This is a genomic window from Ferruginibacter lapsinanis (genome assembly GCF_020783315.1).
Taxonomy (GTDB): domain Bacteria; phylum Bacteroidota; class Bacteroidia; order Chitinophagales; family Chitinophagaceae; genus Ferruginibacter; species Ferruginibacter lapsinanis.
Genome location: NZ_CP086063.1, coordinates 2,008,528 through 2,123,870, shown reverse-complemented (window position 1 = coordinate 2,123,870; position 115,343 = coordinate 2,008,528). Strand labels below are relative to the sequence as shown.

The following is a 115,343-nucleotide window of genomic DNA, read 5'->3' as shown; positions in this document are numbered from 1 at the left end:
ATCGTATTTGACCGTATTCGTGAATACAGTAAAGGTTCTAAAGCATCTGAAAAAGGTAATATCATTAACAGAGCGGTAAATGACACTTTGAGTCGTACAATCATGACTTCATTGACTGTATTCTTAACCTTATTGATCTTATTCATCTTTGGTGGAGAAGTAACAAGAGGATTTGCGTTTGCAATGTTGATAGGTGTTGTTACCGGTACTTACTCATCGATATTTGTGGCAGCGCCGATATTGGTTGATTTTGCAAAAGACAAACCTTTAGGAGAAGCTGAGATACTTAGCTCTGATAAAGGCCCTGCAACCGTATAAAAAAATTCCTGATATTTTAAAACCCGTTAGTTGAACTAACGGGTTTTTTATTTAAATAAAAAGCCCCGTAAATAATTACGGAGCTTTTTTAAACCACCTTATACCTATACTTAACTTTTTGTTTTTTCTTTATTTACCTTATAACGCTTGTCAGGAGTTCCATTCTTTTTCTTGGGTCCAACAGGTGCTGCTGCTGCCTGATTCTTGTTTTGCTTAAACCTCATATCCGGAGTTCCATCAGCTTTTGTCAAGGGAGCCTTTTTAGGCGTTTCAGTTTTTTTAATTTTAAGCACTTTAGCAGACGTCGCATCTCCTTTAACCAGTTTTGAACTGGTGGGTTTAGCTGCTGCAGGTGTTTTTTGAGCAACCGCTATGCTACCCAAACCTAAGAACATGCACATGGCAATAAAAACTTTTTTCATGACTATATTTTTTATGGTTAAAAATGTAGTATGAAGCTAATCGGAAAAAACATTTCGATTGGTTAGCCATTCGTTAATGAATATATGATTAACAATTATTAACAACCGACCCAATCCATCCACACCTCTCAAACCATTAATAAAGGCAATAAAAAACCGCCTGAAAGAAAATTTTACAGGCGGTATATCATACATTTTTACTCTACATTATACTGCAAAAGAAGTCCCACATCCGCAAGTCTTACTTGCATTCGGGTTATTAAATGTAAATCCTCGTGAATTTAATCCACCTTGCCAATCAACCTCCATCCCGGTTAAATAAATACCATGAGATTTTTCCATAATACATGGTATTCCTTCTATTTCAAATTGCTGGTCTTTTTCTGTAGGAACATCAAATCCCAATACATAGGTCATACCGCTACACCCTCCTCCTTTTACACCTACACGTAAAAGATTTTTGACATCAAACCCCTCTTCACTCATCAAACGTTTGATCTCGTTTACTGCACTGGCAGTAAAACTTACCGGAACTGTTGCTGTTAATGTTTCCATACTCTCTTGATTTATAATGCAAAGGTAAAATAATTTACTGCCATTCTGCTACCGGTCTTTTTCGAAAGCAGGAAATTTTAACACACAAAAGCCTACCCCCTTCTATATAGCGCAACTCAAACTTCTGCCTTCAGCTTTATTTCTAAACGATTAATAACCTTATTTTTGTAAAAAACAGTTATGCTTTTATTTGAAGTTAGTTTTCAGGAAGTTACAGGTATTGCCATAGTATTTATAATTGGCATGATCGTTTATCTATTGATGGAATTAAAAACGATCAGAAGAGAGTTGAAAGCCAAACAACCTGCGGCAAATAACAGCCTTTTACCTTTACAGGCCTACGAACGTCTTTCTTTATTGACAGACAGGATAACATTAAAAAACCTGGTAACAAGAATGCATGCTGCCGGATATACCGCAGAAGAGTTAAAAGCCGGATTAACACAATCCATCAGGGAAGAATACGAACATAATATCACACAGCAAATTTATGTAAACCCCGAAGTGTGGAAGGCTGTAACCAATTTAAAAGAGCAAAATATTTATATCATCAATCAGTTGGCTACCGCTTTGCCGCCACAAGCCCCTGCTGTAGAATTAAGCAAATTGATCCTCGAATATTCCAGTGGTACTAATGCAGAATTAAGTTCAATTGTTTTAGATGCCATACAATTCGAAGTAAAAAAAATTATATAATTGACCTCCGACAACAGACGACAGACAACTGTAATCTATGAGTGAAGAAAAAAAAATATTTACTGATTCGGGGATTGAGATAAAGGAAGTTTATACTACAGCTCCTTCGGCAATTGAAAAACCCGGTGAGTTTCCTTTCACAAGAGGTATACAACAGGATATGTACAGAGGTAAACTCTGGACCATGCGCCAATATGCAGGATTCAGCACAGCAGAGGAAAGCAATAAACGGTATCATTATTTATTATCTCAGGGCGTTAGTGGCTTAAGTGTAGCATTTGATTTACCAACTCAAATAGGATATGATAGCGACCATGAGTTGTCTGATGGCGAAGTGGGTAAGGTTGGTGTGGCAATTGATTCTATCGAAGATATGGAGCGACTTTTTGAAGGGATCCAGTTAGAGAATGTTTCTACATCAATGACCATCAATGCCACAGGATTTATCTTATTGGCATTATATGTTGCGTTAGCAAAAAAACAGGGTGCCGATCTTAACAAGATAAACGGCACTATACAGAATGATATTTTAAAAGAATATGCAGCAAGGGGCACTTATATCTATCCACCTAAAGCATCTATGCGTATTATCACAGATGTATTTGAATGGTGTGCCAAAGATCTGCCAAAATGGAATACTATTTCCATTTCTGGGTATCATATCAGGGAAGCAGGTAGTACTGCCGTACAGGAAATCGCTTTTACACTAGCTAACGGAAAAGCATATGTGCAAGCTGCTCTTGACAAAGGAATGAATATAAATGTTTTTGGCAAACGTCTCTCTTTCTTTTTTAATGCTCACAATAATTTATTTGAAGAAATAGCCAAATTCAGAGCCGCCAGAAGAATGTGGGCAAAAATAATGAAAGACCTTGGTGCTAGCGATGCCAAATCGATGATGCTTCGTTTTCATGCACAAACAGGCGGCGCCACACTTACTGCACAGCAACCATTAAACAATGTTGCAAGAGTAACTATACAAACATTAGCAGCCGTATTGGGCGGCACACAAAGTTTACATACCAATGGATATGATGAAGCACTGAGTCTGCCAACAGAAGAAGCAGCAAGAATTGCGTTACGTACACAACAGATCGTAGCATTTGAAAGTGGTGCTCCCGATACAGTCGACCCATTGGCAGGCAGTTATTTCGTAGAAACGCTTACCAATGAAGTAGAAAAGGAAGCATGGAAATTGATTGAAAAGATCGATGCCATGGGTGGCAGTGTAAGCGCCATTGAACAACACTTTATTCAGAACGAAATTGCCAAAAGCGCTTATGAGTATCAACGGCAAATTGAATGTGGCGAAAAAATAATTGTTGGCGTAAATAAGTTTCAGATTAACGAAGAGAATAAAGTTCCGGGTTTTAAAATTGATGACAGTATACGTTTGGTACAATCGGACAAATTAAAAGCATTAAAAGCGAAACGTAATAGCGAAAAAGTCAATGCCTGTTTATCAGCAATAAGAGATGCAGCAAACTCTACTACTAACCTGATGCCATTGGTAATTGATGCGGTGGAAAATTATTGCACCCTTGGAGAAATTGCTGATGAGTTGAGAAAAGTATTCGGAGAATATAAATAGTTTTATAAGAGAGCACATTGTATTTAAAAATCTTCCGGGTGTTCTTTGTGATTGCTCTGTGAATTTTTTACTTCATCTCCTCTTTTACTTTTTTCCCATTCCGATAAATGTAAATAAAATAAGTAGCCTGCATATTGGGAAACTGATACTGTAATTTGTTTTTTATTTTTTCATATACTCGTGTTTGAGGATATGCTGGCGCATACATTTCTTTAAATGCCCATTTGCGAACATTTATCAAAAGAGATTCTTTATCACAAGGTGTTTGTGAGGTATCACAATATTGATTCAAAGGATTATTTATATCCCTCTTCATACAGATATACATATCTGTAGGCCGACTGCTAAATAAACTAAAAGATAAAAAGAAATCCCATCTTCCAAACAAACTAAATATGGGCATAACACCTAGAAGTATCACCATCGGTATATTTCTGTATAATTTTAATGGAGCTGTAATGAATTCAATGTTGTTATTTTTAACAGTGAAGAATATGAGATACCCAAGCATTGATAAATTCCAAGGCCATATTATATGATCATAATTTAATCCGACAGGACCAAAAACACCCAATATGATAATATGCATTACAATCAGCAATATCAAAGAGACTTTTCGAAAACGTTTAATCAACAACCCTATACCTAAAGCAACTTCTATCATCCCCAATAAATACCCGGAATAATAAACATTTGCCTGATATATGACAGCATTGCTTACCCCAAAAGTTTTTGACAGCAGTAAATTACACCATATAGATCGTATGAACATTGGATTTAATTTCCCGACACCACTATAAAAATATACTGCTGCCAGCAAAAAAATCATCAGTGAAATAATATGCTTTTCGTTTTTTCGATTTAATAAGACGATCAGTATTGTAAATATGTATTGGTACTCCCAGGGTTGCCAGCGATTTTGATCAAGAATACAACTCAGTACCTCAAAAACTATAATACCGATTTGAAATACCTTTTTATCAGGAAAGAACAATAACAAGAATAAGCATATCAGCGATAATATAAACAGGGACCAGTGCACTAAGGAAGGGGCCACTAAAAAGTCAAAAGCAGGAACAAGTGGAAACAATCTATCTGATAACCATAAACGACAACAAATTATTTTGGCTATAAGCCAGAATAAACAAGTGATCCTTATCAACCAGCCAGTTAGTTGATTTGCATTAAGTATAGATGGTGGCATCATAAAATGTTGCCTCAAATGTAGAAAGTTTTATCCATTGAGAAACTGATTAAGATCATTGAGGATCAGACTAATGAGCAAAGTCCGTTTCGAAATTTCCTTTGATCCTTTCTATAGATGGATTAAAATAACCAAATTTTACATCAGGGAACTCTTCGTGTATCAGTTCCATAAATTGTTTTACGCCCATGCACTCTCCCGTTTCTGTTACGCCAATCTTACCCAGATACCAATCAGGATCAATATTAAAATTGCGCCATTGGATCATACACAGATCTGTTTCTCTGATAAGTTTACGCAGCGCTTCATACTCTTCAACACTATCAGTCATACCAGGAAAAACAAAATAATTTAGACTGGTCCAGCCGCCATAACTTCTGACAACCTTCAGACTTTCTATCAGATCAGCAAATACATAATTATTCGGACGATAGTACGGAGTATAAATATGTTCCCTTGCAGAATTCAAACTCACCCTCATGCTATTCAATCCTGCTTCACACAATGCTTTTACTGCATCGGGTTTACTGCCATTGGTATTTATATTGATGCTTCCTTTCGATGTATGTTTTCTTATTTCTATAATACTGTCTCTGATGGTTTCCCACATCAACAAAGGCTCTCCTTCACAACCCTGGCCAAAGCTGATCAGCGGAAAAGGCGCCGTTTCCAAATGAGGCACAGTAAACTCTACGATCTCTTCCGGGGTAGGCCTAAACGTTAGTCTATCTTGTGTACTCACAATTGTTTCATCCTGCGGCTGAAAACTGATACAGCCGATACAGTTGGCATTACATGCAGGAGATGAAGGCACCGGGCACTCCCATCTGCCTAAAGCCAGATTTCTTGCAGCTGGGCAGGTATAGGTCATGCAACAGTTTTCCATTAAATGCTTCACCAATCTGTTATGCGGATAGGTCTTTAATAAATGCTCGGTTCCCGTCTCAATTTTTTCATCATCATATCCGGCACACTCTTGCCTGATATCCTGTTCAATTCTTACAGCAGGCACATAAAACTTTCCATCTAACCATCCCGTAGCAGTATAACAAAACAAAGGCAGTGTAGGCGCATCCTCACTGGTTTCATAAGCAGCCATATATAAACCGGTATGTGCCGGCGGAATGAAAGCCGCCACTGCCCAGCCTTTTTCACACAAACGCATCTCTCCCGTCTCTACGTCAATACCGATCCCTCTTCTGCCAGGCAATTCATACAAATTACCTCCATCTGGCAGATCTATCCATTCATCAACAGGGATAGGCAATGCATCCCAACCAGTGCGTCCTGTTACATACAGGGAAGTATCTTCGAAAATATTTCCTTCGCCGTCCGAGTAAAGTATGTATGGTGATTCTGTTACTATCATAATTTATGAATATGTTTACTGTAATCTACAGCCTGGTTTGTAATTGCGTTGAGCAGAATTGATTAAAAGCCCTCTCATCTAAATCAACACCTATGCTATTGACTTCTGATTGTGAAAAATGATTGTTTGTATAATCGATCGTCAATAATCCATCTTTCAACACTACATGTTGAATATCCTTCCAGCTAAATACTTTTTCATTTAAAGGTTTAATAAACCTTATACCGCTGCTATCTATATCAACTCTTGTTTCTTTGTGCAAAAATCTTTCTAACAACCAATGCAGTACTAACACTAAAGCAAAATAAGGTGATTGAGTTATGAAACAAAGTAACACAATACCAATGATCAATAAAATGAATGCTGTGATCTGTAGTTTCTTCCTGATAGCATTCACAAAAATTGAAACCGCAATCAACAACGCCCCTGCTATTATTCCGAGAATACCATATTCCTGCGATTGAACAAAAGCTGCTGTAGCTGCCACTGCAAAGATTGCACGTACGATCACAATATCTACATTACTTTTATTGGTTTTGATAAGGAATGAATACACTGATAATATGTTTACTCGTTACTTGTCATCAACAGATTGCAGAGATCAAACAAAACCCTTGCTCCCACTTTCTCATCCCATTCGTTAGTGCTGATACCGATCTCATTTAAATTAAAACCAATGATTTTTCTGCCGCTTTTCAACACACTATTACACAGATAAAATATCTGTGCTGCTTCAAAACCGCCATAAACCGGAGTACTTGTGTTAGGGCAAAGCTTTGGATCCAACCCATCAATATCATAAGAAAGTACTACTTTATCCGGTAAAAAAGAAACGATCTCATCCACTATTGATTTCCAGCTTTCTCCTTCAGCAATTCTGTTCTTTATAGAAACATCTAAATAAGTAGTCACTCTTCCATTACTGTTGGCAATATAATCCCACTCAGCTTCGCAAAAATCTCTGATGCCCACCTGTACAATTTTATTGATGTCTGAAATTTCTTCCAATGCATTGTACATCGCTGATGCATGAGAATACATAAATCCTTCGTAGGCCTTACGCATAGAACAATGTGCATCTATTTGCAAAATACCAAAACCGCCATGTTTCCCTGCAAGCGCTTTATAATATCCCAATGAGGTACTGAGATCACCACCAAGTATGCCTACTAATTTATCCTGTGCAAACAGGTCATTCGTATTTTCATACACCCAGTTATTTAACATCAAACTACCTGCGTTGATCTCTTTGATGGTTTTACACATGAATTTATTCTCCAGCAATACACCTCCGTCTGTAATGTAGTTAATGTAGAGTTCGGCCTCTTTTCTCAAATAATCACTTTTGAGTAATATCTTTTTATCCGGGGATGGCATGTAGTAGCCTTTACGCCATTTATCTTTCAATGTCGGATCAAATAATTCTACCAACAGACTGGATCGGAAGATATGTTCAGGAGCTCTGGCTGTGCCTTCATGGCGACTTACAGTAACCTCCCAGGGAACAGGCAGGATTATAAGTTTAGCGTCCTCTTTTGTAAAGGGTAAACCAAATATATTATTATTGGGATTACTTACCGCATTAGGGTCAAATAGTGATAAATCTGTCATTAGTACTGTAAAAGAAATACAAATATAATAAATGTAAAAAAGGTACAACAAATCTCTTTCTAACACTGTTTTGAGCTAACTTTGCAGCGAAAAATAAATCAGGTCATGAAACGTACACATATTGTCATTTTAGTAGCGATTGCTATAGCCATCGGGGGACTTTTAATGCTTTCTGCAGACTTCTCTACTTATGATACTATTTCTTCTGCCAAACAAAAACAGGGTAAATATGTACATCTTATTGCCAAACTGGATAAATCAGTTCCATTAGATTATGACCCTGCAAAAAATCCCAATTATTTGTCTTTTACAGCTGTTGACAGCTTGGGGGGCAGCACCAAAGTAGTGTACCACAATACTAAACCTACTGAATTAGAGCACAGTGAAAGAATTGTTTTAAAAGGCAAAATGCAGGGAGAGGTTTTTGAATGCAGCGAAATTTTGTTAAAATGTCCAAGCAAATATAAAGACGATAAAAAGCAGTTAGAAAAAGCAGCAACGACGAATTAATCGTTCATAAAGGCTTAACGTTTAAAACATTTAATGTTTCATAAACCTTTGATAACCTTTTCAGCTCATTAAATCCTTAAACGTTTTAAACATTAAACGTACCAAACCTTTTAAAAACATATTATGCAATTTGAAGGAGAACACTTGTGGCTTGGAGAACTCGGGCACTTTTTTGTATTATTGGCATTTACTTCTTCCCTACTGTCCGCTATTGCATATTTTATTGCTTCCCGTAAAGAAGATATTGCAGAAAAATTTTCGTGGATCCGTTTCGCCAGAGTTAGTTTTCTGATACAAACCGCATCAGTATTAACTGTTTTCGGGTGCATCTTTTACATCTGCGCCAATCATTATCTTGAATACTTTTACGCCTATAAACACACTTCCAAAGAACTGGAATTCAAATACCTGCTTGCATGTATCTGGGAAGACCAGGGAGGTAGTTTTTTATTATGGTCTATCTGGCATTGTATACTTGGTATCTTTCTTATTAAAAAAACAAAAGAATGGGAAGCCCCGGTGATGACTATTGTAAGTCTTGCCCAGGTATTTTTAGCAATGATGATAATGGGTGTTTATTTGCTTGGGACAAAAATTGGCAACAGCCCGTTTGTGTTGACAAGAAATGAGATCAACGGTCCAATTTTCAGCCGGCCAGATTATTTAACACTAATCAAGGATGGAATTGGATTAAATGTTTTACTGCGTAACTACTGGATGGTGATCCATCCCCCTGTGTTATTCTTAGGCTTTGCTTCTACCATTATTCCTTTTGCATTTGCGTATGCAGGAATACAAACCAAACGTTTTGGCGACTGGGTAAAACCTGCATTACCATATGCTTTATTCAGTGCCTGTATTTTAGGGGTAGGTATAATGATGGGGGGTAAATGGGCTTACGAATCACTATCTTTTGGAGGTTACTGGGCTTGGGACCCCGTAGAAAATGCCTCCTTGGTTCCATGGTTGATCCTGGTAGCAGGATTACACACCATGGTCGTTTATAAAGCTACCAGTCATTCATTGAGAGCCAGTTATCTTTTTGCTATTTTAACCTTTGTATTTATTCTGTATTCAACCTTTTTAACCCGTACAGGGATTTTAGGAGATACATCCGTTCATGCTTTTACTGAAGCAGGTAATGCAATGAATAATTTGATAAAAACCTTTTTATGGTTCTTTACAATAGGCGGACTCGGTTTATTTTTTATTCATTATAAAAAAATACCGGCAGTTCATACAGAGGAAAAAACCAACTCCAGAGAATTCTGGATGTTTATTGGTTCTTTGGTATTTTTCCTATCAGCTATCTTCATTATCGGACTAACTTCATTACCGGTTTATAATAAGATCCCTTATCTAAAAGATCTTATCATAAAAATAAACGGTGGTCCACTTGCACTTCCGGAAGACCCCGAATTCGCTTATAACAAAGTAATGGTAATGGTTGCTATTATCATTGGTGTTTTAAGTGCTATCACCCAATATTTCAAATACAAAAACTCAGCTCCAGGTGGTGTACTTAAAAAAATAGCAATACCTACATTGATTGCAGCGTTACTGACCGTTGCTATTACATTCATCTATCCGATTACTTACTACAAACAAGGTTATGGTTATTTAGGAGCTATTTACCTTGCCCTATTCGCTACCACCTACTCCATAATTGCCAACGCAGCATATATATGGAGTGGCTTAAATGGCAAAATGAAAGGAGCCGGTGGCTCTGTTGCTCATCTTGGTTTTGCATTGATGATCGCAGGTATGTTGATCTCTGCCGGTAACAAGAAAGTGATCAGTGAGGACAAGTTTAAAGATTTTATTATCCCGATGGGTATAGATCCGTTAACCAAACAACAGGATAACCCGGCAGAAAACATGAACCTGATCCGCCAGGTTTCTACAAAGATGGGGCCATACGAGGTTACTTATCTGCATGACAGTGTTGGAAAAGAAAGTAACAGACGTTTTTATAATTTATTGTTTGTAAGAAAAGATGCTGCCACTAAAAAGATACAAGAGTCATTTATCCTTAATCCTGATGTATACCTGATGAAGGATAATAACATGAGCAGTAATCCGGATACAAAAAATTACTTTACACATGATGTATTCACTTATATCTCTTATGCGTTAAATCCTGACAAAAACGTTGATACCGCTCAATTTAAACTCAACGAGATCAACGAAGGAGATACTATGTTCTATTCAAAAGGATATTTAGTATTGAACAAAGTGATAAAAAATCCTGAAAGAAATAAATTCAATATTCCTTCAAATGGCGCCACCCTTTTAGCTGATATCACTGTTGTAAATAAAGACAGTTCCAGATACGCTTCTACCCCAATGATAATGGTAGACAGCCTGGGAATTTCTCAAATTGACGATACGGTATATGCTCAAAATCTTTTTGTAAAATTCGCCGGAGTTACAGAGAACAGAAAAATAAAAATTGGCATCAAGGAGTCGGACAAAATGATCGACTTTGTAACCATAAAAGCGTATATCTTCCCTTATATTAATTTAGTCTGGATAGGATTAATATTGATGGCTGTAGGATTTATAATGAGCATGTTAAAAAGGACTAATATTACAGGAAGACTCTATACCATCGCATTGGTACTCACTATTTCGGCGCTATTTTATATGTTTTTACTGGCTAATTGATTTTAACAACATTATACAAATGTATTTTGTAGATTTATGTTACAGATGAGCAAACCCGTTTTACATAAATTCATACCTGTACTGTTTTTTGTAATGCTTCTGATTACAAAAGCCGATAGATGTTTTGCCCAGCAATTATCTAATGATACGATACGCACCTACGCCATAATTTACGAAGGTGATACCATTACAGCCAGAGTGCTGGATACGGTAAAAAAATTTGCGATATACAATGAGGCCCAGTTAAGTGCAAGAGCTAAGTGGACAAGACTTCGTAATGCTATCTATGTTACTTACCCCTATGCAAAGCGTGCCGGAGTTGTAATGAATGACGTTAATGCTCATCTGGTTCACATTATTGATCGAGAAGATCGCAGGGCGTATATAAAATCAAGAGAAAAAGAATTAAGAAAAGATTTTACCGAACCACTAACCAACTTATCAGTTTACCAGGGCAAAGTATTGATGAAATTGATCAAAAGGCAAACGGGCAATAATTGCTACGAAATAATCAAAGAATATAAAGGCGGATTTACCGCACGTTTCTACCAAACTGTAGCTTTTTTCTTTGGCAGTGACCTAAAGCAGCCTTACGACAAAGATGGAAATGATAAAGAGATGGAAGCTATTGTAAAGGAAGTAGCAAGAATGTTTGGAGATAAAAGTTAGTTTGTAGTTATTGGCGTATTCTTCTTTAAATCCCCTTTACTATTTGCAAATAAACTAAGGACTGAAAACTAAACACTAAAAACTAAGAACCAAAACTAAGCACTAAAACATGAAGTTAGACATACTGGCATTTGCCGTTCACCCTGATGACGCAGAACTTGGTTGTGGCGGCACGTTACTTACAGAAAAACTGCAGGGAAAAAGAACCGGAATCATTGATCTTACACAAGGCGAATTAGGCACACGGGGCACTATCGAAACAAGAATGGCTGAATCAGCTAATGCTACTGAGCTATTAAAACTGGATATCAGGGATAATCTTTGCATGGCTGATGGATTTTTTATCAATGATGAAGTACATCAGCGCATGATAATCACCGCTATCAGAAAATACAAACCTGAGATCGTTTTATGTAACGCCCCTGAAGACAGACATCCTGATCATGGAAGGAGCGCCGAGTTAGTATCTGATGCCGCTTTTTTATCCGGGTTAAGAAAAATTGAGACCTTTTATGATGATCAACCTCAAGAAGCTTGGCGTCCTAAATATGTTTTTAATTACATCCAGGATAGGTACCTGCATCCTGATTTCGTAATAGATGTCACAGATGTATTTGAACAAAAAATAGAAGCAGTAAAGGCATATAATACACAGTTTTATAATCCTGACCTGAATGAACCTCAAACCTATATTTCTTCGCCGGACTTTTTAGATAGTGTTATTTTCAGAGCAAAGATGTTTGGCAAAATGATAGGAGTAAAATATGCCGAAGGATATATTAGTAAAAAAATGATAGGTTTTAACAGTTTTGATGCATTTATTAAGCAAAATACCTGATCAGTGCATAAACAAAACCCAAAAAAACGCAATTTTTGGCGTACCTTGCGGCCTATTAATGTAACGATATGGCAACTCCAAAATTCATCAACAATACCAATTTCCAACAAGATCTCAAGAAAAGGGTGAACCAGTATTTTGCTGATAGAAAAAAAGCCAGCACAGGTAATTTTAATCTTTATTCTAAAGCTATTTTCTTCTCATTATCTTATGTAGCACTATATATTCACCTGGTTTATTTTACCCCATCAATATCGTTAGCAATTATCGAATGTATTTTACTTGGCTGTTTTACTGCAGCTATTGGTTTTAATGTGATGCATGATGGCGGACATGGCAGTTTCAGCAAATACAAAATTATTAATCAATTGGCTGCATTGTCTGTAAATTTCCTGGGAGCCAGCAGTATTATGTGGAATACAAAACATAATATCATTCACCATACATATACCAATATTGACGGTATTGATGATGATATTGAAGCCAAACCATGGCTTCGTCTTTGCGAAACACAAAAAAGATATAAAGCCCACAAATTCCAACATTTATATTTTTGGGTACTCTATTCATTCCTTCACATTCTTTGGATATTTTTAACCGATTATCAAAAATATTTCAAGAGAAAGATCGGCTCTGTTCCTTTACGTAGCCTTACCACCAGAGAGCATATTTCTTTTTGGGCAGCAAAGATCGGATACATCGCTTTCTTTGTTGTAATACCAATTATCAAAGTAGGATTTTTGTATTGGTTAGTAGGATTTTTGATTGCCACCATGGTAACAGGACTATTGATCAGTATTGTTTTTCAATTAGCGCATACGGTAGAACATACACATTTTCCGATGCCGACAGATGAAAATAAAATAGAGAATGACTGGGCTATTCACCAGATACAAACCACTGCAAATTTTGCTACTAAAAACAAATTAATATCCTGGCTGGTAGGAGGATTAAATTTTCAGGTAGAACATCACCTGTTCCCTAAAATTTCCCATGTTCACTACCCGGCTATTAGTAAAATAATTAGAAAAACGTGTGAAGAGTACGGATTACAATACATTGAATACAAAAAAATGCGTCATGCAATTGTATCCCATGTTTCTTACCTGAAAAAATTAGGACAAGCAGATTGAGTAAAATAAAATGATATCGAAAAAGGTTTTTGTTTTAACAACAAAAACCTTTTTTTATGTACCTTACTAATAAAATTAAAAGCATGGAAAACACCTGGCACGATAAGCATTCGGAAACATTAACTCCCGGGGCAAAAATAGCAGATTGGGTCGCTAAGGGCATGGGCTCATGGAAGTTCATTATATGGCAAACAGTTGTTGTGGTAATATGGATGTTCTTTAACATCATTGCTTATGTTAACCATTGGGATCCTTACCCATTCATTCTTTTAAATCTGATCTTTTCTACACAGGCAGCTTATGCAGCTCCTATCATTATGATGTCGCAAAACAGACAATCAGAAAGGGACAGGATACAAGCACAGCAAGACTATGATACCAATATCGCAGCAAAAAAAGAAATAGAAGCCTTGCAAATTCAATTAAGCAAAATAGAAACGGAAAAATTAGATAGGATCATTGCATTACTTGAAAAGACGAGCCCTACAATTTAACGAGTAAATTATTTCCACCAAACCAATACTATCATCCCGGCAAATATCAATCCACCTCCTATCAATATTTTTGGCGTTACCGGTTCTTTCAAAAAGATAAAGGACAATAGAAATACAAAAACAATACTTCCTTTATCTATGGCGCTTACTTCAGATACTTTACCCAATTGCAAAGCCCTGTAATAAAACAACCAGGAGAGCCCGGTTGCTATAGCAGACAAACTAAGAAAAAGCCAATTGCTTTTTGATAGAGTAACTATCTCTCCCACTTTACCTCTGAAGAAAACAATCCCCCAGGTAATAAACAAGATAATAGCTGTGCGTATAGCTGTTGCCAGGTCTGAGTTGACGTCCTTTAAACCGGCTTTTGCAAACAACGCTGTTAATGCTGCAAACAGCGCTGATAACAAAGCATATACTACCCACTGAGCCATACAATTTATTTATTTACATGTTGAAATTATACATAATTCCCTAAACTTGCATATCAGTAACTGATAATACATCATCTTGCCGTAAATTTGCTACACAATTAAAAAATGATGTCGGAAGAAAAAAGCTTGAACTTTATTGAGGAAATAATTGAAGAGGATCTTAAGAACGGTATACACAAAAGTATTCTTACCCGCTTTCCACCCGAACCTAATGGCTATTTACATATAGGGCATGCCAAAAGCATTTGCCTGAATTTTGGATTGGGTTTAAAATATGGTGGCAAAACCAACCTACGTTTTGATGACACCAACCCCGTTACTGAAGAAACCGAATATGTAGACAGCATTAAAGAAGATATTCGCTGGCTGGGATTTAATTGGGCTAACGAACATTATGCCAGTGATTATTTCGATACTTTATATGAATATGCCATTACACTTATCAACAAAGGAATGGCTTATGTAGATGATAGCTCAGCCGAACAAATTGCCGCTTTGAAAGGCACGCCAACCGAACCGGGCAAGGACAGCCCATTCAGAAGCAGATCTATTGAAGAAAACCTTCAGTTATTTACCCAGATGAAAGAGGGCAAATTTAAAGACGGCGAAAAAGTATTAAGAGCTAAGATAGACATGGCTGCGGTTAATATGCACATGAGAGATCCTATCATCTATCGTATCAAACATGCAGATCACCACCGTACAGGAAGTAAATGGTGCATCTACCCTATGTATGATTTTGCACATGGGCAAAGTGATAGCATCGAAAATATTACGCATAGTATCTGTACACTGGAATTTATTCCACACAGAGAATTATACAATTGGTTTATTGACCAATTAGGTATCTTCCCATCTAAACAATATGAATTTGCCCGTTTGAACATGACCTATACGGTAATGAGCAAACGTAAATTACTGCAACTGGTAAATGAAAAATATGTTTCGGGCTGGGATGACCCTCGTATGCCAACACTAAGCGGTATGCGTAGAAGAGGTTTCACACCTGAAAGCATTCGTAATTTTTGCGAAAAGATCGGTGTGGCCAAAAGAGAAAATCTAATTGATTTCAGTCTCCTTGAATTCTGTTTAAGAGAAGACCTTAATAAATATGCCCTTCGGGTAATGACAGTGCTTGATCCTGTAAAATTGATCATTACGAATTATCCCGATGGTCAATCTGAAGACCTGATCAGTGAAAATGGGCCGGATGAGGCATATGGCACCAGGGTTGTTCCGTTCAGTAAAGAGTTGTGGATAGAAAGAGAAGACTTTATGGAGGTGCCTGCAAAAAAATATTTCAGATTAGCTCCCGGAGCAATGGTACGTTTAAAAAGCGCCTACATCATCAAATGCGAAGGTTTTGAAAAAGATGCTGATGGCAATATCACAGAAATACATTGCACCTATATTCCTGAAAGTAAAAGCGGACATGATACCAGCGGCATTAATGTAAAAGGTACTATTCATTGGGTAAGTGTGCCACATGCAATCAATGCAGAAATTCGTTTGTACGACAGATTGCTACAAGCTGAGAATCCTGCTGCAGAGGAAGGCGATTTTAAGGACTATATCAATCCCGATTCATTACAGGTAATCACCAACGCTTACGCTGAGCCATCTTTAAAAAAAGCTACTATTGATAAGCGTTATCAATTTATCCGAAAAGGGTATTTCTGCCTTGATAAAGATACTACTGCCGACAAATTAGTATTCAACAGAACCGTTACATTAAAAGACACCTGGACCAAAAAATAAATTACGATTTATTTTTTGGCTCCAATTTTAAATGAGGGAAGATAGCGGCAATCATCATTACTACAGATGAAATGATCATCAGGTATACCCCCGTTTTTTTTTCAGGGCAGTATGCATTATAGCAGGATGTAAACAGTACATACGATTTGATAGCATAACCAACACATAAAGCACATAAAAAAAGATTCGTTCTTTTTGCCCACACTTTCGGCACCAACATCAATACAAAAACAATAACGGATATCAATATCAACAACTTTCCCGGTCTACCATAGTTATTGTTATAAGAGTATAGGCCGGTAAAAGCTTCATGCAGATCTGCATAAAAAGCCCAGGGCATAAAACAGGAAACAATTAAGGCAAGGCAAGCGGCTAATCCGAGCCAATGTAAGGTTTTGGGGATCATAAAAATATTTAAGCTATTCAATTGCGAAGGTAAGGTTTTATTACTTGTCCGGATACGCAATCAATTACACTAATGGTGGATTTTAAGCCGCTAAATACAATAATAATTTTACTACATTTATTCTATGTTTAAAAAAGCATTTGCCATAACAAGTCTCTTCATTTCTCTATTTTCAAACGCTCAAATGCCACCTCTTAAAATATCTTCCTCTAACAGATATTTTATTACTGCGGATGGCAAGCCATTTTTTTGGTTAGGAGATACCGGCTGGATGCTGTTTTTAAAATGCACCAGAGAAGAAGCAATTGAATACTTGGATAAAAGAAAAGCACATGGATTTAATGTAATACAGGTAATGGTTTTACACGATTTGAAAGAAGATAAAAATATTTATGGAGATTCTTTATTTATCGACCTGAATGTATCAAAACCGAAAATTACCGAAGGAAATAACTTCTTAAACAAAGCAGAGTATGATTACTGGGATCATGTGGAATATATTGTTGACGAAGCGGCCAAACGAAACATGTATATGGCATTGGTACCCGTTTGGGGCAGTAATGTAAAAAGCAAATGGGTGAATGAAGAGCAAGTTGTAACCTATGCTTCTTTTTTAGCGGAGAGATTTAAAAACAAATCAAATATTATTTGGGTAAATGGTGGTGATCTGAAAGGCAGCATTGGCATAGAAGTTTGGAATGCATTAGGTAAAACCTTGCATGAAAAAGATCCCGGCCACCTGATAAGTTTTCATCCACGTGGCAGACATACATCTTCATTATGGTTTCATAACCAGGACTGGCTAGCATTCAATATGATCCAAAGCGGACATAAAGATTACCAACAAGATACCAGTGCAAGTGATATTTTTCATTATGGTGAAGATAACTGGTGTTATATCGATAATGATTATGCCCTCTCTCCCGTTAAACCAACCATGGATGCCGAACCTTCTTACGAAAACATTCCGCATGGATTACATGATAGTATGCAACCACGATGGACAGATGCCGACCTGAGACGTTATGCCTATTGGAGTGTTTTTGCCGGTGGTGCCGGATTTACTTATGGAGAAAATGCTGTAATGCAATTTCATTCACCGAATGATAAATCAGGCAGCTATGGTGTAGATCATTATTGGAAAGAGGGTTTAAATGCAAAAGGCGCTGCACAGATGCAGTATCTAAAAAAATTATTACTCTCAAAAAATTACCTGGAAAGAATACCTGACCAAGCCTTAGTAGCTGATCAGGAAAAACGATACAATTATTTAGCAGCAACACGAGGGAATGACTATGCATTTGTATACACTTACACCGGGAGAAAAATGAAGATCTATTTAGGAAAATGTAAAGGCAGCAAAATAAAATGTTCCTGGTACAACCCTCGGAATGGACAATATAAACTGATCGGAATATTTCCTAATACTGGAGTAAAAACATTTACCCCTCCGGGAAAAGAAAAGAACGGAAATGATTGGGTGCTGGTGATGGAATCGATAAAATAATAAAAGCCCTCTATCAGATAGAGGGCTTTTACATTCAGAGGTCCCGAGCGGATTCGAACCGCTGTGGAAGCTTTTGCAGAGCTCTGCCTAGCCACTCGGCCACAGGACCATTATTTATTAAGAGCTTAGCTTGCTCTTCTATCTACCAATGACTGATAAAGAGCCATTTAGTTTTTTAGAGTTGCAAAAATAAGGTATTTTTATGCATAATTAATTTCTTCATACAAAAATTGCTATATGAATCGTATTGCAGAATCAGAATTGATCATCACCAACCGGGGAGCTATCTATCATTTGGATTGCCGTCCCGAAGAAATTGCCCATACTATCATTACTGTTGGAGACCCTGACAGGGTAAAAGAAGTGAGTAAACATTTCGATAAAATTGAATATAAAAATCAACATCGTGAGTTTATTACCCATACCGGATATATTGGTAAAAAGAGAATTAGCTGCATGAGTACCGGTATCGGACCCGATAATATAGATATCGCTTTAAATGAGGCAGATGCCCTGGTTAATATTGATTTTGAGACAAGAACGGTAAAAGAAAAGCTTACTCAACTCAATATCATCAGATTTGGCACTTGCGGCTCTTTACAAAGACATGTGCCGGTAGATACTTTTGTTGCAGGTACTCATGGGCTAGGATTGGATAATGTGCTGCATTATTATCGTTTGGAAAACAATACAGAAGAAAAAGAATTACTACAGGCATTTAATACACATACACAGTTAGGTTCAGGTCCGGTATCTCCATATATCACTGGAGCCAGTGGAAATTTATTAAAGCTTTTTGTAAATAATTATCATCAGGGCATTACAGTAACTTGTCCTGGTTTTTACGGACCACAAGGCAGGATTTTAAGACTAGGTCTTGCCTACCCAGGTTTGATAGACAAACTAACTTCATTCGAATTCGGCAATCATCATATTGCAAATTTCGAAATGGAATCAAGTGCGATCTACGGTTTGAGTAAATGTCTTGGACACAATGCTGTTAGTTTAAATGTGATTGTGGCCAATCGTGTTGCAAAAGAATTTTCAAAAGATGGCGGAGCCGCTGTAGAAAATTTAATTAAACATTCTTTAGGCGTTATTGCCGATTCTAATTTATAATAAATGAAAGCGGAGTTTTTTAAATATCAAGGCACCGGGAACGACTTTGTTATTTTCAACAATATGAATGGACAGATACCTGCTTTAACTGTAAAACAGGTAAACCGTTTATGCGACAGAAAATTTGGCATTGGCGCCGATGGCCTTATGCTATTGAGTAAAAAAGAAGGGTACGATTTTGAAATGATCTATTACAATGCTGATGGAAATGAAAGCAGTATGTGCGGCAATGGAGGCAGATGCCTCGTAAAGTTTGCATACCATCAGGGAATACACAGGGAAGAATACAAATTCATCGCTATTGACGGCGAACACGATGCAGAGATTGACACTAACGGAATTGTAAGTTTAAAAATGAAAGATGTTGATCATGTTGAACAGGGTGCTGACCATGCTGTATTGAATACAGGTTCTCCTCACTACATTAAATTCTCTTCTAATGTAAAAGATACAGATGTAGTAGGAATTGGCCGGGCTATCCGCTACAGCAATACTTATGGGGCCGAAGGTATTAATGTGAATTTTGTTGAAACAATTGATAATGACACCATCTATGTTCGCACATACGAAAGAGGTGTTGAAGACGAAACACTGAGCTGTGGTACCGGCGTAACTGCTGCCGCCTTGGTTTCTGCACATAATGATAACGGCTTCAACCAAGTTGAAGTAGAAACACCCGGAGGTCATTTAAGTGTTGAGTTTGACAAACTGGATGATAATCATTTTGAAAACATCTGGCTTTGTGGACCTGCGGAATTTGTTTTTAAAGGTGAAGTGGAATTATGAATGGAGCGTTAAAATAAAAGCTATCATTTCTAGCACATCGTAAATCGTACATCTTACATCGTAAATTATAATGATTCAATATTTTAAAAACCTCGATAGTAAAACAGTAGAAATTGACAAGCCCGAAGTTGGTGCCTGGGTGAATGTTTTGCCTCCGCTTAAACAAGAGGAATTTACAGAACTAAGCGAATCATTAGAGATACCATTAGATTTTTTAAAAGATTCATTAGATATTGATGAACGCAGCAGATATGAAATTGACGACAACGTAAAGTTGATCGTAATAAAAACTCCGACCGAAAACAATTCTTTTAACGAAAGTGATGCGTTTTATATTACTATTCCAATTTGTATCATTCTAACGCATAATCAAATTGTAACAGTAAATTCTTTTGAGAATGAAGCCATCAAGAAATTTTTGAACACTTTTCAAAACCGTCATCCTGACAAACGAAATATGATGGTGTTGAAAATTTTTGAAAAGGTAACAACAAATTTTCAGGACTACCTGAAAGAAATAAATTTACGCAGAAATACACTGGAGCAAAAACTGTACGATGCCAACAGAAACGAAGAGTTGCTGCAATTGATGAGAATACAAAAAAGCTTGGTTTACCTCAGTACAGCCTTAAGAAGTAATGAATTGTTGATGATGAAAATGGCCCGTACTAATTTTTTGCAACTAAATGAGGAGGAAAAAGATTTTCTCGACGATTTGATCGTAGAAACCAGCCAGGCATTGGAAACAGCCAACACCTACACCAATATCCTCAGCAGTACACTCGATGCATTCGCCAGCATCATCAGTAATAATCAGAATGAGGTTTTAAAAAGATTGACAACATTAACTATCTTCCTGAGTATCCCTGTATTAATTGCAAGTATCTACGGGATGAATGTGCCCATTCCTTACAAAGACACTCACCTGGCATTTTGGTTACCGGTAATTATTTCTCTTATCATATTAATTTACGTTGTTGCTAACTACTGGAAAAGCAAAAAAAAATAATTGCAGATGATCACGCTACGTGTTTATGGAATTTTACTAAATGAAGCCAGGCAAGTATTGGTAAGTGATGAATTTATTCGTGGAAATTATTTCACGAAATTTCCTGGCGGTGGTTTAGAGTTTGGCGAAGGAACCAGAGATTGCTTAAAAAGAGAATTTCTGGAAGAGATGAATTTAGCCGTAGAAGTTGGTGATCATATTTACACTACTGATTACTACCAGATGAGCGCCTTTAATAATCAACAACAAATAATCTCCATTTATTATTTTGCTAAAGCACTGGAACCGATTACTGTTCCATTAAGAGAAACTCCTTTTGATTTTGATGAACAGCAACTGAAAGTATATGCAGAAATACAACAAACCGAAACATTCCGTTTTGTTGATTGGGAAAATTTTTCAGATGAATCCGTTAGTTTACCGATCGATAAGATCGTAGCTAAAATGATAAAAACAAAACAATTTTAACCTCTCCCCCTATTTATATTTCTGATTATTTTAATATGCTCCTTTAGCAGAAAAAAAATCTGACAACTATTTCTTTAAAAATTAGTAGAATTCAGAAAAAATTATTTTCTTGTCAGATAAACCAAAAACCTCATCTATGCTAAAGAAGATTTTTAAATGGCTGGGCATTATTTTGCTGTTTGCAATTATAGGCCTGGCAATAACAGTATCGCTTCGACAGAATGTAAAATACACTGCCCCCTACCCCGATATTCATGCATCAACAGATAGTGCTGTAATTGCCCGTGGCAAGTACTTGGTTTATGGTCCTGCACATTGTGCAGATTGCCATGGGCCGGCGGGAACTGAAGAACAGGTAAATGCAGGAGCTGAAGTACCATTATCAGGCGGGAAATTTTTTCCGATACCTCCGGGTAATATTTATGTAAGAAATATTACTCCGGATGCAACAGGCATCGGCAACTATAAAGATGAAGAAATAGCCCGTTCATTGCGTTTTGGCGTTGGCGTTGATGGCAGAGCAATATTTGATTTTATGCCATTTCATAATACAAGTGACGACGATCTTACCGCCATCATTTCTTATTTACGTACAACCAAACCCGTTAGTAATATTGTTCCTAAGAGCGAATACACGTTACTAGGCAAAATATTGAAAGCATTGGTAATTAAACCTGTTGGTCCCACAGGAGATGTACCTAAATCTGTAAAACCCGATTCTTCTGTTGAGTATGGAAAATATCTAGCTACAAGCGTAGCTAACTGCCGGGGTTGTCATACAGAAAGAGATCTAAAGACCGGAGCTTTTATAGGACCAGATTATGCCGGTGGATTTGTCTTGGAATCTCCTGTAGATCCAAAATATGTTTTCCATACACCAAATATTTCTCCTGATCAGAAAACAGGACATATTTACGACTGGACAGAAGATATGTTCCTCGCTCGTTTCAGAAAAGGTAAATTGATCCCACAATCTCCAATGCCCTGGGGGCCGTTCAGCAGAATGAATGACATGGAGATAAAAGCCATTTACCGCTATCTGAAAACAGTCACTCCCGTAGAAAGGAAAATTGAAAAAATATTAGTAGTAAATAAATAATTGCGACGATTGAAATTAGTGTTGTATGATTAACCAAGAGAGTTTCAAACAAAAGGTCACACCAGATGGTGTGACCTTTGTAATTTTTTAAAAAGAAACTATCAGCCTGTAAGCCGGATTCTGTTTTCTCCGCAGAAGCGGAGTCAGGTCATCATTTATCTGGCTGCAACATTACTGTTACAATCTTGCTGCCTACCCTTCAACTTGAACGAGCCGCTCTTTACCGATAAAATCGGAACGCTGATATACGTGGCATTACAGCACACAAGGTTTACCCGATGATATGGTTACCCATACTACCTGTGAGCTCTTACCTCACATTTTCACCCTTATCCCCAACTAGTTGGGGACGGTAATTTTCTGTGGCACTTTCTTCCCCAACTAGTTGGAGACCGGCCATTAACCGGTGTGTTGCTCTTTGCTGTCCGGACTTTCCTCCCTTTCGATAAATCGAAAGAACGATAACCCGGCTGATAGCACAACAAAGGTAGTTCATATTTTTTTGTACCGTTGCAACCAAAATATCCGCCACAAATACAAAGAATACAATCCCGTTTTCTTAGTATATTTAGATTCAATCTTTTTTATGAAGCCATTGATCGTAATACTATTGATCGTAATTAACAGCAACTTATTTTCGCAAACTATAATAGACCGTGATCCCTTCATTGAAAAAATGATAAAAGAAGTGTCGGCAGACTCTTTACAATCTTACATAAAAACATTGGTATCATTTGGTACTCGTAATACATTGAGCACACAAAATAGCCCCATACGTGGTATTGGTGCAGCACGTAAATGGGTACTGAGCAAATTTGCTGCTATGGCAAAACAATCAAATGGAAGATTAACAGCCATGATCGATACTACCACCCTTCTTCCTGACGGAAAAAGAGTAGACAGAGAAATTATATTAGGTAATGTTGTGGCTATGCTTAAAGGCACTGACCCAAATGATAGCAGGATTTTCATCATCAGTGGCCATTTAGATAATATGCGTGGGAGCCCCACCGATAGTACAGGAGATGCCCCCGGTGCAAATGACGATGGAAGCGGAACTGCTGCAGTAATAGAATGTGCAAGAGTGATGAGCAAATACGAATTTTCTGCAACGGTCATCTTTGTTGCTGTGAGTGGTGAAGAACAAGGGTTGCTTGGCTCTTCCTTTATGAGTGAAAAGGCGAAAAGAGAAAATTGGAATATTGAGGCGGTTCTCAATAATGATATCATAGGCAGTAATAATAACAATGAAACCAATATCATTAATAATACAAAGGTTCGTGTTTTCAGCGAAGGATTACCTGCTTATGAAACAGAAAAAAATGCTAAACAAATCAGAAATCTTGGCTTAGAAAATGATGGCAAAGCCAGACAACTGGCTCGTTATGTAAAAGAAATTGGTGAACGATATGTAGACAATTTACAAGTTGTAATGATCTATCGCAATGATCGGTTTCTTCGTGGCGGCGACCATTTACCTTATGTAGAAAAAGGATATGCAGCAGTACGTATTACAGAGATGAATGAAAATTTCACCCGGCAACACCAGGATGTAAGAACTGAGAATACAATCCACTACGGAGATCTTCCTGAATATATCGATTATGAATACCTCAGAAAAAACACTTGTCTCAATTTAGCTACTCTTGCCAGTTTAGCCAAGGCAGCATCCATGCCAGAAACTGTAAAAATGGAAGTAAAAAAATTAACCAATTATACCAACCTTCAATGGCAGGCGCCCAGGTATGGAAAGGTAAAAGGTTATTTTATACTGATAAGAGAAACGACTGAAGCTTACTGGCAGAAAAAAATATTTACTACCGCAAACAGCATTTCGTTACCATATTCAAAAGACAACTATTTCTTTGCAGTTCAATCTGTAAATGAATCAGGAAACGAAAGTATCCCTGTTGTACCGATGCCGGACAGATAATATCTATTCTGTTATTTGCCTTTTCTTTTCATCAGGTAATTTAATACCCCATGGACCATTCCCTACAATTAAAAAGTAAATCAACAAAAGCAGAATAATAATAGAAAGAAACAAGTCGGAATATGGCCTCGTAACATCCTGTGTAATATTAACCAGAATAATTGCACCTAGCAATATGGGTATTTGTATCAAACAGGCTAAACGAGTTAGAAAGCCTATTATCAGTAAAAACCCACCCAATATATGAGCGAACGTTACATAATGCGCCAATAAAATGATCAGAAAAGAACCAAATGGTGATCGATTGGTCATTAAGCCGATCAATTCACTGGTGTTGCGGAGATAATCAATCCCTTTATAACAAAGAAAGATACCGAGGGCTATACGTATTACGTCCAGCCATTTTGGATGATGCCTGTCGCCCCAATACTCAAATTTTTGTAGAAGGTTCATAACGTATGAATTTAAATTATTAAAAAGAACTCGTAATAAATCTAATGATTTATCAGGATAAATGCAAGTATTCGCTGATGTATTTTATCTTATAAACAAAACAGGCTCAGGATGTTTTATAAACCCTGAGCCTGTTTTAATTCTTTTTGAAAAGAATAAATGGCAATATTTATTTCAACAGTTCTTCCACTGCTTTTTTTAATGCATTGTCTTCAGTATTATACACTTCATAGAATCCTTCACTACGCCATATCTGACGGGCAATAGACGCTTTCAACCGCAGTTGCATTTCACTTTTTTCTTTAGCAGGAATCGCATTTAGGTTAATAGAGTCTTTTGCTGCTAATGCCCCAAAAGCATTCCAGTCTGCTTCACTGAATGAAAACCCTTTTACAAACTGAGCAGGAGTTTTGTAAGCAGAAAGTTGTTGTAAGTTTTGTAAATAATATTTATAGGCAAAATCTCCTATCGTTCCGCTAAGGTAGATCTTTGTGGCACTTAACGAATAGTTGCCGGTGTCTATAGGTATAAAAAAGTCAGGAGTAATTCCTCCGCCGCCATATACCTTTTTACCTCCCATTGTTTTGTACAATTTAGAGGTATCATTTTTTACAGAATCGGCCGAAAAAACTTCTCCATCATGAAAACGATTGGATATCTCATCATAATATGCTTTTCCCCCATTAGTGTAAGAACGCTGAATACTTCTGCCGATTGGCGTATAATATCTTGCGACTGTTAGACGCAATGCACTTCCATCACTCAGATCATATTGTTCCTGTACCAGCCCTTTACCAAAACTTCGTCTACCGATGATCGTTGCTCTATCCCAGTCCTGCAATGCACCGCTCAACACTTCGCTGGCACTTGCAGAACCCTCATCCATTAAAACAACTAAAGATCCTTTTTCAAACAGGCCTTGCCTTTTACAACGATATTCCTTTTTAGGAAAATTTTTACCTTCGGTATAAGTGATCAATTTATCTCCATCCAAAAATTCATCAGCAATTTCAGTGGCCTCATCTAATATTCCCCCTGGATTACCTCTCAGGTCGAGTACCAATTCTTTAAGTCCCTGCGCCTGTAACTTTTCAAGCGTTTGCATAAATTCTCTGTAAGTAGATTGAGAGAACTTATTGATCTTGATATAACCAATACCACCACCTAACATATATCCAGCATCAATACTTACAATAGGAATGGCATCACGATTTACCGTGAATACCTTTTTTGTGTTGTTACGAAGAACTGTGATAACAACCTTTGTACCCATATCCCCTCTCAACAACTTTCTAACTCTTTCTGAAGTGATCTTTTGCCCCGCTACCAAACTGTCATCTACCTTAATGAATTTATCTCCGGCCTGCAGCCCGGCAATAAAACTCGGCCCATCCGGTAAAACATTGATCACATTGATCGTATCATCGAAAATATTGAACTCAATACCTATCCCGAAAAATTTTCCGGCAAGGTCTTCGTTCACTCCCTGCAATTCTTCCTTAGGTATAAAAACAGAATGAGGGTCTAATTTACTCAGCATCGCCATTATTGCAGTATCGCCTAATGCATTCACTTTAACATCATCAACATATCTGGATTTGATCAGATCCATCACTTCCTGTAAAGGAGTTGATTTATCTAAGGAAAAGAAGCGTTTTCCGGGCATATTGTCTCTCATCTGATAACCAAAAATCATTCCCACTATCATCGTCAAACTAAAAAGCAGCGGAAGCCAGACCTGAATCTTTTTATTCATATTTTATTTCCAAAATTTTCACGAAGTTATACCAATTAATATGAATGCAGTAACTTCAATCTCTAAACGAATATGGATATGAGTATTATATTAATTGCCGATAGCGGATCAACAAAAGCAGAATGGTGTTTATTGAATGGTAAAACAAAAAAAACCTTTATTACACAAGGGCTTAGCCCGTACTTTCTTAGCTCCCGTCAAATACAGGATATCCTGGAAACTGAGCTAAAACCTAAGATGAAAAACATACAGCCGGATACTATATTTTTTTATGGAACTGGATGCAGCAACCCGGCTAATAAAAAACACGTTCAGCAAGCCATTAAAAATACATTTGGGAAAGCAACCATAAAAGTAGACCACGATCTGTTAGGAGCCGCCAAAGCTCTATGTGGTGACAAAAAAGGAATTGCCTGCATATTGGGCACCGGCTCAAATTCCTGCTACTATAATGGAAAGACGATTGTTAAGAACAGCCCGGGGCTTGGCTTCATTTTAGGAGATGAAGGCAGTGGCGCTTATCTGGGTAAAAAAGTGGTTCAATACTATTTGTACAAAACATTTGATGCCGATTTGATGGACAGATTTAATGCTAAGTTCAATACAACAGATATCGAAATTTTAGATGCGGTGTATAAAAAACCACTCCCCAATCGTTACCTGGCAACCTTTACCTCCTTTTTAGTGGAAAACAGGGGACACTACATGATAGAGAATATTATTGAAGATGCTTTCAATGATTTTTTCTTTCACCATGTATATAAATACAGCGAAAGCTGGAAAATGCCTATAAATTTTGTAGGCAGTGTTGCTTACGGTTTCAGAGATGTGTTAAAAGAAATGTGTGCCGCATATGAACTACAGTTGGGGCAGGTGATCAAACGTCCGATGGATGGCTTAATAAGGTATCATTCAAAGTAAATAATTCCGAAACAACTGGTTTACAATTAGTTCTATTTGATTTTAGTATATTTCTCTTTCATAAAAATTTCTTGTTTTTTACAAGTCAATAATGTAATTTACGATACAATTTTATTCACTTAAATAAAATATACTCATATGAAATGCAAACTTTTACTCTCCGCAACACTTGTTTCGGCATCCCTTATGGCCTCTGCACAACAGCAGAATACGGCTTATGCCATCACAGGAAAAACAGATAATAAGTATTTCTGGGCAGATATTAAACAAATTGATGTTTCTACAGGAAAAGTGGTAAAAACATTGTTTGAAGCAGATAAAACAAAGTTTACTACATCTTTTATCAATAAAACAGATGCATCAATAAAAGTAAACCCTACTGCTTATGGAGTTGCGGCTTGTGCATTTGACGCAAGACACAACAGGCTGTATTTTGCTCCCATGCATTTTTCCGACATCTACTATCTTGATCTTTCTTCTAGAGATGCCAATTTTACTGTCGTAAAAAAATCTATTATACCAACTACGTCTACTTCAAATTACCAAACAGAAGAAAATCATATTACCAGAATGGTTTTTGGTGCTGACGGTTACGGCTATGCATTAACGAATGATGCTAAGCACCTGATTCGTTTTACAACGGATAAAAATCCTGTGGTAGAAGACTTAGGACAAGTAACTGACGCTGCAGAGAATGCAATATCATTTCATGACAAACTAAGCGCATGGGGTGGAGATATGGTTGCCGATGCTTTTGGAAAATTAGTAGTAGTTACAGCAAGACACAATGTTTTTACTATTGATGTAAATAACAAAACAGCTGCATTTACCGGCACTATCACCGGCTTGCCTGAATACTACACTACTAATGGTGCTGTTGTTGATAATGACGGCAACTTAGTTGTAAGTACCGCTAATGTGTATGATGGTTTGTACACAGTAAATATAAATGACCTGAAAGCCGTGAAAATTGAAAGCACTGAAAAAACATTTAATGCATCTGACCTGGCAAACAATAAATTTTTATCTCAAAAGAAATACGATGATGCCAAAGCCGGTATACTTCCCGGAGGTTGCATAGTAGATAGCAAATTATCTAAGGTATTTCCTAACCCGGTTTTAGGTACTACTTTTAATGTAAGTTTTATCAACCAGAAAGAAGGTGCTTATAATGTGCTGTTCACGGATCTATCCGGCAAATTGATTCAGTCTGTCAGAGTAATTGTTGGTAAAGGAGATCAGACCAAAACTATTGCATTAAATAAAAAACCCCTCAAAGGCTTTTATTTTGTAAAAGTTACTGATGCCAACAAAAAATTAATTGTTTCAGAAAAAATAATTGCCAACTAAAATATTATATGGGTTAATAAGCAAAGGCTGCACATCTGTGCAGCCTTCTTTTTTACAATAATTATTTATGATATTTCTGGCAGGTATGATTTAATTTTGCGGTTGATGATCTTCCTATGCAACAATGGTGAAGAGATCATTGTTAATATACAATGCAGGATATAGAACCTTACTATAATTGGCGACACCTCTACACAGCCGAAGAAGATTTCCGCTCACCCTTTTATGGACGCACCTACAGCGAATTTGAATTTTCGCAAACTGTTTACAATTATTACATCCATCCTCAATGGGATGATTTCGGCAGCAGAACTTTGTACATGAAGATCTTATTTGCTGATTATGAACAGCAATTTGCCATTATAGAATTGCTGGGAGAATGGAATGATGCAATTGAAAATGACATCATGACCATGCGGAGAGATGTGACCGACCAACTATTTGCTAATGGTATCAATAAATTTATACTGATTGCTGAAAACGTATTGAATTTTCACAGCAGCGATGACAGTTATTATGAGGAATGGAGAGAGCAGGTATTGGATACAGGCGGCTGGATCGTAGTGATGGATATGCCTGAACAAACACAATACGATTTTAAAAAAGCCCGGCTAACCAATTATGTATCATTGATAGAGTTCCCTCAATGGCGAACATTAAAGCCCGATATTGTGTTTCAACAGATAGATAATTGGATGCTTAAACTATTAGATTAAATTAAAATGTTTATAAATGTTGGTATCGTTTGCATAAAAACATTCGTCAAAGGTTTTTTTTGACTGTTACTAACGTATTTTTGCATAATCTTATTTATTATAACTTCTGCTATATGACCTGGAAACAGTTTTTAACTTCTTCGATAGGCAAGAAATTCGTAATGGGCCTTACCGGACTTTTTTTGATAACTTTTTTAATTGTGCATGTAGGCGTTAACTCCTGCATCTTCGTAAATGATGGTGGCGAAACTTTTAATACCGCCGCTCATTTTATGAGCCATAATTGGGTAGTACGAATCATGGAAATTGGTTTGTTTGCCGGTTTGATCTTACATATTATTCAAGGCCTGTTATTGTGGCAGCAAAACAGTGCTGCCCGTCCAATCAAATATTCTGTTAGCGATGCTAACAAGAACAGTAAATGGTACAGCCGCAGCATGGGAATATTGGGCACACTCCTTTTATTATTCCTGATCATGCACCTTTCGCATTTTTGGGTACATACTAAACAAGATATTTATTTCGGAGAGGATAATGAAAACTCTTACGAAAAGATCAAAGAAGTATTTAGTGTTTGGTACTGGGTAGTGTTATATGTAGCTGGTGTTATTTCTTTGTTCTGGCATCTGTATCATGGCTTCGGCAGTGCTTTCCAGACTTTTGGCATCAATCACAAACGTTATACCCCAATCATTAAAAATATCGGAATTGTTTACTCAATCATTGTTTGTTTGTTGTTTGCATTGATGCCGATACTGATGTTTTTGGATGTAATACAATAACGATTCAGACAAAAATCTTAACCCTTAATTAATAATTCTTAATTACTTAACGATATGGCTTTCGATTCAAAAATTCCTCATGGCGAAATGAGTGCAAAGTGGGAAGATTACAAAGGACATGTAAAGCTTGTAAACCCTGCAAATAAGCGTAAGCTTGAAGTGATCATAGTAGGTACCGGTTTAGCCGGATCCTCTGCTGCTGCCGCTTTGGGAGAAATGGGATATAAAGTAAAAACATTTTGTTTTCAGGATAGCCCACGTCGTGCACACAGTATTGCTGCACAGGGTGGTATCAATGCTGCAAAAAATTATCAAAATGATGGCGATAGTGTTTTCCGCTTATTTTATGATACTGTAAAAGGTGGAGATTACAGAGCCAGGGAAGCCAACGTACATCGTTTAGCAGAAGTAAGTGCTAATATTATTGACCAGTGTGTTGCACAAGGTGTGCCATTTGCAAGAGAATATGGCGGTTTATTAAGTAACCGTAGCTTTGGTGGTACGCAGGTACAACGTACTTTTTACGCTGCCGGCCAAACAGGACAACAATTATTATTAGGTGCCTACAGTGCTTTGGAAAGACAAGTTGCTTTAGGAACCGTAACACAATACAGCCGCCACGAAATGTTAGATGTGGTGATGGTGGATGGTAAAGCAAGAGGTATTATCGCAAGAGACCTGGTTACAGGAAAATTAGAACGCCATTTCGGACATGCGGTACTATTATGTACCGGTGGTTATGGAAACGTATTCTACCTAAGCACCAATGCGATGGGTAGTAATGTTACTGCTGCATGGAAAGCGCACAAAAAAGGAGCTTTCTTCGGAAACCCATGTTTTACACAAATACATCCTACCTGTATCCCTGTTAGTGGAGACCATCAGAGCAAATTAACCCTGATGAGTGAATCACTGAGAAATGATGGACGTATCTGGGTGCCAAAAAAACAAAACGACAACAGAAAAGCTGTAGACATTCCTGAAGAAGAAAGAGATTATTACCTGGAAAGAAGATATCCAGCTTTTGGAAATCTTGTTCCAAGAGATGTGGCAAGCCGTGCGGCTAAAGAAAGATGTGATGCCGGTTACGGCGTAGGAAGTAGCAAACAGGCTGTTTACCTAGATTTTGCTGCAGCAATTATCCGTTACGGAAAAATTGAAGCAGGAAAACAAGGAGACACTAACGTTGACGAACAAACTATTATTAAACTAGGCAAGGAAGTTGTAAAAGAAAAATACGGCAACCTGTTTGATATGTATGCTAAGATCACTGGTGAAGATCCATATGAAATGCCGATGAGGATCTACCCTGCCGTGCATTATACCATGGGTGGCTTATGGGTTGATTATGAGCTGCAAACTACTGTACCTGGTTTATATGCATTAGGTGAGGCTAATTTTAGTGACCATGGTGCAAACAGATTGGGTGCAAGTGCTTTGATGCAAGGATTGGCAGATGGTTACTTTGTAATTCCTTACACTTTAGGTAACTACTTAGCAGACGACATTCGTACTGCCAGCATCCCTACCGATCATCCGGCTTTTGTTGAAACAGAAAAAGCTGTAAGCGACAGAATTAATACGCTCATGAATATCAAGGGTACCAAATCTGTTGAAAGCTTCCATAAACGCCTGGGTAAGATCATGTGGGACAAATGTGGAATGGCTCGTAATGAAGAAGGGTTAAAACAAGCAATTGCTGAAATACAGGCATTAAAAAAAGAATTCTGGAGTGATGTAAGAATTCCGGGAGATATAAATGAAATGAATCCGGAACTGGATAAAGCAGGCAGAGTGGCTGATTTTATCGAATTGGGTGAATTGATGTGTAAAGATGCGTTAGACAGAAGAGAAAGCTGCGGCGGACACTTCAGAGAAGAGTCTCAAACAGAGGAAGGCGAAGCAAAACGTGATGATGACAACTTCAGCTATGTATCAGCATGGGAATACAAAGGCGAAAGTAATTGGGAACTAAATAAGGAGCCATTGACTTTTGAAATTGTAAAACCATCACAACGTTCTTATAAATAAACGTATGAAAGTTTCCGGTTTCACCTTTGTAAAGAATGCCATTAAATATGGCTACCCGGTGGTGGAATCGATAACATCAATATTACCTGTTGTAGATGAAATGATAGTTGTTTTGGGAGATTCAGAAGATGACACCAACAACCTGATCGCTACCATAGGTTCAGACAAAATAAAGATCATTCATTCCGTTTGGGATGACAGATTAAGAGAAGGCGGAAAAGTATTGGCTGCTGAAACAGATAAAGCTATTGCAGCTACTGCCTCCAACAGTGATTGGCTCTTTTACATACAGGCAGATGAAGTGGTACATGAAAAATATTATGGTACTATAACAACTGCAATGAATCAATATAAAGATGATGCAAAAGTAGAAGGATTACTTTTTAACTATCATCATTTTTATGGAAGCTATAAGTACATTGGAGATGGGAGAAGATGGTACAGCAAAGAGATCAGGATAATAAGAAACAATAAAAAGATCAAAAGTTATCTTGATGCACAGGGATTCAGATGGGAAGATAACCGGAAGCTGCAGGTAAAGCTCATTGATGCCTATATTTATCATTACGGATGGGTTCGAAATCCTGTAACGATGAATAAAAAGACAGAAGATTTTGGTAAGCTGTGGGCAGGGGAAGCCGGAAATACAGTAAAAACCGATACTGAAAGAAAAGAGGTACAGTTTGATTATTCAAAAATAGATTCTGTACGATTGTTTAAAGAAACGCATCCTGCCGTGATGAGAGAGTTGGTAGCTAAAGAAAACTGGAACTTTGATATTGATGTAAAGAATAAGAATTTTAAAAATTTAAAACATAGGATCTTATACTTTATTCAGGAAGCATTTGGATGGCGACCTTTTGAGTATAGTAACTATAAAAAAATATAATAACAATTTAGCAATTCAATTATATGGAACATTACAATATGAACCTCACACTTAAAGTGTGGAAACAAAAAAACGCCAACAGTCAGGGTAGTTTTGAAACTTACCAGGTAAAAGATATTTCAAGTGAAATGTCCTTTCTGGAAATGTTTGATGTATTGAATGAACAACTGATCAGCGAAGGAAAAGATGCCATCGCATTTGATCATGATTGTCGTGAAGGCATCTGCGGCATGTGCAGTATGTACATCGATGGCAGAGCTCATGGCCCCTGGACAGAGAATACAACCTGTCAGTTACATATGAGAGCATTTAAAGATGGTGATACCATCGTGGTTGAACCATGGCGTAGTAAAGCCTTCCCCGTAATAAAAGATCTGGTTGTTGACAGAACAGCTTTTGACAGAATTATTCAGGCAGGTGGTTATATCTCTGTAAATACCGGTAATGCACAAGATGCTAATGCTCTACCTATCGATAAAAAAGATGCAGACGCAGCCTTCATGGCAGCAGCATGTATTGGTTGTGGCGCCTGTGTAGCTACCTGCAAAAACAGTAGTGCAATGTTGTTTGTAAGTGCTAAAGTTTCTCAATTGGCTTTATTACCTCAAGGACAACCTGAAAGAGAAAGCCGTGTATTGAACATGGTAGCACAAATGGATAAAGAAGGATTTGGTAACTGTACCAACACCTACGCTTGTGAAGCAGAGTGTCCTAAAGGTATTTCCGTATCTAATATCGCAAGATTGAACAGAGAATATCTGAAAGCAGGTTTATCAACGGAAGAATAATATTTTATTTTGTTAAATAACAGATGCCTTCGTAATCGAAGGCATTTTTTATTGCAGCAAATGGCTGTTTGACAGCGTCTTAAACAATAAGTATTAACTTTATCGATATAATTTTAAACGTAAAATTTGAAATTTCTTCCCCTATATTTTTGCTTCTTTTTTTTCTTCACCATGCATTTCGCTAATGCACAAAAACCTGTGCCCCCCGGCTCAAACCTGAGAAGCAAATATATCAGCACTAAAAGCAGCATCGTTCAGATCGATACTGCCAGCATTATCCCCAATACTATCAGCATCAATAATGTGCCTGCTTCTTCATATCATATTGATGCGGTAAATGCCAGTATCTCCTGGATAAATAAGCCTTTTGAAGACAGCGTTCTCATTACTTACCGGGCTTTCCCATATAAATTGAATGCGGTAGCTTATCACCTTAATTATGATAGTATCCGCAATAATTTTATTGCAGAAAAGCCTTTTAAATACAGTTATAACAGTAAACAAACCAATACACTGTTCAACTTTGGCGGTATCAATTACAACGGTAGTTTCGGAAGAGGGATCTCTTTCGGTAACAGTCAGGATGCTGTAGTAAACTCAAGCTTAAACTTACAGTTGAATGGATTTATCGGCGACAGTCTTGAATTAACAGCTGCTATCACCGACAACAATATCCCGATACAACCCGATGGCAATACTCAAAGCTTAAATGATTTTGACAAAATTTTCCTGCAGATCAAAAAAAGAAAATGGCAGGCTAATTTTGGCGACATTGACCTCAGACAAAGCAAAAATTATTTCCTTAATTTTTACAAACGTTTACAGGGAGCTTCTTTCTTAACAGAAAATCGCATAAATAAAAATATAAACAATTCCTTTCTTATAAGCGGCTCTGTAGCTAAAGGAAAATTCAACAGAAATGTGATCACTCCAACCGAAGGAAACCAGGGGCCCTACCGCTTACAGGGAGCAAACAACGAATTATTCTTTACTATATTGGCAGGAACGGAAAGAGTGTTCATGGATGGCGAATTATTACAACGAGGAGAGGATCAGGATTATGTGATCAACTACAATACCGCCGAACTCACGTTTACACCTAAACGAATGATCACTAAAGACAAACGGTTACAGGTAGAGTTTGAATATGCAGATCGAAATTATTTAAACTCTAATATTTATGTGAATGATGAGATCACTTTTAACAACCGTTTACTGGTAAGCATTGGTGCATTCTCCAATCAGGATGCCAAAAACTCTTCTATCAATCAAACTTTGGACAGCAAACAAAAAGCTTTCCTGGCAAATGTTGGAGATGGTATTGACACTGCCTTTTATATGGATGCCGTAAGGGACAGCTTTTCAATTGAAAAGATCTTGTACAAAAAAATTGATACTGTTTATAATACAACACAACATGATTCCATTTTTATCTTTTCATCTAATCCCTCAGATACACTTTATAGTGTAGCCTTTACTAACCTTGGATTCGGCAGAGGTAACTATATACAGGAATACAATGGTGTAAACGGTAAAGTATTCAGATGGGTTTCCCCTAATAGTAATAATGAAAAGCAAGGAGACTGGGCTCCGGTCATGTTACTGGCATCTCCTAAAAAACAACAACTAGTAACAGTAGGAGCAGAATACACCCTTAAGAACAACTCCAGAATAAAATCAGAATTTGCTGTCAGTAAATATGATATTAATCTTTTTTCTGATAAAGATAAAGGCAATGATGATGGCGTTGCCGCTAAACTGCAATATATCAATGATGATAAAAAAGTAAAATTGTTTAACCGAAAACTGAAACTGCAATCAATAGTTGGTTATGAGTATGTACAAAAAACCTTTAAGCCATTAGAGCGACTCAGAAATGTAGAGTTCAACCGTGACTGGAGCTTGCCCTACTCTATTACTCCGGCAGATGAAAGTATCATTAATGCTGGCATTTCATTGATCGACAGTAATGGCAATATGTTCAAATATACTGTCACTACCTATAATCGTAGTGATAAATATAACGGGGTACAACAAAAATTAAATCACCATTCTGCTTTCAATGGCTGGAATATTACTGATGCAATAAGCATAACCAATACAAATAACCCCTTACTAAAGGGTGTTTACTTACGACCAACGATCGATATCAATAAGCAAATTAAAAAACTGAATAATCTGCAAATCGGTGCTAACTATTCTGCAGAATACAATAAACTACTGGAGAAATCAACCGATACATTATCTCCATTGAGTTATGCCTTTACGATATGGCAGGCTTATCTTAAATCAAATGTGGAGAAATTAAATAAATGGAGTCTTAGTTATTTCACAAGAACAGATCTTTACCCACAATCAAAAAAACTACGCCAGGCCGATAAGAGCGACAATTTCACTATATCCTCTGAATTATTAAAAAGTGACAGACATCAATTCAAATTTAATTTTACTTACCGAAAATTAACTATTCAAAACCCGGCACTCACCACTCAAAAAAATGACGAAAGCATTTTAGGCAGAGCAGAATATTATATCAATGAATTTAAAGGGTTGATCATCGGCAATGTATTATACGAAGTAGGTGCAGGACAAGAACAAAAAAGAGAATTCACTTTTGTAGAAGTTCCTGCAGGGCAGGGTGAATACACCTGGAACGATTATAACGCCGACGGCATTGCTCAACTAAACGAATTTGAAATAGCACTTTTCCCCGACCAAAGAAAATACATACGTGTAAATACACCTACCAATCAATACGTAAAAGCAAATTACCTGCAATTCAATTATACCATCGACCTGACACCGAGAGCGCTGATAGAAAAAAACACCACAAATCAATTTAAAAAACTCTTATCAAAATTCAGTTCCTCCTCTGCGCTGCAGATAAATAAAAAAGAAATTTCAACCGGGAAATTTTTGTTTGATCCATTTACAAAAAAATTAGTGGACACTACTTTACTTACGCTCAGCTCCTTCTTATCAAACACGCTATTCTTTAACCGTACCAATGCTAAGTGGGGACTTGATCTTACACACAGTTCAAACAACAGCAAGAGCCTGCTAACCTATGGCATAGAGACAAGAAAACTACGTAACCTCAGCATCAAATCAAGGTATGCCATCAATAAAAATATCACCACAAAATTATTGTTGCGTTCGGGTATCAATAGTTTATTTACCCCAAAATTTGGAAACAGAAATTATGACGTAGAAGAAATGTCTGCAGAGCCTTCAGTAAGTTATATCTACCAAACAAAACTAAGAGTAAGTGTAAGTTATAATGTAAAAAGCAAGAAGAATACAACGGGCTTTAATGAAAAAACAATCAACAATTCCTTAAGCACCGAAATCAAGTACAACGTTTTATCCAGCAGTACGATCAATGGCCGCCTTAGTTATGACCGTATCAATTTTACCTACGCAACCGGAGGCTCTCCTAACTCTACAGTAGGATATATAATGTTAGATGGATTACTTCCCGGCAAAAATTATTTGTGGAATATAGAATATACCAAACGCCTTGGAGGAAATATCGAACTCAGTATTCAATACGATGGACGCAAACCCGGCTCTGCAAGAACAGTGCATGTAGGCAGAGCTTCCATCAGGGCCATTTTATAATTAACTAAACAGTCCGCCTTTTTTAAGGTGATAAACGCCCTCGCCGATTTTAAATCCGTTATTGTATACTTCAATTTTATAGTCGCCGGTGGTGAAATCGGCTGCTTTCCAGTCAAAGCTTAGAGGCTGACGTTGCCCTTGAGTATAACTCAAAGAAATTAATTTAGTACATATTTTTTCATCACCGCTTCTGTCAATAAATTTGATCGGGTTATTGGCATCTACCACCACTTTCCCATCAGGACTGGTAATAGCAATAAAAATATCTTTTATGCCCGATGTCGCTATCCTGTTCTCATCAATGTCAAAAGAAACACGGAATTTGTCTACACGTTTTGCTGTATTGGTTGCAACTTCTTTACCGCTTCTTTTTTCATTGATCCCTACTATATTAAAATGCGACGCATGTAGCGTCGAACCGATATCAATGATATCTTCTTTTTCTTTTACGATAGTTTTTGTTGACTCGAGATCCTGCATCACTTTATTTTTCTCCTCCGTCACTTTTTCTTTCTCCTCCGTCAATTTTATCTTCTCCCCCTTCAATACTTCTACCTGCGATTTATAATCTGCAATATCATCATTCAGCGAAGCAATTAATTTTCTTGCCTCCGCCAATTTATTTTTATCACCATTTGCATTCGCCAATAAAACCTGTATCTGTTGTTTCTTAGCAGCGATCTCTTTATCCCTAACCGAAATAGTACTGTCTTTTTTTACATTGATCGTTTTTATCAGATCATACCTCACTGTTGCTTCATCCAACAAACTTTGCAACGTATCTTTTTCAGATAATACACCGGCATACTTGGCGTCTTTTTGTTCAATCACTTCTTTTGTCTTGCTTTTATCCCAAATGATATAGCCCCACGTAGCCAGTAATGCGATCACTAAAGCGGACATTAAAATAGTACGCCAGTTCGACTTATTGTCTTTAGGCTTTTCGGGAATTGGTGCAGGTGCTGCTGAAGGAAAATTTTCAAAAGTCATATAATGTAAGATTTCGAGAATGTAAAGCTATAGTATTTTGTTTAATGTAATTTCCAAAACCATGCCAAAATAATTTTCTTGTAATTCATTTAACGATATTTGGATAGTATTAATCTTAATTTTACATATAGAAAAATACATAGCATGCTGAGAACGATCCTACTACTAACCTTTTCAAACGTATTCATGACCTTTGCCTGGTACGGACATTTAAAAGACACCGGTATACCCTTATGGAAAGCCATTGCCATCAGCTGGGGCATCGCTTTTTTCGAATACTGCTTAATGGTACCGGCCAACCGGTTTGGATATACTAACGGCATCAATGGCTTTCAGTTAAAAATTACGCAGGAGGTCATCACCCTCATCGTATTTTCTGTATTTGCCGTATTCTACTTAAAAGAACCTTTTCATTGGAAATACTTAGTGAGCTTTGCCCTTTTGATCGGTGCTGTATTTTTTATGTTCAAGAAATAATTTGATGGCTTCACCATGGTGATATTTTGGTAACAAGCTTTGCTGCTACTATTCAACTTCATAGGCGTCGCACTCTTGTACTATATATCTTTATTGAACTTTTATTGAAGCGGATGTTGCTGGTCAGCGACCAGCAACTGTGGAGAAAGTAAAATTCAAGAAACCCAAACGTATCAAACTTTTGAATAACCATATTTACATATTCAGCGGACTCGGTGCAGACGAAAGAGTTTTTCAAAAGCTCGACTTCGCCGGACTGTCCGTTACTTTTATTAAATGGATCACTCCTCAAAAAAACGAATCAATAGAAAATTATGCAACAAGACTTCTAAGCCAGATAAAAACTACCAAACCAATATTGATCGGACTTTCATTTGGCGGTATGATGGCCATTGAAGTGGCTAAACAAATTGATACAGAAAAAGTTATTGTGATCGCTTCTGCAAAAACAAAAAAAGAGATCCCTTATTATTATCGTGTGGCAGGGCAACTTAAAATCCATACTCTTTTACCCACTTCCATTTTAAAGAAACCTAATTTCATAGCGAATTGGTTTTTTGGTGCTATCGGATCTTTTGATAAGCACCTATTGAAAATAATTTTGAGAGACACCGATCCCGTTTTTTTAAACTGGGCAATAGATAAAGTAGTTCGTTGGAAAAATAAAACCAAACTAAAAAATTTGATCCATATTCACGGAACGGCAGACAGGCTTCTGCCTGTTCGTTTTATACACTGTGATTTTAAAATAAATAATGCCGGGCATTTTATGACATTGAACAATGCAGAGGAATTAAATAAACTCATAAGAGAACTTCTGTAATAGGTAACCTGTTAAGCCGATCAATACACCAGCTTCCCAATTATTCCATCTCCTGCTAAAAAAACTGTATTGCCATTGGCTGACTTGCGACAAACATTATACCCCTCTTTGCTGATCCATTTCCAGGTAACACCTTCGTCTATACTATAATCAACACCATTCAATCCGCAGCTAATCCATTTTTTATTGTCGATATACTCAATACAACTGCGATATCCATGCGGAGGTATTTTAGGCGCCACCCATTTATTACCAGCGTCTTTTGTAATAAAACAATTCTTAGTAGTAGAATCAGGCACCATAAAATCACCACCCACTACCGCCATTATTTTTTTATTTTTTACTGCTACAGAATTAGCGCCTGCCGTTTCTTTATCTTTTTCAAAAGGCAGTTCAATTATTTTATCTCTTATAAAAATACTGGAGGTCTTTCCTCCACTCACAAACACCGCCTCGGCATTACCTAACTTCCTTACATTGGTGCCACTTGCAGCAAAGCACACTTCACCTTGTTCTGCAGGCGGATAATTTTCCGGCGGTATACCCCGCCATGTAAACCCGCCATCGAAAGTACGGCCAACAAAAAATTTACCATCGATCGGATCACCCACTACTATCCCGCTGTTCTCATTCCAGAATTCCATCGCATCTAAAAACATTCCTTTAGTATTGTCTTCAAACACAACTTTCCATGTTTCGCCACCATCAGCCGTCCGTAATATATACGCAGGTTCGCCTGTCCCCATAATTACAGCAGAGGTCTCATCAAACGCTTCGATATCCCTGAAATCATTTTTTTCAAAGCCTTCCACCGTATACCATTTCCAGGTATTGCCGCTATCAACAGAACGCCCCACAGCCCCCATACTACCACTAACCCAAATAACTTTATCATTCACCACACTTAGTCCTCTAAGTGATACACCGATAGAATCAATGGTCTGAATAGTTTGTGCCTTACTGAAAAAAATGAGGAAAGAAAAAAATAATGTATAAAAAAATTTCTGCTGCATAGTTAAGGTTATGTGCTGTTAAAATATTTTTACTTTACTAAGATATATATTTCTTTAAGGCAAATTGCAGTGATATATCCCTTACCAACACCCTGTGTAAAACAATTTTATATACTAAAGCAAGCAACAGGGCGCCGATTAAAATAATTACCTTTACAATAAATCATAACGTATGTGGCTCAATAATATTTTAGAAACGATCGGTCATACACCGCTTATTAAATTAAATAAGATCACTAAATCATTACCATGTACGGTACTGGCTAAGGTAGAATATTTCAATCCGGGCAACAGTATCAAAGACCGCATGGCTGTAAAAATGCTGGAGGTTGCAGAAAAAGAAGGAAAGATAAAACCCGGCGGTACCATCATTGAAGGTACCAGCGGCAACACAGGTATGGGGCTGGCGCTTGCTGCATGTATCAAAGGATACAAATGTATTTTCACTACTACTGATAAACAATCAAAAGAAAAAGCGGATATACTGAAAGCCATTGGTGCCGAAGTAATTGTTTGTCCTACTAACGTTGAACCGGAAGACCCTCGTAGTTATTATTCAGTAAGTAAAAGATTGGCTACCGAAGTGCCGAACAGCTGGTACGTAAATCAATATGATAACCTGGCTAACAGAGAGGCGCATTATGAACAGACCGGTCCTGAAATATGGGAGCAGACCGAAGGGAAAATAACGCACCTGGTAGTTGCTACAGGTACAGGCGGCACCATCATTGGGACAGGGAAATATCTGAAAGAAAAAAATCCCAATATAAAAGTGTGGGCTATTGATAGCTACGGTTCTTTACTAAAAAAATATTTTGATACCGGTGAGTTGGATCAAAAAGAAGTGTACCCATATATCAGCGAAGGATTTGGTGAAGATTTTGTGCCGGCCAATTATGATATGCAATACATTGACCGGTTTGAAAAAGTAACTGATAAAGATGGCGCAATAATGGCCCGTCGTATTGCTAAAGAAGAAGGAATGTTTTGTGGCTACAGTGCAGGCAGTTGTTTACAGGGATTAATGCAATTAAAAAATGAACTAAAAGAAGGCGATGTGGTTGTTTGTATTTTTCATGATCACGGAAGCAGGTATGTTGCTAAGATATACAACGACCAGTGGATGATGGAAAGAGGTTTTTTAGAAGTAAAAACATTTAAAGACCTTATCAGTGCAAGAGGTGGAACACAAAAAATAATTACGATGAAACCTTCGCAAACCGTTTCAGAAGCAATTGAGCTGATGAAAAAATATGACATTGAAAATATCCCTGTAATGGAAAACGGCACAATGCTTGGCGCTGTTTCAGAAAGCGGTTTATTTGATAAAATTTTGAATAACCCAAATATCAAAACACAATCGGTGGCATCAGTAATTGAAAAAGCCTATCCGGAAGTGGCTTTTGATACGCCTGTTGAACGTATCAGCAGTTTTATCACCAGAGAAAATGGTGCTGTATTAAGCAAAGACGAAACCGGTGTTTTTCATATTCTTACCAAATATGACATTATACAAAGTTTGACGAAATAACAGCGTCGTTATTTTACTACTTACTTAAACTGCTGTAAATAAGCTATTTACAGCAGTTTTTGTTTTGATTAGCAAGTTTTTCAGCCAAGTTGTATAGTATTTTTACGATAGTAATATATACATAAGTTATCTGCTAAAATGCCGGATTACTACGAGTCGTGTGAGGAATTCTGAACCAAAAAGAAAGGGCAGTTTTGCTCTTCCCTACCATTATAATCGACCATATCTTTGTGTTAGAAGTTGATTGATAAGTTTTAGAAAGAGTATCAATCAGAAATCCAGAATCCTGAAAAAACCAAATAGCTTAATTAAAATCCTTAATCCAACGAATCACCAATTAAATTCCAATATCAGTCAACTTCTTTTTATTTCGCTTTAGCTAGAATCAAAACATACAAAAACTAAAAAACACTTTATACTAGACCATAAGGTGTTTTTTTATGCCCCTACTTTTTTACTAACGTAGTTTTACTATTGAATAAATACGAGTGGTGCGGTATTTACCGAGTGATAAAAAAAGAGCAATAACGCTCTTGTCTCTCATACCTCAGCGATCTATCTTTGTGTTAGAAGTTGATTGATAAGTTTTAGAAAGAGTATCAATCATATATCCAAAAATCCTGAAAAAACCTGATAGTAAAATCCAATAGTTTGAAAAGCTATAAATATTCCAATATCAGTCAACTTCTTTTTATTTCGCTTTAGCTAGATCAAAACATACAACAATTAAAAAACACTTTATACTAGACCATAAGGTGTTTTTTTATGCCCCTACTTTTGATAACGTAATTTTACGATTGAATAAATACGATTGGCGCAGTATTTACCGAGTGATGAAAAAAGAGCAATAACGCTCTAGGCTACAATGCGATAGCAATTTATCTTTGTGTTAGAAGTTGATTGATAACATATCAATCAAATATCCAAAAATCCTTAAAAAAACTGATAGCAAAAATTCAATCACTTGAATAGCTATAAAATTCCAATATCAGTCAACTTCTATTTTAAAAATCCTATAAAGTCAACATATTGTAAAATTATACATCCTTAGAAAAACCCAAAGACCCAAATCCTAAAAGCCACTATTTTAAACTAGTAGCAACCTATTAACGAAAAAAAGAACCATTTGACCTTTGGTTCGAAAGATCAAAGCCCACATTTAAAAATGTGGGCTTTTCTTTTCTGCGACATCCAATCAAATAGCTCATCTTGTTATTAATATTACAGAAGTGTTATTTTTGATTAAACCAAACTGTAAATAATGAGAAAAAAAATGGTCACTAATGCCTTGCCAATAGCATTGTTGGCATTTGCCATTTTTTTCATTCTACTCTTCCCTCTTTACCGTTTTGTTTTTGACCAGGATAGTATTGGGTATTCCGCCGTAGCCGAAAGAGTGGCTTCTGGCAATTTCTTTAAAAGCATCAATGGCCTTTGGAGCCCGCTAAGTTCATGGTTAGTTGTTCCTTTGATCAAATTAGGTATCGATCCGATTCTTGGGTTTAAATATGTGAACGGATTCACCGGATTATTGTTGCTGATAAGTACCTGGTATCTTTTAAAAAAATTCTCTATTACAGACCATTTGAAAGCAGTTATAATATATACCTGTGTGCCAGTTTTTTTATCTTACTGTTTCTATGAGTTATGCGCCGATTTCTTATTGTTGTTACTTTTTACACTCTATCTCATTCAAGTATGTTCCAATGATTTTTTCACCAATAACAAACGGCAATTTATTTGTGCAGTAATTGCTGTATTTGCATATTTATCAAAAGCATATTTTTTCCCTTTCTTTCTGGCACATTTTACCATCATTAATTTTTATTACTACAAAAGATCAATTGATATAAATAAAGCAAAAAGATATGTACAAAATCTATTCATCGGTTTTATCACATTCTTTACGTTGATATCACCGTGGATATATGCTTTATCAAAAAAATATCATTACCTCACTTATTCCAATGCCGGTAAATATAATGCCTATCTGCATTTACATCCCGGCACTGAATACACTAAGCTCTTATTGGGTCCTCCTTATCCGGATGCATACAACAGTTGGGATGACCCCTGGCTCCCATTTATGCAACACTTCTCTCCCTTCTCTTCTGCATCAACTATTTTCTTACAGATAAAATTATTTTTTCTCAACATCATTTCATCGATACCATTTTTTTCAGAGATATCTTTTCTGAGTATCGCAATCATTGCAGCCGTTCTATTTCTATGGCTATCAAAAACCAGTGTGATAAAAATACCTGAAAATATTTTTGTTTGTGCTATCACATCAATACTGATGCCTGCCGGGTATTTCTTATTCCATCTCGAAACAAGATTTATCTGGATACTAAGTATACTGTCTCTGATCATGGGAAGCTATTTAATAACAGCAGCATTCGGCCGTTTTCGCTTCTCTTCTCTTCAAAAAATATTTGTAACAGCAGTATTTGTTGCCAGCTTTATTATTTACCCTTTGCTGTCATTAAAAAACAATGTGTACAATGGTAAAGAAGCATATGCCATTGCAAACAGTTTAAAAAAAGGTAATGTAAAAGGAAAAATAATGAGTAATCACCTCAACCCGGAGCAATACACGCTTTTATTAATGGCGAGTGTGATCGCTAAAAATCAGTTTTACAATTATTCAAGAGGAAGTTTTTCAACAGCAGATATAGAGGCCGCTATCAAAGAATTTGGAATTGATTATTATCTGTTCTCGTACACCAGAGAGCTTGAAAAAGAAAACTTTCTGACAAGTACTTTGTGTAAAAATGCGGCCCTTGTCAATACCGACCTGTATCCGGGCATTGTTGTAGTAAAATTGAAATAAGCATCAATTATCTTATTTTTGCAAAAAATTAAACTATTATGAGTAAATACAGCGCAGGCGTTTTATTTGGAAAAGAATTAGAAGCTTTATACAATGATGCCAAAAATAATCAGTTTGCATTACCGGCAGTAAACACGATCGGTACTAATACAATCAATGCAGTATTGGAAACAGCAGCCAAAGTTAATTCGCCTGTTATCATTCAATTTTCAAATGGCGGGGCTCAGTTCATAGCCGGGAAAGGAATGAAAAACGATAATTTACAGGCTAATATCTTAGGTGGTATTTCCGGTGCATTACATATACATAATGTGGCTAAGGCGTATGGCGTACCGGTGGTATTACATACAGATCATGCGGCAAAAAAATGGTTGCCATGGGTTAGCGGATTGATAGATGCCGGAGAAAAATTTTATAAAGAAAAAGGACAACCTTTATTCAGTTCACATATGTTGGATCTGAGTGAAGAGCCACTTGAAGAAAATATTGCAACTTCTGTAGAATTCTACAAACGTATGGCTCCATTAGGTATGAGCATCGAAATTGAATTAGGAGTAACCGGTGGTGAAGAAGATGGTGTTGATAACAGCGATATCGATAATGAAAAATTATATACTCAACCAGAACACGTTGCTTATTCTTACAAAGAATTGAGCAAAGTAGGCAATATGTTTACCGTTGCTGCAGCATTTGGTAATGTACATGGTGTATACAAATCTGGAAATGTTCAGTTAACTCCTATCATATTACACAATAGCCAGGTATACATCGAAAAAGAATTGAAAACAGGTCCTAAACCAGTATACTTTGTATTCCACGGCGGTAGCGGTTCTCCTCAAAATCAGATCAGAGAAGCAATTGGATACGGTGCTATTAAAATGAATATAGATACCGATCTGCAATGGGCTTTCTGGGAAGGAATTTTAGAAAATTATAAGAAGAATGAAGCATATCTTCAAGGTCAGTTAGGGAACCCTGAAGGACCGGATAGTCCAAACAAAAAACATTACGATCCTCGTGTATGGTTACGTAAAGGCGAAGAAAGTTTCAGCAAAAGATTAGAAGAAGCTTTTGTAGATTTAAACTGTATTAACCGCAACGCATAGTTAATAATTGAAAATTAATAACTAATAATTTTTAATTAATAAAAAATGAGAAAAGACGAAGACTTTGAAGTAAACCTTTCGGGAGAAGATGGCAGCTCTGAGGAAACAAAACAAAGCTGGTTCAAACGTATAAAAAAAGGGATTCTTACACCTACAAAAGACAAGGCAGATGCACCGGAAGGAATCTGGACAATGTGCCCCTCTTGTAAGCTTACCTGCACCGTTAGCGAATTAAGAGAAAATTATTTTGTTTGTCCTAAGTGTGAATATCATCACCGTATTGGAAGCGGCGAATATTTTGAAATAATTTTTGACAACAATGAGTTTACCGAATTGTTTGCCAATGTTGTTTCGAAAGATTACCTGGGCTTTGTAGATCTGAAACCTTACAATAAAAGACTGGAAGAAACTTACGCAAAAACGAATATCCACGATTCAATTACAGTAGCACATGGCAAAGTGAACGGCAATGACCTGGTGGTAGCTTGTATGGATTTTGAATTTATCGGGGGAAGTTTAGGTAGTGTAATGGGAGAAAAGATCAGTCGTGCATGCGATTACTGTTTAGCTCATAATATCCCTTTTATGATCATCAATAAAAGTGGTGGAGCCAGAATGATGGAAAGCGCTTTCTCTTTAATGCAGTTAGCAAAAACATCAGGAAAACTATCGCAACTGGCCGATGCAAAGATCCCTTATATCTCTCTTTGTACAGATCCTACTTTTGGTGGCACAACAGCTTCCTTCGCCATGTTGGGAGACATTATTTGTGGCGAACCGGGTGCATTGATAGGCTTTGCCGGACCAAGGGTAATTAAAGAAACAATAAAGAGAGATCTGCCCGAAGGATTTCAACGCAGTGAATTTTTATTAGAACATGGATTTTTAGATTTTATAGTGTCACGTAAAGACTTGAAAGACAAATTAGGAAACTTGTTGGTACTATTTAAAAACTAAATACCACACATAACTTTGTTACAGCAGTTTCATATTTGTATGATACTGCTGTTTTTATTTTTGTACAATGGAAATAAGTAATCGTAAAGCATATCATGAATATTTTTTTGAGGCAAAATATATTGCAGGCCTCGTATTGGCAGGCACTGAAATAAAAAGCCTGAGAAGCGGTAAAGCCAGCTTTAACGATAGCTATTGTTATTTTGATAAAGGAGAACTATACGTTAAGAGTTTACATATCTCAGAATATAATTTTGGCACATACAATAATCATGAACCTTTGCAGGAAAGAAAGTTGTTGCTTACCAAAAGAGAGTTAAGAAAGCTGGAGACCAAAACAAAAGAGAAAGGATATTCCATTATTCCTTTACGCATATTTATCAGTGATAAAGGATATGCAAAAATGGAGATCGGACTTGGTAAGGGTAAAAAGATATACGACAAAAGAGAAACGATCAAAGAAAGAGATACCGACAGAGATATTAAAAGGAAATATGGTATCTAGCCTACTTTCTCTTCTCTACGTTGCTTTGCCTTAATTTCCTGGTACAACTGTTCGTTCATCTCCCACTTATAATGCATTCGGAAAATGGCATAAAATATTATTACCAGTATCATCGCAATAATAGCAGTGATAAACATCCCGGGTGATGTTTGAGATATCTTCATATACCAATCTGGAAAGAAAAGTTTAATAACCACTACCAACAGGATAATAGGCAGGCCAAACATGGCTGCCATTGGAAAACCTCTCAGTAATTTACTGACAACAGTACTTTCAGCCTCCCGGTTTGCCTCCCAATATTGTAAAAACTGTTTTTCTTTATCAGATATCATACTGCAAAAGTAACAATTAATACTTTGTTGTTTTTGCCATGTGCCTAATATTAGGTAGGTTTGTTTTTCTCAAAATCAATTACTGTGAAAATAGAGCAACTACTAGTTCAGCATTTATATAACACCAAAGAAGTAACCCTTCAGGGAATTGGCACTTTTCGGTTAAATCCTTCGGTTGCAATGCCTTTAGAAAATGATAAAGATTTTGTAATGCCTGAAAATGCCATCAGCTTTGAATATAATTTAAAGGCAACAGAAGACGAAGCTCTTATCGATTTTATCACCAAGCAAACAAGTAAGATCAAACCATTGGCATCAGCCGACCTTGATTCTTTCGTTATATTGGCAAAGCAATTTTTGAATATCGGTAAACCGCTTACCATTGAAGGTGTAGGTACCGTTCAAAAAAGTCAGCATGGTGAATATGAATTTATTCCAGGACAATTTATCACTCCAAAAATTGATGACATTCCAAGACAGCTAAGAGAGAAAAGAGACGAGAGTGTATCGTTTGAAAGTGAAAGCAGAGACGATTCTGGTAAAAAGAAATTACTCCTGGCAATGCTTATTTTATTAGCTGTTGTTGGCGGCCTAAGCCTTTACTATTTTCTGTTTTATAAAAACAATGCTACTGCCCCACTCAGCACTGTTGATACTGCTGTAGTGGCACCTGTAATTGACACCCCGGTAATAGCAAAACCAGATACAACCCTACGTGCTGCTGTAACCACTCCTTCCGATAGTGTTCTGTTTAAGATCGTTGTTAAAGAATATGCTACCAAAGAAGCTGCTGAAAAAGCACTGGCCAGATTTAGCTCTTTCGGGCATGAGTTAGTGATGTTAGCTGCAGCCGATAGCAGTTCGTACAGACTCGCTATGCCATTTAAAAATCCTGTCCAGGATCCGCTGATAATCAAGGATTCATTGATCAAGATCTTTGGCCCCGATATTTATGTTGAATTAAAATAATATCATCCTCAATTCTGCTTAGTCGCTTTTAACCAAAATTAAATCTTGTTAAAATTCAAGGTGGTTTAAAATAACTCCTTATATTCGTGTATTATTTACACAATAATATTTTAACGATTATGAAGTCATGTTTACTCCTTAAGAGGCATTCTCTTAAATCTTTCGTCCTGTCAATATTGGCCGGTTTGCTGCTAACTCTCTCTGTTTCCAATACACAGGCGCAAGACAAGTCTACTTATATCCATAAAGTAGTTTTACAAGGATTTTGGTGGGATTACTGGAACAGTAACTACCGTTATAACTGGTGTAGTTATTTAACCGATCTGGCTCCAAGATTAAAAGGTCTTGGCTTTGATGCCATTTGGGTACCTCCTTTTGTAAAGAATGGTTCAGGTGGTAGCGTTGGATATAGTCCTTTCGATCCGTATGACCTGGGAGATAAGTATCAAAAAGGTGGTGGTGACGGTATCAGAGATAGTACCAGAAGTGGTACAAAAGATGATCTGCTAAGAATGATCGCAGTAATGCATGCAAATGGTATAGAAGTTATTTGCGATGCTGTATTGAACCATCATGATGGTGCAGGAACAAATTCTAACGCAGGAGGTATTGATTCTGCTGCGTATTCATTGGCTACTAATAACGGGTACAAGAACTTCAGATATGTTTGTTACAAAACTCCTATCATAGATGATAGCTCAAGACTGGATTATTTTACAAGAGCGGGAAGATGGCCTAAAAATTATACAGATTTTTATCCAAATGCCAATATCCCTAATAATGATGGAGATATCAGAGCCGCTTACTTTGGGCCGGATATCGATTATGAAACCATTTCAGCTCCGGGACAAAGCTCTAACATTCCTACTTCAGGATCGGCTACTATCAAAGGTGTAACACGTCCTTATGTTAACCCAGCTCAGACAACAGATTACATGCAAAATAATGTACGAAACTGGATGAAATGGTTAAAACGTCAGACCGGTATAGATGGGTATCGTTTTGATGCTGTAAAACATTTCCCTTTTGATGTACAACAAGATATAGTAAGAGATGTAAAATACAATATTCCTTCATGGGCCGCCGGTGGTCAAAATATGTTTAGCATTGGTGAGTGGGTAGGTGGTGCAACAGAATTAGACAACTACGTTACCGGTGTTCGTTTAACCGATTATAGTAATGAAGAAGCTACAGGAGCATTTGATTTTGCTTTAAGAGGATATGGTACTAACGGAGGCCTGTACAGAATGGTTAAAGGAAACACTACTCCAGGTGATTTTAACATGCAATATCTTCAGTACGACCTTCAAAGTAAACGCTGGATGGACTATGGCACTAAAAGAGTTTACAGAAGTTCACCTTTTGTAAATAGCCATGATACGTACAGACCAAAATTAGATAGTGTTGGTAATTTTTCTAAAGCATTAGGTGATAACACCGGATGGGATACCGGTAACGAGTTAGGAGGAAACGGCCAACATATTGATCCTCGTGAACCAAGGTTATATGCAGCATATGCAGCAGCAATGGCTTTTAATGGTAATCCGATAGTATTCTTTGAAGATATTTTTGATATTGGAACTACAGGTAAACGCTACAGCCATATGCCTACCAGTGAAACAGATCTGCCTATCAGAAAAGATCTGGAAAATATCATACAAGCGCATCAAAAATTAAATATTAAAGACGGCGATCAGTTCTTCCCTACTAATTATACTGGTGGTACTGCTCCGTTTTATCAGGCAGGATCAAGTACCGATCATTTTGTAATTGAAAGAAGAGGAAAAGCAATTATTGGCATTAGTGATGCTTATGGTTCTGCTCCTTACAATAACTCAGTTGATCAACAAGTTTGGGTGAATGTTGCAGATGCATCATGGATCGGAAAAGCATTATACGATTACTCAGGAGCACATGGTGTTACCACATCAGTTGTGCAACCTGATGGAAGAGTACTGATCAAAACTGCTGTATGTGGACATGTAATTTCAGGCGCAAGAGGTCATGGTTATTCTATCTGGGCACCAGCTCCAACCGGTGTAACTTTTACAACCGTACAAGATATTTATGATTATTTAAAAACGTATACCCCACCACGTGATCCAAGCACCACACAGGAATGGGAAATGGCTGATGACCTGGGTGATAGCCATTGCCTTGGTTTAGGCCAAGGAGGTGCTTTACCTACCAATGCCACAAACGAAAGAGTTGCAGGTAGAGTATTTGCTAAAGCCGGTACAACTGTTACTGCAGTAATTGATAGCATTGAAGTAGCAGGCAGAGATCTTACTTTAACTATTTATGACAACAATGGTATTGCTGTGGCAACTGCATCAGGTGCAGCAAATTTAGCAAGTCCGATTACCACTACTTATACTCCAGCTGCTGATGGATGGTTAGTAACCAAAGTTAGGAACACCAACAATGCTACTGCCGGGCAAAAATGCTGGGTAAGGGTAAATTATACAGCTCCTGCTGTTGTAAATACTAAAGCAAATGTTGCATTGGTAAACAGCAACATCAGTGTATGGACAGGTAATAAAGGTACTTCTGATGTTTTTGATTGCGGTAACTGGGAAGCTGGTCGTATACCGGGCCCTACATCAACTGTAATAGTATATGGTCATGCTACACCATTCCCTGTTTTAACAAGTGATCTTACTGTTAATAAGGTAAATCTATATACAGGTGCTCAATTCACCGTTAATCCATCCATTAAGCTTACTGTTTTATCTCAATAAGATTCGAACAATTTTCTCAAAAGGCTGTCTTTATAAGACAGCCTTTTTTGTTTAACTTATCTTTAGAAAAATTATCGACAGCTATTTATGTTTGTTACACTCACCATTCAGAAATACCCTAAAAAATATACCTATTTTGCTTTGCTGTCTATGGCAATATTTCGCCTGCCGTTACTGCTCAACAAAAACATCTCCTTCTATAAACTAATGGGCTGCGGTAAAAACGGAAGTTTCGATATACACCCGGATTGGCAGCAATGGGTGATCCTTTCTGTATATAAAGATGCATCCGATCTTGAAAAACTGGATTCAACAAACGCTGTAAAAAAATTATATGGTTCCTTTATTGCTAACTGGCATCATACTTTTAAGGTAGAAACAAATACAATTTTATTAACTCCAATTGAAGGCCATGGCAAATGGGATGGTAAAGATCCTTTCGGGGTACCGAATAAAAACAGTGACCATACAGGAGAGATCGCAGTACTAACAAGAGCCACTATTCGCTTATCTAAACTACGATCATTCTGGAAAAATGTACAGCCGGTTGCCGCTAAAAGCTTACAGGCAGAAGGATTGATCAGGTCGATCGGAATTGGAGAGATCCCTCTCATAAAACAAGCTACATTCAGCATTTGGAAAGATAAAGAGGCCATGAAACAATTTGCATATACTATGAAAGAGCATACAACCGTTATTGCTAAAACAAGAAAAGAAAACTGGTATAGCGAAGAGATGTTTGTTCGCTTTGCTATTATCAAAACAATTAATGCTTGATCACAAATTGGTCTGATTGTAAGAAAATCGTAGCTTTAAGTATACACCAGCTGACATTGCAATATGAAAAATATTAAACTGATAGAAATCCCTAGTGAGATCGGAGCAGGTACCCGTGGTGCCAGTTTAGGCATTGATGCGATCAAAATAGCCGCTCTCGATTTCATGAGCAATTTCTTTGTCCACTTCCCATCAGAAAAAATTGAAGTAGAGAATAACTTACTATTTGAGCCCATTCATTCTCCGTATGCCAAACGTATCAGCGGTGTACTTACCCTGTACGAACGAATCAGCAAATCTGTTTGCGATACAATAAAAACCGGTTTTTTCCCTGTTGTATTAAGCGGAGATCATAGCAATGCCGGCGGCACTATTGCAGGTATCAAAATGGCCAAGCCAAAAAGTAAATTAGGAGTGATATGGATGGATGCACATGCTGATCTGCACACGCCGTACACCACCCCTACCGGCAATATGCATGGTATGCCATTGGCCACCGCTATCGGAGAAGATAACAAGCCATGCAAAGTGCATGAACTGGATGAAAAAACAGAAAAGATCTGGGATCAATTAAAGCATATCGGTAAAATTTATCCCAAGATATTACCCGAAGATATTGTGCTTATATCTTTAAGAGATTATGAAAAAGAAGAAAAAGCACTGATAGAAAAATATGGTATAAAAGTGATCACAACGGCAGAAGTGAGAAGAAACGGAGCTGAAAGTATTTGCAGGAAAGTGTTGCGCTATTTATCAGAATGCACCGACATCTATGTAAGCTTTGACGTTGATTGCTTAGATGCCTCCATTTCAAGGGGCACAGGAACACCTGTGAGTAATGGTTTAAAAGAAAGAGAAGTAGAAGATATTATCAGCAAATTCATGCAAAACAGAAAGATCTGTTGCTTTGAAATTACCGAAGTAAACCCCACGCTGGATAAAGAGAACCTCATGGCCGAAATAGCCTTTAATATTTTACAAAGAAGCGTAAACGTATTAATGATGAATTAACGCTTTCCCCTTTATACATGTTTGCAGGGGAAAATATTGTCCCAAAACACAACTCCGGATATCCGTATTATTGGGTATTGCAAAACCTGTTTTTTTTACAGAATTTTACACTGCAACTATTTACCTTCCTAAATATTTATCGCCATAGATATTGTGAAAGTTAAACTGATTATTTATTTTACCATTTATTAAGCCCTTATTCCCTAACCTTTCAACTACACAACCATGAAAAAGTTTGTTTTAACTGCAATCCTTCTCAACTTTTTTACTCTTCTTTATTCTCAGTTAGTCACCACCGGAAAAATAGATTCGCTTAAAGATGCATGGGATATTAAGACCACTTATATAGGAGAAATCAAAGGAGGCAAACCTAATGGATTAGGCATGGCCATATACAGTAATGGCACAGCGCTTCGCTATGTAGGATACTTTGTAAATGGTAAGTTCGAGGGCAAGGGAGTACTACTTTTGAGTAATGGTAGTTTTTCCAGCGGAGACTGGAAAAATGGAAAACTAACGGGGCAGGGCACCAGTTTTAACAGCAATAAGGATCTATATGTGGGGTCGTTTCTGAATGGGGAAGAGAATGGACAAGGCATTTCGATATTTAGTGACAACAGTATTTTACAGGGAAACTTCAAAGCCAATACTTATCACGGCAGATCTACCTTCATCAACAGTGCCGCCGATGTGATCACTGACAATATGTATAAGGATGGCAAAAAAGATGGAGATGGATATCAGTTTGAATTGAGCAATAAAAAATTATTTGAAGGCACCTGGAAGAACGGCAACTGGGTAAGTTCCGGCACGGCATCTTTTCCTTCATTTTTAAAAGACAGCAGATTCTTTTCTGAAAAAACAGAAAAGCAGGTCTTAATGGGCATCACAGATAAAACAACAAAGCTGCTTGAAGAGATGTGTTTCTTCTACGACCTGAAAACTAAAAAAAGATATTTTGGGAAATATAAAAAAGGATACCTTATAGATGGGATCATTGTAAGAGATGATTCTACCAGGTTAATTGGCACTTACAATGATGATGGAACCTATGGCTTAGGACACTTTTTAAAGATCGGTAAATTTTACGACGAGGGTAATTATGAAAAAGATTATCTCAATGATCCAAAAGCATTAAGTATTTCTTTAGATAAAAAAACCGTGTACTATGGCCAGGTAACAGGCAAAGCAGAATTTACCGGCAAAGCCTGGTTTGCAGACAATAGCAATCAGTTATTTAACGGAGAGTATCTTAAAGGAGAGTTCACCGGCACCGGATGGCGATTAGATAAAACAGGGTATTGCGTTAAGGGCAAATGGAAAAATGGTTCTCTTACAGCCGTTACATCGCTGTATAACAATTACGGAGAACTGATCAATATTGCACCTAAAACATTTTCTGACGGATTGACCACTATTTGCAGAGCCTATCCCGATTATTTTTATGGCTTGCAGGGAAATGACGATTACAGTGTGTTCTACGACTTTGTAGAATTGGGCTACGAAAGCCTGATAGGCCTGCCCGGCACAACCATTGGCGATGTGATCATCAGTGATTATGATTATTATAATTACTATCTTGCAACTTTCGCAGAAACTAAAAGTTTCGCAGAAGCAAAAGCTAAATACGACTACTTATGTAGCCAGGTTAAAACGGCCGCTATCACTTTAAAGAAAGGAGGAGCACCACTTAAATTTAGCGGAACTGCAAAAACTGCCGATGCAAATAACAGTTTCAACATTAGCCATTTTACTCTTCCTTCTACAGCAAAAGGATATGATTATTTTTCTGTAGCGGTAATGATAAGAAAAAATTCAGACAACGAATATGTGGTTATGTTGGCCTGCGGAGATAAAACAGGAATGGACGATTGGGGACCTAAATAATTAAACCACTTTTAAACAAAACCGTTGTACGTGAACAAAATACTTTTTGCTTGTTGCATTTTTTTAAGCCAGTTAACCTTTGCACAAACCAATTCCGGCAGTTATATCGATAAGATAAAAGAATACCAGAGAATGTATATTGCTACGCATGAAGTAGTGAAAGGACAGGATAGAAATGAGATCCATTTCTTTGCTCCTGATAGCAATTACAAAGTGGTGGCAACTTTTGAAAAAATAAACGATGCGGTAGGATTTAAAATGCCCACCTCAGCCAAATCAATGCAGCAATATTACAGGTACGGAAAAATTTCATTTGTAATAAACGATAAAACCTACCAGCTTATCGTTTATCAATCAAAAGACATGATCCTTACCGACGAGTATAAAGATTATCTCTTCATTCCTTTTACTGATGCCACCAACGGCAACGAAACCTATGAAGGTGGCAGATACATCGATATATTGATCACAGACATTGCCGACAATAAAGTTGTCATTGATTTTAATAAAGCCTACAATCCTTATTGCTGTTATGCCACCGGATACCACTGTCCTATTCCGCCAAAAGAAAATGCACTAACGGTAGCGATCAACGCAGGAGAGAAAAAATATACAAAGGCGGTTCATTAATATTTATTTGGGCTATCGGCAGCTGTATCATTGCTGAACATTGGCTCCGCTTGTTACACTGAAGGCGGAAGAATCATAAAAGTACCTGCAGCGGCAAAAAAATCCCATAAGTACCACAGTACAATACCGATACCTTGCCCGAACTCAGGGGAAGCTTCCGGTATGATACCGGTGCCTTGCCGGAACTCAGGGGAAGCTTCCGGTATGATACCGGTGCCTTGCCCGAACTCAGGGGAAGTTTCCGGTATGATACCGGTGCCTTGCCGGAACTCTGGGGAACTTTCGGGATTACCCGAAAGCTTGCAGGAAAACCGGGGGAACTTTCGGGAATACCCGAAAGCTTGCAGGAACGCCGGGGAACCTTTCGGGATGAAACTACCCCTACGGAACAGATAAAGGTCATTTAACTAAGCTATCTATATAGCAGCCACCTCTACTGGCAGCATCACTAACTTTCTGAAACAGTATACCCTCCTACTCAAAAATACAATATAACCCAAAAAACAAGATCAGTAACGCTACCGATGTTAGTCCGTATAATATCCAGTTATACAATTCCGGTACCGGATTAAGTATGGTAAGTACACAACTGATAAATCCTAAAAAAGCCCCGGTGGCCAGGCAAATAAAGCCAACAGTCAAGCGCTTTGCATTTTTCACCCTCCTATATTCCCTGATATAAGTTTTGATGATACTTTCATCCCATCCCTGCGATAACAGGTTATCCCGAAGCTGCTGCGGCTCAAGTTTCTCTGCTATCCACTGCTGAATAAGAGATGGGTTTACATCATTGGTGTAAGTCATGGCAATCGTTTTGAGTAAGCAATAATTATTTAAAATGGCAAACTCAAATTAATATTTTTTTTGATAAACACCGCAAAATGTAGAATTCAGTGGTGGGTCAATTTTTAAATATATTATGATGTAGAATTACCAATTTCCAGTTTACAGTAGTACAAAAGTTTAATCAGGGAACCATCCCCAAAACGGGATGTAATCGTTTTGGGGCGGCTTTTTTGGTTACTTTTTTTCCGCAAAAAAAGTAACAGGAGAGCATTTACCCATAAAACTATTTTTATTATAATTTTCAAACTGACCCAATATTTATAATTCCTTTTTGCCGAATACACAGCAACATATCCAACATGTTGGATAAAAATCAGGGGCTGCCTTCCAATCACACACAAAAAAGGGGCAAGAAATTAATCTTACCCCTTTTGTATTTTCATCAGCAAATTATATTACTCCTCTTCATCAAAGCTCATCGCTTCTTTAGTAGTTTGTAGTAATTCATATTCTTCTTTGCTACCTACGATCATGTTTTCAAACTCACGCAAACCAGTACCTGCAGGTATCGGATGACCGGTAATAACGTTCTCTTTCAAGCCCATCATCAGATCGGTTTTACCGTTAATAGCAGCACTACTTAATACCTTAGTAGTTTCCTGGAATGAAGCAGCAGAGATCCAGCTTTGAGTACCTAATGATGCTTTAGTGATACCTAACAACAACGGTGAAGAAGTTGCAGGTCTTGCATCACGGTATTCAACTAATTTCTTATCAGCTCTACGTAAGATAGAATTTTCTTCTCTCACATCACGAAGTGTAACGATCTGACCTGTTTTAAGTTTGGTACTTTCTCCATGATCAGTAACAACCTTTTTATCAAAGATGTTATCGTTTTCTGTGTTAAAGTCTAATTTATCTTCAGTATCTCCTTCTAAGAATATAGTATCACCGGCATCTTCGATCGTTACTTTACGCATCATCTGACGAACGATTACTTCGATGTGTTTATCATTGATCTTCACACCTTGTAAACGGTAAACTTCCTGAATTTCATTCACCACGTACTCTTGTACTGCAAACGGACCTTTGATTGACAAGATATCTGCCGGTGCTGTTTGACCATCACTTAATGCAGCTCCTGCTTTTACAAAGTCACCATCCTGAACAAGGATCTGACGGGTTAATGGAACTAAGTATTTACGTACAACGCCATCTTTTGCTTCTACAACGATCTCTCTGTTACCACGTTTGATATTACCAAAAGTAACCACACCATCAATTTCACAAACAACTGCTGGGTTACCAGGATTTCTTGCCTCAAACAATTCTGTTACACGAGGCAGACCACCCGTGATATCTTTCAATTTGCTTAATACCCTTGGGATCTTAACCAATACCTGGCCACTTCTTACTTCATCGCCTTCTTCCAAAACGATATGACTACCTACCGGTAAGTTGTAAGATTTGTGTTCTTTACCTTCAATGATGATAGAAGGTAATTTGGTTTTATCTTTTGTTTCAATAATAACTTTCTCTTTATGGCCTGTTTGTTCATCAGCTTCTTCACGGAAGGTTACACCTTCAATAACAGCTTCAAATCTAACTTTACCAACAATTTCAGAAACGATAACGTTGTTGAACGGATCCCATGTACAAATGGTATCTCCTTTCTTAACAACCTGACCGTCTTTTACATTTAAGGTAGCGCCGTAAGGAACGTTATTAGTGATCAATAAACGATCATTTTTTACATCCATGATACGCACCTCACCGGTACGGCCGATAACCACATTGATCTTTTTACCTTCAGCATCTTCAGTGGCAACTGTACGTAAACCATCGAACTGAATAGTACCATCAAATTTAGAAGGCAGGGTAGATTCTACAGAAGCAGAACCGGCCACACCACCCACGTGGAAAGTACGTAAGGTTAACTGAGTACCTGGTTCACCGATTGACTGAGCAGCGATGATACCAACAGCATCTCCTTTTTGAGCTAAGTAACCAGATGCAAGGTTTTTACCATAACATTTCACACACACACCACGTTTGCTTTCGCAAGTCAATACTGAACGAATCTCTACAGTTTCAATACCGCTTTCTTCGATCGCTTTTGCATGATCTTGTGAAATTTCTTCACCTGCACCTACCAATAAAGCTTCTGTTACCGGATGGAATACATCATGTAAAGATGTACGTCCTTCGATCCTATCGCTTAATGGTTCAATAATATCTTCGTTATCTTTCAATGCTGAAGTTGCAATACCACGAAGTGTTCCGCAATCTTCATCTTTAATAACCACATCTTGTGCAACGTCAACTAAACGACGGGTCAGGTAACCTGCATCCGCAGTTTTCAACGCCGTATCCGCCAAACCTTTACGGGCACCATGCGTAGAGATAAAGTATTCCAATACATTCAAACCATCTTTAAAGTTTGATAAGATCGGATTCTCAATGATCTCACTACCTGATGAACCAGATTTACGTGGTTTAGCCATCAACCCTCTGATACCAGCCAACTGTTTAATTTGTTGCTTACTACCACGGGCACCGGAATCAAGCATCATGTAAACAGAGTTGAACCCTTGTTTATCTGCTGCTAATTCACGGATCAATGTTTCAGTAATTCTTGTATCCACACGACTCCAGATATCTACCGTTTGGTTATAACGTTCATTATTGGTGATTAAACCCATATTGTAGTTTTCCCAAACTTCGTCCACCTCTACAGTTGCGTTGTCGATCAATTCCTGTTTAATATCCGGAATGATCAGGTCATTAATATTGAACGATAATCCACCACGGAATGCCATACGGTATCCCAATGTTTTGATATCATCCAAAAATTTAGCTGTGGTAGGAACGTTGGTCCATTTAATGATATCACCAATAATTTCTCTTAAAGATTTCTTGGTCAATAATGCATTTACAAAACCTACGCTTTTTGGAACATGCTGGTTAAATAATACTCTACCAACTGTTGTATCAATTAATTTATAGGTTAAAGTACCATCATCATTTCTGTAGTTGGCCTTTACTTTAATATGTGCATGTAGATCTACTTGTTGTTCATTGTAAGCAATGATCACTTCTTCTGCAGAATAAAATGCTTTTCCTTCGCCTTTTACTTTTTCTGTTTCAGTAGATTTTTTACCCTTGGTAATGTAGTACAGACCAAGTACCATGTCCTGAGAAGGAAGAGTGATTGGTGTACCATTTTGTGGGTTCAGGATGTTGTGAGATGATAACATCAACAACTGAGCTTCCAAAATAGCTGCATTACTTAAAGGTACGTGAACCGCCATCTGATCACCATCAAAATCCGCATTGAAGGCCGTAGTAACCAAAGGATGCAATTGTATCGCTTTACCTTCAATTAATTTTGGCTGGAACGCCTGGATTGACAATCTGTGAAGTGTTGGGGCCCTGTTCAACATGATCGGGTGACCTTTCAAAATATTCTCCAAAATATCCCAAATGATCGCTTCTTTTTTATCAACTAATTTACGGGCAGATTTTACCGTTTTAACGATACCTCTTTCAATCAGTTTTCTGATAATAAACGGCTTAAATAGTTCAGCAGCCATATCTTTTGGTAAACCACACTCATGCATCTTCAATTCAGGTCCTACAACGATTACAGAACGACCGGAATAATCCACACGTTTACCTAATAAGTTTTGACGGAAACGTCCTTGTTTACCTTTCAATACATCACTCAATGATTTCAACGCACGACCACCTTCTGCTTTTACAGCATTTGATTTACGTGAGTTATCAAATAATGAATCGATCGCTTCCTGTAACATACGTTTCTCATTACGTAAGATCACTTCCGGCGCTTTAATTTCCATCAATCTTTTCAAACGGTTATTACGGATAATAACACGACGATACAGATCATTCAGATCAGATGATGCAAAACGGCCACCATCCAAAGGAACCAACGGACGTAATTCAGGCGGAATAACAGGAATATATTGCATTACCATCCATTCAGGACGGTTGTTGATTCTTGTATTAGCATCACGGAAACTTTCCACTACGCTTAAACGCTTTAAGGCATCAGCTTTACGTTGTTGACTTGTTTCGTTTGCAGCAGAATTTCTAAGATCAAAACTTAATTGATCCAGATCGATTCTTGCCAACAGATCACTCACTGCTTCAGCACCCATTTTGGCGATGAATTTGTTTGGATCTTCATCAGGAAGATATTGGTTGTCTTTTGGCAAAGTGTCCAATATATCCAGGTATTCTTCTTCAGTTAACAAATCACCGAAGTTTTGACCTTTATCAGCACGGATACCCGGTTGAATTACCACAAAACGTTCGTAGTAAACAATCGTTTCTAATTTCTTAGAACTCATCCCCAATAAATAACCGATCTTATTCGGTAAAGATTTAAAATACCATATATGCACCACAGGCACCACCAATTTGATGTGCCCCATTCTTTCACGACGTACTTTTTTCTCAGTTACTTCCACACCACATCTGTCACAAACGATACCTTTATAACGGATACGTTTGTACTTTCCACAAGCACACTCATAGTCCTTTACCGGGCCAAAAATTCTTTCGCAAAACAAGCCATCTCTTTCGGGCTTATAAGTACGGTAGTTAATGGTTTCAGGCTTTAATACCTCACCAAAACTTTTTTCTAAAATACTGTCAGGAGAAGCTAGTCCGATAGTGATTTGAGAAAACACTGGACGGGGACGATTTTCTTTTTTGAATGCCATATATTAATTGGAGAATTTAAAAATAGTGGGCAAAGGTAATGAATTTCCAATACAAAACAGATAATTTTTGAGGATTTTACCCCAATTTTCGGGCAAAATTGCCCAAAATTAAACCGAGCGACCAGATTAATCGGTCGCTCGGTATTTATAGGGTACAAATCATGCAGATCTTACTGCTTTACAAACCTTTGCGTTGAGTTTATCCCATCTTCAGTGATCAGGCAAATAAAATAAACCCCTTTATTCAGCCCGGATAGATCAAGACTGATCATATTTTCAGTAGCTTTTTTAGCTCGGTTCAACAAAACCCGTCCGGCAAGGTCACTTATTTTTATGATCGCTTTTGAAGAAACTATTTGTTGACTTTCAACCGTCAATATGTTCTTTACAGGGTTAGGGTACACACTAAATAAAAACTCCTTCGCTCCAGCAGTTATTTTCCTGATCGCACTGAATTTTCTATCCCCGTTTTTATCAACTATGGCCAACCGGTAAAACGCCGTTTGTGCGGAACTTTTATCCGTAAACTGGTACTGTGCTCCATTGTCTGCATTGCCAATTGTCGAAATCAAAGTAAGATCTTCCCAGTTGATCCCGTCAGCACTTTTTTGGATAATAAATTCTTTCACATTTATTTCTGCAGTTGTTTGCCACTTGATGATCACTTCTTCTCCGTGATTGTAAACTTTAAAATTATTTAATGTAACAGGCAAGATGCCAGCTTCTATGGCTGCTCCGCATGATGCCATATCACCACGTAAAGTATTTGGCAATCCTGTGTTTCCATTCAAAAGTGTGATACTACCATTAAAAACACCGATAGAGGTATTAGTAGCTTTATATATATTACCATCTGTAAATAAGATCAAGAAATTTCCTGATTTGTTTAAAAAAGAACCCGCTACTTCATTGCCTGAATTTGCAAAAGGCAAGATCACCGGAGCCGCCACCGCCGTCAAGATACCGGTAGCAGGATCTACTTTCAACATCTGACCATAATAATTCCCCGAAGGATTTAATGGATCGGGATATGTTACGTAAGCATATAACATATTGTCGTACCTGTTGTAAGTAAAATCTCTAAGACCAGTATTTTGGGCTGATGACAAAGTCATAGCCGTTTTAATCGAGGTCAGATAACCCAATGCATCATTACTTGGATTGGTCACTTCAACATACAATGGAGACAATGCAGTATTACCTGCGGTAAGGCTACTTACTCCTGTTAATTTACCAATGTATATTTTCGACATAGTGAACGTATTGGCTGCCGGATTAAAGAAATTGATTACAGTTGTACCTGTTGTTGCCGAAAAATAATAATTGTTTGAAAGATCCATTTCACCTGCTGCGGAACTGACAATTGAACTATTTTCAGGTGCTGTAGGCGCAGGGCCGGCAATAGTACCTAACTGCTCTGCTACAGCATTTGCACCTAATCTGTAAAAAGGCATTGCAGGAGTTAATGACAATGAAGTTGGAGTATTTGCATATAACCCATATAAAAACCCATCAGCTGTATTTAATCCTAATCCGTTTATCTGAAGGTTGACAGCTGCATTTGAAGGATCCAGAACTGGGCCACTTAGTAAAGTAGGGGCGCCTGTGATACCATTAACAGAGTAAATAGAAACCGGATTGGTTGTTGTTGAATTGTCTCCTGATCTTAATATGGCTGTATTCACATTAGGGCAACCTATAAAGGGTGCAGGTTGAGCAAAGGCAGATAAGCCCGACATTACACCAATAAGTGTAAGTAAATTTTTTGTCATGTAGAGGGAATTTTTAGTAATAAAAGAGTGTAGCTATCAAAACATGCAGTCGAGAAATTGCAACAAAAAGTTGCATGCCAGCAAAAAGAATCTGACAAACTTATTGAAAATCAAAAAGTGTGGCGGTAAAAACACCTCTTTCTCTTTTCTTGAAAATGGCTTTCCAGTTGCCATTATATCGCAATAGTGAAGGAACCAACAGATCTCCGAAGTGTGTCATTTGCACTTCCATTTGTACTTTAAAATCGTATACGCCGGCATCGTAACTAAGTGTATAGTTACGAGCCACTACATCAAAGGTTTTATCATCAAACCAGGTGGTCATTTCATCCAACACCACACTCCCCTCCTTGCCTGGTTTTACTTTTTGTTTAAAAATATAACAACTCGTTTTGTTGTATTCATCCATATCAATGCTCATATCGTAATTCTCTGCAATATCATCGTCATAAATAGCAGTCTTATTTGACATAAACGGCAGCCCGTTTATTCTTTTCCCGGGATTAAAAAACAACATCTTCAATTGCTCTTTATGTTTATCCATCCCTGTTTTCCCCGAGGTGCTGAATTCTCTGCCGGCAACGATGTTATCCTCGCCACAAACTAATCCATTGGTAAAGAAAAGCGATGCATACATATTGGCCGTATAATAATTATACTGGTGATCATCTGTATAAAAATCTCCCGATGACTGCTCTTCCAGCACTTCCATTTTCCTGCAATTATTTTCTCTTATTTGTTTTGTTTTACTAACCAATGAAGCTTTAATTTCTCCATGCTTATCCAGCATGCGTATATCATTATTGGAAGAAAATTGAATGATATGAAGATTCCTGAAAGCTTTGTAAAAAGACGAATCGCTTTTTATCCTGTTGATAAAGGTGGGAACATTCAGCTTATTATCCACTACCACCTCACTGAGTGTGATCACTTTTTTACCAACGTAAATAGATGAATCCTGTGCCGATGAGGAAATAAAACTGAGTACACAAAAAAGAAAAGGTATGATGCCCTTAATCATACCTGCAAATTATTACAAACGATGTAAATGAAACGTAAAATTATTATTTAGGAAAAACCATCCGGTAATCAACCTTTATCTTCCCTTTACTGATATCATCCAGTTTTCTTTTGATCAGTGTACGTTTTAGCGGTTTCATATAGTCTATAAAAAGCTTTCCTTCTATATGATCATATTCATGTAAGATCACCCTTGCAGTAATTCCGTTAAAGGTTTTGGTTTGAGGTTGAAAATTTTCGTCTACATAATCCAATGTAACTTTTTCTTTACGATACACATCTTCCCTTATTTTGGGAATACTTAAACAGCCTTCATTATAACTCCATTCTGCTCCTTCCAGCTTACTTATATGCGCATTAATGAAAACACCTTTGAAACCGGGAGCATCCGGATAGTCATCCTCTTCCTCATCATCTTCTTCCATGTTAGCAAATATCTGCTGACTGTCAACCACAAAAAGCCGAATATCTTTATTGATCTGCGGTGCTGCCAAACCTACCCCATTGCTGTTATACAAAGTCTCCCACATATCTTCCAGCAGTTTATCCAACTCCGGATAATCAGGAGTTATATCACTGCAAACTTTTCTTAATATCGGCGAACCATATGCTACTATTGGTAAAATCATTGTGTGGTTGAATGAATTATTTAATTTGTTAAGGGTGCAAATTTAGCTGAAATCAGTTAGGTAGCAATGAATGAATCAGGCAATACTTTGCAAATACTCCTGCAAAATGATGGTTGCAGCAATTACATCCACATTTCCTTTTATACGGCGGTCTTTCTTTTTCATGCCCATTTCCAACATGGCATCTTTGGCCATTTTTGAAGTATACCGCTCGTCCACCGTTTTGAGTGGTATTGCAGGAAATTCTTTTTTGATCTTTTTGATGGCAGCTTCTACCAACGGTGTCCCATGTGTATCAGACTCATCCCAGTTTTTGGGAAGCCCTATAATGATCAACTCCACTTCTTCTGATGCAATATAATTTTTCAAAAAGGGGATCAATTCCTTTGAATCAATCGTAGTTAAACCTGTAGCAATGATCTGCAGTGGATCAGTTACTGCCAATCCTGTCCGTTTACCTCCGTAGTCAATTGCTAATATTCGAGCCATGTTTTATTTACGAATTACGATTTTGGAATTACGAATTATGTTTACTGATTGATGAACAAGTCTAACAAAACAAAAACAGCAAATACAACTGATGCAATACCGTTTGCAGTCATGAATGCAATATTCACTTTACTTAGATCAGTTGGTTTTACAATGCTATGCTGATAAACAAGCATCCCGACAAACACTGCAACACCGATCCAATACAACCAACTAAAATGCCCATATATACCGGCATATATTACACAAATGGCCGACAAAACATGTAACAATTCTGATACTCTTAATGCTTTTACTTTACCCAAAGCTGCCGGGATAGAATGCAATTGTTGTGATTGATCGAATTCAATATCCTGCAAAGCATAAATGATATCAAACCCACTTACCCAAAATAAAACAGTGAAAGAAAACAATATAGGCAGTAGATCAAAATGTCCTGTTACGGCAAGATATGCGCCGATAGGTGCCAGGCTTAATCCTACACCTAACACCAAATGACACAATGCTGTGAAACGTTTGGTATAACTGTAGAACAGGATCACAAATAATGCAACGGGTGATAAAATAAGACAAGCTGTATTTATAAAATAACAACAGGCAACGAACAATAAGCAATTGACAATTACAAACCTCAAAGCATTACTACTTGATATCACTCCTGCCGGAATTTCCCGTATTGCAGTACGTGGGTTCTTTGCATCATAGTTTGCATCTAACCAACGATTGAAAGCCATAGCTGCAGAACGGGCAAAGATCATGCAGAGAATAACTAAAATAAAAACTACCCACAGAGGTCTTTTATCCTCGCCTAACGTCCAGGAAGAAGGCAAATGATCACGATAAAAACCTGTAATAAAAATTGTGATTTGTTCTCTTGCTCCCAAACAAAAACCAATCAATGCAAAAGGCATTGCAAAAATTGTATGCGAAAATTTTACTAAAGACAAATATTTTTTAACTGCACTCATTATCAATTATCATTTATCAACTATCCATTATTAAGTAATCGTTTTCTTACCAGCTCCCACAACACCACCCCTGCCGCTGTTGCAATATTGAGTGAATGTTTCATCCCCAATTGAGGTATTTCTATACAGCCTTCGCATTGTTCAATGGTAGTTTGCTCAACGCCGGTTACTTCATTGCCAAATATTACGGCGACCTTATCGTCGGTTTTAAAATCTACGTTCTGAAGAGCGTAGCTATTCTCAGCCTGCTCTACGGCAAAAACCCTATACCCTTGTTGTTGCAAATCGGTGATCGCTTCAGCCGCATTGGCAAAATGCCTCCAGGTCACTGAATCCTCGGCACCCAATGCCGTTTTTTTGATCTCCTTGTGTGGAGGAGTACAGGTATAACCGGTTATGTAAATGGCTTCTAATAAAAATGCATCGGCCGTTCTGAATACGCTTCCCACATTATAGGCACTGCGGATATTTTCCAGTACCGCAATAACAGGTATCTTTTCCGACTGCTTAAATTCGTCCACCGTTTTACGGTTCAATTCATCCATGCTCAGTTTTCTCATCCAAAAAAATTATCTGCAAAAGTAATTCACATTGGGGACAATGATGTCAATTAAGTAACGAAAGCCCTTATTTTTGCGACAACCTGAACAAACGGGCCAAACCCAATCAACGAATAAGTATTTATGGCTAAAGCAACTGCCGAAACACCTTTAATGCAACAGCACAACGCTATCAAGGCTCGCTACCCTGATGCGATCCTGTTATTTAGAGTAGGAGATTTTTACGAAACATTCGGGCAGGATGCCGTGAATGCCTCTACAGTGCTGGGCATTACTTTAACCAAAAGAAATAATGGCAATGCAGATTCTTCACAATTGGCGGGCTTTCCTCACCATGCACTGGATACCTATTTACATAAATTAGTTAAAGCCGGTTATCGTGTTGCTATTTGTGATCAACTGGAAGATCCCAAGCAAGCGAAAGGAATTGTAAAACGTGGCGTTACAGAATTGGTTACACCAGGTGTGGCCACTAACGATAAATTATTAGAACATAACAGTAATAACTTCTTGGCATCCATCCATTTTGATGATGCAAAGATGGGTATCGCTTTTTTAGACATTAGCACCGGTGAGTTTTTTATTGCAGAAGGAGATAAAGAATATGCAGATAAATTGTTGCAGAGTTTAAAACCTGCCGAAGTGATCTTTCAGCGCAACAAACAAAAAATATTCAAAGAATATTTTGGCCTGAAGTTTTTTACTTACGGATTAGACGAATGGATCTTTGCCGATGCATATGCACAGGAAAGTTTATTAAAACATTTTGGCACCCATAGTCTGAAAGGTTTTGGTATAGAAGGTTTATCTGCCGGCATTATTGCCGCCGGAGCCATTTTACATTACCTGAAAGATACAGAACATCCTAACCTCGGACATATTACCTCTATACAAAGAATTGATAGGGACGAGCATTTATGGATGGACAGATTCACCATCAGGAATTTAGAATTATTTGGTGGTGCAGATGGAAGTAATACACTATTGAAAGTATTAGACAATACGGTCTCTCCTATGGGAGCCAGGTTATTGAAACGCTGGATGGTACTGCCACTGAACGATATCACAAAAATAAATGAACGTTTAGCTACTGTTGAATTTTTGATTAAAGAAGTTGATCTCAGAAACAAGATCACACTGCATATCAAACAGGCGGGAGATGTAGAAAGACTGGCCAGTAAAGTGCCACTTAAAAAAGTAAATCCGAGAGAGGTGTTGCAAATTGCCAAAGGACTGCAACAAACCGAAGCAATAAAATTATTCTGTGAGAATTCTTCGAACGATTATTTAAAACGTTTGGGAGATTCATTGAACCCATGCAAATATATCCTGGATAAGATACTGAAAGAGATCAATGAAAATCCTCCTGCATTGGCAAGCAAAGGCGGAATGATCGCTTCGGGAATAAATGAAGAATTAGATGGGCTTAGAAAAATTGCCAGCGGAGGAAAGGATTACTTAATTGAGTTGCAACAAAAAGAGGCCGCTGCCACGGGCATCTCTTCTTTAAAAATAAGTTTCAATAATGTATTTGGTTATTATTTAGAAGTAACTAATATCCATAAATCAAAAGTGCCTGATACCTGGATACGTAAACAAACGCTGGCAAATGCAGAGAGATATATCACTCCTGAATTAAAAGAATATGAAGAGAAAATTGTTGGTGCAGAAGACAAAATATTCCAGATTGAATTACAGATATTCGAAAAATTATTGAACGAGTTACAGGATTACATTTCACCGATGCAGGTGAATGGACATGTGATGGCTATCATAGACTGCCTTAGCTGCTTTGCTAATAATGCACTTCAATTCAATTACAAAAAACCTGCTTTAAATGATGGATTTATTTTAGACATTAAAGACAGCAGGCATCCGGTTATAGAAAGAAATTTACCGATTGGTGAAAGTTATATTGCCAATGATATTTTATTGGATCCTGCTACACAACAGATCATTATTTTAACAGGACCGAACATGAGTGGTAAGAGTGCTATTCTGCGTCAGACGGCTCTCATTACCTTAATGGCTCATATGGGAAGTTTTGTACCTGCTAGCGATGCAAAGATCCCGTTAACAGATAAAATTTTTACCCGTGTTGGCGCAAGTGATAATTTAAGTGGAGGCGAAAGTACTTTCATGGTAGAAATGAATGAAACTGCCAGTATCATCAATAATATTACCAGCCGAAGCTTGATCTTATTAGATGAAATAGGTCGGGGCACATCCACTTATGATGGCATCAGCATTGCCTGGAGCATTGTTGAGTACCTACATAACAGTAAAGCACAGCCTAAAACATTATTTGCCACTCACTATCATGAATTGAATGAGCTGGAGAATAAATTGTCTACAGTAAAAAACTACCACGTTACCAATAAAGAAGTTGGCAACAAAATCATATTCCTGCGAAAATTAGCACCAGGGGGCAGTGTGCATAGTTTTGGTATACATGTGGCCCGAATGGCCGGCATGCCCCCTTCTTTAATTGACCGGTCGAACGAAATACTAAAGCAACTGGAAGACAGTCGTGAAAGCAAGGATATCAATGAATCGGTAAAACAATTAAGTACCCCAAAAGTGCAATTAAGTATTTTTGATGCCCACTCTGCCACATTTGACGAGATCAGAACTTTGCTGAATGCTGTCGATATCAACAGGTTAACCCCCGTTGAGGCATTGCTCAAATTGCAGGAAATAAAAGAAAAAGTAAAGTAATACCAGCCTGGCTCTTCTTTGAAATATTATATTATCTTTGAATACCAAAAACTGATACTTCGTAAATATTAAATAGATAAATAAGTAGCGTTCAATGAAAAGAACAATAGGTCTAGTTGTTTGTTTTCTTGCTGCAGTTTTTGGTTATTCCCAAACATCGGCAGACAGATCATTAGATGTAAGCGTTACATCGACCAATGCCCCCCTGTCATTTACTTTACGTTGGAAGAAGGGGTTAAATGCACAATCATATTCCGTTTCAAGAAAAGGCAGGACAGATAGCTCATGGACATTGCTCACATCTAGCTTGGGAATGAATGATACATTTTATATAGATAATACAGTTACTTCCGGTATTGGGTATGAGTACAATATTAAAGCTACCAGCAGTATTGCTCCATTCTCTGCATACTCTTACGTTTATTGTGCAAGTAAGTTGCCTGTAAAACACAGCCAGGGGAAAATAATATTGCTTGTAGACAGTAATTATATCAATCCTCTTTTTACAGAAATCAGCCGCTTAGAAATTGATTTGATCAATGAAGGATGGATCATCGTAAGAAAAGATATTGGCAGAAACCAGTCGGTAAGATCGGTCAAACAATTTATTGTAAGCACCTATCTTGCAGACACACAAAAAGTAAAAGGAATATTTATTTTAGGCCATATCCCTGTTCCATACAGCGGATTAATTGCCCCTGACGGACATGATGACCATGTTGGAGCCTGGCCAACTGACGCCTATTATTGCGATACAAGTTTTACTTATTGGACAGATATCAGTGTTAACGACATTACCGCATCAAGAGCCGAAAACAAAAATATTCCTGGCGATGGTAAATTTGATCAGAGCTTTATCAATACTCGGTATCTGAAATTATTTTCAGGTAGAGTTGATGTATATAATATGCCTGCAATAAATAGCAATGACACTTTTTTACTGAAGCAATATCTTGATAAAAACCATACTTACAGAACAGTTCAGAAAAAATTCAGAATGCGAGGATTGATCACTGATAATTTTGGATATTTTGACGGTGAGGCATTTGCTCAAAACGGCTGGAGGAACTTCAACACTCTACTTACTTCTGACAGTGTAAGTACCGGCAACTATTCATTGGGAATGATAAATAACGATTATTTATGGAGTTATGCCTGTGGCGCAGGAGGATATCAAAGTGCCGGAGGTATCGGTAATACATCTTTATTTAAAACAACAGAATTACAGTCTGTATTTACTATGATGTTTGGTAGTTATTTTGGTGACTGGGATAATCAGGATAATTTTTTAAGAGCTCCGTTAGCGGGCAAATCAAATATATTAGTAAACTGTTGGGCAGGTAGACCCAACTGGTTCTTCCACCACATGGCAATGGGTGAACCAATCGGTGCAGATGCATTTGAATCAAGTATCAACAGAAGCACATATGCTCCATCCGGATATGGAATGCAAATGATACATACAACTTTGCTAGGCGACCCCACTTTAAAGATGTATGTGTATGAACCTCCTACCAATCTTACCATCACAAACATAAGCGGCAGTAACTATACAGGATTAAGAGTAAGTTGGACTCCGTCAACCTCTCCGGATGTTTTGGGGTATTATGTTTACAAGGCTAAATCTCTGGCAGACACATTTCAATTGCTTAACTCAAATTATACGACAGGGACCGCTATTAATGACTTCAATGCTACAATTGGCAATAATATCTATATGGTTAGAGCCGTTAAATTACAGACATCTACAACCGGAAGTTTCTACAATTTAAGTAGGGGAATTATGGATAGTGCCACCCTTTTATCAATAGTACCTGTAACTGTAAATTATTTTAATGGGCAAAAAACAGTAACCGGCAATAAACTGAAATGGTCAATGTATTGTTCATCAGCTGGTATTACAGCTGAGGTACAAAAGTCATCAGATGCCATACACTTTACCAGTATATATACCATAACGGCAGACAATATACGCTGTCAACAACCTTTTGATTTTACCGATTTGCAAAATATATCCGGGCTTAAATACTATCGATTAAAACTGATTGAGGCTAACCAACAAATTTCTTTTTCTAACATCATCGCACTGGATAACACTAAAAGAAATGTTATTGATATCAAAACAAATTCTGCTTTAACAAATAGGAACTTACTCCTTACTATTGCGAGTATCGAAAAAGCTCAGCTCAAAATTACCATCACAGATGTTTCAGGAAAATTACTAAAGATCAATACAATTGTAGTTTCCCCTGGTGATAATCAAATTATCATTGACTGCGCCAATCTTCCGGCAGGAATATACAATTTCAGTTGTTTTTCAGGTAGCCACAAACTTTGTGTAAGTCGCTTTATAAAGCAGTAAATTATTTTTCGTTCAAAATATTGTGCCCCATTTTATCCCTTTTTGTAGTAAGGTATTTTTCGTTGTGCGGATTCGGATCTATTTCAATTGCAATGGAACCCACCACTTCCAATCCATAACCCAATAAACCGGCACGTTTTCGGGGATTATTGCTCAACAATTTCATTTTACTAATACCCAAATGGCGAAGAATTTGCGCTCCCACCCCATAATCTCTTTCATCCATTTTAAAACCAAGTTCAACATTTGCTTCAACGGTATCTCTCCCTTGCTCCTGCAATTTGTATGCTTTCAATTTATTAAGTAACCCTATCCCTCGTCCTTCCTGATTCATATACAACACCAATCCCTTTCCTTCTTTCTCAATCATTCTTAATGCCATATGCAGTTGATCCCCACAATCGCAGCGAAGAGAACCTAAAATATCTCCGGTGATACAACTACTATGCACTCTTACCATCACTGGCTCATCTTTTTTCCATTCGCCTTTTTTAATGGCCAAATGAATTTCGCCGGTATTCAATTGTTTAAAAGCAATCAATTCAAAAGTGCCATATTTAGTTGGCATCTGCACCCGCTCTTCTTCACTGATCAGGGTTTCTTTAGATAGCCTGTATTCGATCAGATCCTTTATAGAAATAAGTTTCAGGTCAAACTTTTTAGCGATCTCTTTCAACTCGGGTAATCTGGCCATTGATCCGTCTTCATTCATAATTTCAACTAAAACTCCGGCTGGTGCAAAGCCGGCAAGCCTTGCCAGATCAACTGTTGCCTCTGTATGCCCCGCTCTTCTTAAAACACCTCCCTTTTTTGCTCTTAATGGGAAAATATGACCAGGGCGACCAAGATCTTCCGGCTTTGTTTCTGGATTGATCAATGCCTGGATGGTTTTTGCCCTGTCGTGAGCTGAAATCCCGGTAGTACATCCATGTCCTAATAGATCTACGCTTATAGTAAATGCTGTTTCATGTAAAGCCGTATTATCAACAACCATTGGTTGCAAATTCAATTCTTCACAACGTTCATCCAACAAAGGAGCACAAATTAGCCCTCTTCCATGTGTACTCATGAAATTGATCACTTCAGGGGTAACATTCTCTGCTGCAGTTAAAAAATCGCCCTCATTCTCTCTATCTTCATCATCCACCACTATGACCATTTTCCCATTTCTGATGTCTTCTATCGCACTTTCGATACTATCTAACATAATTACAATTTATACGCAAAGTTACTAAGGTTTAGTAGTTTTTTCTCCCTGAAATTATTATGAAATAAGGAATTATTTATTCATATTAAATTAATAATCAGATGCAGCAAGATTCAATTTTCTTTTGCCTTATCAAAATGTTAATAAAGTTTAACATATTTATACTAATTTATATTTTATTAGACTTCACTAAACCAAACTACTATGCTTATTAAAAGATTAAGTCAATTGGTTATTGCTCTTTTAGCAATCCCCTTTTTATCCGATGCACAGGTTACTACCAGTAACATCTCGGGTGTTGTAGTGACCGAAAAGAATGAGCCATTGGTTGGCGCCAATGTGTCAATTACGTATGAACCTTCTAATTATGTTTACAAAGTGGTCTCTAAAAAAGGAGGCCGTTTTGATGTATCAAATGTTCCTCCGGGAGGGCCATACTCCATTACCGTAACTTTTATTGGAAATGGTGATTTCAAAAAGACTGATATTTTCATCCCGCTGGGTGAAAAATATGATATAAAAGTTGAGATGTCTCCTACCAGTACAAATCTTCAAAACGTGGTGGTGATCGGTGGAAGAAAATCTGTTAATGAAAAAACAGGCGCATCTACAAATATTTCAAGAGCACAGTTAATAAACTTACCAAATATCAGCAGAGCTATAACAGGTGTAACTAAACTAACACCACAAAGTAATGGGAATAGTTTTGCCGGTATGAATAACCGCTATAACAACATTACTATTGATGGCTCTTTGTTCAATAATAACTTTGGACGTGGCGGCGATGGTTTTGTACCGGGAGGTGCTTCATCTGCTATTTCAATCGATGCGATCGATCAGGTACAGGTAAACATAGCTCCTTTTGATGTAAGACAAGCTGGATTTGTTGGTGGTGGAGTAAATGCAGTTACAAGAAGAGGTACCAACAATTGGTACGCAACTGCATTTGTCATGAACAGAGGACACAATTTATACGGTACAAAAGTTCTCAATCAAACAGTTGATGTATCTAAACTTTCTGCCAAAACTTATGGAGGAAGCATTGGCGGACCTATCATAAAAAACAAACTATTCTTTTTTGTTAATGCAGAGGGTGAGAAAAGAACATTACCCGGTCAAAATTGGTTGGCAAAACGCCCTGGTACAAATGATGGCAATCCTCAGTTAACACCCGTATTAGCAACTGATCTTGATCTGGTTCGTACACACGTGATCAATAACTACGGATTTGACCCGGGTATTTATGAAGGGTATAATTTCCAAACAGATAATTTCAAATTTTTAGGAAGGATAGATTGGGTCATCTCTAATAAACACAGATTAAGTGCCCGTTATAGTCAATCAGAAACAAATGATGACGACATGGTGAATACTTCAAGCGGACCAACGGGTGCAACAAGATTAAATAATGGAAGAAGAGGTGGAACTAACGGCGGACTAGCTTTTGATGGCACTAATTTTAAAAACAACACCAAAGTAATTTCAGGTGTTATTGAATTAAACTCAACTATCAGTAATAAAGTAAGTAACCAATTGATTGCATCATACACCGATAACCAACCCAAGAGAGTGCCAAATGTTGCAGCGCCTTTTGTTGATATCATGAAAGATGCCAGTAACGTATACATTTCTCTTGGAACAGATCTTTTTTCTTACAAGAACAGTATTAAGGATATTGCATACAATGTATCTGATAACGTAACAGCAAATCTAGGCAAGCATGTTATTACCGGCGGGGTGAGTTATGAGTATATGACCTTTGAAAACTCATTCATGAGTTCCGGCGGGCCTTCTTATTACAGATATGCCTCATTACAGGATTTCATAGACAACAAAGCTCCTTCATTTTTTAATGTTACATACGATCCTGCCAACCCTACCGGCGTAAATGTTCCATCAGCAAAATTTGCTCAGTTGGGTGTATACGTTCAGGATGTTTGGAGTGCTTCTAATAAATTTAAATTGACATATGGTGTAAGAGTAGACAAACCTTTCTATCCTTATACACCTGCAAAAAACCCGGCACTGGAAGCGGTGGTATTTAAAGATGAAAATGGTGTTGATGAAAGTTTTGATGTTAGCAAATGGCCTGAAGCAAAATTATTGGTTTCCCCAAGAGTAGGCTTTACCTATGATGTGGAAGGTGATAAATCATTGATCGTAAGAGGTGGTACCGGTTTATTTACAGGCCGTATTCCTTTTATCTGGCTGGTGAACCAAGTAGGAGACAATGGTATTGTAAGAGCATCCTACACGCCAACTGGAGCGGATCTGGCCGCAATCAGATATAGTACAGACAGAACAACTTATATCCCAACTAATCCTCCTCCTGTAGGTACCAGCATACCAAGCGGATCGAGTTACAGCGCCGTAGCAAAAGATTTTAAAATGCCACAAGTATGGAAAACAAATCTGGCAATAGATAAAAAATTAAGTAATACACTTACTCTGACAATAGAGGCATTATATTCTAAGATCAGAAACAATGTATATTTCCGTAACGCTAATCTGGGTGCTCAAAATGGAAGTTTAGGTGGTAGCTTAAAAGACAAACCTTACTACAACACGAAATTAAATTCCGGCGTTAACCAAATGGCGGTAATGGACAATATCAACAAAGGTGGTAGTTTCTCCTTCTCTACTTCCTTACAAAAATCATTTTCAAAAGGCTGGGAGGCCAGTGTAGCATATGCTTATACCTATGCAGATGAAGTGGCGATTGGCAGCAGTGATCAATCTGGAAGCGGATGGACCACCAACAACATTACTTATAATCCCAACATACCGGATCTCGGCTATTCTAACTACTCAATTCCTCATCGTGTTGTAGCATCACTTACAAAACGATTTGAATATGCACACAAAAATATGGCTACTACAATCGGCCTGGTTTATACCGGTTCATCTCAGGAAAGATATACTTTCCGTTATGGTGCTGATATTAATGGCGATGGCGCAACAAATGATGTTATTTATGTACCAAAAGATGCTACAGAAATTACTTTTGTAGAAGGATTTAAAGTTGGTTCGAAAACATATACGGCCAAACAACAGAGTGATGCATTCTTTAACTTTATAAACAGTGACAAAGCCTTAAGTAAAAACAAAGGCAAATACTTTGATAAATACGCAGGATTATTGCCTTGGTTAAATTCTCTTGACGCCAGGATCTTACAGGACTTTTCATTAAAAGTAGGTGGCAAAAAACATACTTTGCAAGCCAGTGCAGATATAATCAATGTACTTAACCTGATCAATAAAGATTGGGGATACAAATACTCTTACACTTTTGGAACTTTCTCAGACATGGGTATCTTAGGTACACCGAGCAGTTCTAACAATACAGGTGCTGAATCTTTTAATAGGAACAATCCTAAGTTCACATTTAATCCTGATGGTCCTACAAAAGCTTATCAAGCTAACTTTTCTGCTTCAAGTACATGGAGCATACAATTAGGGTTAAGATATATTTTGAATTAAAAACAGAAAATACACCAAATAAAAAAACCTCTGCAAATGCAGAGGTTTTTTTATTCATTGAATAATTTATTTATCTCTATTTGCCCCATCCCCATTGTAAAAATTCCGGGAAAGCTCTTGCCCAGGTAGATACATCATGTTTGCCATCCTGCAACTCCAGGTATCTTATTTGAGCGGATCTATCATATCCCTTTTTTTCAAGTTCATCAATTAAACCGATGGTATCATCTATCGTATCAATGATACCGTTATTATTTCTATCTGCTGTTTCGTCTAATGTACCTACTTCAAAAAAGAAATTAAGCCACGGGGCAAAATTGCCTTCCCGTATCTGCCTGTGCATGATCCGGTCAGTTTCTTCATTAAAATCCGGTGCTTCTGCAGATCGGTCTCTCCACCAAAGAGAGCCACTGAATACGCCAACCTTTGTAAACTCTTCGGAATTTTTCCACGCAATATCCAAAGCAGACAAGCCTCCTAAAGAAAACCCGGCGAACGACTTTTCCTTGAATGATCTTATAGAATATTTCTTTCTGATGAAAGGCAATAATTCTTCGAAAATAAAACGAGTATACAAAGCTGCTTTTGCACCCAGTCCCTGATAATCCAAAACCCCTGCAGTACCATATTCATTTTTCCTATCAGCACTGCAATGTATGCCTACACAAAATATTGGCTCTATTGTTCTCTGTGTGTATAAAGATTCCAGCATGTGGTTAAAATCCATTTTCACCAGGTCTTGCCCATCATTGATCAACAATAAACTCATTCCTTCAGACAGCGTTTTTCCAACAGGAAGAAAACAATCAACCTTCACCTCTCTTTGCAAAAACACAGAGGTCAATAAATGATTCTCTACCCTGCTATTGCTCATTTTTTCTATTACCATAATCGTCAAAAATAAGAAAAGTAAAATTAGCACAGCCTGAAAGCCAAGATTTGAATGATAAACATAATTTGTTTAATCCCTTTTAAAAAAATATATTTGGTAGGATATACAGACAGCTCTCACTAAAATTAAGCGTATGAAAAAAATTGGCATTTTATTTGGCAAGGAACGAACTTTCCCTGAGGCATTTGTTGAAAGAATTAACAGTAAAAAAATTAAAGGAATAAAAGCAGAACCTGTACACATTGAAAAAGTAATGCAGGGCGAAGATTGTGGTTATACAGTGATAGTAGATCGTATATCACAGGATGTGCCCTTTTACAGGGCATTTTTAAAAAATGCAGCATTATGTGGCACGGCGGTGATCAACAATCCGTTTTGGTGGAGTGCTGATGAGAAGTTTTTCAATAATTGTTTAATGACAAAAATTGGGGTCGCAGTTCCAAAAACAGTTATTCTTCCATCGTATGAATTACCTACCGATACTGCTCATGAATCTTTTTCAAATCTTTCTTACCCTTTAGATTGGGGAAGTATCTTTAACTATGTAGGGTTTCCTGCATATATGAAACCATTTGCCGGAGGCGGATGGAAAAACGTGTACAAATTAACTGACCGGGAAGATTTTTTTACAAAACACGCCGAGACAGGCGAATTGGTAATGATGCTTCAGGAAGAAATTATTTTTGAAGAATACTATCGTTGTTATTGCATTGGCGGAAAACATGTACGCATAATGAGTTACGAACCTCGTAATCCTCATCATCTTCGTTATGTTGCAGATTTTAAGCCATCTAAAGAAAAAATAAAAATGATGACCGATATCGTTTTAAAAATTAACGAATACCTCGGCTATGATTTTAATACGGTAGAATTAGCGTTAAGAGATGGCGTGCCATATGCCATCGATTTTTGCAACCCTGCCCCGGATGCAGATCTGGCCAGCGTTGGCGAAGAAAATTTTGAATGGGTAGTAGAAACAGCTGCAACCTACGCAATTGAAAAAGCGAAAGAACATAAAGCAGGAAAAGATAATTTAACCTGGGGAGAATATCTTAGGAAGAGTATTAACAAAGGATCATTATAAAGAATTTACGAATTACGATTTGGGATTTACAATTTTATTTGAATTTTTAAAGTCTTCCTTTAAAATAAGCTCTAGCATCTCAAAAGAAATTGCAAATCTTAAATCCAAAAATTTCAAATAATCATGGCTAATATTTCATATAAAAATTTTACCCTCGGCGTAGAAGAAGAATACATGGTAATAGACCCTGTAACGAGAGAGCTAAAAAGTCATGAACAAAAAATTGTACAGGAAGGTCAAAAAGTGATCAAGGATAAAGTGAAAGCAGAAATGCACCAGGCTGTTGTTGAAGTGGGCACAGATATCTGTCAGAACGTTGATGAGGCTTTTGTTGATGTTGCTACATTACGAAAAACAATTAGCGGCATTGCAGAAAACCTGGGATTAAAAGTTGGAGCATCTGGTACACATCCATTCAGCCATTGGGAAAGCCAACTGATCACCGACCATGCCCGTTACAGTGAAATAGTAAACGAATTGCAGGAAGCTGCCAGAAGTAATTTAATTTTTGGTCTGCATGTGCATGTGGGCATGGAAACCAGGGAAATGGCCATCCATATTGCCAATGCAGCCAGATATTTTCTCCCCCATATTTATGCACTAAGCACCAACTCCCCTTTTTGGGAAGGTAGAAAAACAGGCTATAAAAGTTTTAGAAGTAAAGTATTTGACAAATTCCCTCGTACCGGCATCCCCGATTATTATGAAAGTATTGAAGCCTACGAAAATTATGTAAAGCTATTAGTAAAAACCAATTGCATAGACAATGCCAAAAAAATATGGTGGGACCTTAGAGTACATCCTTTCTTTAATACAGTTGAATATCGTATTTGTGATGTACCGATGACAGTACAGGAAACAATTACTATTGCAGCCTTATTTCAGGCCGTAAGTGCAAAGCTATATAAGCTGAGAATGCAGAATCTTAATTTTATGTCGTACTCACGGGCATTAATAAACGAAAACAAATGGAGAGCAAGCAGATATGGTATTGACGGAAGCCTGATAGATTTTGGAAAAGAAACAGAAGTGAACACCAGGGTACTGATCTATGAACTACTGGAATTCATTGATGATGTAGTACCTCATTTAGGCAGTAAGCATGCCATTAATTATGTACATACTATGCTTGAGCAAGGTACAGGTGCAGACAGGCAACTGAAAGTATACGAAAAAGACAATGACCTTATAGCGGTAACAGATTACATACAAAGCAGCTTTTTAAGCGGCATCTAACCCCGGTATTTGAAACATTAAATAAGTTGTAAATTTGCGCCATGAACAATTCTCCAACCATACGCATAGCTGTTTTAGACCTGTACGAAGGAAAAGCCAATGAAGGCATGCGTTGTATCAGGGAAATACTAAACCAGTTTAGTGACAGTAATAACCTTGATGTTGTTTGGAATGAATTTGATGTTCGATTGAAAAATGAAGTTCCCGATTTTTCTTATGATATATTTATTTCCAGCGGTGGCCCCGGCAGCCCTTTAGAAAGTAAAGGCAGCGAATGGGAGAATACTTATTTTGATTGGTTGGGTAAAGTTGAACAGTGGAATAATGACAATGTAGCTTTTCAAAAAAAACATGTCTTTTTTATCTGCCATTCTTTTCAGCTAGCCTGCAGGTATTTTAATATCGGCAATGTATGTAAACGCAGAAGCACTGCTTTTGGTGTTTTCCCTGTACACCTGATGATGGATGGAAAAAGAGAGCCGGTTTTTGATGGCATGCCTGATCCTTTTTATTCTGTTGATAGCAGGGATTACCAGGTAATAGAACCTAATTACGAGATCCTTGATCAAACAGGTGCTAAAATTTTAGCGATAGAAAAAGAAAGACCACATATTCCTCTGGAACGGGCCATCATGGCAGTACGGTTTAATCAATTCATGATTGGCACACAATTCCACCCGGAAGCGGATGCAATAGGCATGAGCATGTACCTGCAAACAGAAGAAAAAAAGAAAACTGTAATCGAAAACTACGGATCAGAAAAATGGGAAAGCATGATCGAGCAACTGAACGACCCGGACAAGATCATGTTTACTTATACACACATTCTTCCAAACTTTTTAAATATCGCGGTGCAAAATTTACAAATGGCCGAAATATAAACTTCATATCGGATGCAAAAAGAATTACGAGAACAGTTTAATAAAAATTTTACTGCCGAAAAATATGCCGCTTACTTAGAAAAACTGGATCGGTTTCATCCGGGGGCAATTGAATTCAGAATTGCAGAAACACCTGTTTTTATTCCGAAGGATTTTACAAAAAAAATGCTGCAGGCCTGTGAAGATATCATTGATGTAATTGTGGATGATAAATTTAAACAGCTCACGGAAAATGCCATACCAAAAAAGCTGATCGTGCCAAATGAAAACAACTACAGTGATTTCATCGCATTTGATTTTGGCATTTGTGAAAATGAAAATGGAGAACTTGTACCACAACTAATAGAGATGCAGGGATTCCCTACTCTATTTGCTTTCCAGATCTACCATAGTGAGCTTACGAGAACTTATGCCAATGTGCCTGATAATTACGATAGCTATCTGAATGGTTTTACAAAAGAAAGCTATCTGCAATTTTTAAAAAAGATCATCATTGACAACACTCCTACCGAAAATGTGATCTTGCTGGAGGTATTTCCTGAGAAACAAAAAACAAGAGTTGACTTTTATTTTACAGAAGATATATTGGGCATAAAAACGGTTTGTATTACTAAACTAATTCCTAAAGGAAATAAATTGTTTTATATAAATGATGGCAGAGAGGTTCAAATAAATAAAATATATAACCGTATCATTTTTGATGATTTGCATCAACAAAAAGATATAGGCAAGATAATTGACATTACGCAACCATGGGATGTTGAATGGATACCTCATCCGAATTGGTTTTACAGAATAAGTAAATACACCTTACCACTGATACACAATCCTTATGTACCTAAAACTTATTTTTTACATGAGATAAAGGAGCTACCTAAAGACCTGGAGAATTATGTTTTAAAACCACTCTTTTCTTTTGCCGGAATGGGAGTGGTAATTGATGTTACACTCAGCGATATTGAAAAGATCAACGACCCCGAAAACTGGATACTGCAACACAAAGTAAAATACGCCGATATCATTCAAACCCCCGACGGTGCTGCCAAAGCAGAGATACGCTTATTTTATTTCCGTGATAAGGATTCAAAACGCCCCATAGCTGCACATAACCTGGCAAGACTAAGCAAAGGTAAAATGATCGGCACACGCTATAACCAGGACAAAACATGGGTTGGTGGCAGTATTGCCTTTTTTGAAAAACTATAGTGTATATTTAATCCCTCAAATATTCATCACATGAAAAAGGGATTAGAAAGATTTGATTTTTACTTAAATCAATTGTTGGTTTTAATTGCAAAAGCTTCTAAACAAAAAAATCCTGCATTGTGGCTGTATCAAAACAATGCCCGAACACCCGTATTTATGCTAGAGGGCTTATCCAAACTCTACATCGACATTCATGATAAAAAAAAATTCACGGCCCTTAAGGAGCAATTTAAATTACTGGAAGATGGATTCGGGCAAATTGATTATTATGATGCATTTGCAAAAGAATTTGCGAAGAATAAAAAAATACCCACAGTTGTAACTAACTATCTGCAAGCACAAACTCGTGAAAAGATCCAGCATTTAAATGAATTATTAATTGAAGAGAACTGGCTAACGCTTGAGAATAATCGTATCAGTAAAATACAAAAAAAACTAAGTAGTGCTGATTGGCTGAAAGAAAAAAAAGATATTATTGCCATCAATAAATTTTATGGAAAAGCTATTTATGAAATAGTTGAATTTGTACATTCAACAAAATTTCATTTTGATAATGTAGAAGCTGATGTGCATGAATTACGCCGAAAACTTCGTTGGTTAAGCATTTATCCACAAGCACTAAGAGGAAGTATTCAACTGGTAAAACCAATACAATCTCCAACACATCTTACAAAATATCTTACCAAAGAGATTACCTCATCTCCGTTTAATACTATGCCAGATGCAGGTGACAACAACTGTTTTTTATTATTGAATCAACATTATTTTTATGCGTTAAGCTGGATGATCGCTGAACTGGGAAAAATAAAAGACAACGGTCTACGTGTTATAGCCATCAAAGAAGCTTTGCAACAAACCTCCCCTATTACCGAAGCCGAAGCGTATAAAAAGGCTTATCAATTTTTAGGAACAAAACAACCAAAACTGCAAACGTTGCTGGATAATGCCGAGACAATTTGTAAAACTTATTTTACCGAAATGAATCTAGAGCATCTTGTTACTGGCATAAGAGAAACAAATTAAAGTGACATGAATACACAAACACTAAAAATAATTCTTACCGGCGCTACGGGCATGGTAGGCGAAGGTGTGCTACACGAATGTTTGCTACACAGTGATGTTGAACGGGTGCTTGTTATCAATCGAAAGCCCTGCGGAGTATCGCACCCAAAATTAAAAGAGATCATACATTCTGATTTTTTTGATCTGTCGCCGATTGAACACGAATTGGTTGGTTATAATACAAGCCTTTTTTGCTCAGGTGTATCATCAGTAGGCATGGACGAGCACAACTATTATAAACTAACCTACACGTTAACTATGTATGTGGCTCAAACACTGTCAAGACTCAATGATGGCATGACCTTTTGCTACATTTCGGGAGCTGCAACAGACAAAAAGGGAAGAATGATGTGGGCAAGGGTAAAAGGCAAAACAGAAAATGATCTGATGAAACTTCCATTTAAAAATGTATATAATTTCAGGCCGGGTATTTTACAACCAACCAAAGGTTTGAAAAACACTTTACGTTACTACAAATATGTTGGGTGGCTTCTTCCTATAATAAAAATATTGGCTCCCAAAACCATCTCTTCTTTAAAAGAATTGGGTATAGCAATGATCAACGCTGCATCAAAGGGGTATGCAAAACATATCATTGAAGTGAGTGATATACATCTATTATCAAAGCAATAAAAAAGAGTCCCGAAAAATTCGGGACTCTTTTACTTCATTTATAAAAATAAATATTAATTATTCGTTGGTGCGTCACCTTGTGGTTTTGGTTGCGCCTCTGGTTTTGGCATCAACGCCTTACGGCTCAATTTGAATTTACCCGTACGTGGATCAATGTCTAATAATTTCACTTTTACTTTATCCCCTTCTTTAAAGATACCGTCCATTGTTTCCAGGCGTTTCCAGCTAATTTCACTGATATGTAACAAGCCTTCTTTCTTCGGTAAGAACTCTACAAAAGCACCAAATTCTTTAATGCTTTTTACAGTCCCTTCGTAAGTATCACCAACTACAGGAACAGCAACCAATCCTTTGATCCAAGCTACTGCTTTATCCAAGCTATCTTTAGATGCAGAGAAAACGCTTACTTCACCCTGGTTATTTACTTCTTCGATATTGATGGTAGCACCGGTCTCTCTTTGCATTTCCTGGATCACTTTACCACCTGGCCCTATCACTGCGCCGATATATTCTTTATCGATGGTTAATTTAACCATACGAGGCGCATGTGGTTTCACATCATCTCTGTGTGCAGGTATTGCTTCATACATTGCATCCAGGATATGTAAACGGCCTTTACGAGCTTGAGCCAATGCCTGACGCATAATGTCCATACTCAAACCATCTACTTTAATATCCATTTGCACACCGCAAATACCATCACGAGTACCGGTCACTTTAAAATCCATATCACCTAAATGATCTTCATCACCTAAGATATCAGTCAATACAGCAAATTTTCCTTCTTTAGTGATCAAGCCCATAGCTACACCACTAACATGTTTTTTAATAGGCACCCCTGCATCCATTAATGCCAGTGAACCGGCACAAACGGTAGCCATAGACGAAGAACCATTTGATTCTAAGATATCACTTACTACACGTACAACATAAGGATAATCACTTCCCGGCATCATCTGTTTCAATGAACGCATAGCAAGGTTACCATGTCCAACTTCTCTACGACCAACACCTCTCATCATTTTAACTTCACCAGTACTGAATGGAGGGAAATTATAATGCAGGATGAATTTAGTATAATCAGATTTATATGCACTTTCAACCAATAATTCATCTAATGCAGAACCAAAAGTTACTGTAGTCAATGATTGTGTCTCCCCTCTAGTAAATAATGCAGATCCGTGAGGTGTAGGTAAGATATTTGTTTCCATATTCAATTGACGGATATCTTCTGTACCACGACCATCCAAACGTTTTCTGTCGTTTAAGATCATATCTCTTACCACATTGTATTGCAATTCACCGAAATAATGTCCGATCAATGCTTTGTCTTCTGCAGGTAATTCTTCTCCCAAAAATTCTTTTACCGCTTTTTTAAGATTATCAAATGCGTCACTTCTTTCATGCTTTGCAGATGCTGATGAAGAAATTGCATACATTTTATCTTTTGCGAATTCAATGATCTTAGCATTCAACTCTTCATTACGATAAGGTTTAGTGTATTCACGTTTTGCAGTGATACCAACTTTATCTCTCAATTCTGCCTGTGCTTTAATTTGAATACGGATAGCATCATGCGCTAATTCCAATGCTTTAACAAGATCTTCTTCCTGGCATTCTTTTGCTTCACCTTCCACCATCATGATATTCTTTTCGGTAGCAGCAATGATGAATTCAAGATCACACTCAGCTAATTCAGCACGTGTTGGATTGATAATGAACTGGCCATTTTTTCTGGCAATACGAACTTCAGAAATGATTTCCTGGATAGGAATATCTGACACTGCCAATGCAGCTGATGCAGCTAAACAAGCCAATGCATCCGGTAATACTTCTGCATCGCTTGATATCAGGCTAATTAAAACCTGCACATCACATAAATAATCTTCCGGAAATAACGGACGTAGCGCCCTATCAATTAATCTTGATGTAAGAATTTCGTAATCATTTAATCTTGCTTCTCTTTTGAAGAAAGATCCCGGTACTCTACCGGCAGAGGCAAATTTTTCCTGATAATCTACTGACAACGGAAAAAAGTTTTGACCTTCTTTTGGTTCCTTGTTGGCTACTACTGTAGCTAACAATATACAATTACCCTGACGCACTGTTACAGCACCATCTGCCTGACGGGCCATTTTACCTGTTTCTATGGTAACATTTCTACCGCCGCCGATATCAAAAGTTACTGATTTAGTATCTAAACTCATTTTATTATTTATTAGAAATTAAGAAAGGGATAATATGATCATTATCCATTTAGAAAACTTGTAGAAACAAAAATAATTCCCAACTCTAGTGACTATAGTTGGGAATTAAATTATTTAAACATTGTGTGTTGATTATTTACGTAGGCCTAATTTTTCAATTAAACTTCTGTAGCCTGTTAAATCGTGTTTGCTTAGGTAAGTTAATAAACGCTTACGTTGGCCTACCATCATCATCAATCCACGCTGAGAGGAGAAATCTTTTTTGTTAGTCTTAAGATGATTAGAGATATGGTTGATACGTTCAGTTAATAACGCAACCTGTCCTTCTATAGATCCTGTGTTGGTAGCTTTACCACCAAAATTTGCAAAAATGTTTGCTTTTTTTTCAATTGTTAAATACGACATCGCTTCTTTTTTTTAATAACGTCTTTGTTATGCTTTTTATATTTCGGTGCAAAAGTAATATAAAATATTGAATTTGGTGAGGAATATTATTCAATTTTCAATAAAAAAGCCCCCAATCGTGGGGGCCGATATCATATACAATGCTGAATTAGTGCATATGTTTTAGATTAACTCCGTACAAAATCACAAAAACCACCCCGAAAAAGCCCATTATAGCCGACATTCCCACAGCCATAAGGCTACTTCCACCAAATAGCACAAATGGGGTAATAATACCCACTAAAGTACCTGCTATATAGGCATAAAAACCTGTTTTTTTGAGTCCCCACATCAAAATGGCCCCTGCCAAACACAAAATGGCAGTAGCAATTCCAGCAATCGACATTTTTTTCAAATTTTCCGGAGTAAGCACATTTAATACCCCATTCATCATATCCTTAGCAATTTTCCCTCCTGCATCATTGCCTGCAGCAGCTTTTTCCATTTCTGCATTGGTAGATTCCTTTACCATTGATATAGCTGCAGCATTTTTATCTACACTAAAGTATTGCATGGTATTGCTTATTAAGCCCCAGCCACTTCCAATAAAAGTAAGTACACATAATACGGTTAAAAAATTAGGCCTTTTTGCAACAGGCTGATCGTAATTTGTTGATATATCTGTCATAGTTGTATATTTTAGTATATAAAAATTTACTCCATTATTTTCTGATACCGCCAATATAAAAGAATAAAGATCCCCCATGTACTTACAAACGCCACTGAAATAGCATGAGCCAACATTTCGGAAGAACCAAACATAACAAAAAGTGAGATGAGTCCATTTAATGCCAACATGCCCATCGTAATGGTTTGAGAAAACCCATAAAGTAAGAACAGGGTGATACCACTGAGTAAAATGCCGTAGGTATAAAACTTAAATCCCTTTTTATTCAGATTAAACATTCTCAAAGCCCCCATCAGTCCCAGTACTGAACTAATAATAGCAACCAATGCAATGATGTATAATTTCCAGGCTGTAAATGCTTCGGTCATCCTGTCGGCCATATTCATTGCATCCTGAACGGATGTTTTCGAACCCATTTTCTTATAAAAATCGACGCTATAAACTATGTCTTTCATATCATTTACAGATACAACTTGCGCCCGGGCATTAAACAATAATACAATGCCACTCAAAAATCCCCATCCACTGCCTATACACGAAAGAATACATGCAGCAGTGAGAAGATTAGGCCTTTTTGCCTTTTCTTCTAAGGTATTATTTATAGCATCTGCCATTCTTCATTATTCTGATTAAGCGAAAACTAATCCATATTTTTTAGCTGGAATGACAATAGTATAACCAAGAATAGTCCTCCTAATGCAGCAACTATTGAAAGGCCCATTGCAGCAACATTATCTCCAAAAAGAAGGAAGTGTGTAATGATACTAAAAAAGGTTCCTAGAGTAACAGAGTAAAATCCATTTTTTTGTAAACGCCACATCAACACTCCCCCTACTAAAGCCAATACTGAAGAAAGTATTCCTCCGATTGAAAATTTTTCGTAATTCTCTACGGTTAAATTAGCGATGTTGATAGGGGTATTTATTGCAGCTTCTTTTGCACTGCCAAAAGACAATACATTTTTTAATTGTGTTTTTGATTTTCCGGACTTGATGTAATCTACTACTTCTTCGGATTTAAAATACCCTCTGGCGTTTTGTATAATTCCACCTATGCTTCCAAGAAAAACAATAATACATAAGATTGATAAGAAAAGGGGGCGGTGAGTATGAAGTTGTTCTTCATTTTGTAGTTCTTCAGGCATCGTTAGTTAGTTTAGTTAGATAAGATTACGGATTTTTTTTAAATTACAGCCATAGTTTATTAACATTTTTTTCCTACTTACTTATTTATCAGCCATATTTGCTGTTATTATATGCCTAAAAAAAATATAGCGATAGTGGGTTGCGGACGGATCGGACAACGTCATGCTGAACAAATTGCTGCGGTAGGAACGCTGAAAGCAGTATGCGATATTATTCCTGAGAAAGCCTACAAACTCAGCAGCATCCATCAGTGTAACGCATATCTCTCCATCGAAGACCTGTTAAATGCAGAGAAAAATATCGATGTTATAAGCATTTGTACACCTAATGGCCTGCATGCCCTGCATGCCATAAAAGCTTTAGAGTCTGGTGTAAATGTATTATGTGAAAAACCTTTGTGTATAAAGGTAGACGATGGTAAAAAAATGATAGCCGCCGCCGCCAGATCAGGCAAAAAATTATTTGTAGTAAAACAAAACAGATATAACCCTCCTGTAGAATTTCTGAAAAAAATAATTACTGAAAATAAATTAGGTAAGATATACAGCTTTCAGATCAATTGTTTTTGGAACAGACCTGAGGAATATTATACTGATTGGAAAGGCACAAAAACGTTGGATGGGGGAACACTATTTACTCAATTCAGTCATTTTATAGATCTATTATACTGGTTGTTAGGAGATGTAAGAGAAGTAAAAAAGATCACACAAAATTTTGCCCACCCATCAATAGAATTTGAAGATACAGGTGCTGTTATTTTCGCTATGGCAAATGGAAGCATCGGCACATTGAATTATACGGTGAATAGTTTTGACAAAAACATGGAAGGTTCATTTACAGTATTTGCAGAAAAAGGTACTTTAAAGATAGGAGGTGAATATTTGAATGAGTTGGAATATTTTAAAGTACAGGATATAGATAAACCAAATTTACCCAAAGGCAATTTGGCAAATGGATATGGATTTTACAAAGGAAGCATGAGCAACCATGATAAAGTTTACCAGAACCTTATTATAGCTTTAGACAATCCACAACATGATTTTGCCAGTGCCGAAGAAGGATTGAAGACTGTTGAGATAATTGAAAAAATTTACAGTGAGTAAGAAAATAATTTTTACTGTTACCACAGACCTGAATTATGATCAAAGAATGATCCGCATTTGCACCTCACTAGCAAATGCAGGCTATGACATTTTATTGGTGGGCAGAAGGCTAAATAGCTCAATACCCTTACTGGAAAACAGTTTTAAACAAAAAAGAATTAAGTGTTTTTTTGAAAAAGGAAAAGCATTTTATGTTGAATACAATATCAGGCTTTTCTTTTATCTACTGTTACAAAAGATGGACTGCATTTGTGCCATCGACCTGGATACTATACTCCCCTGCTATTTTATTTCTATCATAAAAAAAACAAAAAGAGTGTACGATGCTCATGAATTATTTTGTGAGATGAAAGAGATCGCTACCCGACCAGCTGTTTATAAATTCTGGAAACGTATCGAAAGATTCTGTGTACCGAAATTCCCGAAAGGGTACACCGTTAATCAACCCATTGCCGATGAATTTAAAAAAATGTACGGAGTGGATTATGGAGTGATCAGAAATATTGCTGTATTAAGACAGCTCATTGTGCAACAAAAAAAAGAGAAATTTATTTTATACCAAGGTGCAGTAAATGAAGGAAGAAGTTTTGAAACATTGATCCCTGCAATGGCGCATGTAAACAGTCAATTGATCATTTGTGGTGATGGGAATTTTATGGGTCATGCCAAAGCTTTGGTAAAAAAAAATGGCCTCGAATCAAAAGTTATTTTTAAAGGAAAGATCACACCGAATGAATTAAGATCCATTACACAACAGGCGTATATTGGTGTTACATTATTTGATGACAGAGGCTTAAGCAATTATTATTCGCTCGCCAACCGTTTTTTTGATTACCTGCATGCAGGCATTCCGCAACTTTGTGTTAATTACCCGGTTTACCGAGAAATCAATCAAAGCAATCCTTTTGCTGTATTGGTCGACGACATCAGTGCAGAAAATCTTGCGGTTCAATTGAACAATTTATTGAATGATGACGTTTTGTATAATAGGCTTCGGGAGAATTGTGTACTGGCAAGAGAACATTATAACTGGCAACAGGAAGAAATTAAATTAATCGCATTTTATACTTCAATTTTTGGATAAGCATTTACATATTATTACACATGATATTCCCTATCCTGCCGACTTTGGCGGCGTGATCGACTTGTTTTACAAAATTAAGACATTACATCAGCTTGGCATAAAAATTCATTTGCATTGTTTTCAAAATAAACGTCCTCAGCAGGAGGAGTTGAATAAATATTGTGCATCGGTCAATTATTATCAAAGAACAAAACGTATCAGTTTTCGATTACCTTTTATTGTCAGCAGCCGACAATCGCCTGAATTAATTGAGCGTTTATCAAAAGACACTTATCCGGTTTTAATTGAAGGCATTCATTGTAGCTATCCTCTTTATAACAACCAGTTTACAAACAGAAAAGTATTACTCCGATTACATAATGCAGAGTTCGAATACTACCATCATCTTGCCATACATGAAAAAAATATATTCCGAAAAATATATTTTACTGTAGAAAGCTATTTGCTTAAAAAATATGAAAATGCTGTTTCCGCAAAGGCAGCAATTAGTGCAGTAAGTCAACAGGATGTTACTTTATACAAACAGTTGTTTGGCATTACAAACATCGAATACCTTCCGGTTTTTTTACCCTATACAACGGTAACGGGTCAGCCGGGCAAAGGACATTATTGTTTATATCATGGCAATTTATCCATCAGTGAAAATGAAGAAGCTGCTATTTGGTTATTGCAGAATGTTTTCAATACGCTTGAAATACCATTTGTAATTGCAGGGAAAGATCCTTCTCAAAAACTGGAATTTTTAGCTCATGAACACAAGCACACTTGTTTAGTAGCCAACCCATCAGACAAAGAACTACAGGACATGATAGCTAAAGCTCAAATAAATATATTACCGTCATTTAATAATACAGGAGTTAAATTAAAATTGCTGAACGCACTCTATAATGGCAGACACTGCCTCGTTAATAAGGCCGGGGTTGAGGGGAGTGGCTTAGAAAAACTGTGTGCCGTCGCTGATGATGCTGTTTCAATGAAACAAGCCATCACTGAATTATACAATACACCATTCTCGGAAAGTGGCCATAGGCTAACATTGCTGGAACAACTTCACAACAATGAAAAGAATGCGGCGAAAATTATTGATTTTTTCTGGAGTTGATTATACAGACACGCTGGCATTATCCCACACTTTTCCTAATTCCGTTTTAATTGTTCTTGCAGGAAATTTATTGATCACAATATAATCGTGTGTGGCCATGATGATGGCAGTACCATAATCTCTGCCGATCTGGAAAAGCAATTGCATAATTTCATCACTTGTTTCGGGATCCAAATTTCCAGTGGGCTCATCTGCTAAGATCAGTTTAGGAGAGTTCAACAAAGCTCTTGCAATATCAATTCTTTGTTGTTCACCACCACTCAATTCAAAAGGCATTTTAAAACCCTTTGTTTTTAATCCCACTTTATCCAACACGTCGGCAATTTTTTCATCCATCAGCTTTTCATCTTTCCAGCCGGTAGCTCTTAAAACAAATTTTAAATTATCATTTACATTTCTATCTGTTAATAATTGAAAATCCTGGAATACCACGCCCAGGCTCCTTCGTAAAAAAGGAACTTTTTTCCAATCCAATTCTCTTAGATTATATCCAACTACTGTTCCTTGTCCTTCAGTCAATTCCAGATCACCGTATAATGTTTTAAGTAAACTACTTTTCCCTGTGCCGGTTTTACCCACCAGATACACAAATTCTCCTCTGTTGACAGTGATATTTACATCACTAAGAACAAGTGTGCTACCTTGATAAATGTTTACTTTTCTTAGATCTACAATTACTTCTGACATGAAATTGATATGATTTAGTAGTTTAAGTTTTTACGTTTAAGCAAATTTAACCTTTCCAATTTTAATAAACAATCTCCTCATCTTTTAATTTGATAACTAACTCTTTTTTAACACTTGCCTCTACCCTGCCAATTATCTGTGCATCAATGCCAAACTGCTGAGCTGCAGCGATCATGGTAGCTGCATCTGCAGCAGCACAATATATTTCCAGTCGGCACCCCATATTGAATACTTCATACATTTCTTTGTTGTTACTACCGCTATTTTCTTTGATGATCTTGAAGATCTCGGGAGCTTCAAATAAATTATCTTTTACAATTTTAAATGTATCTGGTAAATACTTCATGCATTTGGTCTGTCCGCCACCACTGCAATGTATCAATCCATGTATTTGATCAAAGTTATTTTCTAATAGCTGCTTTAGCACCGGAGCGTATGTTCTTGTAGGGCTAAGAATCAATTTACCTATTGTATTGTTTGCACCTGCTGCCATATCGGTTAATTTATGTTTCCCGATATATACTACCGCTTCATCCAAACTTGTATTATAACTCTCCTTAAAATTTTCTGCATAAAATTTATTTAATACATCATGCCTTGCACTTGTAAGTCCATTGCTACCAATGCCGCTGTTATACTCAGTTTCGTAGGTTGCCTGACCATAACTTGCCAGCCCTACAATTACATCACCCGCTTTTATTTTTTCATTGCTGATGACCTTATTTTTTGGCCAACGACAGGTCATAGTACCATTCACTGCAACACTTCTTACCACATCTCCAACATCTGCGGTTTCTCCGCCCAAATAATGAATATTAACACCAAAAGTTTTTAATGTATCAAATAATTCCTGAGAGCCATTGATGATCTGTTCCAATACCTCTCCGGGTATCAAATGTTTATTTCTATCAATAGTGGAATTAAATACAATATTATCGTAGATACCAACACATAGCAGATCATCCAGATTCATCACGATAGCGTCTTGTGCTATTCCTTTCCAAACAGATATATCACCTGTTTCTTTCCAATATAAATATGCCAGGATACTTTTTGTACCTGCACCATCTGCATGCATCACATTTATCTGATCAGCATCTCCCCCCAGATAATCGGGATATATTTTGCAAAAGGCATTAGGAAACAAACCTTGATCTAAGTGCTTTGTGGCGGCATGCACCTCTTCTTTTTGGGCAGATACGCCACGTTTATTGTACAGCGACATGAAATAAAAATTGAATTGCAAAAATAAACGTTCAAGAATCAATATTCAATATTCAATATTCATAGTTTTGCACCAGTTTTACATGACTGTTTATAAAGACATAGCATCCCTGCCGCAATTCCGCAACGCCATCGTTACCATTGGTACTTTTGACGGGGTACATACCGGTCATCGACAAATAATTGAGTTGATGAAAAAGGAGGCGGCACTGGTAAATGGCGAAACAGTTATTATTTCTTTCGATCCTCATCCCAGGCAGGTTATAAGCGGAGACAATCAACCGGTACTTTTATTAAACAGCCTCGAAGAAAAAATTGATCTCTTAGATAAAAACGGGATCGATCATCTTGTAATTGTTCCATTTACCATCGAATTCGCCAGTCAAACAGCCGACGATTATATTGAGCAATTTCTGGTAAACACTTTTAAACCACATACGATCATAATAGGACACGATCATCGTTTTGGAAAGAACAGAAGCGGTGATTATGAATTGCTGGAATTAAGAGCAACAAAATACCATTACAAGGTAAAAGAGATTCCGGGCTATATGCTGCAAAACATCACTATTAGCTCAACCAAAATAAGACAGGCTTTACAGCAATGTAATATAGATGTGGCCAACAAATTTTTGGGATACGATTATTTCTTTAGCGGCAAAGTAATTGAAGGAAATAAACTCGGCAGAACAATTGGCTACCCTACTGCTAATCTGCAAATTGAAGATGACAATAAACTGATTCCCGGAAATGGCGTGTATGCCGTAACGATCAGCAACAAGCAACGGGCAATTGACAATAAAAAGGGAATGATGAATATTGGCATGAGACCAACCGTGAATGGAACAAAAAGAACAATCGAAGTAAATATTTTTGATTTTGATGAAGATATTTATGGAGAAATATTAACCATCAGTATAAAAAAACATCTTCGCAGTGAAGTGAAATTTAACGGACTGGAAGAGCTGAAAGATCAGCTAGCAAAAGATAAGATAGCTGCTGCAGAAGCGTTGACTGATTAATTCATCATTTTTACTACCAACTCTTTTAATAATGATGCGTCGGACGTACCGTTATCATTGATTCCAACAGATTTTAGATTGTATTCATGCAATAGGAGCAATGCCTGCTCCACTCCAGTATAAGAATATAATTTTGCAGATGTAATGGCTTCCTTTGCAGCATATGGATTATTGTAAAACAATCCTTTGATACCATTCTCACTTTTATCCGCCATGCCAAAATACACGTATAGCTTACTAAAAAATCCGTACAGCGATGGTAAAATAAGTTGTATGGGAGCGGCTTTTGGATTGGCCTCGAAGTATTGAATGATCCTTATAGCTTTAGCCAGATCTTTTTTAGCCACTGCATTTTGTAATTCGAAGGCATTATATTCTTTACTTACACCAACGTATCTTTCTATATCATCTTCGGTTATACTTTTACGTTGTCCAAGATTTACTGTGATCTTTTCAATTTCATTCACAATACGGCTAAGATCAGAGCCAATATGATCTGCCAACAATTGTACTGCCTTTGCCGACATACTAAAGCTTTGGGATTGAACATAATCTGTGATCCATTTAGTAAGATTGTAATCTTTGATCTTTTCAGAAGTGAAGATCTCTCCATCTTTCTTGATGGTTTTATAAAGTGTCTTTCTTTTATCTAAAGTCTTCTCTTTGTAACTAACTACAAAAATGGTCGATGCTAAAGGGTTTTCAATATAGTTTTCCAGTTTCTCAATATCCCTCATCTGCTGGGCTTCTTTCAAAAGTACCACCTGTTTTTCGGCAAACATAGGATATCGCATACAGGCATTGACCACATCACTCCATGCAGCATCTTTTCCATAAAAAACAGACAAATTGAACCCAGCTTCACTTTCAGGTAAGATCTGATGCTCTGCATAATCCATCACCTTATCAATGTAGTAATCTTCCTCACCTTCAAGCCAATAAACCGGCTTGTAGAGTTTCTTTTTCCAATCATTGATAATTTTTTCTGCAGACATATTGTGTAAAAACGATGACCTTAAAATTCAGAAGAGAGATAGAATAAGGATAATATGTATAAAATCTAGTACTCTTCGCTGTTATCATATGTATAAACAAAAAATATGATTGCCAGCAGAGCAACTGAACCTATCAGGGCCGGCAGTCCATATAAAAACCACCTGCTTTCAAAACTATGAAAATATTCTACAAGATAATAATCGCCAATTAATCCACCAACGCCTCCAGCAACGATATTTTCACCAACACCAAAGCCTTTTTTCTTAAACAATTTATTGCCTAAAAATCCCATCAAAGCACCCGTTACAAAAGACAGAATATATCCGAACATAACCTAATTGAATATTTATTGATACAAAGATAAATATATCCTCCCTTCTAATCCATTTAATTAATTGTTTTCTTGCAATCACTATTTTAGTGCTTTTAGGAAATACATTAAAGTAATCAGTAAAGCATGGATTTATAATCTGATCACTACATTTCATCGTAAATCAAAAAAATAGCCTGGCTAGGCCAGGCTATTGATATCTTTTTTATAATATTAATTCAAACTTCTGAAATCTACAGGCACCAACTTACTTACGCCTGCTTCCTGCATAGTAACCCCATATATCACATCCACCGCACTCATTGTTTGTTTATTGTGTGTAACGATGATGAACTGAGAGTTCTCACTGAACTTTTTGATCATCTGCGTAAACTTGCCTACGTTAGCATCATCTAACGGTGCATCCACCTCATCCAAAATACAGAACGGCGCAGGTTTGATCAGGTAGATAGCAAACAATAGTGCTGTTGCTGTTAATGTTTTTTCACCACCACTTAACTGACCAATTGATGAAGGACGCTTACCTTTTGGTTTTGCAACAATATCAATACCGGTCTCAGCCAAATTTTCCGGATCTACCAACACCATATCCGCTGTATCATCATCTGTGAACAATGCCTGGAATACTTTTTGGAAATTCTCTCTCACTTTATTGAAAGTATCAAGAAATTGCTGATTAGCCGTTGCTTCTACTTCCTGAATGGTTTGCATCAAACTATCTTTAGCTGTAACCAGATCGTTCTTTTGTTCAAGAATGAACTCGTAACGCTTTTTCATTTCAGTATACGCTTCGATAGCTGTAGGATTTACCTCTCCGATATTTTCCAAACGCTTACGCATTCTTTCGTTCTTCTCTTGTAATTCTTCTAACGGCACTTCGCCTGTACGAGGCTCATCAATGATAGCATCCAGATCAACTTTAAATTCTACACTCAATCTTTCTTTCATTCCCGCTAACTGTAATTTCAGATCAGTTAGTTTATCTTTAATCTCATTCAATAAAGTATCTATCCCTTCTTTAGATTTTTGTTTGTGACGAAGCTCACTTTCTTTTTCTGTGAGCACATTACGCATGTTATAATATGTCTGATCCGCCTCATTTAATTTCTTTTCTTCCGCCTCTTTATTTTGCAACATACTTACCAGCATCGATTCAAGATCAGCCAATGCAGCTGCGGTCTCTGTGATACTTCCGGAGGCTTCTACCAATTGAGTATTACTGTTTTCGATCTGAACTTTCAGGTCATTCAACTGATTGCTCTTAAACTCAAACTCCTGTTTTAGAGAAATGATCTTGCTTTGTTGTTTGGTAAATTGCAAGTTACCATCATTGAATGTAGCAGTCGCAAAATTATATTCCTGCTCTGCTGCTGCATAATCCTGTTCTACCAATTGCATTTTGTGACTCAGCTCATCCAGTTGCGTATTGAATTTATCCAATTCATCACGTGTGCTTGCAATTGCATCATGGTTCGCTTGCAATTGCTCATGCAATTCTTCCAATCTTTTGCTACTCGTTTCTTCTAAATGATGCAGGTTCTCAATTTTGTTTTGTAAAGAAAAAACATGGTTGGTAAGATTATTAATATCCTGCTGCGTTTGTTTGATCGCATTTTCTTTCAACTGTTCGTTAAAAGCGATCACTTCATTATGACGAGCCTGAATGGTTTCTTTTAACCCATTTACAATTATTTCCTGCGCTGTAATTTCTTCGATTAATTTTTCTAAATTTTTAGCACGGCCAATTTTCTTTCCTTCAAATAAGCCTACGCTACCACCGGTCAATGAGTATTTTCCTTTTACATATTTACCCGTTTTTTCCAGCACTACGGCTCCGTTACTGTTACGCAATGCATCTTCATTTTCAGCTATAAAAACGTTGCCCAGTAAATGTTTTGCCAGATTAGCATATTTACTATCTATCTCAACCACACTCAATGCAGGTATTGTTCCTTCCGGTTGATGATGGCTATCAAAATCAGTAAACTTATCCTGTAAGAAGAAATTAGCCTTCCCTTTTTTATTGTCATCCAATAAATGAACGGCTTGCAATCCCTCTTCTAAGTTATTAACTACGTAGTAATTCAGGTATGGCTCCAAAACATTTTCAACCGCTGCTCTGTATTCTTCTTTAACATAGATGATATCACTTAACAAAGGTGCTTCGTGATTCCAATTGGTATTTTTATGCAAGAATTTAACGCTCTCCGGATAACCTTCCATTGAGTCGATCAAACTTTTTAACAGATCATGCTCATTCTTTTTACTATCTAGTTTTCTGCTTTCTTCAGCCAGCTCGTTTCTCAATCCTTCCAACATACTTTGTGTCTGAAAGATCTGCTCTTTAGTAAATTCGTGATGATCCTGCAATTGTTGCAGATCAACTTTCTTTTGTTCCAGCTCTTCTGCTTTTACTTTACGTTCTGCTTCCAGATGTTGCAATTGCCCCTGACGCTGCGCCTTTTCATCTTCAATTTGAGCAATTGTTCTTTGCTGATTTTGAATAGATGTATCGGCAACTGCTACTTTCTTCTCTGCTTCAAACTGATTACGTTGAATTGCCTGATTTTCTCTCCTCAATTCATCGATAGTGCTGCGTTTTTCATCAAATACTCTACGTTTGTCTTCTACCGCATTCTTCAGCTCATCCAGTTTTCCTTCAAATTCCTCCAATTTAATTTCATCATCTTTTATCTGATTACTGGTAAATTGTATGCTTTCGTCGAGGCCTTGTAATTGCCCGCCTGCTTTTTGTAAAAATTCATTCAGACTAGCTTCTCTTTCTTTTAAATATTGTAAGCGTTGAGCACTTAAACTCTTATCGCTTTCTTTGCTACGCACATGATCTAACATTTCGTTGAAAGCATGTTGCATCTGTTGCAACTCTTTTTCTTTTTCTACGAAAGCAAATTTTTCCTGCTCTAATGCAGCTTCTTCTTTTGCAATAGCAGTTTCCAGTTCAATACGTCTGTCAACTTCTGCCTGCTGCTGTTGATTTAGATCTTTATAGGTGATATTAAATCCTTCCAGTGCAGCTTTAGCCAACTCAATACTGACCTCTTTGTATTCTTTCTTTATTTCAAAATACTTTTCTGCTTTTTTAGCCTGACTTTCTAGGCTTTTTAGCTGATTATTTATCTCAAACAACAGATCTTCGATACGGGCAAGATCCTGCTCTGTAGCATCCAGTTTTAATTTGGCTTCTTTTTTACGGGTTTTATAAATGGTAATGCCGGCAGCCTGCTCCAGCATTTTACGGCGGCTGTTTTCTTTATCCTTGATGATATCGTCTACCATCCCCAATTCAATAATAGCGTAGCTATCCGTACTCACCCCGGTATCCATGAAAAGATTATGGATGTCTTTTAAACGACAGGCCACATCATTCAGGCGATATTCACTTTCGCCATTTTTATAATATTTACGGGTAACAGTTACGGTATTGAACTCCGTTGGTAATAGATTTTTAGTATTTTCAAAAGTAAGGCTCACCTCTGCCAATCCACTGGCGCTACGGGTTTTAGACCCGTTAAATACCAAACTTTCCAGGTTTTCACTTCTCAGATTACTGATCTTATGTTCACCAATTACCCAGCGGATACTATCTATAATATTACTTTTACCACAGCCATTGGGCCCAATTACGCCGGTAATACCTTCATCGAAATTAAGTACGGTTTTATCGGCAAAACTTTTAAATCCTTTTATTTCTAAACTCTTTAAGCGCACGTTTTCTAAATTTTAGTGGGAAGGCAAATATATAGTAATGGCTGAAAAGAATTTTTTGAATGTTTACACCAGTTATTCAGAGTTATCAACAGCTTTTTAACAGATCAGGCGGTATTTTTACGTGTATTTGTGGATTACTTTTCCGTAATTGACACAATTTGCTGAAACAGTAAAAATAATTTTAATACAATACGAACTCCAAATTTGGTCCTCCGAGATCGTTTGATTGATACAGATGCAGAAAAAATAAAAAGCCACCTTCTTTAGGGAGGTGGCAATCCTGGTTTTAAGGCGATTGAATATTTGTCGTTAGAAGTTATTGCTTTTTGATTTGCCTTATTTCTCAGTCTCTCTTATTATCTATCATTTAAGGCATCATAAAGGTAAATTCGATTGTGGTATGATAGTAATTCTACATGATGATTGCTGTCAATTTTTTTCATGATTTTTATCATATCTGATGTCAGTCTTTTATTTTATCTGAAAACAAATAGTGCTGATTATTTCATATTACATCATAACCAACAGACAAACAATACCCAACTAAGGGTATTGCTTATCTATTGGCACCTGTTTATCTTTAACAACAAAACAACTCTCATGAACAGAAGACACTTTTTAACAAAAAGCAGTTTAGCCATGTTAGCGGCAGCCGGCTTACCAAAAGCAGTTTTTAATAAGCCGTACTCACCTACCATATATAAAACGAAATTATCAGATGGCATAAGTAAGCAAACTCAATACGAACTGGCCATTGACCATTATTGTATGAATGGACTTGCAAAGGCAACTTTACAGGAAAAAACCATCGGACTTAAGGTGTCCTTTTTTGAAACGACTGATTTTTCGAAGCCAACTAAAAGTGTTGAGTTAACATACATTGTACAGGAAAGTACACTGCTGGATGAAAAAGAAAACCTTTGGAAAATAAAAACAAAATTTGACAAGAAAGTGTCAGGCGACTATAAATTACCCAAAGAGTTTCCTAAAGATCTTTCCCTTACAGGAAAAACATATTCGTACTTTACCATCCTAGATAGAAAAGGGGGAGAACTGGTCAGCATTCCATATGTAAGCAATGGCACAGATAATGAATACGATGGATGCTTTCTTACAACCGCCTGTGTTGAACACCGTCAATTAGCAGATGATTGCGACGAATTAACCACGCTGCGTTTCTTAAGAGATAACTACATGAAGCAAGATGCGGAAGGAATAGCATTGGTTGATAATTATAAAATTATCGGACCAAAAATTGTAAGCAGGATCAATAGTTTTGAAAACAAAACTGCCATCTACAATTATCTTTATGACCATCTGATCCAACCTTCGGTAAAACTGATCAAGGCAAAACAATATGCTGAAGCTACTGCATATTATAAAGACTTCGTAAGAGAATTGATGCAAGAGTATCTATAAGAAACATTTAAATGAAAGCGGTTGTTACATCTGTAACAACCGCTTTCATTTATAAGAAAAAAACTACTTTTTATTTCTCCTTCCTTTTAAAATTTGATAGAAAGAACGACTACGGATCTCTTCGAGTGTAAGCCCGGTTTCCAACGCTTCTTCTTCGCTGATTGCGCCACAATTCATCGCTTTCAAAAAGAAATTCAATAACCCTTGCCCGGTAGCGGCGTCATCAAAAATATCACCGGTCAATGTAGAGATAGCAGCTCTTTCAACAAATATTCTTAAGCGATTGGTGGCATCTTCAATACTACTTAAAAAGAAATTATAAGTAGCTGCATATCGCATAGGTACCTGTGCCGGATTCAGATCCCAGCCCTGATACATACCATTGATCAATGAATGCATCGTATGACCATATGCAATGCGCCATCCTCTGTGTACCGCTTCTCTGTTTTCATTTAACTGATCAAAAGTTAAATTATCTCCACGATGAGGACCAATAGGCATCACATTCGTAGCCCCATCACTTATCCAGATACCCGTACCACCCAACGCCACTTTAGTAACATGATGAGCAAAATCACACACACTATGTGCCATAGTTTGGTATTTGGCGGTGATACCGCAAGAAGCTGTGTAATCGTAAGTTCCAAAATGCGCTGCAATTAATCTGCCCTCGCCTGCACGAACAATTCTCATCAAAGGATTGCGACCTTCTTCATCCATTACAATTTGAGTTGCTTCCACCATAGTCTCCATTTTCAATGTATGGGGAGCCAAATTATGTTTCTTCTCAATTATTTCAAATAAACGTATCAATGTTATTACCTGCTCGGGAATTGTTACTTTTGGTAACATCACCACAAAGTTATCAGGAAGCTTCCCTTTCGTCTTTTCTAACAGTGTTGTCAAGAAAATATCTAATGTTCTTACACCTCTTAATTTCAGATCTTCAGTAAAAGGTTTGATACGGATCCCAATGAAAGGTGAAATCGTTTTATTCGCCATCCCCTCGGCTAATTCATTAGCCGCATTTACAGCTGTTGCATCTTCTTCATCATCGGGTCTGTTACCAAAACCATCTTCAAAATCGATCCTGAAATCTTCTACCGCTTCTCTTTTCAATTTAGCAATGATCTTATTGTATACTGAATAAGATAACCATGCATGTTCTTTTCTGCGTTGAGCTTCGGTCATAGCATCAAGTCGTGCAATCAGGTCTTCTATCTCACTTAATGAATCCGGCAAATGCTCAAACCCATCTAGTTTTAACACTTTTGCCAACACAACAAAATTGGGCGCATAGGTCAACAGGTTTTTTAATGCTATCTCTCCTATCTTATCAGTAGTATCACTTTTAAATAAATTAGCACCACCATAAATAGTGTGCACCGGCTGCCTGTCCGGTCTATCGCCGGGATAAGTTTTTTGAAATTTCAGATTTGCTGTTTGCAGCGAATCCAATAATGCTTGTTTGTCACTGTCGTTAATTGAAAAATTCATACTTCTTTTTATTAAAAATTTTGAATTATACATTTTAAATGTTTTCCTGATCTCAGATAACTCAAAATCCAACATTTAAAATTTAAAATATTTTAAGACCCTCTGTAAGTACAATACCCAAAAGGGTTCAGCAGCAAAGGCACATGGTAATGTTCATTGGTTTGTACATCAAAAATTATTTCGACCAAAGGATAAAATGTTTGCAATAATTGCCTGTCGAAATATTCTTTTGTTTCGAACTTCATTTTATATGTACCGAACGCCAGTAAGGTATCGGCCGGCAAGAGATCGGGGATTCTGCCATCTGCATTCGTAACACCAACAGCTAATTCCACCCAGGTATTGTTTTGACGTTGATATAGAATAATGGTCACGCCTTGTGCAGGCTTCCCTTTTGTTGTATCGAGTATGTGTGTTGTAAGTTGACTCATGTTTTGAATTATGAATTATGAGTTATGAGTTCTTGCCTCAATTTTTTATTATTAATTGAATAACAGTTTCTCTAACCTCAATTTGGTGATCTTATTTTGTTCTTCTGCTGCTATCTTTATTTCTTCGGCTTTGTTGTTGGGCAAACGTTCCTGTAACAATTGCAACATTTCTTCTGCGGTTTTACCTGTAGCACAAACAATAAAGATAAAGCCAAATTTATTTTCATATAGATCATTACCTTTTGCCAATGCTTGAATAGTTTCTTCTGAAGCAGCCACCGCCCCACTTTGTTCTCCTGCAGCCCACTGTGCTGTTGAAGCAAATTTTTTCTTCAACGAATCTATATCGCCGATCTTGGGGTGATGTGTAAACGCTTCCAGCCAATCAGCTTCAGTACATGTATACCATTGTTCTTCTGCATCTTCCAATAATTCAACCAGGTCATCTACAGGGAAAAAAGGCAACATTTTCTCAACCCAGTTTACCGAGCCGCAGCATTTGAACAACTCTTCTTTAAGTTGTTCTTTTGGCAATGTATTTAATTCGTGTAACGTCATTATTTTTTTATTTTACCAAACAGCCTCATTCTGCTTATACCGCCATCAGGGAAAATGTATAAACGTACATGTGTGAATGGTTCTTTACTGGCAATTTCTTTTTCAAAAAAATGTTCGTGATCTGCCTGCAATTTTGTTTGTGGTAAAATGGTTGTCCATTGTATAGACGCATCATTGATCTTACTCTCATCTGCCAAAGAAATGTTCGTTCCTTCGAGCAAACAACTATCAGGATAATTACCTTTAAAGTGAGCAGTATCGATCAATATTTTATCGACAAAGCCTTCATGTGCCAATCTAACGATCACCCAATCTTTATTATTTGGTGTACGGTTGCGTTTAGTTTCCCAACCATCCCCCATGTTGATCCCTCTTCCCGGCATAAGTAAATTATCCATGTGAGAGAAGAACATATCATTACACAAAATAGATTTTGCTCCATTGGTTGCTGCTGCTAAATTAATGGTTTCATCCGCAGTAACTGTACTCCAATCTTTAAATACCTCGCCATATACTTTTAGTCTGGCTACGCCTCCATCAGGATAAATATTCAAACGCAAATGCGTATAAATGTTTCTATCAGTTATTTCGTATAAATTCTGAGAGCCAGGCTGCAGTGGTGATTTAGGTAAAATCTCTACCCACTCAGCTTTGTCGATATCACCTGTGGTGTTGCAGGCCTCTAAAGAGGCATATGGCGGATGATTTCCCAAAAAGTGATTGGTATCAATATCTACTCCATGAATTTTTCCAGAAGTGGCTAATTGAATGATACACCAATCATGACCTGGAGTTCTTTTTCTTCTTGATTCCCAGCCATCCATCCATTTGCCTCTGTCGGTATATTTATCTACAATAAAAACACCTCTCCCGGGTTTTAATAAATTTTCTTTTTCAGCAAAAAAATCATCGCTGCAACTAAGTGCCTTACCGCCTAATCTTTCGGCGGCGAGATCCGTCATCTTTGTAAACGTTGGTTCTGACATACTTTTTTTAATATTAGTGTACAATTATTTTTCCTTCATTCAATGCTGTAAAATTGCCATCTTTATAAACCTCTATTCCTCCTAAAAATGTTCGTTTAACGATGCCATATAATTCCTCATTCAGGTATGGCGTCACTTTATGTTTATGCTGAATGATCTTTTCGGTAACAATAAAAGTATTTTCATCATCCACCACTATCAGATCTGCATCAAAGCCTTTTGTGATCTTTCCCTTCGTATTTTGTTTGTCTATCAATTTCGCCGGATTTTCACACAGCCATTTCACCACATCCGTAATTGCATAATTTCTTTTTTTGGCAGCTGTCAGCAAAACCGGCAACGCAAATTGTAATGAAGCGATGCCACCCCATGCTTTCATAAAGTTACCGCTTTGTAACTCTTTCAAATCGGGAGTTGCAGGAGAATGATCTGTTGCTACAAAATCAATGACCCCATTTTTTAATGCTGCCCACAATTGATCATTATTCTCTTTTTCCCTGATAGGGGGCGCACATTTGTATTGTGTTTGTCTATCCGGAATTTCTTCGGCAGCAAAATACAAATAATGTTGTCCTGTCTCTACAGATATTGGCAATCCTTTTTGTTTTGCCGCTACAATCTGTGCAATCGAATCTGCGGATGACAAATGAACTATATGCACCCTGCAGTTAAATTTTTCACACAACCGAATCATCATTGCTATTGCATCGTCTTCCCATTTTTTAGGGCGAGATGATAAGTAGTTTTGGTAAGAATGTACATCACCGGTTGCTCTTTGTTCATTATCTGTTAGTTCACAATGCACCAATAGCGGTAAATTGTATCTGGCGATGATCGGCATTGCTTTACAGAGATCTTCTTCAGTAGCATTTGGAAATTCATCAATACCCGAATGTGTTAAAAATGTCTTGAAACCCAATACACCTCTTTTTATCAAACCTTCAATTTCATTCTCATTTCCGGGAATAACGCCACCCCAAAAACCAACATTGGTATGCAGTTTATTTGTTGTTACTACTATCTTTTCATCAAACGCTGCAACTGTTGTTGTAACAGGAGACGAATTCAAAGGCATATCAACCAATGTTGTCAAGCCCCCAGCAATAGCAGCTCTGGTGGCTGTATTAAAGCCTTCCCAATCAGTTCTGCCGGGTTCATTGATATGTACATGAGGATCGATCACACCTGGCATCAGCAAATGATTGCCAACATCAACAACATAATAATTATTGTTGTCAGACAATTCGTCTACAATATCAACGATCACTCCGCTATCAATAATAACAGCACCTTTTTTGATACCTTCAGGCAAAACAATTCTATTGGTTTTTATCGCAATCAAACAAAATATTTTAATTCTTGTAATACAATTTTTATAAAAATACGAAACAAAACTATAAATTTTGTAGTTTTAAGGTTGTTATTAATACTGTTTATAATATATGATACATATTTTGGTATATGGCGTTTTGGGAATGTTATTGATTATGCTGGTAAGTATGACCTATCATTTCAATGCTTTATCTAAAGAAAAAGACGACAAACCTGAATCCTATCAGGAAAAGATCATTGGTTCTCAAAACTTTAATTATGCCGCACTGGTGTTGGTAATTGTGCTGCTAATTAGTTATACCTATGTTGTGGTAAAAGGCACCCCATATGAGAGTCATTTAATGGAATGGCTGAATATTATAATACGTTTAATGCACTTTACGTTTGGTATTGCCTGGATAGGAGCGTCATTTTATTTTGTATTTCTCGAGAATGCCTTGAATAGGACAGAAAATGTAAGAGATGAATTAGCCGGTAACCTTTGGGCTGTGCATGGCGGAGGATTTTATTATTTAGAGAAATACAAAGTTGCACCAAAACAAATTCCTAAGCATTTACACTGGTTTAAGTATGAAGCATATTTCACCTGGCTATCAGGATTCAGTTTACTTTTTGTAGTATATTATTTTAATGCAAAAGCAATGCTGATCGACAAAAACGTTTTGGACATCAGTTCAGCTACAGCTATCAGCATTGGTATCGGATCTTTTATTGCAGCATGGATCATTTATGATTTGATGTGCAAATCTCCTTTGGTAAAGAAGGGGACTTTATTCGCATTGGTTGGCCTCATCATTGCTACAGGTTTTGCTTATTTTTATGCACATGTATTTAGTGCCAGAGCTGCGTATATACATTTTGGTGCGATGATAGGAAGTATCATGGTAGCCAATGTTTTCTTTGTGATCATTCCTTCACAAAAGGCAATGGTAAAAGCTGCCAAAGAGGGCAAACCGCTTGACCCCACATTGGGAAAAAATGCATTGGCAAGATCATTACATAACAACTATTTTACTTTGCCTGTTTTGTTTGTGATGGTAAGCAATCACTTTCCGAGTACATTTGGAAACCCCTACTCTTGGGCAGTATTGGCGGGTATGTCAGTAGGCGTGGCCGGAGTAAAACATTATTTGAATCTAAAAGAAAAAGGGAAATACAATGTTTGGGTACTCCCCTTATCTGTTATCGTTTTGTTGGGAGTATGCTTTGTTACTGCTCCGCAGAAAAATACGGGAGAATGCAAACCAGTAAATTTTGCAACTGTAAACAGAATTATTATACAAAGATGCACCCCTTGTCATTCGAGTAAACCTACCGACGACATCTATACAGCACCTCCAAATGGCGTTGTGTATGACACACCGGATGATATTGTAAAATTGAAAGACAAGATCATGCAACGTGTGGTAGTTACTAAAACGATGCCACAAAATAATAAGACCGGCATTACACCTGAAGAAAGAGACCTGATTCGTTGCTGGATAGAGCAAGGTGCTTCAACGAAATAATTTGATGATAACAGAAGTGAATTATTTTACTATTCATTCAAACAAGGAAGCAGCTAACGATTTACAAATTTTCAAATTATCAAATCATTTGGATTCTTTAAATCATCAACACCTATCCACCTGATCATTTTATCCTTTTTAAACCAGGTCATTTGCCTTTTAGCATATTGGCGGGTGTTAGTTTTGATGGAATCTACAGCAGTTGCTAATGAAATATCTCCGCTTAAATGCTCGAACAGCTCTCTGTAACCAACTGTTTGCAACGCATTGAGTGCTTTATATTTAACAAGACCTCTAACCTCTTCTAACAGACCTTGCTGCATCATTGTATCTACCCTGTCATTGATTCTTTGATACAGATCTTCTCTCGGCATTTCCAATCCTATCTGAATAATATTAAAATCTCTTTTTTTCTTTTCCTGCGTTTGAAATTCAATGATAGATTTTCCGGTAGATAATTTCACTTCTAATGCTCTCATTAAACGCTGGGGATTTTTTATTTCTCCCTTTGCAAAATAAAGCGGATCATTTTTCTCCACTTCTTTCTGTAACCATTCCATTCCCTCAAATTCATATTCAGCAATAATATTTTCTCTGATCTCATCCGAGATAACAGGCAACTCATCTATTCCATAGCAAAATGATTTTACATACAACCCGGTACCACCAACCATTACAGCAACATCATTTGTTTTAAATATTTCCCCTGCTTTTTGTAAAGCATATTGCTCAAATACACCTGCATTTACAGTATCATGTATTGAATGAGAATTAATGAAGTGATGTTTTACCATTTGCAACTCTTCCATAGATGGTTTTGCTACCCCAATATTCAATTCTTTAAAACATTGACGGCTATCGGAAGAGATTATTTCTGTAGCAAAATGCCGAGCCACTTGTATAGCAAATGAAGTTTTGCCTATTGCGGTGGGACCTACAATAACAATACATGTTTTAGCTTTCTTACTATCTGCAATATCTGTACTCATATAAATTTGCATCTAAAAACAAATGGATAATTTCCAAGTAACAACTACTCAAAAATTATCCATCGCAATATAGTGATCTGTCAATTAAAATTCATCTCCAACATCCTCTGCTCCCGAATCCTCATCTTCACTTTCTGTAACAGCTCCATCCTCATCTTCTTCAGTAAACCCTTCTAACATAGCGGCCGCATTCAGGTCATATTTCTCTTCTACTTCTGCTAGGCGACTGTCCACCAACCCTTTGGTTCCGTATTGCGAAGGCGCTATCCCTTCTGTACGAATACAACTCGGATAAGAAATCTTTCTATTTTCTTCTTTGTCTACATTGATCAATTCCACCATAAAAGTCCAGTACTTATTAAAATCATACACATAAACGAATTTCTGATTCGGATCTCGTATCTCCGAACCTAAAGTAACGTCTGCCATGATCAACGGTTCTACCTTATATTCCCTATCATCGTATTTTTCCAATGTTATTTCTCTTCCTCTCAACCAATGATCATTACTTCTATAAAAAGTTGCTTTGTGTTTTGTATCAAACTCAAAACTTTTCAGGATAGCTTCATGCAGATCAACAAAGTTGCTGGTATGTTTTATAACAACATCTCTGTAGATACTATCATCATCTTCCCAATATATTCTAAAACGTAAAATAGCCATGATGGATTGGTTTGGTACTGTAAAAGTAATAAAATTATTTACGAATTACGATTTACGATGTGCGAATTAATAAACATCACTGAAACAAAGGAAATTATCTATCTTAACACATTTGTAAATCATACATCTTAATTCGTAATCCCAAGCTCTTTTGCTTTCCGGATCATAAAAGCATGAGCAGCTTCATACTCATTAGGAATTTCTCCGTCTAAAATTGCATTTCGTATCGCATCTTTAATTATGCCTACATTTTTTGATGGCAATAAATTAAACGTTTGCATGATCAATTCTCCTGTGATTGGTGGCTGCCAGTTTCGCAAATGGTCTTTTTCTTCCACCTCTGCACAGCGTTGTTTTACCATTTCAAAATTTTGCAAAAAACGAGTCACTTTTTGCTTATTCTTTGAAGTAATATCTGCTGCACACAATTTCATCAATGCATCAAAATCTTCTCCTGCATCAAACAATAATCTTCGTACTGCAGAGTCAGTTATATTTTCTTTGGTTAGACTAATAGGCCGTAAATGCAACTCGACCATCTTTCTTACGAATTTCATTTTTTCATTCTGTGGCAATTTTAGCTGAGCGAAAATTTTCGGCACCATCCTGCCTCCTACAACTTCATGCCCATGAAAAGTCCAGCCATGTCCTTCTTCAAATCTTTTAGTTGCCGGCTTTGCAATATCATGCAATACCGCAGCCCATCGCAACCAAAGATCATCTGTGGTTTCACAAATATTATCCACTACCTGCAGTGTATGGTAAAAATTATCCTTATGCCCTTTCCCATCAATATACTCTGCTCCTGCAAGCGCCACCATCTGTGGAAAAATAATTTTTAATAGCCCGGCTTTATATAACAGATCAAATCCGATCGATGGTTTGGCGCACATCAAAATTTTGTTCAACTCATCTGCAATGCGTTCTCCACTTACTATTTTTATGCGCTGGGCATTTTCTTTAATTGCCTCCAGGGTATTTTCTTCAATGATATAATTTAATTGAGCTGCAAACCGAATGCCCCTCATCATACGCAACGGATCATCACTGAAGGTTTGGGCCGGTGCCAACGGCGTTCTGATAATTCCTTTTTCAATATCGGCAATACCGTCAAAAGGGTTGATCAGATCTCCATAATTCTCTTTGTTTAAACTGATCGCTAAAGCATTGATGGTAAAATCTCTTCTATTCTGATCATCTTCTAAAGTGCCATTTTCAACAGCTGGCTTTCGACTGTTGAAATCATAACTCTCTTTTCTTGCTCCAACAAACTCAATTTCGATATCATCAACTTTTATCTGAGCTGTTCCGAAATTTTTAAAAAAATTTACCTGCGGATGAGGATTGAATTTTTCCGCCGCTTTATGCGCTAATGCAATGCCATCTCCAATACAAACAATATCAATATCTTTTGTATCTCTGCCGATAATTTTATCACGAACAAAACCGCCAATTAAATAGCAGGGGACATCTAGTTCCGCAGCGGCATTAGCAATTTTTTTAAAAATAAATAATTCTTTATCTGTGCAATCAATATACATAAAGCACAAATATACCTCCTGTACCTTTAAAGGGAGATATAGACGATCACTTTATTTAATTTTTATAGCTATACATTTATAAAAAAAATCTAATTCTAAGAATATAAAGCCAATTTAAACGTTGGAATAAAAACTTTCGGCATTAATATTGCCAATATATACACTCACTCAAAATTTACAGTATCAGCTGTTGATTTTGCCATTTTGACCATTTACAAAAATAAATATGAACGATAAGTTTTTTTTACAAGGCCCTGAAGATGAAATGGAGTTTATGCCTATCATTCCATTGAATGAAGATGATAGCGGAGATGCTGATGCACAGGCAATTCCGGAAGAATTAGCAATTTTACCATTACGCAATACTGTACTTTTCCCGGGTGTGGTTATTCCCATTACTGTGGGGAGAGATAAGAGCATAAAAGCCGTTAATGATGCATATAAGGCTGACAAATTGATAGGTGTGATAGCGCAAAAAGACAGTACAATTGAAGAACCCACTGTAAGCGATCTGGAGGAAATAGGCACTGTGGCAAAAATTGCAAAACTCATCAAAATGCCGGATGGTGGTACCACTATCATCATACAAGGAAAAAAGCGCTTTAAAGTAGAAGAGATCACTACAGAAGACCCGTATTTTAAAGCCAAAATAAAAATACTGGAAGAAGAAGTGCTGAAAGATGATGCTGACTTTAATGCAATGATCGGAAGCATCAAAGATCTGGCAGCACAGATCATCAGTATTTCACCTAACCTACCTAGTGAGGCGGCTATTATTTTAAAGAATATTGAAAACCCAGCTTTCCTGATACATTTTGTAAGCAGTAATTTAAACAGTGACCTTAAAGACAAACAGCGTTTGTTGGTGATCAACAATATTAAAGCCAGAGCTGAATTATTGATGAACCTGATGCAAACAGAATTGCAATACACCGAACTTAAAAATAAGGTTACCAATAAAACTAGAGCAGAGCTAGATAAACAACAAAGAGAATATTTCCTGCAACAGCAGATGAAAGCCATCAAAGAAGAATTGGGTGGAGACAATGTTGCTGAAGTAAAGGAGATGCAGAAAAAAGCTGAAACAAAAAAATGGCCGAAAGCTGCCAAAGAGATGTTTACCAAAGGTGCCGAAAAACTGGAACGTATGCATCCAAGTACGCCGGATTATTCGATCGTTTACAACCATCTTGATCTCATGTTGGATCTGCCCTGGGAAGATTACACCAAGGATAGTTATGATCTTAAAAAGGCAAAAAAAGTGTTGGATCATGATCATTATGGTATGCACAAAATAAAAGAGCGAATTCTTGAGTACCTGGCAGTGCTGAAATTAAAAGGAGATATGAAAAGTCCTATCTTATGTTTTGTAGGCCCTCCGGGTATTGGTAAAACAAGTTTAGGTAAAAGTATCGCAAATGCGATCGATCGCAAATACGTAAGAGTTAGTTTAGGCGGTTTGCATGATGAAAGTGAAATAAGAGGACATCGTAAAACATATATTGGTGCCATGCCCGGAAGGATCATTCAATCTATCCGTAAAATAAAAAGCAGTAACCCTGTGATGATATTGGATGAGATCGACAAAGTAGGTAACACGGTACATGGTGATCCGTCTTCTGCATTATTGGAAGTGTTGGACCCCGAACAAAACAGCGCCTTCTATGACAATTATTTAGAGCTGGAATATGATTTAAGCAAAGTATTATTTATTGCAACTGCAAATACATTGAGCAGCATACAACCTGCATTAAGAGATCGTTTAGAAATAATTGACCTGAGCGGTTATGCGGTAGAAGAAAAAATTGAGATCGCTAAACAGCATCTTGTTCCAAAACAACAGGAAGCTCACGGACTGAAAGATGTTACTATAAAAATAAGTGACAAGGTGCTGGAGAAAATAATTGAAGATTATACCAGAGAAAGCGGTGTAAGAGATCTGGACAGACAACTGGCCGGCATTATGCGTAACCTGGCTAAAGAATATGCTACAAAAGACAAATTAAAGCCAACACTTACTGCACATGATGTAGAAAGAATTTTAGGTAAACCACGTTTCAGCAACGATATGTACAAAATCGCTAACATGGCGGGTGTAGCTGTTGGACTTGCCTGGACCTATGTAGGAGGAGATATTCTTTTTATTGAAACACAATTGAGTGATGGGAAAGGAGAATTGAAATTAACCGGCAACCTGGGTAATGTGATGAAGGAAAGTGCCACAACCGCATATACCTGGCTACAGGCTAATGCTAAAAAGCTGGATATCGATCCTGAACTTTTTAATAAGAAAAACATTCATATACATGTCCCTGAAGGAGCAACTCCTAAAGACGGCCCCAGTGCAGGTATCACAATGATGTCGGCTTTGGCAAGTGCATTTACCGGCAGAAAAATAAAACCTTATCTTGCTATGACCGGTGAGATAACCTTACGTGGACAAGTTCTTCCTGTTGGAGGTATTAAGGAAAAAGTATTGGCTGCTAAACGTGCCGGGCTGAAAGAGATCATTATGTGCTGGCAAAATGAAAAAGATGTTGAGGAGATCAACCAGACGTTTATTAAGGGCATGAAATTTCATTATGTAAAAACAATGCAACAGGTACTGGACATTGCATTGGTATAATATAAACAATACGCAATAGAATATTTACAGGGATTGATTGCGATCAATCCCTTTATTTGTTATAAGAGTGTAGTAAATTTGACTCACGAAAAAATCTATGTTAAAAAGAATATTTACACAACATAAATACGCTCCTGTATTTTTACTGGCAGCTATAGCCATACTCATCTCTGTTTGCACCAGATTGTTTTTTATGACAAGCATGTGGAATGAATTGCAGATAAGTGCCAGTCAAATTTGGGGAGTGTTTTTTATAGGGTTACTATATGACATTATTGTTAGCTCATTTATAATCATTCCTTTTATTTTACAAATAACATTTACTAATAACTTTATTTATACAAATAAAGGCCGAATCATTACTGCTGCTTTTTTTATCGGATTGCTGTCACTATTATTCTTTACTAATATCTTCCCCGCCGATTTTAATGGAGACTTGTATAAAGCGGTTATCTACTATATTATTTTTCGTTTTCTTGCATTTGCATTTCTTTATACAATGGGGCAATCATTCCGCTATAAATGGAGAAGTGCTGTTTTAAAAATATTTAGTTTCATTGTCATTTTTTTACTTCTTTTTAATGCAGTGAGTGAATATTTTTTCTGGAAAGAATTTGGCGCCCGTTATAATTTCATCGCTGTAGATTACCTTGTATATACCAACGAAGTAATTGGCAATATAAAAGAATCGTATCCGATCAGCACAATACTTAGTATCATTTTTTTGTTAGCAACTATTCTATATGTTCTTGCAAGAAAAGCTATCACGAAATCGGTATATATCCCCTTTCGTTTTATAAAAAGATGTATACTTGCGCTCTCGTTACTTATTATCCCGGCTATTGGGGTTTTCATTGTTAATCCTCAATGGAAAAATTTCAGCAAAAATAATTATGCCAACGAATTAGCTGGCAATGGCATATATGATTTTGTCCAGGCGTACAAAAGCAATGAACTTGATTTTTATAAGTATTATGCTACACTACCCGACAGCACTGCATTCAACATCATGAGAACTCAACTAAGTACTCCAAATGCAGTCTTCACCAGCAATGACCTCTTTAACCTGGAGCGGCAGATCACTTATCCAGAAGCCGAAAAAAAGATGAATGTGATCATGATAAGTGTGGAAAGCTTGAGTGGTTCATTTATGAAGGCCTTTGGCAACAAGGATAATATTACACCACAATTAGACAGCCTGGCCAATGAAGGAATATTTTTCACTAATCTGTATGCTTCAGGTACACGTACCGTTAGAGGGCTAGAAGCATTATCTCTTGGTATTCCTCCTTCTCCCGGACAAAGTATTGTTAAAAGGCCTGACAATGGAGGCTTATTCTCATTAGGAGCTGTTTTTAAAAGCAAGGGCTATATCACTCAATTCATTTATGGCGGCTATGGGTACTTTGATAATATGAATACATTTTTCAGCAACAATGATTATGATGTAATTGACAGAACGGCCATTGCTGCTAAAGATATTCATTACGCCAATATCTGGGGCGTGGCAGATGAAGATCTTTTTACGTTAGCACTAAACACAATGGATGACAACTATAAAAAAGGAAAGCCATTTTTTTCACAGGTAATGACAGTTTCTAATCATCGTCCTTATACTTATCCTGATGGAAGAATTGATATTCCTCCATCAACACAAAGCAGAGATGGTGCTGTAAAGTATACAGATTTTGCAATTGGAGATTTCATCAAACGTGCCGCAAGTAAGCCCTGGTTCAATAACACGATGTTCGTGATCGTTGCAGACCATTGTGCTGCAAGCTCAGGCAGTGCTGCGTTGCCCGTTACAGGCTATCACATTCCAATGATCATTTATTCTCCCAAGAATATTTTGCCAAAAAAAGAAGAGCGGCTC

96 protein-coding genes, 1 tRNA gene and 1 other RNA gene (2 of these 98 only partly in view) are annotated in these 115,343 nt (G+C 37.2%); 55 read left to right on the top strand and 43 right to left on the bottom strand.

The window, feature by feature from the left end; genetic code table 11:
- A protein-coding gene (gene secDF, locus LK994_RS09125; protein WP_229759770.1) for a protein translocase subunit SecDF crosses the window boundary here: on the top strand, positions 1-318 show its end. It extends 2,643 nt beyond the left edge of the window; the window shows 318 of its 2,961 coding nt (coding positions 2,644-2,961); the start codon falls outside the window, past its left edge; it ends in the stop codon at positions 316-318.
- 110 nt (positions 319-428) lie between these two features.
- On the opposite strand, the gene LK994_RS09120 is transcribed toward secDF, so the two are convergent.
- Positions 429-740 carry a hypothetical protein gene (locus LK994_RS09120; RefSeq protein WP_229759769.1) on the bottom strand — a complete coding sequence of 104 codons (312 nt, stop codon included), beginning with the start codon at positions 738-740 and terminating at the stop codon, positions 429-431.
- A 207-nt stretch (positions 741-947) separates the two neighbouring features.
- Positions 948-1,295: a HesB/IscA family protein gene (locus LK994_RS09115; RefSeq protein ID WP_229759768.1), complete on the bottom strand. Its 348-nt coding sequence runs from the start codon at positions 1,293-1,295 to the stop codon at positions 948-950.
- Positions 1,296-1,475: 180 nt separating this feature from the next.
- Here LK994_RS09115 and LK994_RS09110 point away from each other — a divergent pair, with 180 nt between their 5' ends.
- Positions 1,476-1,991: a DUF7935 family protein gene (locus LK994_RS09110; protein WP_229759767.1), complete on the top strand. Its 516-nt coding sequence runs from the start codon at positions 1,476-1,478 to the stop codon at positions 1,989-1,991.
- Positions 1,992-2,028: 37 nt separating this feature from the next.
- Positions 2,029-3,582, top strand: a complete 1,554-nt coding sequence (locus LK994_RS09105; protein ID WP_229759766.1) for an acyl-CoA mutase large subunit family protein — start codon at positions 2,029-2,031, stop codon at positions 3,580-3,582.
- A 67-nt stretch (positions 3,583-3,649) separates the two neighbouring features.
- On the opposite strand, the gene LK994_RS09100 is transcribed toward LK994_RS09105, so the two are convergent.
- The 4 genes from LK994_RS09100 to LK994_RS09085 form a co-directional block, all read right to left on the bottom strand.
- A complete protein-coding gene (locus LK994_RS09100; protein ID WP_229759765.1) occupies positions 3,650-4,354 on the bottom strand; it encodes a hypothetical protein in 705 nt (234 codons plus the stop codon).
- A gap of 502 nt (positions 4,355-4,856) precedes the next feature.
- A complete protein-coding gene (locus tag LK994_RS09095) occupies positions 4,857-6,155 on the bottom strand; it encodes a radical SAM protein (RefSeq protein WP_229759764.1) in 1,299 nt (432 codons plus the stop codon).
- A 25-nt stretch (positions 6,156-6,180) separates the two neighbouring features.
- On the bottom strand, positions 6,181-6,711 hold the full coding sequence (locus LK994_RS09090; protein ID WP_229759763.1) for a hypothetical protein: 531 nt from the start codon (positions 6,709-6,711) through the stop codon (positions 6,181-6,183).
- A gap of 11 nt (positions 6,712-6,722) precedes the next feature.
- A complete protein-coding gene (locus tag LK994_RS09085; protein WP_229759762.1) occupies positions 6,723-7,766 on the bottom strand; it encodes an arginase family protein in 1,044 nt (347 codons plus the stop codon).
- A gap of 105 nt (positions 7,767-7,871) precedes the next feature.
- Between LK994_RS09085 and LK994_RS09080 the strand changes: the two genes are divergently transcribed.
- From LK994_RS09080 to LK994_RS09055, 6 genes are all read left to right on the top strand, one after another.
- Positions 7,872-8,276, top strand: coding sequence for a cytochrome c maturation protein CcmE domain-containing protein (locus tag LK994_RS09080; RefSeq protein ID WP_229759761.1), 405 nt, complete (start codon positions 7,872-7,874; stop codon positions 8,274-8,276).
- A gap of 123 nt (positions 8,277-8,399) precedes the next feature.
- On the top strand, positions 8,400-10,943 hold the full coding sequence (gene ccsA, locus LK994_RS09075; RefSeq protein ID WP_229759760.1) for a cytochrome c biogenesis protein CcsA: 2,544 nt from the start codon (positions 8,400-8,402) through the stop codon (positions 10,941-10,943).
- Positions 10,944-11,036: 93 nt separating this feature from the next.
- Positions 11,037-11,612 (top strand): DUF4294 domain-containing protein, encoded by a 576-nt coding sequence (locus LK994_RS09070; RefSeq protein WP_229759759.1) that lies wholly within the window; start codon positions 11,037-11,039, stop codon positions 11,610-11,612.
- Positions 11,613-11,721: 109 nt separating this feature from the next.
- Entirely contained in the window at positions 11,722-12,450 is a 729-nt protein-coding gene (bshB1, locus tag LK994_RS09065) for a bacillithiol biosynthesis deacetylase BshB1 (RefSeq protein ID WP_229759758.1), read from the top strand.
- A 68-nt stretch (positions 12,451-12,518) separates the two neighbouring features.
- Positions 12,519-13,583, top strand: coding sequence for a fatty acid desaturase family protein (locus LK994_RS09060; RefSeq protein WP_229759757.1), 1,065 nt, complete (start codon positions 12,519-12,521; stop codon positions 13,581-13,583).
- A gap of 83 nt (positions 13,584-13,666) precedes the next feature.
- Entirely contained in the window at positions 13,667-14,077 is a 411-nt protein-coding gene (locus LK994_RS09055; protein WP_229759756.1) for a DUF1003 domain-containing protein, read from the top strand.
- Between the two features lie 8 nt (positions 14,078-14,085).
- Here the strand turns inward: LK994_RS09055 and LK994_RS09050 are convergent, their stop codons facing one another.
- Complete coding sequence (locus tag LK994_RS09050; protein ID WP_229759755.1) at positions 14,086-14,511, bottom strand: EamA family transporter; 426 nt, start codon at positions 14,509-14,511, stop codon at positions 14,086-14,088.
- A 108-nt stretch (positions 14,512-14,619) separates the two neighbouring features.
- Here LK994_RS09050 and LK994_RS09045 point away from each other — a divergent pair, with 108 nt between their 5' ends.
- Positions 14,620-16,269, top strand: coding sequence for a glutamine--tRNA ligase/YqeY domain fusion protein (locus LK994_RS09045; protein ID WP_229759754.1), 1,650 nt, complete (start codon positions 14,620-14,622; stop codon positions 16,267-16,269).
- Position 16,270: 1 nt separating this feature from the next.
- Here the strand turns inward: LK994_RS09045 and LK994_RS09040 are convergent, their stop codons facing one another.
- A complete protein-coding gene (locus LK994_RS09040) occupies positions 16,271-16,675 on the bottom strand; it encodes a hypothetical protein (protein WP_229759753.1) in 405 nt (134 codons plus the stop codon).
- 184 nt (positions 16,676-16,859) lie between these two features.
- Here LK994_RS09040 and LK994_RS09035 point away from each other — a divergent pair, with 184 nt between their 5' ends.
- The gene (locus tag LK994_RS09035) at positions 16,860-18,182 is read left to right on the top strand and encodes a glycoside hydrolase family 140 protein (protein ID WP_229759752.1); all 1,323 of its coding nucleotides are present in this window, start codon (positions 16,860-16,862) and stop codon (positions 18,180-18,182) included.
- A gap of 38 nt (positions 18,183-18,220) precedes the next feature.
- Here LK994_RS09035 and LK994_RS09030 read toward each other — a convergent pair.
- Positions 18,221-18,291: transfer RNA gene (locus LK994_RS09030), tRNA-Cys, on the bottom strand.
- 128 nt (positions 18,292-18,419) lie between these two features.
- On the opposite strand from LK994_RS09030, the gene LK994_RS09025 reads away from it, so the two are divergent.
- The 5 genes from LK994_RS09025 to LK994_RS09005 all read left to right on the top strand — a co-directional run bounded on the left by LK994_RS09025 (position 18,420) and on the right by LK994_RS09005 (position 22,663).
- Positions 18,420-19,301: a nucleoside phosphorylase gene (locus LK994_RS09025; protein ID WP_229759751.1), complete on the top strand. Its 882-nt coding sequence runs from the start codon at positions 18,420-18,422 to the stop codon at positions 19,299-19,301.
- A 3-nt stretch (positions 19,302-19,304) separates the two neighbouring features.
- Positions 19,305-20,087, top strand: coding sequence for a diaminopimelate epimerase (gene dapF, locus LK994_RS09020; RefSeq protein WP_229759750.1), 783 nt, complete (start codon positions 19,305-19,307; stop codon positions 20,085-20,087).
- Between the two features lie 70 nt (positions 20,088-20,157).
- Positions 20,158-21,096 (top strand): magnesium transporter CorA family protein, encoded by a 939-nt coding sequence (locus tag LK994_RS09015; RefSeq protein WP_229759749.1) that lies wholly within the window; start codon positions 20,158-20,160, stop codon positions 21,094-21,096.
- 6 nt (positions 21,097-21,102) lie between these two features.
- Positions 21,103-21,564, top strand: a complete 462-nt coding sequence (locus LK994_RS09010) for an NUDIX hydrolase (RefSeq protein WP_229759748.1) — start codon at positions 21,103-21,105, stop codon at positions 21,562-21,564.
- A gap of 136 nt (positions 21,565-21,700) precedes the next feature.
- Positions 21,701-22,663, top strand: coding sequence for a c-type cytochrome (locus LK994_RS09005; RefSeq protein ID WP_229759747.1), 963 nt, complete (start codon positions 21,701-21,703; stop codon positions 22,661-22,663).
- Between the two features lie 93 nt (positions 22,664-22,756).
- Here LK994_RS09005 and rnpB read toward each other — a convergent pair.
- An RNA gene (gene rnpB / locus LK994_RS09000) (RNase P RNA component class A) lies at positions 22,757-23,141 on the bottom strand.
- A 108-nt stretch (positions 23,142-23,249) separates the two neighbouring features.
- On the opposite strand from rnpB, the gene LK994_RS08995 reads away from it, so the two are divergent.
- Complete coding sequence (locus LK994_RS08995) at positions 23,250-24,596, top strand: M20/M25/M40 family metallo-hydrolase (protein WP_229759746.1); 1,347 nt, start codon at positions 23,250-23,252, stop codon at positions 24,594-24,596.
- A gap of 3 nt (positions 24,597-24,599) precedes the next feature.
- Here the strand turns inward: LK994_RS08995 and LK994_RS08990 are convergent, their stop codons facing one another.
- Together LK994_RS08990 and LK994_RS08985 are read right to left on the bottom strand one after the other, a co-directional pair.
- On the bottom strand, positions 24,600-25,049 hold the full coding sequence (locus tag LK994_RS08990; RefSeq protein ID WP_229759745.1) for a DoxX family protein: 450 nt from the start codon (positions 25,047-25,049) through the stop codon (positions 24,600-24,602).
- A gap of 169 nt (positions 25,050-25,218) precedes the next feature.
- On the bottom strand, positions 25,219-26,805 hold the full coding sequence (locus LK994_RS08985; protein ID WP_229759744.1) for a S41 family peptidase: 1,587 nt from the start codon (positions 26,803-26,805) through the stop codon (positions 25,219-25,221).
- Between the two features lie 78 nt (positions 26,806-26,883).
- On the opposite strand from LK994_RS08985, the gene LK994_RS08980 reads away from it, so the two are divergent.
- The 8 genes from LK994_RS08980 to LK994_RS08945 all read left to right on the top strand — a co-directional run bounded on the left by LK994_RS08980 (position 26,884) and on the right by LK994_RS08945 (position 37,903).
- A complete protein-coding gene (locus LK994_RS08980) occupies positions 26,884-27,726 on the top strand; it encodes a BadF/BadG/BcrA/BcrD ATPase family protein (protein ID WP_229759743.1) in 843 nt (280 codons plus the stop codon).
- Positions 27,727-27,864: 138 nt separating this feature from the next.
- Complete coding sequence (locus LK994_RS08975) at positions 27,865-29,076, top strand: T9SS type A sorting domain-containing protein (protein ID WP_229759742.1); 1,212 nt, start codon at positions 27,865-27,867, stop codon at positions 29,074-29,076.
- Positions 29,077-29,228: 152 nt separating this feature from the next.
- On the top strand, positions 29,229-29,792 hold the full coding sequence (locus LK994_RS08970; protein ID WP_229759741.1) for a hypothetical protein: 564 nt from the start codon (positions 29,229-29,231) through the stop codon (positions 29,790-29,792).
- Positions 29,793-29,905: 113 nt separating this feature from the next.
- Positions 29,906-30,574 carry a succinate dehydrogenase cytochrome b subunit gene (locus LK994_RS08965; protein WP_229759740.1) on the top strand — a complete coding sequence of 223 codons (669 nt, stop codon included), beginning with the start codon at positions 29,906-29,908 and terminating at the stop codon, positions 30,572-30,574.
- A gap of 54 nt (positions 30,575-30,628) precedes the next feature.
- Positions 30,629-32,605, top strand: a complete 1,977-nt coding sequence (locus LK994_RS08960; protein WP_229759739.1) for a fumarate reductase/succinate dehydrogenase flavoprotein subunit — start codon at positions 30,629-30,631, stop codon at positions 32,603-32,605.
- A 4-nt stretch (positions 32,606-32,609) separates the two neighbouring features.
- The gene (locus tag LK994_RS08955) at positions 32,610-33,494 is read left to right on the top strand and encodes a glycosyltransferase family protein (RefSeq protein WP_229759738.1); all 885 of its coding nucleotides are present in this window, start codon (positions 32,610-32,612) and stop codon (positions 33,492-33,494) included.
- A gap of 23 nt (positions 33,495-33,517) precedes the next feature.
- The gene (locus tag LK994_RS08950; RefSeq protein WP_229759737.1) at positions 33,518-34,282 is read left to right on the top strand and encodes a succinate dehydrogenase/fumarate reductase iron-sulfur subunit; all 765 of its coding nucleotides are present in this window, start codon (positions 33,518-33,520) and stop codon (positions 34,280-34,282) included.
- Positions 34,283-34,453: 171 nt separating this feature from the next.
- Positions 34,454-37,903 (top strand): hypothetical protein, encoded by a 3,450-nt coding sequence (locus LK994_RS08945; RefSeq protein ID WP_229759736.1) that lies wholly within the window; start codon positions 34,454-34,456, stop codon positions 37,901-37,903.
- Here the strand turns inward: LK994_RS08945 and LK994_RS08940 are convergent, their stop codons facing one another.
- Positions 37,904-38,893: a hypothetical protein gene (locus LK994_RS08940; protein ID WP_229759735.1), complete on the bottom strand. Its 990-nt coding sequence runs from the start codon at positions 38,891-38,893 to the stop codon at positions 37,904-37,906.
- Positions 38,894-39,037: 144 nt separating this feature from the next.
- On the opposite strand from LK994_RS08940, the gene LK994_RS08935 reads away from it, so the two are divergent.
- Both LK994_RS08935 and LK994_RS08930 read left to right on the top strand, forming a co-directional pair.
- Positions 39,038-39,370: a DMT family protein gene (locus tag LK994_RS08935; RefSeq protein ID WP_229759734.1), complete on the top strand. Its 333-nt coding sequence runs from the start codon at positions 39,038-39,040 to the stop codon at positions 39,368-39,370.
- A 181-nt stretch (positions 39,371-39,551) separates the two neighbouring features.
- A complete protein-coding gene (locus LK994_RS08930; RefSeq protein ID WP_229759733.1) occupies positions 39,552-40,193 on the top strand; it encodes an alpha/beta fold hydrolase in 642 nt (213 codons plus the stop codon).
- A gap of 20 nt (positions 40,194-40,213) precedes the next feature.
- Here the strand turns inward: LK994_RS08930 and LK994_RS08925 are convergent, their stop codons facing one another.
- The gene (locus LK994_RS08925) at positions 40,214-41,206 is read right to left on the bottom strand and encodes a WD40/YVTN/BNR-like repeat-containing protein (RefSeq protein ID WP_229759732.1); all 993 of its coding nucleotides are present in this window, start codon (positions 41,204-41,206) and stop codon (positions 40,214-40,216) included.
- A gap of 172 nt (positions 41,207-41,378) precedes the next feature.
- Between LK994_RS08925 and LK994_RS08920 the strand changes: the two genes are divergently transcribed.
- From LK994_RS08920 to smpB, 5 genes are all read left to right on the top strand, one after another.
- Complete coding sequence (locus LK994_RS08920) at positions 41,379-42,737, top strand: pyridoxal-phosphate dependent enzyme (protein WP_229759731.1); 1,359 nt, start codon at positions 41,379-41,381, stop codon at positions 42,735-42,737.
- 1,261 nt (positions 42,738-43,998) lie between these two features.
- Positions 43,999-45,570, top strand: a complete 1,572-nt coding sequence (locus LK994_RS08915; protein ID WP_229759730.1) for a hypothetical protein — start codon at positions 43,999-44,001, stop codon at positions 45,568-45,570.
- A 38-nt stretch (positions 45,571-45,608) separates the two neighbouring features.
- A complete protein-coding gene (gene fbaA / locus LK994_RS08910; RefSeq protein WP_229759729.1) occupies positions 45,609-46,676 on the top strand; it encodes a class II fructose-bisphosphate aldolase in 1,068 nt (355 codons plus the stop codon).
- A gap of 45 nt (positions 46,677-46,721) precedes the next feature.
- Positions 46,722-47,633 (top strand): acetyl-CoA carboxylase, carboxyltransferase subunit beta, encoded by a 912-nt coding sequence (gene accD / locus LK994_RS08905; RefSeq protein WP_229759728.1) that lies wholly within the window; start codon positions 46,722-46,724, stop codon positions 47,631-47,633.
- Between the two features lie 67 nt (positions 47,634-47,700).
- Entirely contained in the window at positions 47,701-48,138 is a 438-nt protein-coding gene (gene smpB, locus LK994_RS08900) for an SsrA-binding protein SmpB (protein ID WP_229759727.1), read from the top strand.
- Here smpB and LK994_RS08895 read toward each other — a convergent pair.
- Complete coding sequence (locus tag LK994_RS08895) at positions 48,135-48,470, bottom strand: hypothetical protein (RefSeq protein ID WP_229759726.1); 336 nt, start codon at positions 48,468-48,470, stop codon at positions 48,135-48,137. The two genes, smpB and LK994_RS08895, sit on opposite strands and share 4 nt — an antisense overlap.
- 84 nt (positions 48,471-48,554) lie before the next feature.
- On the opposite strand from LK994_RS08895, the gene LK994_RS08890 reads away from it, so the two are divergent.
- From LK994_RS08890 to LK994_RS08865, 6 genes are all read left to right on the top strand, one after another.
- Positions 48,555-49,439 carry a hypothetical protein gene (locus LK994_RS08890; RefSeq protein WP_229759725.1) on the top strand — a complete coding sequence of 295 codons (885 nt, stop codon included), beginning with the start codon at positions 48,555-48,557 and terminating at the stop codon, positions 49,437-49,439.
- A 185-nt stretch (positions 49,440-49,624) separates the two neighbouring features.
- Complete coding sequence (locus LK994_RS08885) at positions 49,625-52,180, top strand: alpha-amylase family glycosyl hydrolase (RefSeq protein ID WP_229759724.1); 2,556 nt, start codon at positions 49,625-49,627, stop codon at positions 52,178-52,180.
- Positions 52,181-52,267: 87 nt separating this feature from the next.
- Positions 52,268-52,957, top strand: coding sequence for a spheroidene monooxygenase (locus tag LK994_RS08880; protein WP_229759723.1), 690 nt, complete (start codon positions 52,268-52,270; stop codon positions 52,955-52,957).
- A gap of 63 nt (positions 52,958-53,020) precedes the next feature.
- A complete protein-coding gene (locus LK994_RS08875) occupies positions 53,021-53,968 on the top strand; it encodes an arginase (protein WP_229759722.1) in 948 nt (315 codons plus the stop codon).
- Between the two features lie 225 nt (positions 53,969-54,193).
- Complete coding sequence (locus tag LK994_RS08870) at positions 54,194-55,855, top strand: MORN repeat-containing protein (protein ID WP_229759721.1); 1,662 nt, start codon at positions 54,194-54,196, stop codon at positions 55,853-55,855.
- Positions 55,856-55,885: 30 nt separating this feature from the next.
- Entirely contained in the window at positions 55,886-56,485 is a 600-nt protein-coding gene (locus LK994_RS08865) for a DUF1684 domain-containing protein (protein WP_229759720.1), read from the top strand.
- A gap of 474 nt (positions 56,486-56,959) precedes the next feature.
- Here the strand turns inward: LK994_RS08865 and LK994_RS08860 are convergent, their stop codons facing one another.
- The 8 genes from LK994_RS08860 to LK994_RS08825 all read right to left on the bottom strand — a co-directional run bounded on the left by LK994_RS08860 (position 56,960) and on the right by LK994_RS08825 (position 67,457).
- A complete protein-coding gene (locus LK994_RS08860; RefSeq protein ID WP_229759719.1) occupies positions 56,960-57,289 on the bottom strand; it encodes a hypothetical protein in 330 nt (109 codons plus the stop codon).
- 437 nt (positions 57,290-57,726) lie between these two features.
- Positions 57,727-62,019, bottom strand: a complete 4,293-nt coding sequence (gene rpoC / locus LK994_RS08855) for a DNA-directed RNA polymerase subunit beta' (protein WP_229759718.1) — start codon at positions 62,017-62,019, stop codon at positions 57,727-57,729.
- A 170-nt stretch (positions 62,020-62,189) separates the two neighbouring features.
- Positions 62,190-63,791 carry a T9SS type A sorting domain-containing protein gene (locus tag LK994_RS08850; protein WP_229759717.1) on the bottom strand — a complete coding sequence of 534 codons (1,602 nt, stop codon included), beginning with the start codon at positions 63,789-63,791 and terminating at the stop codon, positions 62,190-62,192.
- 100 nt (positions 63,792-63,891) lie between these two features.
- Complete coding sequence (locus LK994_RS08845) at positions 63,892-64,812, bottom strand: hypothetical protein (protein ID WP_229759716.1); 921 nt, start codon at positions 64,810-64,812, stop codon at positions 63,892-63,894.
- 43 nt (positions 64,813-64,855) lie between these two features.
- Positions 64,856-65,440: a peptide deformylase gene (gene def / locus LK994_RS08840; protein WP_229759715.1), complete on the bottom strand. Its 585-nt coding sequence runs from the start codon at positions 65,438-65,440 to the stop codon at positions 64,856-64,858.
- 75 nt (positions 65,441-65,515) lie between these two features.
- The gene (ruvX, locus tag LK994_RS08835; RefSeq protein ID WP_229759714.1) at positions 65,516-65,929 is read right to left on the bottom strand and encodes a Holliday junction resolvase RuvX; all 414 of its coding nucleotides are present in this window, start codon (positions 65,927-65,929) and stop codon (positions 65,516-65,518) included.
- 41 nt (positions 65,930-65,970) lie between these two features.
- Positions 65,971-66,897 (bottom strand): UbiA-like polyprenyltransferase, encoded by a 927-nt coding sequence (locus LK994_RS08830; RefSeq protein ID WP_229759713.1) that lies wholly within the window; start codon positions 66,895-66,897, stop codon positions 65,971-65,973.
- 20 nt (positions 66,898-66,917) lie between these two features.
- Positions 66,918-67,457, bottom strand: a complete 540-nt coding sequence (locus LK994_RS08825; RefSeq protein ID WP_229759712.1) for an RNA methyltransferase — start codon at positions 67,455-67,457, stop codon at positions 66,918-66,920.
- Positions 67,458-67,580: 123 nt separating this feature from the next.
- Here LK994_RS08825 and mutS point away from each other — a divergent pair, with 123 nt between their 5' ends.
- Positions 67,581-70,175: a DNA mismatch repair protein MutS gene (mutS, locus tag LK994_RS08820; protein ID WP_229759711.1), complete on the top strand. Its 2,595-nt coding sequence runs from the start codon at positions 67,581-67,583 to the stop codon at positions 70,173-70,175.
- Positions 70,176-70,269: 94 nt separating this feature from the next.
- Positions 70,270-72,537: a hypothetical protein gene (locus LK994_RS08815; protein ID WP_229759710.1), complete on the top strand. Its 2,268-nt coding sequence runs from the start codon at positions 70,270-70,272 to the stop codon at positions 72,535-72,537.
- Between the two features lies 1 nt (position 72,538).
- Here the strand turns inward: LK994_RS08815 and LK994_RS08810 are convergent, their stop codons facing one another.
- Positions 72,539-73,744 (bottom strand): bifunctional 3,4-dihydroxy-2-butanone-4-phosphate synthase/GTP cyclohydrolase II, encoded by a 1,206-nt coding sequence (locus LK994_RS08810; protein ID WP_229759709.1) that lies wholly within the window; start codon positions 73,742-73,744, stop codon positions 72,539-72,541.
- Between the two features lie 204 nt (positions 73,745-73,948).
- Between LK994_RS08810 and LK994_RS08805 the strand changes: the two genes are divergently transcribed.
- Complete coding sequence (locus LK994_RS08805; RefSeq protein ID WP_229759708.1) at positions 73,949-77,224, top strand: TonB-dependent receptor; 3,276 nt, start codon at positions 73,949-73,951, stop codon at positions 77,222-77,224.
- A 76-nt stretch (positions 77,225-77,300) separates the two neighbouring features.
- Here LK994_RS08805 and LK994_RS08800 read toward each other — a convergent pair whose 3' ends face one another.
- Entirely contained in the window at positions 77,301-78,113 is an 813-nt protein-coding gene (locus LK994_RS08800; RefSeq protein ID WP_229759707.1) for an alpha/beta hydrolase, read from the bottom strand.
- Positions 78,114-78,249: 136 nt separating this feature from the next.
- Here LK994_RS08800 and LK994_RS08795 point away from each other — a divergent pair, with 136 nt between their 5' ends.
- The 6 genes from LK994_RS08795 (at position 78,250) to LK994_RS08770 (ending at position 84,218) form a co-directional block, all read left to right on the top strand.
- Entirely contained in the window at positions 78,250-79,200 is a 951-nt protein-coding gene (locus LK994_RS08795) for an ATP-grasp domain-containing protein (RefSeq protein WP_229759706.1), read from the top strand.
- Positions 79,201-79,323: 123 nt separating this feature from the next.
- Positions 79,324-80,436, top strand: a complete 1,113-nt coding sequence (locus LK994_RS08790) for a carboxylate-amine ligase (protein WP_229759705.1) — start codon at positions 79,324-79,326, stop codon at positions 80,434-80,436.
- A 41-nt stretch (positions 80,437-80,477) separates the two neighbouring features.
- Complete coding sequence (locus LK994_RS08785) at positions 80,478-81,317, top strand: type 1 glutamine amidotransferase (protein WP_229759704.1); 840 nt, start codon at positions 80,478-80,480, stop codon at positions 81,315-81,317.
- A gap of 12 nt (positions 81,318-81,329) precedes the next feature.
- On the top strand, positions 81,330-82,523 hold the full coding sequence (locus tag LK994_RS08780) for a hypothetical protein (RefSeq protein ID WP_229759703.1): 1,194 nt from the start codon (positions 81,330-81,332) through the stop codon (positions 82,521-82,523).
- A gap of 30 nt (positions 82,524-82,553) precedes the next feature.
- The gene (locus LK994_RS08775) at positions 82,554-83,546 is read left to right on the top strand and encodes a hypothetical protein (RefSeq protein ID WP_229759702.1); all 993 of its coding nucleotides are present in this window, start codon (positions 82,554-82,556) and stop codon (positions 83,544-83,546) included.
- 6 nt (positions 83,547-83,552) lie between these two features.
- On the top strand, positions 83,553-84,218 hold the full coding sequence (locus LK994_RS08770; RefSeq protein WP_229759701.1) for a Rossmann-fold NAD(P)-binding domain-containing protein: 666 nt from the start codon (positions 83,553-83,555) through the stop codon (positions 84,216-84,218).
- A gap of 53 nt (positions 84,219-84,271) precedes the next feature.
- Here LK994_RS08770 and pnp read toward each other — a convergent pair whose 3' ends face one another.
- From pnp to LK994_RS08745, 5 genes are all read right to left on the bottom strand, one after another.
- Positions 84,272-86,425, bottom strand: coding sequence for a polyribonucleotide nucleotidyltransferase (gene pnp, locus LK994_RS08765; RefSeq protein WP_229759700.1), 2,154 nt, complete (start codon positions 86,423-86,425; stop codon positions 84,272-84,274).
- Positions 86,426-86,557: 132 nt separating this feature from the next.
- Complete coding sequence (rpsO, locus tag LK994_RS08760) at positions 86,558-86,830, bottom strand: 30S ribosomal protein S15 (protein WP_229759699.1); 273 nt, start codon at positions 86,828-86,830, stop codon at positions 86,558-86,560.
- A 148-nt stretch (positions 86,831-86,978) separates the two neighbouring features.
- Positions 86,979-87,497 carry a hypothetical protein gene (locus LK994_RS08755; RefSeq protein WP_229759698.1) on the bottom strand — a complete coding sequence of 173 codons (519 nt, stop codon included), beginning with the start codon at positions 87,495-87,497 and terminating at the stop codon, positions 86,979-86,981.
- Between the two features lie 26 nt (positions 87,498-87,523).
- A complete protein-coding gene (locus tag LK994_RS08750; protein ID WP_229759697.1) occupies positions 87,524-88,111 on the bottom strand; it encodes a hypothetical protein in 588 nt (195 codons plus the stop codon).
- Positions 88,112-88,137: 26 nt separating this feature from the next.
- Positions 88,138-88,641 (bottom strand): hypothetical protein, encoded by a 504-nt coding sequence (locus tag LK994_RS08745; RefSeq protein ID WP_229759696.1) that lies wholly within the window; start codon positions 88,639-88,641, stop codon positions 88,138-88,140.
- Between the two features lie 111 nt (positions 88,642-88,752).
- Here LK994_RS08745 and LK994_RS08740 point away from each other — a divergent pair, with 111 nt between their 5' ends.
- Genes LK994_RS08740 through LK994_RS08730 form a run of 3 tightly spaced genes read left to right on the top strand, consistent with a single transcriptional unit; the run spans position 88,753 to position 91,931 of the window.
- The gene (locus LK994_RS08740; RefSeq protein ID WP_229759695.1) at positions 88,753-89,745 is read left to right on the top strand and encodes a Gfo/Idh/MocA family protein; all 993 of its coding nucleotides are present in this window, start codon (positions 88,753-88,755) and stop codon (positions 89,743-89,745) included.
- On the top strand, positions 89,738-90,829 hold the full coding sequence (locus tag LK994_RS08735; protein WP_229759694.1) for a glycosyltransferase: 1,092 nt from the start codon (positions 89,738-89,740) through the stop codon (positions 90,827-90,829). The genes LK994_RS08740 and LK994_RS08735 overlap by 8 nt, the downstream gene beginning before the upstream one ends.
- Positions 90,822-91,931, top strand: a complete 1,110-nt coding sequence (locus LK994_RS08730) for a glycosyltransferase (protein WP_229759693.1) — start codon at positions 90,822-90,824, stop codon at positions 91,929-91,931. Before LK994_RS08735 ends, LK994_RS08730 begins: the two co-directional genes overlap by 8 nt.
- On the opposite strand, the gene LK994_RS08725 is transcribed toward LK994_RS08730, so the two are convergent.
- Both LK994_RS08725 and LK994_RS08720 read right to left on the bottom strand, forming a co-directional pair.
- Positions 91,932-92,618, bottom strand: a complete 687-nt coding sequence (locus LK994_RS08725; protein ID WP_229759692.1) for a cell division ATP-binding protein FtsE — start codon at positions 92,616-92,618, stop codon at positions 91,932-91,934.
- 61 nt (positions 92,619-92,679) lie between these two features.
- Complete coding sequence (locus tag LK994_RS08720; protein WP_229759691.1) at positions 92,680-93,843, bottom strand: AIR synthase related protein; 1,164 nt, start codon at positions 93,841-93,843, stop codon at positions 92,680-92,682.
- A gap of 82 nt (positions 93,844-93,925) precedes the next feature.
- Between LK994_RS08720 and LK994_RS08715 the strand changes: the two genes are divergently transcribed.
- Positions 93,926-94,864: a bifunctional riboflavin kinase/FAD synthetase gene (locus tag LK994_RS08715; RefSeq protein WP_229759690.1), complete on the top strand. Its 939-nt coding sequence runs from the start codon at positions 93,926-93,928 to the stop codon at positions 94,862-94,864.
- Here the strand turns inward: LK994_RS08715 and holA are convergent.
- The 3 genes from holA to smc form a co-directional block, all read right to left on the bottom strand.
- Positions 94,861-95,859, bottom strand: a complete 999-nt coding sequence (gene holA / locus LK994_RS08710; RefSeq protein ID WP_229759689.1) for a DNA polymerase III subunit delta — start codon at positions 95,857-95,859, stop codon at positions 94,861-94,863. The two genes, LK994_RS08715 and holA, sit on opposite strands and share 4 nt — an antisense overlap.
- Before the next feature lie 65 nt (positions 95,860-95,924).
- Positions 95,925-96,191 carry a hypothetical protein gene (locus tag LK994_RS08705; protein WP_229759688.1) on the bottom strand — a complete coding sequence of 89 codons (267 nt, stop codon included), beginning with the start codon at positions 96,189-96,191 and terminating at the stop codon, positions 95,925-95,927.
- A 213-nt stretch (positions 96,192-96,404) separates the two neighbouring features.
- Positions 96,405-99,920, bottom strand: coding sequence for a chromosome segregation protein SMC (gene smc / locus LK994_RS08700; protein ID WP_229759687.1), 3,516 nt, complete (start codon positions 99,918-99,920; stop codon positions 96,405-96,407).
- A gap of 600 nt (positions 99,921-100,520) precedes the next feature.
- Here smc and LK994_RS08695 point away from each other — a divergent pair.
- Positions 100,521-101,339, top strand: a complete 819-nt coding sequence (locus LK994_RS08695; RefSeq protein ID WP_229759686.1) for a hypothetical protein — start codon at positions 100,521-100,523, stop codon at positions 101,337-101,339.
- A 63-nt stretch (positions 101,340-101,402) separates the two neighbouring features.
- Here LK994_RS08695 and LK994_RS08690 read toward each other — a convergent pair whose 3' ends face one another.
- The 5 genes from LK994_RS08690 to allB form a co-directional block, all read right to left on the bottom strand.
- Entirely contained in the window at positions 101,403-102,836 is a 1,434-nt protein-coding gene (locus LK994_RS08690) for a DUF6986 family protein (RefSeq protein ID WP_229759685.1), read from the bottom strand.
- A 92-nt stretch (positions 102,837-102,928) separates the two neighbouring features.
- Positions 102,929-103,267, bottom strand: coding sequence for a hydroxyisourate hydrolase (uraH, locus tag LK994_RS08685; RefSeq protein WP_229759684.1), 339 nt, complete (start codon positions 103,265-103,267; stop codon positions 102,929-102,931).
- 51 nt (positions 103,268-103,318) lie between these two features.
- Positions 103,319-103,825, bottom strand: a complete 507-nt coding sequence (gene uraD / locus LK994_RS08680) for a 2-oxo-4-hydroxy-4-carboxy-5-ureidoimidazoline decarboxylase (protein ID WP_229759683.1) — start codon at positions 103,823-103,825, stop codon at positions 103,319-103,321.
- Positions 103,825-104,811 carry an allantoicase gene (alc, locus tag LK994_RS08675; protein ID WP_229759682.1) on the bottom strand — a complete coding sequence of 329 codons (987 nt, stop codon included), beginning with the start codon at positions 104,809-104,811 and terminating at the stop codon, positions 103,825-103,827. Before alc ends, uraD begins: the two co-directional genes overlap by 1 nt.
- Positions 104,812-104,824: 13 nt before the next feature.
- Positions 104,825-106,153, bottom strand: coding sequence for an allantoinase AllB (gene allB, locus LK994_RS08670; RefSeq protein WP_229759681.1), 1,329 nt, complete (start codon positions 106,151-106,153; stop codon positions 104,825-104,827).
- Between the two features lie 100 nt (positions 106,154-106,253).
- Between allB and LK994_RS08665 the strand changes: the two genes are divergently transcribed.
- Positions 106,254-107,651, top strand: coding sequence for a urate hydroxylase PuuD (locus LK994_RS08665; RefSeq protein WP_229759680.1), 1,398 nt, complete (start codon positions 106,254-106,256; stop codon positions 107,649-107,651).
- A gap of 71 nt (positions 107,652-107,722) precedes the next feature.
- Here LK994_RS08665 and miaA read toward each other — a convergent pair whose 3' ends face one another.
- From miaA to LK994_RS08650, 3 genes are all read right to left on the bottom strand, one after another.
- Entirely contained in the window at positions 107,723-108,640 is a 918-nt protein-coding gene (gene miaA, locus LK994_RS08660) for a tRNA (adenosine(37)-N6)-dimethylallyltransferase MiaA (protein ID WP_229759679.1), read from the bottom strand.
- 84 nt (positions 108,641-108,724) lie between these two features.
- The gene (locus LK994_RS08655; protein ID WP_229759678.1) at positions 108,725-109,303 is read right to left on the bottom strand and encodes a plasmid pRiA4b ORF-3 family protein; all 579 of its coding nucleotides are present in this window, start codon (positions 109,301-109,303) and stop codon (positions 108,725-108,727) included.
- A 128-nt stretch (positions 109,304-109,431) separates the two neighbouring features.
- Positions 109,432-110,844, bottom strand: coding sequence for a CCA tRNA nucleotidyltransferase (locus LK994_RS08650; RefSeq protein ID WP_229759677.1), 1,413 nt, complete (start codon positions 110,842-110,844; stop codon positions 109,432-109,434).
- A 226-nt stretch (positions 110,845-111,070) separates the two neighbouring features.
- Between LK994_RS08650 and lon the strand changes: the two genes are divergently transcribed.
- Together lon and LK994_RS08640 are read left to right on the top strand one after the other, a co-directional pair.
- The gene (gene lon / locus LK994_RS08645; RefSeq protein ID WP_229759676.1) at positions 111,071-113,470 is read left to right on the top strand and encodes an endopeptidase La; all 2,400 of its coding nucleotides are present in this window, start codon (positions 111,071-111,073) and stop codon (positions 113,468-113,470) included.
- Positions 113,471-113,567: 97 nt separating this feature from the next.
- On the top strand, positions 113,568-115,343 hold the 5' portion of the coding sequence (locus LK994_RS08640; protein ID WP_229759675.1) for an LTA synthase family protein. It continues 339 nt past the right edge of the window; 1,776 of the gene's 2,115 nt are visible here — the first part of the coding sequence; it begins with the start codon at positions 113,568-113,570; the stop codon falls past the right edge of the window.

Coding starts and splice junctions, on each gene's coding strand:
- LK994_RS09120 (WP_229759769.1), bottom strand. CDS start 740: ATGAAAAAAGTTTTTATTGCCATGTGCATGTTCTTAGGTTTGGGTAGC.
- LK994_RS09115 (WP_229759768.1), bottom strand. CDS start 1,295: ATGGAAACATTAACAGCAACAGTTCCGGTAAGTTTTACTGCCAGTGCA.
- LK994_RS09110 (WP_229759767.1), top strand. CDS start 1,476: ATGCTTTTATTTGAAGTTAGTTTTCAGGAAGTTACAGGTATTGCCATA.
- LK994_RS09105 (WP_229759766.1), top strand. CDS start 2,029: ATGAGTGAAGAAAAAAAAATATTTACTGATTCGGGGATTGAGATAAAG.
- LK994_RS09100 (WP_229759765.1), bottom strand. CDS start 4,354: ATGTTCATACGATCTATATGGTGTAATTTACTGCTGTCAAAAACTTTT.
- LK994_RS09095 (WP_229759764.1), bottom strand. CDS start 6,155: ATGATAGTAACAGAATCACCATACATACTTTACTCGGACGGCGAAGGA.
- LK994_RS09085 (WP_229759762.1), bottom strand. CDS start 7,766: ATGACAGATTTATCACTATTTGACCCTAATGCGGTAAGTAATCCCAAT.
- LK994_RS09080 (WP_229759761.1), top strand. CDS start 7,872: ATGAAACGTACACATATTGTCATTTTAGTAGCGATTGCTATAGCCATC.
- ccsA (WP_229759760.1), top strand. CDS start 8,400: ATGCAATTTGAAGGAGAACACTTGTGGCTTGGAGAACTCGGGCACTTT.
- LK994_RS09070 (WP_229759759.1), top strand. CDS start 11,037: ATGCTTCTGATTACAAAAGCCGATAGATGTTTTGCCCAGCAATTATCT.
- bshB1 (WP_229759758.1), top strand. CDS start 11,722: ATGAAGTTAGACATACTGGCATTTGCCGTTCACCCTGATGACGCAGAA.
- LK994_RS09060 (WP_229759757.1), top strand. CDS start 12,519: ATGGCAACTCCAAAATTCATCAACAATACCAATTTCCAACAAGATCTC.
- LK994_RS09055 (WP_229759756.1), top strand. CDS start 13,667: ATGGAAAACACCTGGCACGATAAGCATTCGGAAACATTAACTCCCGGG.
- LK994_RS09050 (WP_229759755.1), bottom strand. CDS start 14,511: ATGGCTCAGTGGGTAGTATATGCTTTGTTATCAGCGCTGTTTGCAGCA.
- LK994_RS09045 (WP_229759754.1), top strand. CDS start 14,620: ATGTCGGAAGAAAAAAGCTTGAACTTTATTGAGGAAATAATTGAAGAG.
- LK994_RS09040 (WP_229759753.1), bottom strand. CDS start 16,675: ATGATCCCCAAAACCTTACATTGGCTCGGATTAGCCGCTTGCCTTGCC.
- LK994_RS09035 (WP_229759752.1), top strand. CDS start 16,860: ATGCCACCTCTTAAAATATCTTCCTCTAACAGATATTTTATTACTGCG.
- LK994_RS09025 (WP_229759751.1), top strand. CDS start 18,420: ATGAATCGTATTGCAGAATCAGAATTGATCATCACCAACCGGGGAGCT.
- dapF (WP_229759750.1), top strand. CDS start 19,305: ATGAAAGCGGAGTTTTTTAAATATCAAGGCACCGGGAACGACTTTGTT.
- LK994_RS09015 (WP_229759749.1), top strand. CDS start 20,158: ATGATTCAATATTTTAAAAACCTCGATAGTAAAACAGTAGAAATTGAC.
- LK994_RS09010 (WP_229759748.1), top strand. CDS start 21,103: ATGATCACGCTACGTGTTTATGGAATTTTACTAAATGAAGCCAGGCAA.
- LK994_RS09005 (WP_229759747.1), top strand. CDS start 21,701: ATGCTAAAGAAGATTTTTAAATGGCTGGGCATTATTTTGCTGTTTGCA.
- LK994_RS08995 (WP_229759746.1), top strand. CDS start 23,250: ATGAAGCCATTGATCGTAATACTATTGATCGTAATTAACAGCAACTTA.
- LK994_RS08990 (WP_229759745.1), bottom strand. CDS start 25,049: ATGAACCTTCTACAAAAATTTGAGTATTGGGGCGACAGGCATCATCCA.
- LK994_RS08985 (WP_229759744.1), bottom strand. CDS start 26,805: ATGAATAAAAAGATTCAGGTCTGGCTTCCGCTGCTTTTTAGTTTGACG.
- LK994_RS08980 (WP_229759743.1), top strand. CDS start 26,884: ATGAGTATTATATTAATTGCCGATAGCGGATCAACAAAAGCAGAATGG.
- LK994_RS08975 (WP_229759742.1), top strand. CDS start 27,865: ATGAAATGCAAACTTTTACTCTCCGCAACACTTGTTTCGGCATCCCTT.
- LK994_RS08970 (WP_229759741.1), top strand. CDS start 29,229: ATGCAGGATATAGAACCTTACTATAATTGGCGACACCTCTACACAGCC.
- LK994_RS08965 (WP_229759740.1), top strand. CDS start 29,906: ATGACCTGGAAACAGTTTTTAACTTCTTCGATAGGCAAGAAATTCGTA.
- LK994_RS08960 (WP_229759739.1), top strand. CDS start 30,629: ATGGCTTTCGATTCAAAAATTCCTCATGGCGAAATGAGTGCAAAGTGG.
- LK994_RS08955 (WP_229759738.1), top strand. CDS start 32,610: ATGAAAGTTTCCGGTTTCACCTTTGTAAAGAATGCCATTAAATATGGC.
- LK994_RS08950 (WP_229759737.1), top strand. CDS start 33,518: ATGGAACATTACAATATGAACCTCACACTTAAAGTGTGGAAACAAAAA.
- LK994_RS08945 (WP_229759736.1), top strand. CDS start 34,454: ATGCATTTCGCTAATGCACAAAAACCTGTGCCCCCCGGCTCAAACCTG.
- LK994_RS08940 (WP_229759735.1), bottom strand. CDS start 38,893: ATGACTTTTGAAAATTTTCCTTCAGCAGCACCTGCACCAATTCCCGAA.
- LK994_RS08935 (WP_229759734.1), top strand. CDS start 39,038: ATGCTGAGAACGATCCTACTACTAACCTTTTCAAACGTATTCATGACC.
- LK994_RS08925 (WP_229759732.1), bottom strand. CDS start 41,206: ATGCAGCAGAAATTTTTTTATACATTATTTTTTTCTTTCCTCATTTTT.
- LK994_RS08920 (WP_229759731.1), top strand. CDS start 41,379: ATGTGGCTCAATAATATTTTAGAAACGATCGGTCATACACCGCTTATT.
- LK994_RS08915 (WP_229759730.1), top strand. CDS start 43,999: ATGAGAAAAAAAATGGTCACTAATGCCTTGCCAATAGCATTGTTGGCA.
- fbaA (WP_229759729.1), top strand. CDS start 45,609: ATGAGTAAATACAGCGCAGGCGTTTTATTTGGAAAAGAATTAGAAGCT.
- accD (WP_229759728.1), top strand. CDS start 46,722: ATGAGAAAAGACGAAGACTTTGAAGTAAACCTTTCGGGAGAAGATGGC.
- smpB (WP_229759727.1), top strand. CDS start 47,701: ATGGAAATAAGTAATCGTAAAGCATATCATGAATATTTTTTTGAGGCA.
- LK994_RS08895 (WP_229759726.1), bottom strand. CDS start 48,470: ATGATATCTGATAAAGAAAAACAGTTTTTACAATATTGGGAGGCAAAC.
- LK994_RS08880 (WP_229759723.1), top strand. CDS start 52,268: ATGTTTGTTACACTCACCATTCAGAAATACCCTAAAAAATATACCTAT.
- LK994_RS08875 (WP_229759722.1), top strand. CDS start 53,021: ATGAAAAATATTAAACTGATAGAAATCCCTAGTGAGATCGGAGCAGGT.
- LK994_RS08870 (WP_229759721.1), top strand. CDS start 54,194: ATGAAAAAGTTTGTTTTAACTGCAATCCTTCTCAACTTTTTTACTCTT.
- LK994_RS08860 (WP_229759719.1), bottom strand. CDS start 57,289: ATGACTTACACCAATGATGTAAACCCATCTCTTATTCAGCAGTGGATA.
- rpoC (WP_229759718.1), bottom strand. CDS start 62,019: ATGGCATTCAAAAAAGAAAATCGTCCCCGTCCAGTGTTTTCTCAAATC.
- LK994_RS08850 (WP_229759717.1), bottom strand. CDS start 63,791: ATGACAAAAAATTTACTTACACTTATTGGTGTAATGTCGGGCTTATCT.
- LK994_RS08845 (WP_229759716.1), bottom strand. CDS start 64,812: ATGATTAAGGGCATCATACCTTTTCTTTTTTGTGTACTCAGTTTTATT.
- def (WP_229759715.1), bottom strand. CDS start 65,440: ATGATTTTACCAATAGTAGCATATGGTTCGCCGATATTAAGAAAAGTT.
- ruvX (WP_229759714.1), bottom strand. CDS start 65,929: ATGGCTCGAATATTAGCAATTGACTACGGAGGTAAACGGACAGGATTG.
- LK994_RS08830 (WP_229759713.1), bottom strand. CDS start 66,897: ATGAGTGCAGTTAAAAAATATTTGTCTTTAGTAAAATTTTCGCATACA.
- LK994_RS08825 (WP_229759712.1), bottom strand. CDS start 67,457: ATGAGAAAACTGAGCATGGATGAATTGAACCGTAAAACGGTGGACGAA.
- mutS (WP_229759711.1), top strand. CDS start 67,581: ATGGCTAAAGCAACTGCCGAAACACCTTTAATGCAACAGCACAACGCT.
- LK994_RS08815 (WP_229759710.1), top strand. CDS start 70,270: ATGAAAAGAACAATAGGTCTAGTTGTTTGTTTTCTTGCTGCAGTTTTT.
- LK994_RS08810 (WP_229759709.1), bottom strand. CDS start 73,744: ATGTTAGATAGTATCGAAAGTGCGATAGAAGACATCAGAAATGGGAAA.
- LK994_RS08805 (WP_229759708.1), top strand. CDS start 73,949: ATGCTTATTAAAAGATTAAGTCAATTGGTTATTGCTCTTTTAGCAATC.
- LK994_RS08800 (WP_229759707.1), bottom strand. CDS start 78,113: ATGGTAATAGAAAAAATGAGCAATAGCAGGGTAGAGAATCATTTATTG.
- LK994_RS08795 (WP_229759706.1), top strand. CDS start 78,250: ATGAAAAAAATTGGCATTTTATTTGGCAAGGAACGAACTTTCCCTGAG.
- LK994_RS08790 (WP_229759705.1), top strand. CDS start 79,324: ATGGCTAATATTTCATATAAAAATTTTACCCTCGGCGTAGAAGAAGAA.
- LK994_RS08785 (WP_229759704.1), top strand. CDS start 80,478: ATGAACAATTCTCCAACCATACGCATAGCTGTTTTAGACCTGTACGAA.
- LK994_RS08780 (WP_229759703.1), top strand. CDS start 81,330: ATGCAAAAAGAATTACGAGAACAGTTTAATAAAAATTTTACTGCCGAA.
- LK994_RS08775 (WP_229759702.1), top strand. CDS start 82,554: ATGAAAAAGGGATTAGAAAGATTTGATTTTTACTTAAATCAATTGTTG.
- LK994_RS08770 (WP_229759701.1), top strand. CDS start 83,553: ATGAATACACAAACACTAAAAATAATTCTTACCGGCGCTACGGGCATG.
- pnp (WP_229759700.1), bottom strand. CDS start 86,425: ATGAGTTTAGATACTAAATCAGTAACTTTTGATATCGGCGGCGGTAGA.
- rpsO (WP_229759699.1), bottom strand. CDS start 86,830: ATGTCGTATTTAACAATTGAAAAAAAAGCAAACATTTTTGCAAATTTT.
- LK994_RS08755 (WP_229759698.1), bottom strand. CDS start 87,497: ATGACAGATATATCAACAAATTACGATCAGCCTGTTGCAAAAAGGCCT.
- LK994_RS08750 (WP_229759697.1), bottom strand. CDS start 88,111: ATGGCAGATGCTATAAATAATACCTTAGAAGAAAAGGCAAAAAGGCCT.
- LK994_RS08745 (WP_229759696.1), bottom strand. CDS start 88,641: ATGCCTGAAGAACTACAAAATGAAGAACAACTTCATACTCACCGCCCC.
- LK994_RS08740 (WP_229759695.1), top strand. CDS start 88,753: ATGCCTAAAAAAAATATAGCGATAGTGGGTTGCGGACGGATCGGACAA.
- LK994_RS08725 (WP_229759692.1), bottom strand. CDS start 92,618: ATGTCAGAAGTAATTGTAGATCTAAGAAAAGTAAACATTTATCAAGGT.
- LK994_RS08720 (WP_229759691.1), bottom strand. CDS start 93,843: ATGTCGCTGTACAATAAACGTGGCGTATCTGCCCAAAAAGAAGAGGTG.
- LK994_RS08715 (WP_229759690.1), top strand. CDS start 93,926: ATGACTGTTTATAAAGACATAGCATCCCTGCCGCAATTCCGCAACGCC.
- holA (WP_229759689.1), bottom strand. CDS start 95,859: ATGTCTGCAGAAAAAATTATCAATGATTGGAAAAAGAAACTCTACAAG.
- LK994_RS08705 (WP_229759688.1), bottom strand. CDS start 96,191: ATGTTCGGATATATTCTGTCTTTTGTAACGGGTGCTTTGATGGGATTT.
- LK994_RS08695 (WP_229759686.1), top strand. CDS start 100,521: ATGAACAGAAGACACTTTTTAACAAAAAGCAGTTTAGCCATGTTAGCG.
- LK994_RS08690 (WP_229759685.1), bottom strand. CDS start 102,836: ATGAATTTTTCAATTAACGACAGTGACAAACAAGCATTATTGGATTCG.
- uraH (WP_229759684.1), bottom strand. CDS start 103,267: ATGAGTCAACTTACAACACACATACTCGATACAACAAAAGGGAAGCCT.
- uraD (WP_229759683.1), bottom strand. CDS start 103,825: ATGACGTTACACGAATTAAATACATTGCCAAAAGAACAACTTAAAGAA.
- alc (WP_229759682.1), bottom strand. CDS start 104,811: ATGTCAGAACCAACGTTTACAAAGATGACGGATCTCGCCGCCGAAAGA.
- LK994_RS08665 (WP_229759680.1), top strand. CDS start 106,254: ATGATACATATTTTGGTATATGGCGTTTTGGGAATGTTATTGATTATG.
- miaA (WP_229759679.1), bottom strand. CDS start 108,640: ATGAGTACAGATATTGCAGATAGTAAGAAAGCTAAAACATGTATTGTT.
- LK994_RS08655 (WP_229759678.1), bottom strand. CDS start 109,303: ATGGCTATTTTACGTTTTAGAATATATTGGGAAGATGATGATAGTATC.
- LK994_RS08650 (WP_229759677.1), bottom strand. CDS start 110,844: ATGTATATTGATTGCACAGATAAAGAATTATTTATTTTTAAAAAAATT.
- lon (WP_229759676.1), top strand. CDS start 111,071: ATGAACGATAAGTTTTTTTTACAAGGCCCTGAAGATGAAATGGAGTTT.